The sequence below is a fragment of the Polaromonas sp. OV174 genome, assembly GCF_900112285.1.
Classification (GTDB): Bacteria; Pseudomonadota; Gammaproteobacteria; order Burkholderiales; family Burkholderiaceae_C; genus Polaromonas.
On record NZ_FOKZ01000013.1, the window covers coordinates 1 to 113,515 of the forward strand.

At 62.7% G+C, this 113,515-nt stretch carries 97 protein-coding genes and 1 pseudogene (1 of these 98 cut by a window edge); 51 read left to right on the forward strand and 47 right to left on the reverse strand.

Translation table 11 applies throughout. From position 1 onward, the window contains the following. A pseudogene (locus BM160_RS12670) lies at positions 1-214 on the forward strand (group II intron reverse transcriptase/maturase); the annotation flags it as partial. 160 nt (positions 215-374) lie between these two features. Here the strand turns inward: BM160_RS12670 and BM160_RS12675 are convergent. The 9 genes from BM160_RS12675 to BM160_RS12715 form a co-directional block, all read right to left on the reverse strand. After that, positions 375-1,778, reverse strand: coding sequence for a c-type cytochrome (locus BM160_RS12675; RefSeq protein ID WP_092005844.1), 1,404 nt, complete (start codon positions 1,776-1,778; stop codon positions 375-377). A 16-nt stretch (positions 1,779-1,794) separates the two neighbouring features. Further along, complete coding sequence (locus tag BM160_RS12680; protein ID WP_092005847.1) at positions 1,795-3,435, reverse strand: GMC family oxidoreductase; 1,641 nt, start codon at positions 3,433-3,435, stop codon at positions 1,795-1,797. A gap of 11 nt (positions 3,436-3,446) precedes the next feature. After that, on the reverse strand, positions 3,447-3,965 hold the full coding sequence (locus BM160_RS12685; protein WP_255368867.1) for a sorbitol dehydrogenase family protein: 519 nt from the start codon (positions 3,963-3,965) through the stop codon (positions 3,447-3,449). Positions 3,966-4,082: 117 nt separating this feature from the next. Further along, the gene (locus BM160_RS22965; protein WP_092005850.1) at positions 4,083-4,721 is read right to left on the reverse strand and encodes a CDGSH iron-sulfur domain-containing protein; all 639 of its coding nucleotides are present in this window, start codon (positions 4,719-4,721) and stop codon (positions 4,083-4,085) included. A 434-nt stretch (positions 4,722-5,155) separates the two neighbouring features. Further along, positions 5,156-6,478: a TRAP transporter large permease gene (locus tag BM160_RS12695; protein ID WP_092005853.1), complete on the reverse strand. Its 1,323-nt coding sequence runs from the start codon at positions 6,476-6,478 to the stop codon at positions 5,156-5,158. Then, positions 6,475-7,005 carry a TRAP transporter small permease gene (locus BM160_RS12700; protein ID WP_255368868.1) on the reverse strand — a complete coding sequence of 177 codons (531 nt, stop codon included), beginning with the start codon at positions 7,003-7,005 and terminating at the stop codon, positions 6,475-6,477. The genes BM160_RS12695 and BM160_RS12700 overlap by 4 nt, the downstream gene beginning before the upstream one ends. 30 nt (positions 7,006-7,035) lie before the next feature. Continuing rightward, complete coding sequence (gene dctP, locus BM160_RS12705) at positions 7,036-8,013, reverse strand: TRAP transporter substrate-binding protein DctP (RefSeq protein ID WP_092005856.1); 978 nt, start codon at positions 8,011-8,013, stop codon at positions 7,036-7,038. An 83-nt stretch (positions 8,014-8,096) separates the two neighbouring features. Next, a complete protein-coding gene (locus tag BM160_RS12710) occupies positions 8,097-9,596 on the reverse strand; it encodes an indolepyruvate oxidoreductase subunit beta family protein (protein WP_092005859.1) in 1,500 nt (499 codons plus the stop codon). Continuing rightward, positions 9,593-11,779 carry a thiamine pyrophosphate-dependent enzyme gene (locus tag BM160_RS12715; protein ID WP_092006194.1) on the reverse strand — a complete coding sequence of 729 codons (2,187 nt, stop codon included), beginning with the start codon at positions 11,777-11,779 and terminating at the stop codon, positions 9,593-9,595. Before BM160_RS12715 ends, BM160_RS12710 begins: the two co-directional genes overlap by 4 nt. Positions 11,780-12,027: 248 nt before the next feature. Between BM160_RS12715 and BM160_RS12720 the strand changes: the two genes are divergently transcribed. Then, a complete protein-coding gene (locus BM160_RS12720) occupies positions 12,028-12,957 on the forward strand; it encodes a LysR family transcriptional regulator (RefSeq protein WP_092005861.1) in 930 nt (309 codons plus the stop codon). A gap of 24 nt (positions 12,958-12,981) precedes the next feature. Here the strand turns inward: BM160_RS12720 and BM160_RS12725 are convergent, their stop codons facing one another. Then, positions 12,982-13,458: an FKBP-type peptidyl-prolyl cis-trans isomerase gene (locus tag BM160_RS12725; RefSeq protein WP_092005864.1), complete on the reverse strand. Its 477-nt coding sequence runs from the start codon at positions 13,456-13,458 to the stop codon at positions 12,982-12,984. Positions 13,459-13,635: 177 nt separating this feature from the next. On the opposite strand from BM160_RS12725, the gene ypfH reads away from it, so the two are divergent. Then, the gene (ypfH, locus tag BM160_RS12730) at positions 13,636-14,286 is read left to right on the forward strand and encodes an esterase (protein WP_092005867.1); all 651 of its coding nucleotides are present in this window, start codon (positions 13,636-13,638) and stop codon (positions 14,284-14,286) included. An 83-nt stretch (positions 14,287-14,369) separates the two neighbouring features. Here the strand turns inward: ypfH and BM160_RS12735 are convergent, their stop codons facing one another. Genes BM160_RS12735 through BM160_RS12745 form a run of 3 tightly spaced genes read right to left on the reverse strand, consistent with a single transcriptional unit; the run spans position 14,370 to position 16,673 of the window. After that, positions 14,370-15,041, reverse strand: coding sequence for a hypothetical protein (locus BM160_RS12735; RefSeq protein WP_092005870.1), 672 nt, complete (start codon positions 15,039-15,041; stop codon positions 14,370-14,372). Next, positions 15,035-15,922: a biotin--[acetyl-CoA-carboxylase] ligase gene (locus BM160_RS12740; protein ID WP_092005873.1), complete on the reverse strand. Its 888-nt coding sequence runs from the start codon at positions 15,920-15,922 to the stop codon at positions 15,035-15,037. The genes BM160_RS12735 and BM160_RS12740 overlap by 7 nt, the downstream gene beginning before the upstream one ends. Positions 15,923-15,944: 22 nt before the next feature. Continuing rightward, positions 15,945-16,673 carry an SET domain-containing protein gene (locus tag BM160_RS12745; RefSeq protein WP_092005876.1) on the reverse strand — a complete coding sequence of 243 codons (729 nt, stop codon included), beginning with the start codon at positions 16,671-16,673 and terminating at the stop codon, positions 15,945-15,947. Between the two features lie 107 nt (positions 16,674-16,780). On the opposite strand from BM160_RS12745, the gene BM160_RS12750 reads away from it, so the two are divergent. Further along, positions 16,781-17,293, forward strand: a complete 513-nt coding sequence (locus tag BM160_RS12750) for a TlpA family protein disulfide reductase (protein WP_255368870.1) — start codon at positions 16,781-16,783, stop codon at positions 17,291-17,293. Then, positions 17,290-20,241, forward strand: a complete 2,952-nt coding sequence (locus BM160_RS12755) for a DNA topoisomerase III (protein WP_092005879.1) — start codon at positions 17,290-17,292, stop codon at positions 20,239-20,241. The genes BM160_RS12750 and BM160_RS12755 overlap by 4 nt, the downstream gene beginning before the upstream one ends. A gap of 81 nt (positions 20,242-20,322) precedes the next feature. On the opposite strand, the gene BM160_RS12760 is transcribed toward BM160_RS12755, so the two are convergent. From BM160_RS12760 to BM160_RS12785, 6 genes are all read right to left on the reverse strand, one after another. After that, positions 20,323-20,982 (reverse strand): HAD family hydrolase, encoded by a 660-nt coding sequence (locus tag BM160_RS12760; RefSeq protein ID WP_092005882.1) that lies wholly within the window; start codon positions 20,980-20,982, stop codon positions 20,323-20,325. Then, positions 20,979-22,352 carry an aldehyde dehydrogenase family protein gene (locus BM160_RS12765; protein WP_092005885.1) on the reverse strand — a complete coding sequence of 458 codons (1,374 nt, stop codon included), beginning with the start codon at positions 22,350-22,352 and terminating at the stop codon, positions 20,979-20,981. The genes BM160_RS12760 and BM160_RS12765 overlap by 4 nt, the downstream gene beginning before the upstream one ends. After that, entirely contained in the window at positions 22,349-23,146 is a 798-nt protein-coding gene (locus tag BM160_RS12770) for a gamma-glutamyl-gamma-aminobutyrate hydrolase family protein (RefSeq protein WP_092005888.1), read from the reverse strand. The genes BM160_RS12765 and BM160_RS12770 overlap by 4 nt, the downstream gene beginning before the upstream one ends. 135 nt (positions 23,147-23,281) lie before the next feature. Beyond that, on the reverse strand, positions 23,282-24,415 hold the full coding sequence (locus tag BM160_RS12775) for an iron-containing alcohol dehydrogenase (RefSeq protein WP_092005891.1): 1,134 nt from the start codon (positions 24,413-24,415) through the stop codon (positions 23,282-23,284). Beyond that, positions 24,412-24,936 carry a GNAT family N-acetyltransferase gene (locus tag BM160_RS12780; protein ID WP_092005894.1) on the reverse strand — a complete coding sequence of 175 codons (525 nt, stop codon included), beginning with the start codon at positions 24,934-24,936 and terminating at the stop codon, positions 24,412-24,414. Before BM160_RS12780 ends, BM160_RS12775 begins: the two co-directional genes overlap by 4 nt. 1 nt (position 24,937) lies before the next feature. Next, on the reverse strand, positions 24,938-26,335 hold the full coding sequence (locus BM160_RS12785; RefSeq protein WP_092005897.1) for a glutamine synthetase family protein: 1,398 nt from the start codon (positions 26,333-26,335) through the stop codon (positions 24,938-24,940). Positions 26,336-26,631: 296 nt separating this feature from the next. Here BM160_RS12785 and BM160_RS12790 point away from each other — a divergent pair, with 296 nt between their 5' ends. Continuing rightward, entirely contained in the window at positions 26,632-27,618 is a 987-nt protein-coding gene (locus BM160_RS12790; protein ID WP_143093252.1) for a helix-turn-helix domain-containing protein, read from the forward strand. Positions 27,619-27,747: 129 nt separating this feature from the next. Here the strand turns inward: BM160_RS12790 and BM160_RS12795 are convergent, their stop codons facing one another. From BM160_RS12795 to BM160_RS12810, 4 genes are all read right to left on the reverse strand, one after another. Further along, a complete protein-coding gene (locus BM160_RS12795; RefSeq protein ID WP_092005902.1) occupies positions 27,748-28,866 on the reverse strand; it encodes a 2-aminoethylphosphonate--pyruvate transaminase in 1,119 nt (372 codons plus the stop codon). A 177-nt stretch (positions 28,867-29,043) separates the two neighbouring features. Beyond that, positions 29,044-30,750: a putative 2-aminoethylphosphonate ABC transporter permease subunit gene (locus BM160_RS12800; RefSeq protein ID WP_092005904.1), complete on the reverse strand. Its 1,707-nt coding sequence runs from the start codon at positions 30,748-30,750 to the stop codon at positions 29,044-29,046. Further along, the gene (locus BM160_RS12805) at positions 30,750-31,802 is read right to left on the reverse strand and encodes a putative 2-aminoethylphosphonate ABC transporter ATP-binding protein (protein ID WP_092005907.1); all 1,053 of its coding nucleotides are present in this window, start codon (positions 31,800-31,802) and stop codon (positions 30,750-30,752) included. Before BM160_RS12805 ends, BM160_RS12800 begins: the two co-directional genes overlap by 1 nt. 89 nt (positions 31,803-31,891) lie before the next feature. Beyond that, the gene (locus BM160_RS12810) at positions 31,892-32,941 is read right to left on the reverse strand and encodes a putative 2-aminoethylphosphonate ABC transporter substrate-binding protein (protein ID WP_092005910.1); all 1,050 of its coding nucleotides are present in this window, start codon (positions 32,939-32,941) and stop codon (positions 31,892-31,894) included. A gap of 187 nt (positions 32,942-33,128) precedes the next feature. Here BM160_RS12810 and BM160_RS12815 point away from each other — a divergent pair, with 187 nt between their 5' ends. From BM160_RS12815 to BM160_RS12835, 5 genes are read left to right on the forward strand one after another with little or no spacing between them, the layout of a single operon-like run. Continuing rightward, a complete protein-coding gene (locus BM160_RS12815) occupies positions 33,129-33,875 on the forward strand; it encodes a phosphonate utilization associated transcriptional regulator (protein ID WP_092006200.1) in 747 nt (248 codons plus the stop codon). After that, a complete protein-coding gene (phnA, locus tag BM160_RS12820) occupies positions 33,862-35,088 on the forward strand; it encodes a phosphonoacetate hydrolase (protein WP_092005913.1) in 1,227 nt (408 codons plus the stop codon). The genes BM160_RS12815 and phnA overlap by 14 nt, the downstream gene beginning before the upstream one ends. A gap of 45 nt (positions 35,089-35,133) precedes the next feature. Continuing rightward, positions 35,134-35,706 (forward strand): phosphonate degradation HD-domain oxygenase, encoded by a 573-nt coding sequence (locus BM160_RS12825; protein ID WP_092005916.1) that lies wholly within the window; start codon positions 35,134-35,136, stop codon positions 35,704-35,706. Continuing rightward, on the forward strand, positions 35,696-36,553 hold the full coding sequence (locus BM160_RS12830; protein ID WP_092005920.1) for an EamA family transporter: 858 nt from the start codon (positions 35,696-35,698) through the stop codon (positions 36,551-36,553). Before BM160_RS12825 ends, BM160_RS12830 begins: the two co-directional genes overlap by 11 nt. A gap of 27 nt (positions 36,554-36,580) precedes the next feature. Then, on the forward strand, positions 36,581-38,995 hold the full coding sequence (locus tag BM160_RS12835; RefSeq protein ID WP_177219009.1) for a GcvT family protein: 2,415 nt from the start codon (positions 36,581-36,583) through the stop codon (positions 38,993-38,995). A 64-nt stretch (positions 38,996-39,059) separates the two neighbouring features. Here BM160_RS12835 and BM160_RS12840 read toward each other — a convergent pair whose 3' ends face one another. The 3 genes from BM160_RS12840 to BM160_RS12850 all read right to left on the reverse strand — a co-directional run bounded on the left by BM160_RS12840 (position 39,060) and on the right by BM160_RS12850 (position 41,951). Continuing rightward, entirely contained in the window at positions 39,060-40,454 is a 1,395-nt protein-coding gene (locus BM160_RS12840) for a sensor histidine kinase (RefSeq protein WP_092005926.1), read from the reverse strand. A gap of 206 nt (positions 40,455-40,660) precedes the next feature. Then, complete coding sequence (locus tag BM160_RS12845) at positions 40,661-41,335, reverse strand: response regulator (protein WP_092005930.1); 675 nt, start codon at positions 41,333-41,335, stop codon at positions 40,661-40,663. A 118-nt stretch (positions 41,336-41,453) separates the two neighbouring features. Continuing rightward, positions 41,454-41,951 carry a MarR family winged helix-turn-helix transcriptional regulator gene (locus BM160_RS12850; RefSeq protein ID WP_177219010.1) on the reverse strand — a complete coding sequence of 166 codons (498 nt, stop codon included), beginning with the start codon at positions 41,949-41,951 and terminating at the stop codon, positions 41,454-41,456. 184 nt (positions 41,952-42,135) lie between these two features. On the opposite strand from BM160_RS12850, the gene recA reads away from it, so the two are divergent. Both recA and recX read left to right on the forward strand, forming a co-directional pair. After that, positions 42,136-43,263 (forward strand): recombinase RecA, encoded by a 1,128-nt coding sequence (recA, locus tag BM160_RS12855; protein WP_092006203.1) that lies wholly within the window; start codon positions 42,136-42,138, stop codon positions 43,261-43,263. 100 nt (positions 43,264-43,363) lie between these two features. After that, entirely contained in the window at positions 43,364-43,837 is a 474-nt protein-coding gene (recX, locus tag BM160_RS12860; RefSeq protein ID WP_092005936.1) for a recombination regulator RecX, read from the forward strand. Between the two features lie 196 nt (positions 43,838-44,033). Here the strand turns inward: recX and argC are convergent, their stop codons facing one another. After that, positions 44,034-44,945 (reverse strand): N-acetyl-gamma-glutamyl-phosphate reductase, encoded by a 912-nt coding sequence (gene argC, locus BM160_RS12865; protein ID WP_092005939.1) that lies wholly within the window; start codon positions 44,943-44,945, stop codon positions 44,034-44,036. Between the two features lie 244 nt (positions 44,946-45,189). Here argC and sucC point away from each other — a divergent pair, with 244 nt between their 5' ends. The 11 genes from sucC to BM160_RS12920 all read left to right on the forward strand — a co-directional run bounded on the left by sucC (position 45,190) and on the right by BM160_RS12920 (position 57,408). Next, on the forward strand, positions 45,190-46,350 hold the full coding sequence (gene sucC, locus BM160_RS12870; RefSeq protein ID WP_092005942.1) for an ADP-forming succinate--CoA ligase subunit beta: 1,161 nt from the start codon (positions 45,190-45,192) through the stop codon (positions 46,348-46,350). Positions 46,351-46,376: 26 nt separating this feature from the next. Further along, complete coding sequence (sucD, locus tag BM160_RS12875; RefSeq protein ID WP_092005945.1) at positions 46,377-47,270, forward strand: succinate--CoA ligase subunit alpha; 894 nt, start codon at positions 46,377-46,379, stop codon at positions 47,268-47,270. Positions 47,271-47,358: 88 nt separating this feature from the next. Further along, positions 47,359-48,060, forward strand: coding sequence for a TerC family protein (locus tag BM160_RS12880; RefSeq protein ID WP_092005948.1), 702 nt, complete (start codon positions 47,359-47,361; stop codon positions 48,058-48,060). 236 nt (positions 48,061-48,296) lie between these two features. Then, positions 48,297-49,082, forward strand: a complete 786-nt coding sequence (locus tag BM160_RS12885; protein ID WP_092005951.1) for a Stp1/IreP family PP2C-type Ser/Thr phosphatase — start codon at positions 48,297-48,299, stop codon at positions 49,080-49,082. Positions 49,083-49,122: 40 nt separating this feature from the next. After that, complete coding sequence (locus BM160_RS12890; protein ID WP_092005953.1) at positions 49,123-49,737, forward strand: FHA domain-containing protein; 615 nt, start codon at positions 49,123-49,125, stop codon at positions 49,735-49,737. Between the two features lie 62 nt (positions 49,738-49,799). After that, positions 49,800-50,591: an MBL fold metallo-hydrolase gene (locus BM160_RS12895; protein WP_092005956.1), complete on the forward strand. Its 792-nt coding sequence runs from the start codon at positions 49,800-49,802 to the stop codon at positions 50,589-50,591. A gap of 371 nt (positions 50,592-50,962) precedes the next feature. Beyond that, positions 50,963-51,493, forward strand: a complete 531-nt coding sequence (locus tag BM160_RS12900; RefSeq protein WP_304442240.1) for a pilin — start codon at positions 50,963-50,965, stop codon at positions 51,491-51,493. Positions 51,494-51,727: 234 nt separating this feature from the next. Further along, positions 51,728-53,437, forward strand: coding sequence for a phosphoethanolamine transferase (locus BM160_RS12905; protein WP_177219011.1), 1,710 nt, complete (start codon positions 51,728-51,730; stop codon positions 53,435-53,437). Beyond that, positions 53,418-54,161: a fused MFS/spermidine synthase gene (locus BM160_RS12910; protein WP_218156615.1), complete on the forward strand. Its 744-nt coding sequence runs from the start codon at positions 53,418-53,420 to the stop codon at positions 54,159-54,161. Before BM160_RS12905 ends, BM160_RS12910 begins: the two co-directional genes overlap by 20 nt. 23 nt (positions 54,162-54,184) lie before the next feature. Beyond that, positions 54,185-55,675: a spermine/spermidine synthase domain-containing protein gene (locus BM160_RS12915; protein WP_177219012.1), complete on the forward strand. Its 1,491-nt coding sequence runs from the start codon at positions 54,185-54,187 to the stop codon at positions 55,673-55,675. 227 nt (positions 55,676-55,902) lie between these two features. Beyond that, positions 55,903-57,408 carry a PglL family O-oligosaccharyltransferase gene (locus BM160_RS12920; RefSeq protein WP_369821785.1) on the forward strand — a complete coding sequence of 502 codons (1,506 nt, stop codon included), beginning with the start codon at positions 55,903-55,905 and terminating at the stop codon, positions 57,406-57,408. A gap of 28 nt (positions 57,409-57,436) precedes the next feature. Here the strand turns inward: BM160_RS12920 and moaC are convergent, their stop codons facing one another. Beyond that, the gene (moaC, locus tag BM160_RS12925) at positions 57,437-57,961 is read right to left on the reverse strand and encodes a cyclic pyranopterin monophosphate synthase MoaC (protein ID WP_092005970.1); all 525 of its coding nucleotides are present in this window, start codon (positions 57,959-57,961) and stop codon (positions 57,437-57,439) included. Between the two features lie 164 nt (positions 57,962-58,125). On the opposite strand from moaC, the gene BM160_RS12930 reads away from it, so the two are divergent. Continuing rightward, complete coding sequence (locus BM160_RS12930; RefSeq protein WP_177219019.1) at positions 58,126-59,673, forward strand: M48 family metalloprotease; 1,548 nt, start codon at positions 58,126-58,128, stop codon at positions 59,671-59,673. On the opposite strand, the gene BM160_RS12935 is transcribed toward BM160_RS12930, so the two are convergent. Together BM160_RS12935 and BM160_RS12940 are read right to left on the reverse strand one after the other, a co-directional pair. Then, a complete protein-coding gene (locus BM160_RS12935) occupies positions 59,629-59,982 on the reverse strand; it encodes a phage holin family protein (protein WP_092005973.1) in 354 nt (117 codons plus the stop codon). The genes BM160_RS12930 and BM160_RS12935 overlap by 45 nt on opposite strands. Before the next feature lie 97 nt (positions 59,983-60,079). Then, positions 60,080-60,808: a TerC family protein gene (locus BM160_RS12940; protein ID WP_092005976.1), complete on the reverse strand. Its 729-nt coding sequence runs from the start codon at positions 60,806-60,808 to the stop codon at positions 60,080-60,082. Between BM160_RS12940 and BM160_RS22285 the strand changes: the two genes are divergently transcribed. The 3 genes from BM160_RS22285 (at position 60,807) to BM160_RS12950 (ending at position 62,097) form a co-directional block, all read left to right on the forward strand. After that, a complete protein-coding gene (locus tag BM160_RS22285) occupies positions 60,807-61,043 on the forward strand; it encodes a hypothetical protein (protein WP_143093255.1) in 237 nt (78 codons plus the stop codon). The genes BM160_RS12940 and BM160_RS22285 overlap by 2 nt on opposite strands. Before the next feature lie 241 nt (positions 61,044-61,284). Then, positions 61,285-61,710 carry a DUF3717 domain-containing protein gene (locus tag BM160_RS12945; protein WP_092005979.1) on the forward strand — a complete coding sequence of 142 codons (426 nt, stop codon included), beginning with the start codon at positions 61,285-61,287 and terminating at the stop codon, positions 61,708-61,710. An 84-nt stretch (positions 61,711-61,794) separates the two neighbouring features. Further along, on the forward strand, positions 61,795-62,097 hold the full coding sequence (locus BM160_RS12950; RefSeq protein ID WP_092005982.1) for a hypothetical protein: 303 nt from the start codon (positions 61,795-61,797) through the stop codon (positions 62,095-62,097). A gap of 235 nt (positions 62,098-62,332) precedes the next feature. Here the strand turns inward: BM160_RS12950 and purB are convergent, their stop codons facing one another. Next, entirely contained in the window at positions 62,333-63,712 is a 1,380-nt protein-coding gene (gene purB / locus BM160_RS12955) for an adenylosuccinate lyase (protein WP_092005985.1), read from the reverse strand. A gap of 84 nt (positions 63,713-63,796) precedes the next feature. Between purB and BM160_RS12960 the strand changes: the two genes are divergently transcribed. Then, positions 63,797-64,411 (forward strand): glutathione S-transferase family protein, encoded by a 615-nt coding sequence (locus BM160_RS12960; RefSeq protein WP_092005988.1) that lies wholly within the window; start codon positions 63,797-63,799, stop codon positions 64,409-64,411. A 350-nt stretch (positions 64,412-64,761) separates the two neighbouring features. On the opposite strand, the gene BM160_RS12965 is transcribed toward BM160_RS12960, so the two are convergent. Further along, positions 64,762-65,382, reverse strand: coding sequence for a glutathione peroxidase (locus BM160_RS12965; protein ID WP_092005991.1), 621 nt, complete (start codon positions 65,380-65,382; stop codon positions 64,762-64,764). A 218-nt stretch (positions 65,383-65,600) separates the two neighbouring features. On the opposite strand from BM160_RS12965, the gene BM160_RS12970 reads away from it, so the two are divergent. Then, a complete protein-coding gene (locus BM160_RS12970; RefSeq protein WP_092005993.1) occupies positions 65,601-66,470 on the forward strand; it encodes a ferritin family protein in 870 nt (289 codons plus the stop codon). Further along, positions 66,467-66,952 (forward strand): D-glycero-beta-D-manno-heptose 1-phosphate adenylyltransferase, encoded by a 486-nt coding sequence (gene rfaE2, locus BM160_RS12975; RefSeq protein WP_092005996.1) that lies wholly within the window; start codon positions 66,467-66,469, stop codon positions 66,950-66,952. The genes BM160_RS12970 and rfaE2 overlap by 4 nt, the downstream gene beginning before the upstream one ends. A 31-nt stretch (positions 66,953-66,983) precedes the next feature. Here the strand turns inward: rfaE2 and BM160_RS12980 are convergent, their stop codons facing one another. The 8 genes from BM160_RS12980 to glnE form a co-directional block, all read right to left on the reverse strand. Continuing rightward, on the reverse strand, positions 66,984-68,222 hold the full coding sequence (locus BM160_RS12980; protein WP_092005999.1) for a beta-ketoacyl-[acyl-carrier-protein] synthase family protein: 1,239 nt from the start codon (positions 68,220-68,222) through the stop codon (positions 66,984-66,986). A gap of 29 nt (positions 68,223-68,251) precedes the next feature. Continuing rightward, positions 68,252-68,494, reverse strand: coding sequence for an acyl carrier protein (locus BM160_RS12985; RefSeq protein WP_092006002.1), 243 nt, complete (start codon positions 68,492-68,494; stop codon positions 68,252-68,254). Between the two features lie 82 nt (positions 68,495-68,576). Continuing rightward, positions 68,577-69,623 (reverse strand): SDR family oxidoreductase, encoded by a 1,047-nt coding sequence (locus BM160_RS12990; RefSeq protein WP_092006005.1) that lies wholly within the window; start codon positions 69,621-69,623, stop codon positions 68,577-68,579. A gap of 103 nt (positions 69,624-69,726) precedes the next feature. Then, positions 69,727-72,822 (reverse strand): efflux RND transporter permease subunit, encoded by a 3,096-nt coding sequence (locus tag BM160_RS12995; protein WP_092006008.1) that lies wholly within the window; start codon positions 72,820-72,822, stop codon positions 69,727-69,729. Positions 72,823-72,835: 13 nt separating this feature from the next. Beyond that, positions 72,836-74,002: an efflux RND transporter periplasmic adaptor subunit gene (locus BM160_RS13000; RefSeq protein ID WP_092006011.1), complete on the reverse strand. Its 1,167-nt coding sequence runs from the start codon at positions 74,000-74,002 to the stop codon at positions 72,836-72,838. A 15-nt stretch (positions 74,003-74,017) separates the two neighbouring features. Continuing rightward, positions 74,018-75,535, reverse strand: a complete 1,518-nt coding sequence (locus BM160_RS13005; RefSeq protein WP_092006015.1) for an efflux transporter outer membrane subunit — start codon at positions 75,533-75,535, stop codon at positions 74,018-74,020. Beyond that, positions 75,532-76,278, reverse strand: a complete 747-nt coding sequence (locus BM160_RS13010) for a CerR family C-terminal domain-containing protein (protein ID WP_092006018.1) — start codon at positions 76,276-76,278, stop codon at positions 75,532-75,534. The genes BM160_RS13005 and BM160_RS13010 overlap by 4 nt, the downstream gene beginning before the upstream one ends. A 44-nt stretch (positions 76,279-76,322) precedes the next feature. Next, positions 76,323-79,289, reverse strand: coding sequence for a bifunctional [glutamate--ammonia ligase]-adenylyl-L-tyrosine phosphorylase/[glutamate--ammonia-ligase] adenylyltransferase (glnE, locus tag BM160_RS13015; RefSeq protein WP_092006021.1), 2,967 nt, complete (start codon positions 79,287-79,289; stop codon positions 76,323-76,325). A 139-nt stretch (positions 79,290-79,428) separates the two neighbouring features. On the opposite strand from glnE, the gene BM160_RS13020 reads away from it, so the two are divergent. The 4 genes from BM160_RS13020 to BM160_RS13035 are packed head-to-tail and all read left to right on the forward strand — an operon-like array spanning position 79,429 to position 87,059. After that, on the forward strand, positions 79,429-83,517 hold the full coding sequence (locus BM160_RS13020) for a YhdP family protein (protein ID WP_255368875.1): 4,089 nt from the start codon (positions 79,429-79,431) through the stop codon (positions 83,515-83,517). 2 nt (positions 83,518-83,519) lie between these two features. Then, positions 83,520-84,326 carry a carbon-nitrogen hydrolase family protein gene (locus tag BM160_RS13025; RefSeq protein ID WP_092006026.1) on the forward strand — a complete coding sequence of 269 codons (807 nt, stop codon included), beginning with the start codon at positions 83,520-83,522 and terminating at the stop codon, positions 84,324-84,326. Positions 84,327-84,337: 11 nt separating this feature from the next. Continuing rightward, entirely contained in the window at positions 84,338-86,422 is a 2,085-nt protein-coding gene (locus tag BM160_RS13030) for a two-component system sensor histidine kinase NtrB (protein ID WP_092006211.1), read from the forward strand. A 10-nt stretch (positions 86,423-86,432) separates the two neighbouring features. Then, complete coding sequence (locus BM160_RS13035; RefSeq protein ID WP_092006029.1) at positions 86,433-87,059, forward strand: response regulator transcription factor; 627 nt, start codon at positions 86,433-86,435, stop codon at positions 87,057-87,059. Positions 87,060-87,079: 20 nt separating this feature from the next. Here BM160_RS13035 and BM160_RS22635 read toward each other — a convergent pair whose 3' ends face one another. Continuing rightward, positions 87,080-87,220 (reverse strand): hypothetical protein, encoded by a 141-nt coding sequence (locus BM160_RS22635; protein ID WP_177219013.1) that lies wholly within the window; start codon positions 87,218-87,220, stop codon positions 87,080-87,082. On the opposite strand from BM160_RS22635, the gene BM160_RS13040 reads away from it, so the two are divergent. Continuing rightward, the gene (locus BM160_RS13040) at positions 87,219-88,379 is read left to right on the forward strand and encodes a murein transglycosylase A (RefSeq protein ID WP_255368876.1); all 1,161 of its coding nucleotides are present in this window, start codon (positions 87,219-87,221) and stop codon (positions 88,377-88,379) included. The two genes, BM160_RS22635 and BM160_RS13040, sit on opposite strands and share 2 nt — an antisense overlap. Positions 88,380-88,515: 136 nt before the next feature. Here BM160_RS13040 and BM160_RS13045 read toward each other — a convergent pair whose 3' ends face one another. Beyond that, a complete protein-coding gene (locus BM160_RS13045) occupies positions 88,516-89,004 on the reverse strand; it encodes an Lrp/AsnC family transcriptional regulator (protein ID WP_092006035.1) in 489 nt (162 codons plus the stop codon). Between the two features lie 185 nt (positions 89,005-89,189). On the opposite strand from BM160_RS13045, the gene BM160_RS13050 reads away from it, so the two are divergent. The 5 genes from BM160_RS13050 (at position 89,190) to BM160_RS13070 (ending at position 98,788) form a co-directional block, all read left to right on the forward strand. Continuing rightward, a complete protein-coding gene (locus BM160_RS13050) occupies positions 89,190-92,810 on the forward strand; it encodes an indolepyruvate ferredoxin oxidoreductase family protein (protein ID WP_092006038.1) in 3,621 nt (1,206 codons plus the stop codon). Between the two features lie 222 nt (positions 92,811-93,032). Next, positions 93,033-93,374: a preprotein translocase subunit YajC gene (gene yajC / locus BM160_RS13055; protein WP_092006041.1), complete on the forward strand. Its 342-nt coding sequence runs from the start codon at positions 93,033-93,035 to the stop codon at positions 93,372-93,374. 74 nt (positions 93,375-93,448) lie between these two features. Beyond that, positions 93,449-95,323 (forward strand): protein translocase subunit SecD, encoded by a 1,875-nt coding sequence (gene secD, locus BM160_RS13060; RefSeq protein ID WP_092006044.1) that lies wholly within the window; start codon positions 93,449-93,451, stop codon positions 95,321-95,323. 38 nt (positions 95,324-95,361) lie between these two features. Then, entirely contained in the window at positions 95,362-96,315 is a 954-nt protein-coding gene (gene secF / locus BM160_RS13065; RefSeq protein ID WP_092006047.1) for a protein translocase subunit SecF, read from the forward strand. A gap of 28 nt (positions 96,316-96,343) precedes the next feature. Beyond that, the gene (locus tag BM160_RS13070) at positions 96,344-98,788 is read left to right on the forward strand and encodes a DUF1631 family protein (protein WP_092006050.1); all 2,445 of its coding nucleotides are present in this window, start codon (positions 96,344-96,346) and stop codon (positions 98,786-98,788) included. 23 nt (positions 98,789-98,811) lie between these two features. Here the strand turns inward: BM160_RS13070 and BM160_RS13075 are convergent, their stop codons facing one another. The 3 genes from BM160_RS13075 to BM160_RS13085 all read right to left on the reverse strand — a co-directional run bounded on the left by BM160_RS13075 (position 98,812) and on the right by BM160_RS13085 (position 101,811). Beyond that, complete coding sequence (locus BM160_RS13075) at positions 98,812-99,327, reverse strand: Smg family protein (protein ID WP_092006053.1); 516 nt, start codon at positions 99,325-99,327, stop codon at positions 98,812-98,814. A 64-nt stretch (positions 99,328-99,391) separates the two neighbouring features. Continuing rightward, a complete protein-coding gene (gene dprA, locus BM160_RS13080) occupies positions 99,392-100,519 on the reverse strand; it encodes a DNA-processing protein DprA (protein ID WP_092006057.1) in 1,128 nt (375 codons plus the stop codon). A gap of 74 nt (positions 100,520-100,593) precedes the next feature. After that, positions 100,594-101,811 (reverse strand): LysM peptidoglycan-binding domain-containing protein, encoded by a 1,218-nt coding sequence (locus tag BM160_RS13085; protein ID WP_092006060.1) that lies wholly within the window; start codon positions 101,809-101,811, stop codon positions 100,594-100,596. 196 nt (positions 101,812-102,007) lie between these two features. On the opposite strand from BM160_RS13085, the gene def reads away from it, so the two are divergent. The 5 genes from def to BM160_RS13110 all read left to right on the forward strand — a co-directional run bounded on the left by def (position 102,008) and on the right by BM160_RS13110 (position 106,057). Continuing rightward, on the forward strand, positions 102,008-102,529 hold the full coding sequence (gene def, locus BM160_RS13090) for a peptide deformylase (RefSeq protein WP_092006062.1): 522 nt from the start codon (positions 102,008-102,010) through the stop codon (positions 102,527-102,529). Positions 102,530-102,597: 68 nt separating this feature from the next. Continuing rightward, positions 102,598-103,581, forward strand: coding sequence for a methionyl-tRNA formyltransferase (fmt, locus tag BM160_RS13095; protein WP_092006065.1), 984 nt, complete (start codon positions 102,598-102,600; stop codon positions 103,579-103,581). An 11-nt stretch (positions 103,582-103,592) separates the two neighbouring features. Then, a complete protein-coding gene (locus tag BM160_RS13100) occupies positions 103,593-104,363 on the forward strand; it encodes an AzlC family ABC transporter permease (protein WP_092006068.1) in 771 nt (256 codons plus the stop codon). Further along, complete coding sequence (locus tag BM160_RS13105) at positions 104,360-104,689, forward strand: AzlD domain-containing protein (protein ID WP_092006071.1); 330 nt, start codon at positions 104,360-104,362, stop codon at positions 104,687-104,689. The genes BM160_RS13100 and BM160_RS13105 overlap by 4 nt, the downstream gene beginning before the upstream one ends. Positions 104,690-104,863: 174 nt before the next feature. Then, entirely contained in the window at positions 104,864-106,057 is a 1,194-nt protein-coding gene (locus BM160_RS13110) for a phosphoglycerate kinase (protein ID WP_092006074.1), read from the forward strand. 102 nt (positions 106,058-106,159) lie between these two features. Here BM160_RS13110 and BM160_RS13115 read toward each other — a convergent pair whose 3' ends face one another. After that, a complete protein-coding gene (locus BM160_RS13115) occupies positions 106,160-107,281 on the reverse strand; it encodes a fatty acid desaturase (protein ID WP_092006077.1) in 1,122 nt (373 codons plus the stop codon). Between the two features lie 229 nt (positions 107,282-107,510). Between BM160_RS13115 and pyk the strand changes: the two genes are divergently transcribed. Next, entirely contained in the window at positions 107,511-108,944 is a 1,434-nt protein-coding gene (gene pyk, locus BM160_RS13120; RefSeq protein ID WP_092006080.1) for a pyruvate kinase, read from the forward strand. Positions 108,945-108,951: 7 nt separating this feature from the next. Here pyk and BM160_RS13125 read toward each other — a convergent pair whose 3' ends face one another. Next, the gene (locus BM160_RS13125) at positions 108,952-109,689 is read right to left on the reverse strand and encodes a phosphatase PAP2 family protein (protein WP_092006083.1); all 738 of its coding nucleotides are present in this window, start codon (positions 109,687-109,689) and stop codon (positions 108,952-108,954) included. A gap of 118 nt (positions 109,690-109,807) precedes the next feature. Here BM160_RS13125 and BM160_RS13130 point away from each other — a divergent pair, with 118 nt between their 5' ends. The 4 genes from BM160_RS13130 to BM160_RS13145 form a co-directional block, all read left to right on the forward strand. Continuing rightward, positions 109,808-110,500 carry a response regulator gene (locus BM160_RS13130; RefSeq protein WP_092006086.1) on the forward strand — a complete coding sequence of 231 codons (693 nt, stop codon included), beginning with the start codon at positions 109,808-109,810 and terminating at the stop codon, positions 110,498-110,500. Beyond that, positions 110,497-111,840: a histidine kinase dimerization/phospho-acceptor domain-containing protein gene (locus BM160_RS13135; RefSeq protein ID WP_092006091.1), complete on the forward strand. Its 1,344-nt coding sequence runs from the start codon at positions 110,497-110,499 to the stop codon at positions 111,838-111,840. Before BM160_RS13130 ends, BM160_RS13135 begins: the two co-directional genes overlap by 4 nt. 143 nt (positions 111,841-111,983) lie before the next feature. Beyond that, positions 111,984-113,048, forward strand: coding sequence for a class II fructose-bisphosphate aldolase (fba, locus tag BM160_RS13140; protein WP_092006214.1), 1,065 nt, complete (start codon positions 111,984-111,986; stop codon positions 113,046-113,048). Between the two features lie 95 nt (positions 113,049-113,143). Then, on the forward strand, positions 113,144-113,515 hold the start of the coding sequence (locus BM160_RS13145; protein ID WP_092006217.1) for a phosphoribosylaminoimidazolesuccinocarboxamide synthase. It continues 540 nt past the right edge of the window; only the first 372 of its 912 coding nucleotides appear in the window; the start codon lies at positions 113,144-113,146; its stop codon lies beyond the right edge, outside the window.

The window sequence follows — 113,515 nt, forward strand, 5'->3', positions numbered from 1 at the left end:
ATGGTTGCGCCACCGCCTGAGGGCGATCCAGCTGTGGCATTGGAAGCGGCCGAGGACGATTTACCGGGGGCTTAAGGCGATGGGTGCCAGCGAAGACGTTGCCAAGCAGGTGGCGGGAAACTGCCACCGTTGGTGGCGCAACAGCAATGGGGTCATCAAGATCGTGCTGACGATTGCGTACTTCAATGGGCTGGGGGTGCCAAGACTGTCCTGACCTCAAGCGCTCGAACCGCCCGGTGCGGACCCGCATGCCGGGTGGTGTGGCAGGGGTGCCTCCAAGAATGGAGGCCCCCTATGCCGATGCACTTTGCACCGGGCCAACAGGCCGGGCGAGTCAGACATGCGCTATGAACAGGCGCTGGCGTTCTTGCTATTCAGGCGCGCTTTTTGCCGCGCCTGAGCAGCCACATGATCAAGGCGATGACGATCAGCACGCCAAAGGCAATGCCGCCTTGCGCCAGCAAGGCCAGGCGCGAGGGCTCGCCGCCGGCGCGCAGGCTGCGCACCTGCTCGGCGCTGACCTTGATGTCGGGGTTGCCGTACTGCTTGGTCAGGTAGGTGGCGAGGGTGGCCATTTGCACGTCGGACATGACCTTGCGAAAGCCCTGCATCTTCACTTCGGGGCCGCTGTGGGCGCCTTCGCCGTGGCGCTCTATGCCGTCGAGCAGCACCATCACCAGGTTGTTGGTGTTGCTGCGGCCCACGGCGGTGTTGTGAAACAGTGGCGGCAGGCCGCCGTCAAAGCTGCCCTGGCCGCTGGCCTGGTGGCAGGTGGCGCAATGGGCGTCGTAGAGCTGCGCGCCGCTCAACTGGTCGCGGTCTTTGGGCCAAGCCACGCCGCGCACGCTGCCCAGGTCGTTCCTGGGCGCGCCCCATTCGTGGGCCGGCTTGGTGTCGGCCGCGTCGTGAATGGCGGGCACGCTTTTCACGTAGACGGCGATGGCCAGCAGGTCTTGGGGCGTCAGGTGCTGCAGGCTGTTGTCCACAGCTTCGGCCATGGGGCCGGCGGCCTGGCCTTTGTTGGCGACATGGCCCAGGCGCATGTAGTCGGCAATTTCCTGCTCGGTCCAGGCGCCGATGCCGCTGTTGGCGTCAGACGTGATGTTGGGCGCAAACCAGGTGCCGACGGCGCCGCCGCCCAGCTCACGCTTGATGTCTTCGGCCATCATCACATTGCGCGGGCTGTGGCAGGTGCTGCAGTGGGTCAGGCCGCGCGTCAGGTAGGCGCCGCGGTTCCATTCGGCGGATTTGCTGGCGTCGGCGGCAAAGGGCTTGTTGTCGAGGAAGAGCAGGTTCCACGCGGCCATGGACAGGCGGATGTTGAAGGGAAAGGGCAGTGCCGTGGCTTTGGCCGGCGCGGCATCGACGGGCGCCACCTCTTGCATGAAGTAGGCGTACATGGCGTTGGCGTCGTCGTCGCTCACCAGCGCATACGAGGTGTAGGGCATGGCCGGGTAGAGGTGCTGGCCGTCGGCGCGCACGCCTTTGCGCAGCGCGTCGCGGAACTGGGCTTCGGTGTAGTTGCCTATGCCGTGGGTTTTGGATGGCGTGATGTTGGTGCCGATGATGTCGCCTATCGGCGTGGGCAGCGCCAGGCCGCCGGCCATGGGCTTGCCGCCGGGGGCGGTGTGGCAGGCCACGCAGTCGCCGGCGGTGGCCAGGTATTTGCCGCGCTGGACCAGCTCGGGTGGCGCGGCGGCCATGGCGCTGGCGCTGAGCAGGCCCAGCATGCCCAGCGACAGGGCGCTGAGGTGGCGGGAGAGGGACTGGAAGGTCATGATGATTTCCCTTTCCTTAGCCTGGCGTGGAGTTTGAGGGCTTTTGCACCCCGGCCTTGCCTTGCTCGGACAAGATGTATTGCACGGTACGCAAGGCCACGGCAATGCCGTTTTCGGTGGAGTTGCAGGTGGCCGAGGTGGGCAGCAGGCCGGTGCCCATGAGAAAGAGGTTCTCATGCTCGTAGGGGCGGCCCCACTGGTCGCAGACCGAGGTGGCGGGGTCTTTGCCCATGCTGAGCGTGCCGCAGATGTGCTGGTTGTTGGCAAACGAACCTTCCTTGCTCGGGCGCAGATTGGTGCCGCCCATGAGTTCGGCGATTTTCTGGAAATCCTGTTGCGAGCGTTCGTGGCCTTTGCGGGTGTACTCCTCAATCGAGTAGTGCGCGCGCGGCTTGGGGATGCCCATGCTGTCTTTTTCGTCGCTGAGGTCTATGCGGTGTTCCGGGTTGGGCAGCACTTCCAGCACGTTTTTCAGGCTCATCTCGCGGGCGGCGGAGTAGCGCAGTTTTTTCTCAAACTCGACGCCGTAGACACCGGCGCTGATCAGGTTGTTGCTGGTGCCGTCGACGCGCGAGATGTTGGTGAAGTCCAGCCGGTAGGGCGAGTGCTCGGAGCGGAAGGCGCCGTCGCGCATGGTGTTGATGGAGGTGGGGCTTTGCGGGCCGCGGCCTAGCCAGACATCTTCGTCGGCATCAAAGGTGATGGAGGTGCTGGGGTGGTCCATCAGGTTGCGGCCCACCTGGTCGTGGTTGTTGGCCAGGCCCTTGGGGAATTTGGCACTGGTCGAGAGCAGCAGCAGGCGCGGGCTTTCAATGCCGTTGGCGGCCACGATGAAGGTCTTGCCGGTGACGCGGTGGGATTTTTTGTCGGGGTCGTAGTAGAGGGCGGCGGTGACGCGGCCCTTGTCGTCGTGTTCGAGCTGGTAGACGTTGGCATCGCTCAGCAGCTTGACGCCGGCCGCTTCGGCAGCGTCGGCGGCCAGGCCACCGTGGTATTGCGCATCAATCGGGCAGATAGGCTGGCAGCTGTTGTTGCCGCAGCAGGCGGGCCGGCCGTCGTAGCCGCGGCTGTTGCGCGCCGTGGTGTTGCTGACGACCTCGTAGGTAGGCGCCAGGCGCTCGCGCAGGCGGCGCATGGCCCAGACCTCGGCCACGGGTTCCATGGGGAAGGGTTTGCTGCGCGGCGAGCCGGTGTTGGGCGCGCCCGAGACGCCCATGATTTCTTCGGTTTCCTGGTAGTAGGGTTCGAGGTCGTCGTAGCTGATGGGCCAGTCCACGCCCACGCCATAAAGGCTTTTGATCTTGAAGTCGTTGGGCACGTTGCGCCAGGCTTGCGCGGCCCAGTGCCAGGTGGTGCCGCCCACCATGCGGATGTACTCGGCCGGGTAGGGGTAGGGGCCGGCCTGCACCAGGTAGCCGCTGTCCTTGGGCTGGTAGATCGGGTGCGGTGCGTGGGGCACCGAGGGGTAGGAGGACATCCAGTCGCTGCGGCGCGGCGAGTTGCGAAAGCGGGCCACGATTTCGTCGCGGCTGATGCGCGGGCCGGCCTCCAGAATCAGCACGGAGGCGCCGGCCTTGGCCAGCTTGTGCGCGGCGATGGAGCCGATGATGCCGGAGCCAATGATGACGAAGTCTGGGGATGAAGTGTTGTCTGCCATGTGTGTTCTCCTCAGCCTGGTTTCTTGGCCCAGCTACCGTAGGCGCCGTAGGCGAAGGTAGGGGGTTTGAGCTGGTCCTGCACGATCTCGGCATTCAGCGCGGTTTCGTAGGCCAGGGCTCTGGCCTTGTCGCCGCTGCCCACAATGCCCATGAACCAGGCCCGGGCGATGTTCTGCGCCACGGGCGCCAGCGCGGACTTCTCGTCCGTCAGCAGCTGGTGCAAATTGGCCGGGTCTATCTTGCGGTCGTTGATCAGCTTGAGCAGCGCCTGCGCGGCGGCGGGGAAGCCCGGATCGTCGGCCACCAGGGCGTCATACAGGCGCTTGGCTTGCGCGCCGTCCAGCGTCTGACGGCCGGCGAGTATGGCGGACAGCCCCAGGAAGGCGCCCTGATCGGGGCTGCTGACCGGTTGCGCCAAGGCCCAGGGAATCAGCGAGGCGGCGTAAGCGCCCAACAGCCCGCCCAGAACCACGCGTCTTTTCAGGTCATGTGTGTGGGCTTTTTTCATGGTGTTGTGTCCGTCGTTCATGTCGCAAACTCCCGGTGTTCACCAAGTTGATTGGCTGGTCGATAGGTAGCAAGGTTTCGATTTTTTAAGATGGTTTCGGCAATCATGTGAAAGATCGGTGATCTGGCTGTCAGCTCGTCAGGGCTCGCTGCGAAAGCCGGCGGTTAGGTGGCTGCCATCGCAAAAGGGTTTGTTGTTGGAGTGGCCGCAGCGGCACAGCCAGCAGTCGGTGACGCGATCAATGGTGTGGCCGGTGCCGCTCACGATCTCCAGGTTGCCGCTGAGATGCAGGGGGCCATTTTTTGTCGGCTCTACCAGCAGCGGTCCATCGCGCTGCGCCAGCGGCTCCGAAGGTGAGGTGTCGGCCTCGCCGCTGGCCATAAAGCCCGCCGCCGTGTGACTGCCGTCGCAAAAAGGTTTGTTCTCGGAGGCGCCGCAGCGGCACAGCGTCAGCCGGTAGCCCTCGTCCTTGCCGTTGAGCGTGATGGCTGCGTGCAGGGCCAGCGGCCCGTTCTCACGCAGGCGAAGCGTGTTGACCCGCGGGGCGAACTCCATGGCCGATCCGTCGGCAGCCTCGCAGCTGATCGCGCCGGACGGGCAGTTGTGCGCCAGTTCCAGCACTTCGGCGGGCGTGGCCTGATCCGGATGAATCCATTCGCCGTCCACATTGGGCACGAAGACATCCGGGCGATCTAACACGCAGTGGCGGGAATGGATGCAGCGCTGGCCGTCGAAGTGAATGACGACCTGGGCACCGCGTAGGCTGTCCCGGCTCATGATGGTGGCTAGCCGTGGCGTGCGATGGGCAAGGCCATGATCGCAGGCTGGTCACCGTTCAAATCATTCATGGCGGGACTCCCCTTGTTGAATGCACTTGCTGGCTCGGGATGGGAAGCCATCGTATGCCAACTTTTTACGGCTGTCCAGCCAGCGGCAGGCCGCGCCGGCAGGGGCCTGCCCGTTGTGCCGGGTTGGCCATGAAATGAGAAGCTAGCCCAGGTGGGACGGGCGAAGACTGCTATGAAATAAGGAGGTTTTTTAAGCTGCGCCGGGGCGCGGAACGCGACCGCAGCATCAACGCCAGCGCCCGGCCGTCAGCAGTGCTGCGCTGCCGGCCAGTACGGCAGTGAAGGGCTTGCTAGCTTGATCGCTGCGCCTTCGATACCTGCCTCAAAAAAAGACAGCCTAGGCTGCCTTTTTTGGGGTCGACGTCAGCCCAGCAGCCGAGGCAGCCAAGTGGCGATGCCGGGCATCCAGAACACGGCCACCAGCAGGATCAAGCTCATCACCACATAAGGCACCACCGCCATGAAGATGTGGCCCATGGTGACCGAGGGCGGCGCCACGCCGCGCATCGTCATCAACAACAAACCGTGCGGCGGCAGCAACAGGCCGAGCTGCATACAAATCAAAAACATCACGCCGAACCAGATCGGGTCTATGCCCAGCGCCTGCACGATGGGCATGAAAATGGGCAGGGTGATCATCATCATGCTGACCTGATCCACAAAAATGCCGAGGAAAATCAGCATCAACATCATGCCCACCACAATCATATTGGTCGACAGGCCCTGGCCTGTGATGAACTGCACCAGGCCGTTGCTGGCGCCAGAGAAGGACAAAATTTGCGCAAAGGTGGTGGCGCCCAGGATGATGAACAAAATCATGCCAGAGATACCGGCCGTGCCCTTGAGCGCTTTCAGCACGGCCTCTTTGGTCAGCGCGCGGTAACAGATGGCCAGCAGCATGGTGGCAAACGCACCCAGCGCCGCACATTCGGTCGGTGTGGCCCAGCCGGCGGCCAAGGCACCCACCACCACACCAAAGATCGACAGCGTCGGCAAGACATAGGCAAAAAACGGCTGCCAGCGTGCCCAGCCGCGGTGTTGCACGACCTCGTCTTTGTCGGCCGGCGCCAGCGCGGGCGTGATGCTGACACGAATCACAATCCAGGCTACGAACGCGATGGACAAAATCACGCCGGGAATCACACCGCCTATCAGCAGCTTGGAAATCGAGATGCCAGACAGCGAGCCCAGCAACACCGTCAGCGCCGAAGGCGGGATCAACATGTCCACCGCACCAATGGCCATGATGGGGCCGGCGGCAATGGTCGGGTGGTAGCCGCGCGACAACATGATGGGCAACATCAGCGAGCCCAGCATGGCGGTGGTGGCAATCGTCGAGCCCGAGATGGCCGAGAACACGGTGCCGGCCACCACAGCGACCACCGCCAGGCGGCCCGGCACATGTTTGATCAGGCGCTCGACGCCTTCAATGACTTTGAGCGCCAGGCCGGTGTGAAACAGGATTTCGCCCATCAGGACAAACAGCGGAATCGGCGTCAGTGAAAACGCCGTGACCGAACTGACGCTGCTGCGTGCCAGCTGCATCAGCCCGGGTTCGCCGCCCATATACAGCCAGGCGCCGATGATGTTGATGGTGATGAAGGTCAGTGCCACCGGCATGCCGATAAACAGCAGCACGGTGGAGCCGCCCAGCATCAGCCAGGCGGCGATGCCCCACGCGCTCATGCCGACCCCACGGCGTCGTGGCGTGGACCGCGCTCGGCGCGTTGCAGGCGAATCATGCGAAAAATCATTTCAATCCCAAGCAAAACAAAAACCAGCGGCAAGGGCGCGAGCGCCCACCACTCGGGCGTGACCAGGGTCTTGATGTTGACGGCGCCCGACAGATAGCTGGACCAGGCGGCCTGCGTGCCAAACCAGGCAATCACGATGCAGCAGGCAAAACCGATCATGTCGCCCACCCATTCGAGGTACCAGGCGAGCTGGCGCGGAATGGCTTGCAGCATGATGTCGACTCGGATGTGCTGGCCCTGGCGCAGCAGCCAGGGCGCGACACACATGGTGATGAGGTAAAGCATCAGCTCGGAGACCTCGGTGCTCCAGGCCAGGCCCATGGGCAGGCCGGGGATGGCGAGGTTGCGCAGCGCCACGTCCACCACGATGAGCAGCATCATGGCCATCAGGATGGCGCAGCCGAGCAGGGCCAGGCGCTCCAAAAAACGGCCGTAAATAAGCGAGATCTGGTCTATCACCTGGCGTGTTCCTGAAAAAGCCCTAGGGGCTTATTTGGAGAAAAGAGCTTTGAAACGCGCAGCCACTTCAGGGCTTTGTTTGGCGGCACCGGCCCAGCCGATTTCATAAGCCTTGTCGTAAAAAGCCTTGGTGGTGGCGGCATCAAACTTGATGGTCTGGATGCCGGCTTTTTCCTGGCGCGCGGTTTCGTCCTTGCCGTACTGGGTCCAGAAAGTGTTTTGGGCTTCCAGTGCCAGCAATTGTTTTTGCAGGTAGTTGCGCTGCGCATCGTTGAGCTTTTTGTAGGCCGGCAAATTCATGGTCAGGGACACCTCGGCGTCGTAGAAGCCGGGATCGACGCGGAACTTGGTTTTTTCATGCCAGTTCAAATCGAAAACGCCGCCAATCGGCCAGCCATAACCATCGACCACGCCACGCTCCAGCGCGGTGTAGACCTCGCCCGGCGGGGTGGTGACCACGCTGGCATTCAGCGTCTGGAAGAAGTCGCGGTACACCGGCGAGATACGAATCTTCTGGCCGGTCAGATCCGGCTTGTCGATTTTCTTGTTGGTGTAGATGTGAAAGGGCTGGTTCTCCACCATGCGCGCCAGGTACTGCGTGTTGCCTTTTTCGTTCCAGACCTTGTTGATCGCATCAAACGCGCCGTTCTTGCGCTGCTCGGCCACCGGGATTTGTGTGAGCTTGAGGAAGTCGGCTTCGGGCATGACGTTGGTGTAAAACGCGCCTGTGTTCAGCGCTATGTCAACCACGCCGGTCTTCACCGCATTGCCGGCCTCAAAGGTCGGGATGGCCTTGGGGCCGCCCAGAAAATTGATTTGCAGCACGCCCTTGCCTTCGGCATTGACCTTTTGAATCCAGGGCAGCAGGCGCTGCACGTAAATGCCGTTTTCAGGAAAGGCGCTGACCAGTCGCAGCGTGACTTCCTGCGCCAGTGCGCCGGCGCTAAAGCTGGCGGCCAGCAGCAGGGCTGCGGCGGTTCGGGCGGGTTTGAAAGATGTAATTTTCATGGGTCTTGTCTCCTGTTTTTAGTTAACGCTTGATGGTCCTGCTTGCACACAATATCGTCCATAAGGGGAATCACGACGACAGCTCACACGGTGGCCGCCAGCATTTGTTCCAGCGCCTTGCCGCTGTCATCGGCCAGCGCGGCCTGGCTCAGTGCCTGCAACTGCTTCGCACCTTGCGGCATGGTTTGCAGTTGCGGCAGCTTGGCCATGACACGTTGGTAACTGCGCCAGCCGCGTGCATGGGTGTCGCCATAACCTTTGACCAGTCGCTGCGAACGCGCCACTTCCAGCGCTAGCGCGGGCTGCGCGGGCGCCAGCCGTGTGATGTTGGCCAGCCAGTCGGCGATGCGCTGGTGCTCGACCTGAAAACGCAGCGAGCGTGGGCGCAGCGGGCGCATGGCGGCAATCGCGTAAAGCAGCACATAACCACGGATGGAACTGGTTTGCACCACGCGGCCCTTGCGCGTGAACGGTTCGACACAGGCGCGGGCCCAGGGCGTGGCCAGCAACCAGCGGCCCAGGCCAGCGGGCAGGGTGTCGGCAATTTCCTCAAGGCGGGGATGCAAAAACTCGTTGATGCCCAGGTGTTGGGTCTGGCTCAGTTTGACTTCGCCGCCCACACGGTTAAAACGTGAACGCCGTGTTTTCAGGTCGGCCACACGCACGGTGTCTTCATACGACATCCACAAGGCGAGATGGCGTGCGGTGTCGTCCATCAGATCGGCGGCGAGTTGGGGGTCGGCCGGCAGGCTGGCCAGCAGCGGCTGCAGGCGGTCCAAATAGCTGGTCGCATAAGCCACATCCTGGTAGTCGGCGGCACGGGTGATGCCGGCAGCCAAGGTGGCGTGGTTGGCCGGCGGAAAGTCTTGTTGAATACGCTGTGCCAGCGCCGCCAGGCGAGAGCCCACCGGTGGCATGGGTGCGACTGGTGCGCTGACTTGCGCAGGTGCCGGTGCTTGTTGCGCGGTATCAAAGCCTGCGGCAAACGCTTTCAGGCTGGACTTTACGCCCACACCGCCGCGTGTGATGGTGTCTTCAAACTGGGCGCGGGTAAACGGCAGGCGACCAGTGGCGGCCAAGGCGCCGTACAAAGTGGGGCTGATCAGGCTGCCGGTGTTTTCGGCCAGTTGGGCAAAGTCGGCGCTGACAAAACGTTGGGCGGCCGCCTGCCCACCGGCCAGCAGTTTGTCCGAGTTGACGCGGCCGTCGCCCATGGCCGTGCGTTCGGTCATCGAATACACACGGTGGGTCGAGGCGATGAAGGTGGTGCGATTCGCGGTGACCAGACCGCGCTGCAAGGCGCGGCCGGCTTCCATCAGTTCCGACGCAATCACGATGTCGACTTCGCCCGGCACCGGGCTCAAGGCCATGGTCGGCAGGCGGCCCTCAGGCGCGCCCGCTTCGGGGAACATTTCCAGGTAATACACCGTGGCACCGGTGCGCTGCGCCACGCCGGGCACCGAAGTGGTCTGCGCGAAATAACCGTTTTGTTCGGCCAGGTCGACCAGCCAGTCGGCCAATACACCGCCGCCTTCGCCGCCCATGGCCAGAATGGCAATAGTGATGGAGTGTTGCTGGTTCATGCTGCAATCCCTTCCAGACGGCGCTCGATGCGGTTTTGCAGCCAGCCAATCACGCTTGTGCGCAGCCGCAACTTGAAGCGGTCCCAGGCCGTCGGGTTGTTGATGATTTCCGCGCGGTAAAACGAAGGACACAACACCGCAGCGTGTGCCACTTCACCACACAGGCCGCAGCCCACGCAGCTATCTATCACGGTGGCAATCGGGTCGCGCCGCAGCGGGTCGGGATTCGGTTTGATGGTCAGCGAGGGGCAGCCCGACAGGCGTATACACGAGTGGTCGCCGGTGCAGGTGTCGGGGTCTATGCCGAAACGTTCACGCACCACACGCTCACCGCCGGCAATCATCTTGCGGATTTGCGGCTTGACGCGGCGCTGGCGGTTCAACATACATTCGCTTTGCGCAATGATGACCTTGGGGCCTTTTTCTTTGGTGGTCAAGGCCTCGCGCAACACATTGCGCATCTGTTCCAGGCTGTAGGTGTTGGTCACCGTTTTGGCCCACTTCACACCCACGCCGCGCACGGCTTTTTCAATCGGGTTGTTGGTGCTGCGTATCGGGTTGATGGCTTTGGACGACAACACGTCCTGTCCGCCGGTCGCGGCCGAATAACCGTTGTCCACCACCAGCAAGACATTGTCGGTCTGGTTAAACACCGCATTGCCGACACCGCTGGTCAGGCCGTTGTGCCAGAAGCCGCCGTCGCCCATCATGGCAATTGTGCGTTTGGACGTTTCACTGGTGTTGAAGGCCGAGGCGCCGGCCCAGCCCAGGCCGTAACCCATGGTGGTCGCACCGATGTTGAAAGGCGGCAGGATGGAAAACAGATGGCAGCCGATGTCGCAGCTCACATGGTGCTGGCCCAGCTCGCGCTCTATCAGCTTCATCGCGGTGAAGATGGGGCGCTCCGGGCAACCGGTGCAAAACGAAGGTGGCCGGCCCTGCACTTCATCCGAGGCGGCCTGGATGGCAAAGGCCTTGGGGTTGCCGTCCAACAATGCCAGGCCACTGGACGCCGGCCGTGCTGCCAGCGGCAGCTCGCGGCCCTGCAAGAGCGCGGGCGCATAGATCTCGATAAAACGCGCGATGCCTTTGAGCACCACGCCGCCTGTGTATTCGCCGGCCATGGGCAAGACGTCTTTGCCGTGCACCTTGGTTTGTAGGTCTGCCTTGCGCAGCATGGAGTTGACGTTTTGCTCGATGAAGTCGGGCTGGCCTTCTTCCACCAGCAGGATGCCGCGTTTGCCGGCACAGAATCGCTTGAACTCGTCGTCTATCAGCGGGTAGGTGATGTTGAGCACATACAGCGGTATCTGCGTTTCGCCAAAGGCATCGGCCAGGCCCAGCAGCTCCAGCGAACGCAAGACACTGTTGTACAAACCGCCCTGCATGACGATGCCGAAGTCTTTCGCATCGGCGGCAAAAAACTCGTTGAGCTGGTGCTGCTGGATGAACTTCACGGCGGCGGGCCAGCGCTCGGTGATTTTTTCCTGTTCCTGCGTGTAGCTGGCCGGCGGCAACACGATGCGGCTGGCGTCGCGCTGCGGGTTTTCTATCGCGTCTTTCAGCGTGAAGCTGGGCCGCTTGTTGGCCTTGGTGGCAAAACGCCCGTGCACGTGGCAGGCGCGTATGCGCAGCTCCAGCATCACCGGCGTGCGGCTGGCTTCGGACAGCTCAAAACCCATCTCGACGGCACGCACAATACTTTCGAGGTTGGGCCGCGGGTCTATCAGCCAGACCTGGGATTTCATCGCAAACGCGTGGGAGCGCTCCTGCATGATGCTGGAGCCTTCGCCGTAGTCTTCACCAACGATCAACATGGCGCCGCCGGTCACGCCGCCGGAGGCCAGGTTGGCCAGCGCGTCCGAGGCCACGTTGGTGCCGACGGTGGACTTGAAGGTCACGGCGCCGCGCAGCGGGTAGTTGACGGAGGCGGCCAAGGTGGCGGTGGCGGTGGCCTCCGAGGCACTGTGCTCGAAACGCACACCCAGCTCCTGCAGGATGTCGTTGGCATCGGTCAACACATCCATCAGGTGCGAGATCGGTGCGCCCTGGTAACCGGCCACATAGGCCACGCCGGATTGCAGTAAGGCCTTGGTGACGGCCAGGATGCCTTCACCGCGAAACTCGTCGCCGTCGCCCAGGCGCAGCTTTTCGACTTCGTTGGCAAACGAGCGCTCAGCCATGTTGCGGCTCCTGCCGGCTGTCAAGATCGAAGTCGGCGGTTTCAAGCCTGTGGCGCTGCTGCTGGAGTGTCATTGTGAGCTTACCGTGAAGAATGGATGCCGGCCGCCTTGGCGCGCAGGCCTGAGCTTGCGTTACGTGGCAATTTACGCAGCTCTTTCACATCCGGCAAATGGATTGTTTGGATGCATCACATCCATCTCATGAATAATTCGGGACAACCCTGAGAACGACTGAAGGAGATGGATTCATGAACTTTCGCCAACTCGACCTCAACCTGCTGCGCGTGCTGGCGGCCATTCACCGTACCGGTTCGGTGACGCTGGCCGGCAAGGCCCTGGCCCTGTCGCAGCCTGCCACCAGCAACGCTCTGGCGCGCCTGCGCGACTTCTTTGGGGACGCTTTGTTTGTGCGCTCGCCTTCGGGCCTGACGCCCACCCGCTTGTGCGAGCAGCTGGCGCCGGCAGTGCTGGCACAGCTGCTGGCGCTGGAGACGCTGGTCACCGGGCATGAAGAGTTCGATCCGGCCAACAGCGCCATGCACTGGCGGCTGTCTATGTCGGATCTGGGTGAGATGCTGTTCCTGCCCGGGCTGGCGGGCGCGCTGCGCAGCCAGGCGCCCGGAGCGTGCTTGTCAAATATTTCGGTGGCGGCCACCGACGTGGCGACGGCGCTGGAGGCGCGCGAAATCGACATGGCCATCGGCATCCTGAATCCCCGCAAGCGGGGCCTGCGCAGCGAGGTGCTGTTTCGCGAGCGCTACGTGGCGGTGGCCGCGCCGCAGTGGCGGCCGGCCTCGGGCCGCAGCGGCAGCACGCTGAGTCGGCAGCAGCTGGCCGAGGCCGCGTTTGTGGTGGCCTCTCCCACAGCGACCTTTCATGGCAGCGTGGAGCAGATGCTCGCGGGCATGAAGCTGGAAGACCGCATTGTGGTGCGGGCCAGGCATTTCGGGGCCTTGCCGGATCTGGCGCTGATCTCGGACCTGCTGTCCATAGTTCCCGAGATGTATGCGCGCGACCTGCGCCTGCGTCATGATTTCAGGGTCTGGGGCATTCCAGGCGCGCCGGAGTATGAGGTGCGCCTGGTCTGGCACGGCAGCACCGACAACGATGGCGCGCACCAGTGGATGCGGGCGCTGGTGCGCCAGCTGTTCAGACGGCCGTTGCGCGCGACCCCGTAGAGATCGCAAACACCTTCTTCGGCTTCAGTGGTGATGGCCGTGCTCGCCATGCACGTGCTGGTGGGCAATTTCGTCTTCCGAGGCCAGGCGTACCTCGGTGACCTTCAGGCTAAAGCGCAGGTCTTTGCCGGCCAGCGGGTGGTTGCCGTCCAGCAGCACGGTGTCGCCCTTGATCTTGGTGACGTTGAAAACCTGCTGCCGGCCATCGCTGCCGCGGCCTTCGAGCTGGCCGCCGACCTTCACGCCGGGTGGAAACTGGCTGCGTGGAATGGTGCAGACCAGGCTTTCGTCGCGCAGGCCAAAGGCGTCGGCAGCGGCCAGCGCCAGCGTGGTCTGGTAGCCGGCTTCCTGGCCGTCCAGCGCTTCTTCGATCTTGGGCAGGGTGTTGCCATAGCCGCCATGCAGATAGACCATGGGGTCTTTGCTTTCTTCAACCACTTTGCCTTGAGCGTCTGAGACTTTGAAGCGCAGGGTGACGGCGGTGTTTTTTTCAATTTTCATGGTGTGTTGAGTTGGTGGCGCACAGGGGCGCGGTATCAGGCCCGGCGGGCGGGCCACGGTTTGGGCGATGGCGCGATTTTAGAACCTGTTGGCCATGGGGGTGGCCGGGCCGCTGCGGCGGCGTCGGGTTCAAGTGACTAAACTGGCTGGCTTTCAGACTACTTGCACGCGTGCCCCATGACTCCTTCCGACATTGAAACCATAGAGCTGCTGCCAACCAGCCCCGAGCCCCGGCAGCTGTTTGTGCTGTTGCACGACGCTGGCGGCAGCGCCGCCGACATGCTGGCGCTGGGCCAGTTGCTGGGCAGCGCCTTTCCGGCTGCCGTGGTGGTGCTGGCGCAAGGGCTGGTGGGGGCGCATGCCGATGCGGCCGGCGCCGCCGCTGCCGGCCTGGACGATGCCGCGGCGATGGCGGGCCGGGTCGAATGCCTGGCCGTTTTTCTGCGGGCGCAGCAAGCCCGTTTTGGCGTCGCCGAACAGGCCTCGGCGCTGGCCGGTTTTGGCGCCGGCGCCAGTCTGGCCTTGGCGCTGGTCGATGCGCATGACGGCCTGGTGGGCCGGGTGCTGGGATTTGGCGGCGGCTACCAGTTCTGGCCGGAAAAGGCGCCAGCGCTCACAACGCTGCATTTGCTGCACGGGCAAGACGACGCGGTGATCCCGGCGCAGCGCACCCAGGCCGACTACGACCACCTGATGTCGCTGGGCGGCGACGCCACCTGGGATGTGGCCACCGGGGTCGGCCATGCGTTGCATCCGGTGCTGATGGAGCAGGCGTTGACGCGTTTGCAGACCTGCGTGCCCTTGCGGCTCTGGAAAGAGGTCCAGTAAGGGCCGCTATTTAAATGAAAAGTGGCTCTAGGCCAGTAAGCACCAGCGCAGTGCGCTATTAAAACTATAGTTTTTGGTGAGATTTAGCGACAGGTGTGCAGCGCCTTGCCCGCCAGCTGCGGCTTGAGCAGATCGAGCTGGCTCTTGAGCGCGGCATCGACAGCGGCCAGCTTGAGCCGCTGGCCCTGCAGTGCGGGCCGCTCCAGCAGCACTCTGGCCGTGCGCACGCCGTGTGTGGCGGCCTTGGCCATGGCTTGCTCGGCCTCGGCCTGGGTGCTGAAATGGCCCAGTGACAGGCCGGGGTTGAGCGTCTGGTTGATCAGCGGCTCGAAGGCCACCTCGCGTTGGCGCAACTCGCTGCGTTTTTTGGCCAGCAGTTCGGGGCTGGCGTATTTGCCCATGTAGACAATCCAGCGTTCGGGCTCCAGCTCGTCTTGCAGCACCCAGCTGCCGGCAGGCAGGCTGCTGTCCAGCTGGGCGCGCAAGGCCTTGGCCTGGTCTTCGCTGAACAGGCCGGCCTGCAGGCATTCGCTGGGGCTGGCCGGTGCGCTGCCGGTGGGCCGGGCTGGTTGCTCGAGCTGCCTGGCTTCGTCGCTGTTCAGCAAGTGAATGGCCGCCGGCTTGATTTGTTGCGCCAGGCGCTGCGGTTCGGCCTGGCTGACGGGGGCCAGGCCGTAGTTGGCCAGCAGGCCTTGCGACCAGGCAAAGTAGCCGGCGTTGGCCAGCAGCAGGGCCAGCACCAGCACTCTCAGCACGAAGGCGTGTCCTTGGGGCTAGTGGCCGTGACCGGCCGTACGCTGACTTCGGCGCTGGTGATGACTTGCATGCCGGCGGCTGTGTGCACCAGCAGGGCGCCGTTTTCAGCGACGCCGTGGGCCGTGCCCTGGCTGCCGTCGGACAGCTTGACTTCGCGGCCGGCGAGCACGTCACGGGCGGCAAAACGCTTCTGGAAGGGCGCAAAACCGAACTGCTCGAAAGCCTGCAGCGCCTGCACCAGCGGCGGCAGCACGCGCAGCAGCGTGGCGGCCGCATCCATGCCGGGCTGCAAGTCCTGCAGACAGGCCGGCGCCATGGCGGCCGGGGCGGCTGGGGCCGTAGCCAGCTGCAGCGGCCGGATATTGATGCCTACGCCTATCACCACATAGCGCTGCCCTTCCCAGCTGGCGGTTTCCACCAAGATGCCGGCCAGCTTGCGATCGGGTTGGCTCAGCCACAGGTCATTGGGCCATTTCAGGCCTATGCTGGGCTGGCCGGTGGCGCGTGCGGCGGCCGGATCCAGGCTTTCGGCCAGGCTGAGGCCTACCACCAGCGACAGGCCGGACCAGTCGGCGGGCTGGAGCGGCAGGCCCAGCGAAAAGGTCAGGCTGTCGCCGCGCCGGCTTTGCCAGCTGCGGCCCAGCCGGCCGCGTCCGGCGCTTTGCTGTTCGGCCACCAGCAGCAACGGCTCGGGCCGGGGCGCGATGCCGGGGCTGCCGCCGCTATCGGAGGGGCTGCCACGGAAGCGCCGCATCAGCTCGCTGTTGCTCGAATCGATCTCGGGCAGTATCTCCACCGTGAAGCCCGGCAGAACGGGCGCCAGCGCCTCCCAGAGGGCCTCGGCGGGCCAGCGTATGGGGTCGGTCAGGGTATCGCTCATGGGGCTGGTGTTGAAGTGGGGCTCAGGCTTGCGGCTTCTTTTTCTTGCCGGCTTTTTTCAGCGCCTTCTTGTCCGCCTTGGGTTTGTCCACTTTGGCTGACTTGGGTGCTGAGGGCTTGACGGATTTTTCGGCCTTTTCGGCTTTTTTCTCGACCGGCTTGAGGCTTTTTTTGTCGCCTTTGCTGTCGGTCTTCTTGGTGGACTTTTTGGTTTCTTTTTTCGGCTTGCTGCTCTTGTCCTTGGGCGCCAGCAGAGTGCCGCGGCAGCTCTTGGCGCCGCACCAGCAGGGGTATTCGGCCTTCAGCTTCTTGGTGTAGGGCGTGTCAATGATCAGGCCGTAGTCATAAAACAGCTCTTCGCCGGCCGGGATGTTGCGCAGCGCCTTGATGAAGACGCGGCCCCCGGTCTCGTCGGCTTCGCAGTTGGGCTGGCAGCTGTGGTTGATCCAGCGCGAGGAGTTGCCGCCGTGCTTGGCGTCAATCACATGCTCTTCGTCGACGTGGAAGTAAAACGTGTGATTGGGGTCGCTGGGGTCGTGCGGGTGGCGGCGCAAGGCCTCTGGCCAGCTGATGACCTCGCCCACATATTCGATCAGCGTTTCACCCTCGGCCAGGTCCTGCAGGGCAAACACGCCCTTGCCATGCACGCCGGAGCGGCGCGTCTGAATGCGGCGACTGTCGCTGCCAGCGGCCGGGGAAGCGGCGGACTGGGCGGGCTTGGAAGAGGGCGCAGTGGCTTGACTTTTTGACACGAGGTGTTTTTTTGGTATGGTTAATTCATGCAGGTGCGCGTGTGCGTGCCTGCGCGCGTGTATGAGCGCGAGAAGCCGTATTGTAGTGATGCATCCTAGGAGTTGCCGTGTCTATCAACCGCCGTAATGTGATTCAGTCCGTGGCCGCGCTGGCCGCCCCCGGTCTGGGCCTGTCCGCCTGGGCCAAGGGCGCCGAAGCGCCTTTGCCCAAGCTGGGCAGCGCGCTGCCCCTGCCGGCGTTGACGCTGCTCGATGGCCGGCGCTGGACGCCTGCTGAAGCCGAGGGCAAGGTGCTTGTGGTGTACTGGTGGGCCAGCTGGTGCCCTTTTTGTGCCGTGCAGTCGCCCCATATAGAAGCTTTGTGGCGGGCGCAGCAGGCCCAGGGGCTGCAAGTGCTGGCCTTGTCGATTGACAGACAGGCCACAGCGGCCGTTAACTATATGAAGGCCAAGGGCTATAGCTTTCCTGCCGGCTTGCTGACGCCGGAGGCGGCCAAGGTGCTGCCCAAGCCGGTAGGCCTGCCGGTGGTGGTGGTGCGGGGGCGTGACGGAAAAGTGGTATTTGCGGAAAGCGGGGAAATGTTCCCCGAAGACGTACAAGATTTGAAGAAGTTCTTATGAAAACGCTGGTAATTGCAGAGAAGCCCTCGGTGGCACAAGACATTGTGCGTGCCATCACGCCCACTGCGGGCAAGTTTGAGAAGCACGACGAGTACTTTGAAAGCGAAGACTGGATAGTTACCTCGGCAGTCGGCCATCTGGTCGAGATTCAGGCGCCCGAGGAGTTCGACGTCAAGCGCGGCAAATGGAGTTTTGCCAACCTGCCGGTGATTCCGCCCTACTTCGACCTGAAGCCCATGGACAAGACCAAGACGCGGCTCAACGCCATCGTCAAGCTGGTCAAGCGCAAGGACGTGGGCACCCTGGTCAATGCCTGTGACGCGGGGCGCGAGGGGGAGTTGATTTTTCGCCTGATCGAGCAATACGCCAAAAGCAAACACCCGGTCAAGCGGCTCTGGCTGCAGTCCATGACGCCGGCGGCAATTCGCGAGGGCTTTGCCTCCTTGCGCAGCGACGAACAGATGTTGCCGCTGGCCGACGCGGCGCGCTGCCGCTCCGAGGCCGACTGGCTGGTCGGCATCAACGGCACACGGGCCATGACGGCCTTCAATTCGCGCGATGGCGGCTTCTTTTTGACGACGGTGGGCAGGGTGCAGACGCCGACCCTGTCGGTGGTGGTCGAGCGCGAGGAAAAAATCCGCAAGTTCGTCAGCCGCGATTATTGGGAAATCCACGCCAGTTTCCAGGCCGAGGCCGGCGACTACCCGGCCAAGTGGTTTGACCCGAAGTGGAAAAAGGCGGCGGCCAATGCCGACAACGCCGAACCCGACGCCGAACTGAAGGCCGACCGGCTCTGGACCGAGCGCGAAGCGCGGGCGATTGCCGATGCGGTGCGCGGCCAAAAGGCCAGTGTCACCGAGGAGTCCAAGCCGACCACGCAGGCAGCCGGCCTGCTGTTTGATTTGACCTCGCTGCAGCGCGAGGCCAACGGCAAGTTTGGCTTTTCGGCCAAGACCACGCTGTCGATTGCGCAAAGCCTGTACGAGCGCCACAAGGCGCTGACCTACCCGCGTACCGATTCGCGCGCCCTGCCCGAAGACTATGTGCCTGTGGTCAGGCAGACCTTTGAAATGCTGGCCGACAGCGGCATGAAACACTTGGCGCCCCATGCGGCGACGGCGCTCAAGGGCGGCTACATCAAGCCCAGCAAGCGCATCTTTGACAACGCCAAGGTGAGCGATCACTTCGCTATCATCCCCACGCTGCAGGCGCCTCACGGCCTGAGCGAGGCCGAACAAAAACTCTACGACCTGGTGGTGCGCCGCTTCATGGCGGTGTTTTTTCCTAGCGCCGAGTACCAGGTCACCACCCGCATCAGCGCCGTTGCCGGCCACAGCTTCAAGACCGAGGGCAAGGTGCTGGTCAAGGCAGGCTGGCTGGCCATTTACGGCAAGGAAGCGCAAGACGAAACGGATGACAAGGACGGCAAGGATGGCAAGACGCTGGTGCCGGTCAAGCCGGGCGAACTGGTGCTGGCCGAAACGGTGGATGCCAAGGGCCTGAAAACCCGGCCACCGGCCCGCTACTCTGAAGCCACCTTGCTGGGCGCCATGGAAGGCGCCGGCAAGACCATTGACGATGATGAGCTGCGTGAAGCCATGCAGGAAAAAGGCCTGGGCACGCCGGCCACGCGCGCCGCGACGATTGAAGGCTTGATCGCCGAGAAATACATGTTGCGCGAAGGCCGCGAGCTGATTCCTACCGCCAAGGCCTTCCAGCTTATGACCCTGCTGCGCGGTCTGGGCGTGGAAGAGCTCTCCAGAGCCGAGCTGACCGGCGAGTGGGAGCACAAGCTGGCGCAAATGGAACAGGGCAAGCTGAGCCGCGAGACCTTTATGGCCGAGATTGCCGCCATGACGGAGAACCTGGTCAACAAGGCCAAGGGCTATGACAGGGACACCATTCCGGGCGACTACGCGACGCTGCAAGCACCCTGCCCCAATTGCGGCGGCGTGATCAAGGAAAACTACCGGCGCTATGCCTGCGTCGGCAAAACCGGCAGCGGCGAAGGCTGCGGCTTCAGCTTTGGCAAAACGCCAGCCGGCCGCACCTTTGAAACCGCCGAGGTCGAGCAGTTCTTGCGCGACAAGAAAATCGGTCCGCTGGACGGCTTTCGCTCCAAGGCCGGCTGGCCTTTCACCGCCGAAATGGTCATCAAGTTCGACGAGGAAACCAAGAACTACAAGCTGGAGTTTGACTTTGGCGACGACAAGAACGCCGAAACCGGCGAGATCGTCGACTTTTCAGGCCAGCAGTCGCTGGGCCCCTGCCCCAAGTGCGCCAGCGCCGTGCTGGAGCTGGGCAAGAACTACGTCTGCGAAAAGTCCGTACCGACAGAGGCCCAGCCGACGCCCAGCTGCGACTTCAAGACCGGCCAAGTGATTCTGCAGCAGCCTATAGAGCGTGAGCAGATGGTCAAGCTCTTGAGCACCGGCAAGACCGATCTGCTCGACAAGTTTGTTTCCATGCGCACGCGTCGTGCCTTCAAGGCCATGCTGACCTGGGATGCCGAGGCCGGCAAGGTGAACTTCGAGTTTGCGCCGTCCAAGTTCCCACCGCGCAAAACCGCGGCCGGCGCAGCGGCCAAGACCGGCGCGGTGAAAACCCCGTTTGGCAAGACCGTGGCCGCTAAGGCCGCGCCGGCGGCGAAAAAAGCCGCTGCCAAAAAGACGCCGGCCGCCAAGACCGCCAAACCCAAGGTCGCCCGTGTGGCCAAGCCAGGCGCCGGGCTACAGCCCAGCGCGGCTCTGGCGGCGGTGATTGGCGCCGAGCCGGTGGCGCGCACCCAGGTGATCAAAAAGCTCTGGGACTACATCAAGGCGGAAGGCTTGCAGGACGCCGCCAACAAGCGCGCCATCAATGCCGACGCCAAGCTGCTGCCGGTGTTCGGCAAGCCGCAGGTGACGATGTTCGAGCTGGCCGGGATTGTGGGCAAGCACCTGAGCTGATGCTGTGGGCGGCAAATAGCTATTAATTTAGTAGCTATTTGCGCCCGCCCTGTATGGGCTAAAGCCCTATTTGATACTGACTTAGTGCAGCTTTAGCAGAGGCCAGCTGCGCTTGGCGGCAATGGCTGCCAGCTTGGCATCGGCGTTCACGGCCACCGGGTGCTTGACGGCTTCCAGCAGTGGCAAGTCGTTGATGGAATCGCTATAGGCCGTGCTCTTGTAATCTTTCAGGCGCAGACCGCGCGCCTTCATCCAGGCCTGCAGGCGCTCCACCTTGCCTTCGCGCATATTCAGCGTGCCGCTGGTGCGCCCGGTGAAGCGCTGCTCCTGGATTTCGGGCTCGGTCGCGATCAGGTGCTCTATGCCAAAGAAAATCGCTGTCAGTTCGGTCAGGAAGCGGTTGGTGGCCGTGGTCATGACGACCAGGTCGCCGGCATCCAGGTGCTGGTCGACCAGCACTATGGCCGCCGGCGTGATGCGCGGCACGATTTGCGTGGCCAAAAACTCCTGGCGCAGCGGCTCCCACTCCAGCGCCGTGCGTCCGGCCAGCGTGCCGACATAAAAGTCGGCAAACTCCTGCAGCCCGACCGTGCCGGCCTTGTAGCGGCTGTCTATGTCGGCATTGCGGGCCGAAAAAGTGGCCCGCTCCAGCAAGCCCTTGTCAATCAGGAAGTCGCACCACAGCACATCGCTGTCACCGTTGAGCAGAGTGTGATCGAGGTCGAACAGGGTCAGCTTCATGGCTTTCTCAGGTGCCAGGCTTTGGGCCGGGTAAAGGTCTGGATGCCGTAGGTGGATAAGGTCAGGCCGACGCCCGAGTCACCGTAGCCGCTCCAGGGCAGGCGCGGGCTGACGCGGTCGCAGCAGTTCCAGTAGACGCTGCCGGCCTTGACCTGCGCCAGCAGCGCCTTGGCGCGGGCTTCGTCGGGGGTGAACACGCCGGCGGTCAGGCCGTAGCGGGTGTCGTTCATGAGCTTCACGGCTTCCGTGTCGCTGGAAACCTTCTGTATGCCTATGAGAGGGCCGAAGCTTTCTTCGCGCATCAACTCCATGTCATGGTTGACGTGGCTGAACACCGTGGGCTCGTACCAGTTGCCCGGCCCCGGGCCGCGCTTGCCGCCCAGCAGCAAGGTGGCGCCCTTGGCCTGGGCGTCGACGACCTGGGCATCCAGTACATCGAGTTGCGGCGCCCGCGTGATGGCGCCTATGTAGGTGTCATTGGCCATGGGGTCGCCCAGCTTGAAGCCCTGGACGGTGGCGACGAAGGCGGCGACGAAGGCGTCGTAGATTTTTTCATGCACGTAAATGCGCTCAACCGAACAGCAGCTCTGGCCGGTGTTGTACATGGCACCGTCGGCCAGCGATTCGGCGGCAGTCTGCGGATTGGCGTCTTCGCAGACATAGGTCGGGTCCTTGCCGCCCAGCTCCAACTGCAGCTTGACCATGCGCGGGCCCATGGCCTGGGCAATTTTGGCGCCGGTGGCGTAGGAGCCGGTGAAGAACAGGCCGTCGACTTTTTGTTCCAGCAGCGCCGCGCCTACAGCGCCGCCGCCTATCAGCGGCACGAACACATCCTGGGGCACACCGGCGGCATGCAGCAGGCGCGCAATCGCCAGGCCGGTCATGGCGGCGTACTCCGAAGGCTTGTAGAGCACGGCATTGCCGCTGAGCAGGGCCGGGATGAAGACATTGCCGCCGACAAACCAGGGGTAGTTCCAGGCCGAGATATTGGCCACCACACCGAGCGGGGTGTGCTCTATCTGCTCGGTCATGCCGCCTTCGTTGAAGACGGTCTGCGTGGCCGTGCTGGCACTCACTTCGGCCAGGAAGAAGTCTATGCGTCCCAGCAGGCCGTTCAGTTCGTTGCGCGACATCTGGATCGGCTTGCCGGTCTCGCGCGTCATGATGGCGGCCAGGGGCTCCAGTTCGGCCACGATGGCGGCGCGAAAGCGCGTGATGCAAGCCTGGCGTTCGGCCAGCGGCAGGGCGGCCCAGCGCGGCTGCGCGGCGCGCGCCTGCAGGCTTTTGGCGGCGACCGATGCCGCGTCGTCGGCGGCAACTTCGGTGATCAGGGCGCCGGTGGCGGGGTTGTGGATGGCGAGCTGGGTCATGCTTTGCTTTGGTTTTTTGCGGCGGCCACGGCCGTCAGGAAGTCCTGGAGCAGGGCGCCATCGTCTATAGTGCCTGAGCCGGGCTTGTGAAATTCGGGGTGCCACTGTGTCGCGGCCATATAGCTTTTGTGCGGGTCTTTTCGGCGTATCGCTTCGACGATGCCGTCGTCCACGCTGAAGGCCTCGGCTTCGAATTCAGGCGAGAGGTCCTTGATGCCCTGGTGGTGAATGCTGTTGACGCGCACGCGCTCCACGCCTGGGTAGAGCTCGGACAGGCGCGTGCCGGGAACGATGTTCACACTGTGGAAATTCTGGTCGTAGGTGAGGGCATCCCGGTGCAAAAAGGTGTTGGGCACCTGCGTGTTGATGTCCTGGTAAAGCGTGCCGCCAAAGGCCACGTTCAGCAGCTGCAAGCCGCGGCAGACACCGAAAATCGGCTTGCCGACCGCCTCGAAAGCGCTGACCAGGGCCTTGTCGTAGTCGTCGCGCACGCGGTCACCCGACCACTTTTCCTCGATGGGTGCCTCGCCGTAGCTGCCGGGCCAGAGATCGGCGCCGCCGTGCAGCACCAGGCCGTCCAGCCACTCGGCGTAATGCGCATAGGTCACATCGCCGCGCTGCGTGCTGCCGGTGGGGCAGGGCACCATCACCACCATGGCGCCGGAGGACATGATCCAGTGCGCGATCGACTGCTCGACGTACTGCAGCGTCTTGCCGGTAAAAAAGGAACGCGTCGGATCGGCGTGCGAGAAGCAGGCCGACAGGCCAATCTTGAGGCGGCTGACAGTGGTCATGCGAGAACCTCTCTTGAAAGGGGGGGGGTCGCTCCGCCCCAGCACGGGCCGCGGAACCGGCTTTGCCGGGCCGCAGGCGCAGCGGCCCCCTTGGGGGGCAGCGCATTACACGAAGTGAAAAGCGTGGGGGCCATTTTATAAAGCCGCCTCAAATAGGCGTTGGAAGTCCTCCGCTTTGCAGGGACGGGGGTTGGTCTGGTGACAGATGTCGGCGGTGGCGATCTCGACCAGGCGCGGCAGCTGTTCGGGCTTGACGCCATGCGCCGATAGCGGGCCGCTGATGCCCACGCTTTCCTTGAGTTGCTTCAGCCAGGGCACCAGGGCCTTGCCGCCGCCGGCTACGCCGCAGACATGGGCCAGCTCGTCGAATTTGGCCGGTGCCGCTTCGTAGTTCCAGGCCAGCACCGTGTCTATCATCAGCGCGTTGGCCAGGCCGTGGTGCAGGTCGCACACCGCGCCCAGCGCATGGGCGCAGGAATGCACGGCGCCCAGGTCTTTCTGGAAGGCGATGGCGCCCATCATGGAGGCCATCATCATGTCGCTGCGCGCCTGCAGGTTGCCGGGTTCCTTCACGGCCGTCAGCAGGGCGCGTGCCGCGATGCGCGTGCCTTCCAGGGCAATGCCGTCGCACAGCGGGTGGTAGGCCGGCGAGAGGTAGCTCTCGATGTTGTGCGTCAGCGCATCCATGCCGGTGGCAGCGGTGACATGCGGCGGCAGGCCAAGCGTGAGTTCGGGGTCGGCAAACACCACCCTGGCCAGGATTTTGGGGCTGAACACCACGCGCTTCAAATGCGTGTCGTTTTCGCTTACCACGCTGGAGCGGCCAACTTCCGAACCGGTGCCCGAGGTGGTGGGCAGGGCCACGAAATAGGGCAGTTCGTTGGTGATGGGGCGCACATTCGGATGGTCCCAGACGTATTCCAGAATGTCGCCCTCATGCGTGGCGGCAACACCCACCACCTTGGCCACATCGAGCGCCGCACCGCCGCCAAAACCGATCACGCAGTCGGCCTTGTGGGCCTTGTAGGCCGTCGCGCCGTCCATGACCTGGCTGCAGGTCGGGTTGCCGAAGACGCCCGAAAACACCGCGACATCCAGGCCGGCCAGATGGGTCTTGAACTCGGCCAGCACCGGCAGCGCGGCCAGCGCCTTGTCGGTGACTATGAGCGGGCGTTTGCAGCCTGCCTCCAGCAGTTGTGCCGCCACCAGTTTGCGGGCGCCGGCACCAAATTTGATGGCGGTTGGAAAAGAAAAAGTAGTGATGCTCATGATGAAACCAGTTGAAGAAACATATGTTGTTTGTCGAAGCGCTGATGACCAATTTTGATCGCCCCCGGCTCTATGCCGTAAGGCACAAAGCCTGCGCGCAGATAGAGGGCTTCGGCCTCCCGGTTGCCACGTGTCACCGTGAGCACCAGCAGCTCCAGGTCGCTGGCTCTGGCCTCGGTCAGCAGGGCATCGAGCAGGGCGCGCGCCAAGCCGCGCCTTGCATGTTCTGGTGCCACATACATGCCTATGACCACAGCCTTGTGCCGGCTCTTGATACGCTGCTCGCGATCGAGTCCGACGCAGCCGACCAACTGTTCGGCAGCCGTCCTCTGATCATGGACAAACGCACCCCAGAATTGCGCTGACGAGGTGGCCGCCAGCCGCTTTTGCGAATACGCAAGCGGCTGCAGCGAGGCTTCCTCGTAGCTCGATGTGAACGCCTCGGGATGATCATGAAAACTGCGCAGGCGCAGGGCGCGGTATGGCACGGCATCGCTTGGCGTGAGGCGACGAATGGACATGTCAGATGATTTCAAAATAGCGCTTCATTTCCCAGTCGGTCACGGCGTCCAGCCATTGTCGCCATTCCCATTCGCGGGTCGCAGCGAAGTGATCGACAAAGGTGTCGCCCAGCCAGTCGCGCGCAATGTCTGATTGCTCAAAGATGCGCGTGGTCTCTATCAGGGTACGCGGCGCGCGCGCAATGTTTTCTGCGCCCTGGTTGGTGCCGGTGATGGGCGGGGCGGTGAGCTTGAGTCCTTTTTCCACGCCGTCCAGGCCTGCCGCAATCACGGCGGCCATGGCCAGGTAGGGATTGACGTCGGCGCCTGGGCAGCGGGTTTCCAGCCGGGTTGCCTTGGGGCTGCCGGCAATCACGCGGAAGCTGGCAGTGCGGTTGTCCATACCCCAGGTCGGCTTGACCGGGGCCCAGAAGCCATCGACCAGGCGTTTGTAGCTGTTGATGGTGGGCCAGATCATGGGGCCGAAATCCATCATGCAGGCGACCTGCCCGGCCAGGTAGCTTTCAAACAGCTTGCTCATCTTGCGCGGGTTTTTTGCGTCGTAAAACAGGTTGTTCTTGCCGTCGGAAAGACTCTGGTGGATGTGGCCGCTGCAGCCCGGCAGCTGCTGATTCGGCTTGGCCATGAAGCTGGGCATGATGCCGAAGCGCGCGCCAATCTCCTTGACGCCGGTCTTGAAGAGAATGGCGCGGTCGGCCTGCTCCAGCGCTTCGCTGAAAGCAATGGCGACCTCATAGACGCCGGGGCCGGTCTCGGTGTGCAGGCCTTCTATGGGGATGCCAAAGGCCAGCATCTCGTCCATGATGGCTTTGAAAAACTCGCGATTCTGGTTCATGCGCAGCAGCGAGTAGCCAAACATGCCGGGCGTCAACTGCTCGGCCCCCACGCCTTTCTTGGCGGCCCAGCTTTGCGGCGTTTCCAGAAAGTTAAACCACTCGAACTCCATGCCGGTCATGACCTGAAAGCCCATTTTCTCGGCGCGCTTGAGCACGCGCTTCAGGGTCTGGCGCGGGCAGGCAGCATGCGGCGTGCCGTCGGCGTTGACGAATTCACCAAGGAAAAACGGCACGCCTTCATCCCAGGGAACATGGCGTGCGGTATTCAGATCCAGCCTGGCCAGGGCGTCGGGGAAACCATGCTGCCAGCCCGTCACGGAACTGTTGTCGTAGCAGGTGTCCATCATGTCCCAGCCCAGCACCACGTCGCAAAAGCCGAAGCCGCCGGCCGGGTAGGGTTCGGCGGCGCCAAAAAACTTGTCCTTGTGCAGGAGTTTGCCGCGCAGCACGCCGTCAATGTCGCTGACCGCCACTTTGACCTTGCTGGCACCGGACTGCTGAAGCTGTTTGACGGCCGGGTGCAGCTGCGGGCTTGTTGCGGAGCGTGATTTTTTAGCAGCCATAGGTTTGATCCATGGTGGGGTTGCGGCGCGGGTGCCGTGTGTTGTTTTCCCTGCGATCAGGGGCTGCATGGCCTTGCCTGTCACTGCAGCTTTGAGACACCCTGGCGTCTTTGAATCCGTAATGCGCTGACATATGATTCTTTCATTGGAAAGCCGTACTCGTCAGGGATATTAGTGCTGCGCAAGCGGCTTTGAAAATCCCATTTCGGCAAGCTGTGGATAGGGTTCGTTTTGACACGGCAGCGGGTGGCAAAACATTTTTCCCCAAGGGCACGGATACTGCAAGAATGTTTAACATGTCTGAACATCCCAAACCGGCACACGCGGCAACTTCGCTGCCTGCGCTGTCCCGCGCCAGCTTCATGGATGCCGACGAGCAGGCCGCTGCGCTTTCGGGCTGGAACCAGCATTACCTGCAGCTGTCGCGCGGCGCTTTTTGCGGAGAAATGCGTCGCCTGGAACTGGGTGGTGTGCGGCTGTTCATTGAAAACCTGCAGAAGTCGGTGTACCAGACCGGCTTTATCGGCAGTGAGGGGCTGGCCGTGGGCATTCCGCTTCAACTGCATGGGGAAACCGTGTTTTGCGGCCAGGCCTGCGATGCCAACTCGCTGCATGTTTTTTCGGGCGCTTCGGGCTTTGAGTTTCGCTCCTCGCGCGATCATGTGATGCTCGGTCTGGAACTGGACGAAGCGAGCTGCCACGTTTTGCGGGGGCCGGACGAGGCCGGTGCGGCCGGCTTTGGCGTCCATGCCGGTATCCACGTCCCGGATGCGGCGGCGTTCACCGAACTGAAACAGTTTCTGAGCGGCTTGTTTGATGCGGTTGAGGCCATGCCGAGCTTGCTGTCGGCCGGCGCGGTACGCGCCGGACTGTTTGACACGCTGCTCGACAAACTGGACCCGGTGATGGCCGGGACGGCTTCTGTGCCGGGCCCCAAACCCATGGCCATGCCGCGGGGCAGCTCGCACTGGCGGACGGTGCAGCAGGCCCGCGAACTGGTACAGGCGCAGCTTGATCAGCCGCCCACCGTCACGCAACTGTGCAGCCGGCTGGGTGTGAGCCGGCGCACGCTGCAAAACTGCTTTCAGACCGTGCTGGGCCTGAGCCCCCTGGCCTACCTGCGTGCCGTGCGCCTGAATGCGGCACGACAGGAACTCAAGACGGCGACGTCCGTCACAGCGGCTGCCACGCAACTGGGCTTCTGGCACTTTGGGCATTTCGCGCATGACTACCGGCAGATGTTTGGTGAGTTGCCGTCAGACACTTTCCGTCGCCACCACTAATTCCATTTCTAAATCATCCGTGCACTTTGTCGGCTTCGCTTGCCGTACGTCTGTACTGTCTGCGCTTCGCCTTCGCGTTCACGAATGATTTAGAAACGGAATAAAGCTTAGAGCCCGGATTTTTTCCGCTCAGTGTGTAGGTGCGGCGGACGTGATGCCCATGTCTTGCAAGGTCAGCGCCACGGCAAGCACCGCCTGCGCCATCTCGTTCGGGCCAATCGCACCGATACAACCGACCCTGAAAGTTTCCACCTGGGTGAGCTTGCCGGGGTAGAGCACGAAGCCGCGCTCGCGTGCGGCGGCATAAAACTTCTTGAACTCATAGCGGCTGTCGGCCGGCGCGTGAAAGGTCACGATGATGGGCGCCTGGATCGTCGGATCGAGAAAGGGCTTGAAGCCCAGTTGGGCCATGCCTTCAATCAGCGTGCTGTAGTTGCTGCGGTAACGCGCCAGTCGGGCTGGCTGACCGCCTTCTTCCTCAAACTGCGCGATGGCTTCGGCCAGAGCCACCACGACATGGGTGGGCGGCGTGAAGCGCCACTGCGTGGTTTTTTCCATGTAGACGTACTGGTCGTGCAGGTCCATGGCCAGCGACTGGCTGCGGCCGGCGCAGCCGTCCAGCACGGCCTTGCGGATAAATACAAAGCCCATGCCGGGCACGCCTTCCAGGCATTTGCCGCTGGCAGCCACCAGGGCATCAAACTGGATCGCGCGAGCGTCTATGGCCAGCGCGCCGAATGAGCTCATGGCATCGACAATCAGGCCCTTGCCCTGCGCTTTGCAGACGTCGGCAATTTCTTGCAGCGGATTGAGCACGCCGGCGCCGGTTTCGCAGTGAATCAGCACCACATGGCTGATGCTTGGGTCCTGCTTGAGCTTGTCGGCCAGCGCTGCGGGCGACACCTGCGTCGCCTCGTCAAAGGCCAGCACGCTGCAACGCCGACCCATCAGCGAGGTGAGCCTGGCCGCGCGCTTGCAGTAGGCGCCGTTGTCCAGCACCAGCACATGGCCGTCGTGCGGCACCAAGGTGGCCACCGACGCTTCCACACTGAAGGTGCCGCTGCCCTGCAGTGGCACCACCACATGCGAATCGTGGCCGTGAATGATGTCCAGCAGGTTGTGGCGTATGCGAGCCGTGACGGCGTTGAAGTCGCTATCCCAGGAGCCCCAGTCTTTCAGCATGGTGAGCTTGGTGCGCAGCGTGGTGGTCAGTGGACCGGGCGTCAGGAGGATTTTGTCTCTGTCCATGTCGTTACATTTTTATGGAAATCGTGGGAGCGCGGAGATCACGCTGCGAAGGGCCACCCCGAGCAGCAAGGGACTTAATAGACCAGTCGGGGCCGCGGAACCGGCTCCGCCGGGCCGCAGGCGCAGCGGCCCCCTCGGGGGGCAGGGAGCTACACGCAGTGAGCGACCGTGGGGGCATCATTTCCTCCAGGCCTGCGTGCGTCGGTTCACCCACCAGGCCAGCGCCATGAACAGCAGGGTGGCCAGGGTGGAGGCCACCCCGATCAGCACGGCCATGGCCGCCGCGGCGCCGATTTCGCCGGCCTCATCGAGATTCAGAATGGCAATCGAGGCCACCTTGGTTTCCGGCGAATAGAGGAACACCACGGCCGAGATGGTGGTCATGGCATTGATGAAAAAGTAGCGCGCGATATCTATCAGGGCCGGTGTGCAGATGGGCAGCGTGACGCGCCAGAAAGTCTTGAAGAAGGGCACCTTGAGCGAGGCGCTGACAGCCTCAAATTCTCCATCCAGACTCTTCAATGCCGTGACCGCCGTCAGATGGCCGGTGGTGTAGAAGTGCACGATGGTGCACAGCGTCAGCAGGGTCAGCGTGTGGTACAGGCCATTGAGGGGGTTGTCCGGTGCATTGAAAAAGAAGATGTAGCCCAGGCCAAGCACCAGGCCGGGCACGGCCATGGGCAGCATGGCCAACATCCGCACGAAGCCGCGCAGGCCGTTCATGCCCTTGGTTTTCTCCTGCAGGTAGGCGCCAAAAAATACCAGCGCCGTGCCGAAGACCGCCGTGCCCGCGGCCATCTTCAGGCTGTTGACAAAGCCGACGCCGACCTCCGCATCCACCAGACCCATGGTGTAGTGGCGCAGGCTGGGTGTCAGGTTGTAGGGCCAGAAACTGGTGAAGGAGGCAAACACCGCCATGCCCAGCATGGCCAGCACCAGAAAGGCCACGGCGCAGCAATAAAGCGTCATGACCCAGTCATAAGTCCGCGATGGCGTTGGGTGGTAGGGCACGGCGCGCGCCGTCAGCATGGCGGTCTGGCGTTTGCTGACATAGTGATCGACCGCGAAGGTCAGCACGGCCGGGGCCAGCAGGAGTATGGCAACCACCGCGCCCTTGGCAAAGTCCTGCTGGCCTATCACCAGCTTGAAGACGTCGGTGGCCAGCATGTTGAAGTTGCCGCCTATCACCTTGGGGATGCCGAAGTCGGTCATGACCAGCGTGAAGGTGACCAGCGCCGCAGAAATCAAACCGTACTTGGCACCGGGCAGCGTGATGGTGAAAAACTTGCGCCTGGCGCTGGTGCCCATGGCGCTGGCCGCTTCGTAGAGACGGGCATCCGAGAGGCTGAGTGCGGTCACCAGAATCATCAAGGCATGCGGAAAAACCGCAAAGCACTCGGCAATCACGATGCCGGGGGCGCCGTAGATCTGCTGGATACCGATGTCCTGCATCCATGACTTGAGCACGCCCTGGTTGCCAAACCAGTAGATCAGTGAAATCGCGGACAGCAGTGAGGGTGCCAGTAGCGGAATCAGCGTGATGCCGCGAAACAGCGCCTTGTAGCGCATGCAGGAACGCGTCAGCGCATAGGCAAAGCCGAAGGCCAGCGGTACCGCGATCAGCGTGACGGCTAGCGACACCCAGATGCTGTTCCAAAGGCTTTCCAGCAGGGCTGGTGTCTTGGCATAGTCGATGAAGTTGGCAAACCAGATGAACTGGCCGGCCTTGTCTTCCATGGCTTGCTGAAGAATCGTCAGCAGCGGTGCGGCCAGAAAGGCGATCAGGAAAAGGGCGATCAGTGCCAGCGCGGCGTAGGCCAGGTGGTCGGTCCAGTGCGCGTGCTGCCGGATCAGCCGGGGCGTGGGGGCGGTCAGCGTCTGCATCAGAACACCTTGATACGCTCGGGCAGCAGCTTGAGCGGCAAAGTCGAACCGATCTGCAGCGATTGCTCGGACAGGAAGTTGAGCGACAGGTAGACCGTCAGCTTGTGCAGACCCAGCGCGGGTGAGCCCACATGCACGTGGCAAAAAGAACCCAGGAATTCAATTTTTTCTATGGTGGCATCGAAGACATGGGCGTCGCCTTGGGCAATGGGCCGGGCCAGTACGTCCTCGGGTCGCAGGTAGATCTTGACGTCACGGTCGGCGCCATCGCAGGGCAGGCGCAGTGGGCCAAACGTCAGTTGACCGCCGCTGACACAGGCGGGCAGCACATTGACCTTGCCGACGAAGTCGGCCACAAAGGGCGAGGCCGGCTCGCGGTAAATTTCCATGGGTGTGCCGATCTGCTCGATCACGCCCTGGTTCATCACCACAATGCGGTCGGCCACGCTGAGGGCCTCTTCCTGATCGTGCGTCACCATGATGGTGGTGACGCCTAGTTTTTGCTGCAAAGTCCTGATTTCCTGGCGTAGGCGCACCCTCTCCAGGGCATCCAGCGCCGACAGTGGTTCATCCAGCAGCAGCAAGCCCGGTGAGGTGGCCAGTGCGCGTGCCAGTGCAATGCGCTGCTGCTGGCCGCCCGAGAGCTGGCTGGGGTATTTGCCTTCGCTGCCGGGCAGGCCGACCAGCTTGACCAGTTCTTTGACGCGGCGCTCCGCCTCAGCCTTGGGCGTTTTTCGGTTGACCAGCCCGTAAGCCACGTTGTCGGCCACGCTCAGGTTGGGAAACAAGGCATAGCTCTGAAACACGATGCCGTAATCGCGCAAAGCCGGTGGCAGGCGTGAAATATCGCGGCCGGCCTGGGTCATCTCGCCGGAGGTCTGAATTTCCAGTCCGGCAATGATGCGCAGCAGCGTGGTCTTGCCGCAACCTGATGGCCCGAGAAAGCAGACGAATTCGCCTTTGCGGATATCCAGATTGATGTCTTTAAGTGCAGTGAAGCTGCCAAATTCCTTGTGGATGTGGCGCAGGGAGAGAAATAAATCCAGGCTCATTCGTGGTCGTTCATAAAAAGCAAAGGGAGGGCGAAGGGTCTGAAAAAAAGGCCGCTGAGTGCATCACTCAGCGGCCTTTTTTCTATGCCTTATTTTTTCTCGCTCTTGCTGTTGTAGCGCTTGTTCCACTCGTTCAGGATGCGCTCACGATTGGCCGCGGCATAGCTGAAGTCCATCTTGATCAGGCGTGACTCATAGTCGGCCGGCACATGCTCCAGTTTGGGCGCCACGCCGGGTTGTGCGGTCAGCGCGAAGTTCTTTCCGTACAGAATCATGGCGTCCTTGCTGGAAGCCCAGTCGGCCAGTGTTTTGGCGGCCGCGAGTTTCTTGGTGCCTTTGTGAATGGCGAAGGACTCAAGATCCCAGCCCAGGCCTTCCTTCGGAAAAACCAGATCTATAGGCGCACCCTTGGCCTTGTTGGCGTGACCGCGATACTCAAAGGAAATGCCCATCACGAATTCACCAGACGCCGCCATGTTGCAGGGCTTGGAGCCGGAGTGGGTGTACTGGGCGATGTTGTCATGCAGGCCGTCCATATACTTCCAGCCGCCGCCCTTGCCGTTGTCATCACCCCAGAGTTGCAGCCAGGCGATCACGTCGAAGTAGCCGGTGCCCGAGGAGGCCGGATTGGGCATCACGATCTGGCCCTTGTACGCGGGCTTGAGCAGGTCTTTCCAGGTTTCGGGCTTGGGAATGTTGCGCTTCTTGGCTTCCACCGTGTTGAAGCAGACGGTGGCGCCATAAACATCCATGCCCCACCAGGCCGGCACGGTCTTCTTGTCGCGATACTGGCTCATGATGGCGTCAAGATTGAGCGGTGCATAGGGCTCCAGCATGCCGTTCTGATCCAGCAGCGCCAGGCTGGAGGCAGCGACGCCCATCACGACATCGGCCTGGGGATTGGCCTTTTCGGCCAGCAATTTGGCGGTGATCACGCCGGTTGAATCGCGCACCCACTTAAGTTCGATCTCGGGATGAACTTTGTTGAAGCCTTCCTGGTAGGCCTTGAGCTGGTCGGTTTCCAGTGCGGTGTAAACCAGCAACTGTGATTTTTGCGCCGATGCCGTGGCACAGGCGGCCAGCAAGCCTGCCGTAGCGACGACTTTGGCGAAAGATTTGAGATGGGAAGCCAGTTGCATAAGAAGTCCTTGATGAAAACCTGCAATGTTGTGACCTGATCATGTCGATGGCATGACACTGCGATGACTCAAGCGCTATTCAGGCTCTGTCAACCCAGCTCAACTTTATTTAACGCCGCCCCTTTTGTCTTGTCAATTGTTTTTTGGAAATTGTTGACAATTGACTGTTTTGTGCTTCAATTCAATGATGAGTTCCGTCTTTCATCCCACCATCGCCTTGCTGCAAAGCAGCTCTCTCACCACGGTGGTTCAGCAGGAAATAGAGCGCGCCATTCTGGTCGGCGAGTACGAGCCAGGCAGCAAGCTGGTGGAGGCCACGCTGGCCGAAAAAATGGGTGTCTCGCGTGGGCCGGTGCGCGAGGCCTTTCGCATGCTCGAGGAAGCCGGGCTGGTGCGCAATGAGAAAAATCGCGGCGTCTTCGTGCGCGACATCCCGATAGACGAGGCGGTCGAGATTTTTGATCTGCGCGCCGCCATGGATGAGCTGGTAGGGCGCCAGCTGGCAAAAAATATCACGCCGGCGCAGCTCAAGGAAATCAAGGATCTGGTGAGCACCATGGAAAAGGCCGTCAAGACCGAGGACGCCTACAACTACCACCTGCTGAATCTCAAATTCCATGACCGGCTGGTCGAGATGGCCGGCAACCGCAAGCTGACAGATATTTACCGCAAGCTGATCAAGGAGCTGTCGCTGTTTCGTCGCCTCAACCTGGCCGATGGTTGGCTCATGCCGATTTCGGCCAGCGAACACCGGCAAATCGTCAAGGCCATTGCCTCTGGCGACGCGGACGTGGCCGGGCGCGTCATGTTTGCGCATGCGATGGAAAGTAAAGAGAGAACCATAGAAAACGACTTGCGGCGACAGGCGCGTCTGCAGCTTCCCACGCGTGCCGAAAGTACCGGAACTGAAAGGCCTAAACGTGAAAATCGCTGAACTGAATGTGAACGGCCGGAGCTACCAGCTGCCGACCCAGCCCACCGTGGTGGTGTGCGTCGATGGCTGCGAGCCTGACTACCTGGCGCAGGCGGTGGCCACGGGCCACATGCCCTGGCTCAAGCGCACGCTGGCCCTGGGTTCAGGCCTGACCGCCGATTGCGTGGTGCCCAGCTTCACCAATCCCAACAATCTGTCCATAGTGACCGGGGCACCGCCCAGCGTGCACGGCATTTGCGGCAATTACCTGTTTGATACCGCCAGCGGCACCGAGGTCATGATGAATGATCCCAAGTGGCTGCGCGCGCCCACCTTGCTGGCGGCGCTGGCCGATGCCGGCAAGTCGCTGGCCGTGGTGACGGCCAAGGACAAGCTGCGCAAGCTGCTGGGCCACAAGATGAAGGGCATCTGCTTTTCCGCCGAAAAGGCCGACCAGGTCTCTTTGGAGGAAAACGGCATCGATGACGTGCTGGGCCTGGTCGGCAAGCCGCTGCCCAGCGTCTACAGCGCCGATCTGTCGGAGTTTGTTTTTGCCGCCGGCGTCAAGCTCATGCAGCAATACCGACCTGACGTGATGTACCTGTCGACCACCGACTACGTGCAGCACAAGCATGCGCCGGGCACCGATGGCGCCAACGCTTTTTACCGCATGATGGACGACTACCTGGCACAGCTGGAAGCCCTGGGCTGCGTCATCGTGCTGACCGCCGACCATGGCATGAATGCCAAGGTCGCCATGGACGGCACACCCGATGTGATTTATCTGCAGGACTGGTTTGACGGCTGGCTGGGCGCCGCCAAGGCGCGCGTGATCCTGCCTATTACCGATCCCTATGTGGTTCACCATGGCGCGCTCGGCTCGTTTGCCACGGTGTATCTGCCGGAGGGATCAGATGTGGCCGCGGCCTGCCAGCGATTGGCCCAGCTCAAGGGCATGGAAGTGGTGCTGACGCGCGAGCAGGCGGCCCAGCGTTTTGAGCTGCCGGCAGACCGCATCGGCGACATCGTTGTCGTGTCGGAGCGCTTTACCGTGATTGGCACCTCGGCTTCTCGTCACGACCTGAGCGCGCTGGAAGTGCCGCTGCGTTCGCACGGCGGCATCAGCGAGCAGCGCGTGCCGCTGATCGTGAATCGCAAGTTGCAAGGGCTGGACCTGAGCCGGCGCTTTCGCAATTTCGACGCCTTCGAGCTGGCCCTGAACTACGCGCAATAACGCGCAAGCCTGCACGTTTCAGCAACCCTTAACCCGGCGCCGACCATGGCATTGACCTTTTCCGACATAGAGCGTCTGTTTGAAGAGCGCGGCGGCGAGCAATACAGTGGCGAGCCGGTGACGCAGCTGCAGCACGCCCTGCAAACCGCGGCGCTGGGCGAGGCCGAAGGTGCCGGCGATGAACTGGTGACGGCGGCCCTGCTGCATGACCTGGGCCATTTGCTGCATGACTTTGGCGAGACACCCTCGCTGCGCGGCGTCGATGATGTGCACCAGTACCGCGCCCTGCCGTTTTTACGGGGCCTGTTTGCCGACGCGGTGCTTGATGCCATCAAGCTGCATGTGGACGCCAAGCGTTATCTGTGCGCCACCCGGCCGGCCTATCACGCCAGCCTGTCGGAGGACTCCAAACGCAGTCTGCTGCTGCAGGGCGGCATTTTCAGCACCGAAGAGGCGGCCGCTTTCATTGCGCAAGCCGGTGCCGAGGGCGCGGTGAAGCTGCGTCTGTGGGACGACCTGGCGAAAGATGCCGACAAGGTGACACCACCGCTGTCTCACTATCTGGCGCGGGCCCAGCGCTGCGCGCTTTCCAACTCAGGATCTGCGCTTGCCGCCTGAAGTCCTGGCCATGAGCTGGCCGGTGCTGTGCGTCGTGCTGTTTGGCGCGCTGCTGCACGCCAGCTGGAATGCGCTGGTCAAATCCAGCAGCGACAAGGCGCTGGACATGGCGCTGATTCACCTGATCGGCTCGGCGCTGGCGCTGCCGCTGGTGGCGCTGGTGGGCTGGCCGCCCAAGGAGGCCTGGCCCTTCATTGGCGCTTCCGTGTTGATTCACATCGGTTATTACATCGCCACCACGCAGGCCTACAAGCACGGCGACCTGGGGCTGACCTATCCGCTGATGCGCGGCGTGGCGCCGCTGCTGGTGGCGCTGTCGGCAAGCTTCACGCTGGGCGAAACCTTGAGCCCGCTGGCCTGGGCCGGCATCCTGGGCATTTGTTGCGGCGTTCTGGTGCTGGGCCTGAGCCGGCAGGCCTTGCATGCGCCCAAGGCTGTCGGTTTTGCGCTGGCCAATGCCGTGATCATTGCCATCTACACCGTGGTCGATGCCTTGGGCGTGCGGGCCTCGGGCAATGCGCTGCAGTATGTCGCCACGCTGTTTCTGCTCGATGGCTGGCCCTTTGGTTTGTTGATGCTGGCACGCCGGGGCCGCACCATGCTGGACTATGGCCGCCATCGCTGGCCCATCGCCAGCGTAGGCGCGCTGGCCTCGCTGGGCTCTTATGGCATTGCCTTGTGGGCCATGACGCGCGCGCCCGTGGCCACGGTGGCGGCGCTGCGCGAGACCTCGGTGCTGTTTGCCGTGCTGCTGGGCACCTGGCTGCTGAAAGAGGTTTTTACATTGCGCCGTTTTCTGGGCACTTGCGTCATCGTTGGCGGTGTCATGGCGATACGGCTGGCCTAGTTCTATTTCCCCAATGAGGTGCACACCATGACGCTTCCCAGCCATGCAGAAATTGTGATCGTGGGCGGCGGCATCGCCGGCTGCTCCGTGGCCTACCACCTGGCCAAAATGGGCAAGACCAATGTGCTGCTGCTGGAGCAGGGCAAGCTCACCAGCGGCACCACCTGGCATGCCGCCGGGCTGGTGGGCCAGATGCGGCCCAATCGCAACATGACGCAGATGAGCCGCTACGGCATAGAGCTCTATGCCTCGCTGGAAGCCGAAACCGGTTTGGCGACCGGCTGGAAACAATGCGGCAGCGTCAATGTGGCGCGCACGCCCGAGCGCATGAAGGTGCTGCGAAAGCAGGTGGTCATGGCCAACAGCTTTGGCGTGGAATGCCACGAGATTTCGCCGCAACAGGCGGGCGAAAAATACCCGCTCATGCGCACCGACGATTTGCAGGGCGCGATCTGGCTGCCGGGCGATGGCAAGGCGAATCCGGCCGACCTGTGCATGTCGCTGGCCAAGGGCGCACGCAACCTTGGCGTGAAGATCGTCGAAGGCGTCGAAGTCACCGGTGTGACGATCGAGAACGGCAAGGCGGTGGGCATACAAACCGCGCAGGGCGAGGTGCGCTGCGAGGTCATCGTCAACTGCGCCGGCCAGTGGGCGCGTCAGTTCGGCAAGCTTGCCGGCGTCAACGTGCCGCTATATTCGGCCGAGCACTTTTACATCGTCACCGGCAAGATTGAGGGCGTGCACCCCATGCTGCCGGTGATGCGCGATCCCGACGGCTACATCTACTACAAGGAAGAGGTCGGCGGCCTGGTGATGGGCGGCTTTGAGCCCAAGGCCAAGCCCTGGAAAATGGATCCGATTCCTGCCAGCTTCCAGTTCGAATTGCTGGGCGAGGACTGGGATCAATTCGAGATCCTGATGAGCAACGCCATGCATCGCACGCCCTGCCTGGAGACGGCCGAAATCAAGATGCTGCTCAACGGCCCCGAGAGCTTCACGCCCGATGGCAACTTCATCCTGGGCGAGGCGCCGGAGCTGCGCAACTACTTTGTCTGCGCCGGCTTCAACTCGGCCGGCATTGCCAACAGCGGCGGCGCCGGTCGGCTGATGGCCGAGTGGATTGTGGGCGGCGAGCCCAGCACCGATTTGTGGGATGTAGATATACGCCGCTTCGGCCCCTTCACCGGCAACCGCCAGGCGCTGGCCGAACGCACCGGCGAAAGCCTGGGCCTGCACTACGCCATGCGCTGGCCGCGCCAGGAGCTGGAAACGGCGCGGCCGCTGCGCACCTCGCCGCTTTACGACATGCTGACGGCCAAGGGCGCGGAATTCGGTAGCAAGAACGGCTGGGAGCGTGCCAGCTATTTCAAACCGGCAGGCCAGATACGCCCCGACTACACCCTGGCCAAGCCCGGCTGGCTGCCGTGGATGATGGAAGAGCAGCGCGCCACGCGGCAAGCGGTGGCTCTGTACGACCAGACCTCGTTTTCCAAATACCTGCTGCAGGGCCGCGATGCCTTGGCCGTGTTGCAGCGCCTGTGCGCCAACGAGATGGATGTGCCCGTGGGCAAGATGGTCTACACCGCCATGCTCAACGAGCGCGGCGGTTTTGAAAGCGACCTGACGGTGATGCGCCAGGCCTTCGATCGCTTTTTGATCATCACTGGTTCGGCGCAGACGGTGCGCGACTTCGACTGGATCACAAGGCATATAGGCGCGGACGAGCATGCGCTGCTGACCGATGTATCGGCGCTGTATTCGGTGCTCTCAGTGATGGGCCCCAAGGCGCGGGAACTGCTGGCCCTGGTCAGTCCCGACGACCTGTCGCCCGAGGCCTTGAAGTTTTCCTGGACCAAGGAGATCGACGTCGGCTTTGCGCGCGTGCGCGCCGCCCGCATGAGCTATGTGGGCGGCCCGGGTTTCGAGCTCTATGTGCCGATTGAAATGGCACGCCATGTCTATCTGGCGTTGATGGATGCCGGCCAGCCGTTGGGGCTGGTTGATGCCGGCTACTACGCGCTGGACGCCTTGCGCATAGAGCAGGGCAGGCGCGCCTGGGGCGCCGAGTTGGGGCCGGATGAAACACCCTGGGAGGCGGGCCTGAGCTATGCCGTCAAGCTCGACAAGCCGGCCGACTTCATCGGCAAGGCGGCCCTGCTCAAGGCCAAGGGCCAGCCCTTGCGCAAAAAGCTGGTGACTCTGGTGTTCGAGTCGCCCGAGTCCTTTGCCTGGGGCGGCGAGTCCATCGTGCTGAACGAGCAACTGGTGGGTGAAATCTCATCGGTGGGCTGGAGTCCGCTGGCCGGTGCCTGCGTGGCCCTGGGCTATGTGCGCGACGAGGTGGCGCGTGCGCCGCATGCCGGCACGCCGGCGCAGATTGAGCTCTGGGGCGAGCGCGTGGCGGTGACGCTGCACGACCAATGGCCGCCGGTCAAGCGCTAATCACTATTGTTTTTATAGCTTCTTGCGCCCGTGCTGTAAGGGCTGCAGGCCTATTTGGCTTGAATTATTCGGGCGAATGCATGCCGGCAAAGCGCACCGTGACGCGGGTGCCCGGCGACTGCGGATGACCCGGCAGGTCGGCGTCTTCCAGTGTGATGGTGGCGTCATGTTGCGTGACGATCTCCAGCACGATCGCCAGCCCCAGGCCGGAGCCGTCGACGTTGGTGCCTAGCGCGCGGTAAAAGGGCTGGAACACCAGCTCGCGCTCAGAGGCCGGAATGCCTGGCCCGGAATCTTCCACCAGCAGCACCAGCACGCCGCTGAAGCGGTCGCTTAGCAGTCTGGCGGTGACATGGCCTTTTTCCGGCGTGTAGTTGATGGCGTTGTCCAGCAAGTTGCGCACCAGCTCCTTGAGCAGGGTCGGATTGCCTTCCAGCTGGGTGGCCTGCTCGCCGGCGGCCGGGCCGTCGTAGCCCAGGTCTATCTTTTTTTCCAGCGCCCGCGGCACCGAGTCGGCCATCACTTCCGAGACGATGTGCACCAGGTCGACGCGCTGCTTGGCCAGGCTGCGGCCGGTGGTTTCGGCGCGTGCCAGCGCCAGCAGCTGATTGACGGTGTGGGTGGCGCGTATGCTGGCGCGGCCTATGTGCTTGAGGGACTTTTTCAACTCGTCGGCATCGGTTTCCCGCTGTGCCAGGTCGGCCTGCATGCGCAGCCCGGCCAGCGGCGTTTTCAGCTGGTGCGCGGCATCGGCCAGAAAGCGCTTTTGCGTCGACAGCGAGACCTTGAGCCGGCTCAGCAAATCATTGATGGAGGCCACCAGCGGCGCCACCTCTTCGGGCACGGCGGTGTCATCGAGCGGGCTCATGTCGTCGGACTTGCGCGCGCGTATGCGCTTTTCCAGCTGCGCCAGCGGCTTGATGCCGCGCACCAGCGCCAGCCACACCAGCAGCACCGCCAGCGGCAAGGTGACGAACTGCGGCACCATGGTGCCCTTGACGATTTCGGTCGCCAGGGTCTTGCGCTTTTCCAGCGTTTCGGCCACCTGCACCAGCACCGTTGAGTCGGCCGGCGTCACGCCTTTTAGCTCCACCTTGAGCCAGGTGTAGGCGACCCGCACGTCTTCGCCCTGAATCACGTCCTCGCGCAGCCGCACCTCGCCGTCCATGGGCTTTTCCTCGTCGGGCGGGGCTGGCATGTCGTGCTCGCCGCTGAGGTATTCGCCGCGCGTGCCCATCACCTGGTAATAAATCAGGTCGGTGTCATCGGCACGCAGAATTTCGCGCGCCGGCGCCGTCAGGTTGAACTGGACCTGGTTGTTCTTGACCACCAGCAGTTTGGCCAGCGCCTGCACGTTGTATTCCAACGCCCGGTCAAAGGGCTTGCCGGCAATGTTCTGCGCCACCAGCCAGGTCAGCGCCAGGCTGATGGGCCATAGCAGCAGCAGCGGCGTGAGCATCCAGTCGAGGATCTCGCCAAACAGGCTGCGCCGCTCACGCTGGAAAAGTCGAAGTGCCACTGATTAAAAAGAGTGGGAGGCGCTGGTTCGCCGAGCGTTCTCTTCACGCCAGCAGGGGCCGCGGAACCGGCTTTGCCGGGCCGCAGGCGCAGCGGCCCCCTCGGGGGGCGGCGCAGTACGCGAAGCGACAAGCGTGGGGGTCATGCTTAGCCGGGGATTTTTTCGAGGCAATAGCCGAGGCCGCGCACGGTAGCAATGCGTATCGGCCCTTTTTCGATCTTCTTGCGCAGCCGGTGGATGTAGACCTCGATGGCGTTGTTGCTGACCTCTTCGCCCCATTCGCACAGGCGCTCGACCAGCTGATCCTTGCTGACCAGGCGGCCGGCGCGCTGCAGCAACACCTCCAGCAGGCCCAACTCGCGCGCCGACAGTTCCAGCATCTGACCGTCTATGGTGGCGACGCGGCCGGCCTGGTCGTAGATCAGCGGGCCATGCTTGATGGTGCTGCTGGCGCCGCCCATGCCGCGACGCGTCAGCGCCCGCACCCGGGCTTCCAGCTCCTGCAGCGAAAACGGCTTGGCCATGTAGTCGTCGGCGCCGTAGTCCAGGCCTTTGACGCGCTCTTCCACGCTGTCGGCGGCGGTAAGAATCAGCACCGGCAAGGTAGAGCCGCGCGCGCGCAGGCGTTTGAGCACTTCCAGCCCGTGCATGCGCGGCAGGCCCAGATCCAGAATCAGCAAATCAAATTCGGTGTTGGTCAGCAGCGCGGCATCGGCCTCGGTGCCGCTGGCCACATGGTCGGCGGCGGCGCCGGAGGCACGCAAGGTGCGTAGCAGGCCATCGGCCAGAACCTGGTCGTCTTCGGCAATCAGAATACGCATGCTTGTCTCCAGAGAGTCGTTGGTCGCCGGACTGGGCGGAACGATGTTTTGCTTATGAGGCAAATTCTAGGCTGTTGCGCCCCTTGATTTGCTGACGGCTTAGATTGCAAACACGTTCCTAGGCGTTGGCATAAGCCTCCAGCCCCAGCGCCACCACGGTTGCCACATCGGCGCCCACGGCCTGGCGAAATTCCTCTTCGGCCTGGGTCACGGCGCTGCGAAAGGCCTCCAGCCATAGCAGTCCGGACTCGGTGAACAGCACGCGCCGGGCGCGCTTGTCGTGCGGGTCGGGCTCACGGGTGACCAGACCCCAGGCCTCGCACTGATCCACCAGATCGCCCATGGCTTGCTTGCTCATGCCGGCGCTGGCCGCCAGCTCGGTCAGGCGCGAGCCGCCCACGGCCAGATGTCGTGTGATGTGGATGTGGGCGGCGCCGACCTGATCGCGCGCCGCCAGATTGGACAGGGCCAGCGGCACCAGCGCGTTGCGCGCCATCAGCCACAGCACGCGCTCGTCAAAGCGGCGCAAGGCATGGCCTAACAAACGGCCCAGATGGGTGATACGCCAGCTCTGGTCGCTGGTGTTGAGCATGGGGGGGGCATCTGAAGCAAGCATGTGGCGATGCTAGCTTATGGGGTGAATTTAGTCAGTAAAACTGACCAAATTGAGGGTTTACTTAATTCAACAACGCCCATAAAGTACTGGTCATACATCCAGCTTTCAGTCAAATCCATGCAGTGAATTGATCTTGAGAGCTTCTGCAAACCGTTTTACATCATTGATTTTCAAGGAGATTCTCATGGACCTGCCGAACAAAGCCGCTGTCGCCCCATCCGCCGCCCTGAACACCGAAAAAGCCAAGGCCTTGCAGGCCGCACTGGCCCAGATCGAAAAGCAGTTCGGCAAAGGCACCATCATGAAGCTGGGCGCCGGCGAGGTGATTGAAGACATCCAGGTGGTTTCCACCGGCTCGCTGGGCCTGGACATCGCCCTGGGCGTGGGCGGCCTGCCGCGCGGCCGCGTCGTTGAAATCTACGGCCCGGAATCATCCGGCAAGACCACGCTGACCCTGCAGGTGATTGCCGAGATGCAAAAGCTGGGCGGCACCTGCGCCTTTGTCGATGCCGAGCACGCGTTGGACATCCAGTACGCGCAAAAGCTGGGCGTGAATCTGCAGGAGCTGCTGATTTCCCAGCCGGATACAGGCGAGCAGGCGCTGGAAATCGTTGATTCGCTGACCCGCTCCGGCGCGGTCGATCTGATCGTGGTGGACTCGGTGGCGGCGCTGACGCCCAAGGCCGAGCTCGAAGGCGAGATGGGCGACTCTCTGCCCGGCCTGCAGGCACGTCTGATGAGCCAGGCGCTGCGCAAGCTCACCGCCACCATCAAGAAGGCCAATTGCATGGTCATTTTCATCAACCAGATCCGCATGAAGATTGGCGTGATGTTCGGCTCGCCCGAGACCACCACCGGCGGCAATGCGCTGAAGTTCTACGCCTCGGTGCGCCTCGATATCCGCCGCATCGGCTCCATCAAGAAGGGCGACGAGGTCATCGGCAACGAAACCCGCGTCAAGGTGGTGAAAAACAAGGTCGCCTCGCCCTTCAAGACGGCGGAGTTCGACATTCTGTACGGCGAGGGCATCAGCCGCCTGGGCGAGGTGCTGGACCTGGGCGTGGCCGGCCACATCGTGGAAAAAGCCGGCGCCTGGTATGCCTTTAACGGCGAAAAAATCGGCCAGGGCCGCGACAATTCGCGTGAATTCCTCAAGGAAAACCCCGAACTCGCCATCGAGATCGAAAACAAGGTGCGTGAATCGCTGGGCATTCCGCTGGTGCAAGCCGCCGCCTCAGTCGCTGCCGACGACGGCTCGGACAAGGCGGCCAAGCCCGCGAAGGCCGACAAGCTCGCCAAAACCGCGGCCTAAGCCGATTTTATATGCGAAACAAGGCCCTGGCCCAATTGGAACAAGCGCAGTCAGCTATTAAAACAATAGCTGCCTCGCACCTAGCCGGAGCCGGTTTCCCATGAATAGCGTCAAACCAGCGGGCCGGGCTGGCTTTGGCCTGTCGCTCAAGGGTCGGGCCTTGCGCTATCTGGCCGCCCGCGAGCATTCACGGGCCGAGCTGGAGCGCAAGCTCAGCGTCCATGAAGAAACGCCTGGTCAGCTGGCCCAGGTGCTGGATGAGTTGCAGGCCAAGGATTTCATCAACGAGGCGCGCGTGGTCGAGTCCGTCATCAACCGCCGCGCCTCACGCTATGGCGCGGCCCGCGTGCGCCACGAGTTGCAGGGAAAAGGCCTGGGCGCAGAGGCGGTGGCAAGCGCCATGGACAGCCTCAAGGCGACCGAACTGGAGCGCGCCCGCGAGGTCTGGCGCAAGAAATTTGACGGCCCGGCGTTTGACGCCGCCGGCCGCGCCAAGCAAATGCGCTTTCTGGTGGCGCGCGGTTTTGGCGGCGAGGTGATACGCCGCGTGGTGTCACAGGTGGATGAGGACTGAATCGTCGTGCCGGACCGAGATTTCAAGATAAATCGATCTCTAGCCCAATAGATACGGGCGCAATAGGCTACTAAATTAATAGCATTTGTGGGTGCTGGCCTTATTTGAGGCGGCCCCCGCATTCGCCAGCCGGGGCCGCAGGCGCAGCGGCCCCCTCGGGGGGGCAGCGAACCACACGCAGTGGGGAGCGTGGGGGCTATATCTCTAGCATTAGTTTGAGGTTTTGCACCGCCGCACCGGATGCGCCCTTGCCCAGGTTGTCCAGGCGCGCCACCAGCACGGCATGGTGGTAACTGTCGTTACCAAATACGCGCAGCTCCATCTTGTTGCTGTCCTTGAGCGCCAGCGCGTCCAGCTTGCCGGACTCGGGCGCGGCCTCCACCGTCACCCATTCGCTGCCGGCGTAATGGCGGGACAGCACCTCTTGCAGTTGCGCCGCGCTGGGCTGGCCGGGCAGCAGGTCCAGGTGCAGCGGCAGTTGCACCAGCATGCCCTGAATGAAGTTGCCTACCGCCGGCATGAACATCGGGCGGCGCGTGAGGCCGGTGTATTTCATGATCTCGGGCAGGTGTTTGTGTTCCAGGCCCAGGCCATAGAGTTCAAAGGCGGGCGCCGTGCCGGCGTCATAGGCTTCAATCATCTGGCGGCCGCCGCCTGAGTAGCCACTGATGGCGGGCAGGCTGAGCGGGAAATCGGCCGGCAGCAGGCCGGCGTCCACCAGCGGGCGGATCAGCGCAATCGCGCCGGTGGCGTAGCAGCCGGGGTTGGCCACGCGGTCGGCGGCGATGACGGCGGCACGCTGACCCTGAGTCAGTTCCGGAAAGCCAAACACCCAGCCCGGCGCCGTGCGGTGGGCGGTGGAGGCATCGATGATCTTGGGCTTGTTGCCCGGCAGGGAATCAATCATGGCCACAGACTCGCGCGCGGCATCGTCGTGCAGGCACAAAATCACCAGGTCCACCTGCGCCATCAGCGCGCGCTTGGCCGCCGCATCCTTGCGCAGCTCGGGCGCAATGCTGACCAGTTCAATCTGCGGCATGGCCTGCAGTCGTTCACGGATTTGCAGGCCCGTGGTGCCGGCTTCTCCATCGATAAAAATTTTTGGCATAAGAAACCTTTGGCTATAGCTCTGTGCCCGAAGACCTCCGTGAGGGGGGGGCGATTTCAGGGTTTTTGGGGGTGTAAGATCTGCACAAGAATTGTGCGCCGCACCATGATACAGTTCTATCCTGCTGTCTGCATTAACCGCTAACATGCTGGTTTTGAGCCGATGTGGCCTGTTTCTAACATCCCAACAGCACCTGCCCAAATCCCTGTTGCACCCCTCTTTTACTGAATCCTGAAGGTTTTTCATGAAAATTCACGAGTACCAAGGCAAGGAAATCTTGCGCAATTTTGGTGTGCCTGTGCCGCGCGGTATTCCTGCGTTCACGGTACAAGAAGCGGTGGAAGCCGCACAAAAACTCGGCGGCCCAGTGTGGGTGGTCAAGGCGCAAATCCACGCCGGCGGCCGTGGCAAGGGCGGCGGCGTGAAAGTTGCCAAGACCATTGAGGACGTCAAGCGCATCGCTGGCGAAATCCTGGGCATGCAGCTCAAGACGCACCAGACCGGCCCTGAAGGCCAGAAGGTTCGCCGCCTCTACATCGAAGACGGCGCTGACATCCAGAAGGAATACTACGTTTCCCTGGTGACCGACCGCGCCACGCAAAAAGTGGCCTTCATCGCATCCAGCGAAGGCGGCATGGACATCGAGGAAGTGGCGCATGCCACGCCAGAGAAGATCATCACCGAATACATCGACCCGCTGACCGGTCTGGGCGCTGAGCAAGCCACCAAGATCGCCAACGGCATCGGCCTGCCTGCCGAGTCGACCGCCCAAGCCGTGGACATCTTCCAGAAGCTCTACAAGTGCTATATGGACACCGACGCGTCGCTGGTGGAAATCAACCCGCTGAACCGCGACAGCAAGAACCAGCTGATGGCGCTGGACGCCAAGTTCAACTTCGACCCCAATGCGCTGTTTCGCCATCCTGAAATCGTGGCTTTCCGCGATCTGGACGAAGAAGATCCGGCCGAAGTCGAAGCCAGCAAGTTTGACCTGGCCTACATCTCGCTGGACGGCAACATCGGCTGCCTGGTGAACGGTGCTGGTCTGGCCATGGCCACCATGGACACCATCAAGCTGTTCGGCGGCGAGCCGGCCAACTTCCTGGACGTCGGCGGCGGCGCTACGGCCGAGAAAGTCACCGAAGCCTTCAAGATCATGTTGAAGAACCCCGATGTCAAAGGCATCCTGGTCAACATCTTCGGCGGCATCATGAAGTGCGACACCATCGCCGACGGCGTGATCGCCGCCTGCAAGGCCGTGAACCTCAACGTTCCACTGGTCGTGCGCATGAAGGGCACCAACGAGGACCTGGGCAAGAAGATGCTGGCCGACTCCGGTCTGCCCATCATTGCCGCAGACACCATGGCCGAAGCTGCGACCAAAATCGTCGCCGCCGTCAAGTAAGCCCGCGCAAGCGATTAGGAACAAGCATGTCGATCTACATCAACAAAAACACCAAAGTCATCACGCAAGGCATTACCGGCAAGACCGGTCAATTCCATACCCGCATGTGCCGCGACTACGCGAACGGCAAGGAAGCCTTTGTGGCTGGCGTGAACCCCAAGAAAGCCGGCGAAGATTTCGAAGGCATCCCGATTTACGCCAACGTGACCGAAGCCGCCCAGGCCACCGGTGCCACGGTGTCGGTGATTTATGTGCCGCCCGCAGGCGCGGCCGCCGCGATCTGGGAAGCGGTTGAAGCCAACCTCGACCTGGCCATCTGCATCACCGAAGGCATCCCGGTCAAGGACATGCTGGAAGTGCGCAACCGCATGAAGGCCAAGGAAGCCGCCGGCGGCAAGCGCACCCTGCTGCTGGGCCCCAACTGCCCTGGCTTGATCACGCCCGACGAGATCAAGATCGGCATCATGCCCGGCCACATTCACCGCAAGGGCCGCATCGGCGTGGTCAGCCGCTCCGGCACGCTGACCTATGAAGCCGTTGCACAGCTCACCGAAATCGGCCTGGGCCAGTCCAGCGCCGTCGGTATTGGTGGCGACCCTATCAATGGCCTGAAGCACATTGATGTGATGAAGGCTTTCAACGACGATCCTGATACTGACGCCGTCATCATGATTGGCGAAATTGGTGGTCCGGACGAAGCCGAAGCGGCCGAATGGTGCAAAGCCAACATGAAGAAGCCTATCGTCGGCTTTATCGCTGGCGTTACGGCGCCTGCCGGCAAACGCATGGGCCACGCCGGCGCGCTGATTTCCGGTGGTGCCGATACGGCTGACGCCAAGCTGGCCATCATGGAAGCCTGCGGCTTCACCGTCACGCGCAATCCGTCCGAAATGGCGAAATTGCTCAAGGCATTGCTCTAAGTTTTTTTGACTAACTGAGGTTAGCCACAACAGACAGACCGGTTGTCATCGCTGACAATCGGTCTTTTTCATTTTTCAAGAGGTTGACATGGAAGAGTTCATGACCGCAGGCTTTTGGCTTGCGGTTGGCCAGATCATCATGATTGACATCCTGCTGGGTGGCGACAACGCGGTGGTTATCGCGCTGGCCTGTCGCAACCTGCCGGACAAACAGCGTACCAAAGGCATTATTTATGGGACTGCCGGCGCCATTATTTTGCGCGTGATCCTGATTGCCTTTGCCCTGGCCTTGCTGTCCGTTCCCTATTTGAAGATAGTCGGTGCCGTGCTGCTGCTCTGGATCGGTGTGAAGCTGCTGTTGCCCGAAGGCGACGACGATCACAATATCAGCTCCAGTGACAAGCTCTGGGGCGCCGTCAAGACCGTGATCATTGCCGATCTGGTGATGAGCGTGGACAACGTGCTGGCGATCGCCGGCGCGGCCCAGGGCGCTCATCAGGACCATCAGCTGGCGCTGGTGATTTTCGGCCTGCTGGTGAGTATTCCCATCATTGTTGGCGGCAGCCAGCTGGTGCTCAAGCTGATGGAGCGTTTCCCTATCGTGATTACGCTGGGCGGCATGCTGCTGGGCTGGATTGCCGGTCAGATGGCTTATACCGACCCGGCCATCAAGGCGTATCTGCCTGAATCACCCGTGTGGGGCTATGTGGCGGCGGCAGCCGGCGCCCTGCTGGTGCTGGCGATGGGCAAGCTGATGCAAATGCGCAAGTCGCCCGGTCAGGCGACTTGATCTGCGGCGGCGCTTGGGAGGGCGCCGCATCCGCGAGCAAACGGGGTGTTCAATTTATAGCGAAAGCTGGCTAAAGCGTGCAATAGTTGCTTGTTTAGCCGTTTTTCGTCTGTTAATGTTCAACCCTCAAATACTGGCATGATCCCGTGGGCGCTCAAGCTGAAGAGTTTGAGAAAACCAGGTTTGCCGGGGTGAGCTACCCCTAAAGCAAATATAAAAAACAGAGCACCCACACCATGACCTACGAGATTTGCACGCAAACACACCTGGGTTTGTTGCGGGAAAACAATGAAGATGTTGTAGAGTTTGATGCCCTGTCAGGGCTGTGCATTCTTGCCGACGGCATGGGTGGCTATAACGCGGGTGAAGTGGCCAGCGGCATGGCGGCGGCTTTCATCAAGTCGGAAATGGGGCGCTGGCTGGCCCAGGCCGGTCGGCAGGCCAGTTCCCGGGAAGTGCGCCGGGCCATGGAAATCTGTGTGGACAATGCCAACCACTCGATTTTTAATGCCGCTCATTCCAATCGCCAATATGCGGGCATGGGCACCACCTTGGTGGTCGGTGTTTTTCAGGATGGCCGGCTGATGCTGGGCCATATCGGGGATTCGCGCTGCTACCGCCTGCGAGGCCGGGAATTTCAGCAAATCACCAAGGATCATTCCCTGCTGCAAGAGCAGCTTGATGCTGGCTTGATTACACCCCAGCAAGCGCAAGTTTCATTAAACAAAAACCTGGTCACGCGCGCCTTGGGGGTGGAAGACACGGTGCTGCTGGAAGTCAACGAGTACCGCGTCGATGCCGGCGATCTCTACCTGATGTGCTCGGACGGCCTCTCGGACATGATCAGCGACGCGAGCATCGCGGCGATCTTGTTGCATCCCACGCCGCTGGAGCATAAAGCCCTGATGCTGGTCGCGGCGGCCAACGAAAGCGGCGGACGCGATAACATTTCCGTATTGCTGGCGCAGGCGACAGAGGACTCGGCCAAACGGGGTTTGCTGTCCAGAATGCTGGGAAAATAGCGCCTTGATTGAAACATTAAAAAATACACAGGAGTCGGCCATGCCGAAAATGATCGTCTCTATTGACGAGGTCGTGATCAAGGAAGTCCAGTTGACGAAAGACCGGACATCCCTGGGCCGCCGACCTTATAACGATATCGTCATCGACAACCTCGCTGTCAGTGGCGAGCATGCAGTTTTGCGAATGTCCGGCGGCGAGGTGCACATTGAAGACCTCAATAGCACCAATGGCACTTACGTCAATGGCAAGGCTGTCAAAAAGCAGTTGTTGCGGGACGGCGACGTCGTTGAAATTGGCAAGTACAAGATTCAGTATGCCAACGAGGTCGAGCAGCCCGACGTCAGCAGGCTTGCCTCGGCTGGTGCTCCGTTGGCCGCTGCGGCTGCAGGCGCAGCCGGGGCCTCCATCAGAGTCATGTCGGGTAGCGCCACCGGTCGTGAGGTGGCGCTGGTCAAGGTCGTCACCACCATTGGCAAGCCCGGCGTGGCGGTGGCAGCCATCACCAAGAGGCCGCAGAGCTTTGTCATCGCCCATGTGGAGGGGACCAGCCAGCCCACGCTCAATGGCATGGCGGTGGGCACCGAGCCGGCATTGCTGAAAAACGGCGATCTAATTGAGTTGGCCGGAACGCAGATGCAGTTCGTGCAACTCTGAGCAAGGCACCAAACTTACTCTAACCGCCCGTCAAGGGCTTGCACGGCCTACCGGAAAACCGCATGAAAGTTCGTGTACTAGGCTGTTCGGGAACCATTGCCAGGGACTGTCGCAGCACGTCTTTTTTAGTCGATCACGATGTGCTGGTGGATGCCGGCACCGGTGTCGGTGATCTCACGCTCGATGAAATGGCCGGCATTGACCATGTCCTGCTGACCCATTCGCATCTGGACCATGTGGCCGCGCTGCCGCTGATGGTGGACGCGATTGCCAACCGGCGCCGCACCCCACTGCAGGTGCATGCCCTGCAGGCCACGATCGATGCGCTGAAGGCGCATATTTTTAACAACGTCATCTGGCCGGATTTTTCGGCCATCCCCACACCGGCCTCGCCGTTTATCCGGTTTCATGCACTGGATGTGGGGCAAACCCTGGTGCTGGCCGGCAAGCTGGTGGAGGTGCTGCCTGCCGTGCATACCGTGCCGGCGGTCGGTTACGCCGTCAGTGCCGGCCAGGCCTATTGGGTTTTTACCGGCGATACCGAGCACAATCCGGCCTTGTGGGAGCGCATCAACCAGATGGACGTGGCCATGCTGGTGATCGAAACCGCTTTTAGCAATCGGGAGCGAGAGCTGGCCAAACGCAGCCGACATTTGTCGCCGCACGCGCTGGCCGACGAACTTGGCAGCGTTGGGTCAGGCAAAAATTACCCCATCTACATTACTCACACCAAGCCCGCCGAGACCGAACTGATCATGGCGGAGATACGGTGCTTTGACCAGCAGCATGGCGTGGGATCTGCGCCCTCGCACGACATCCGGTGGCTGCGGGCCGGCCAGGAGTTTGAGCTATGACCATAGACGCACCCGGACAGCGTCGCGCCGCTTGATCTGCAAGGCGAGTTTTTCAGTTCGCAGCGGCTGCCGCCACGGGAGCACACCCGCGTCGCCGAACTGTTCTCCAGCGCCGTCAGCAGCGGCATGCGAACCCTGAAGATGGACCGCATGGAACAAGTGCTGATGGAACTGACAGATTTGAAAATGCCCAGGTTCGTCTGCATCAAGTGACAAAAATGTCCGGTATTTTTGGGTTGAGTGTCAAAAAAAGTAAATTTACCGCTGTAGTTGTGCGTCAAGTCACATCTTGATAGGCCAAATATCGCTGCAAAGACCTGGCACGCAAGCTGCTGTAGTTGCTGGCAAGTTTTTTTAACAAGGAGTTTTTCATGAAGCGTTCCATGCAAATGGCCCAAAAGGGTTTCACCCTGATCGAGTTGATGATCGTCGTGGCGATCATTGGTATTTTGGCGGCGGTGGCCTTGCCAGCATACAAAGACTACACGGTGAAAGCCCGCATGTCTGAAGTGGTGCTGGCCGCATCGCAGTGTCGAACCACAATCAGCGAGGCAGTCCAAACGATGAATAAAGATGCCATAGGTAAGCCAAATGAATGGGGCTGTGAAGCTAATACTTCCAAATCCTCTACTGCCAATCCGACAAAAATGGTGCTTTCGGTTGCCACAGATGGTAATGGCATCGTTACCGTGACGCCTGATCCGGCTGCCTTGGGTGTGACATTTGACCCAACGAAGGATTATTTCACATTGGCTCCTTTCTATAACAAAGCAGGCACAGTGACAGCTATTGATCTTTCCGCAGCGGACAAAGATCAAGGCGTGCAAATTTCTGAATGGAAATGCAAGCCTTCAGCTACTGCTGTTGCTATTCAGAAATATCTGCCTGGCTCGTGCAAGTGATACAAGCATAAGTATCTGAATACTTAGGATAAAAAAGGGAGCTCAGCTCCCTTTTTTATTACATTTTCCAGCAACGATTAATAGATGAATATTTTGTCTGGAAGCAAGCCGATTTGATTAGCAAATGGATTGCCATGGAATGGTGTGCCCTCCTCTTGTCTAGACTGCGTGTGATGGGTTTTTCAATGAGCATTCGCTCTTGTCCGCTGGATCATGCCAAGTCGTAACAGGCGTATGATTTTTTGGTTTCCGTGGTTGTTGCTGCTGCTGTTATGGCTGCCCAACTTGCTGCTTGTTGACGGCGGGACCGAGGTGCAGCGCATACATTTTTTTGAAACCGTCACGTTGGGGCTGATGTTCTGGCTGACGTGGTTTGCCTTGGTGGGCCACTTATGGTTGGCGCTGCTATTGGCGTTGCCTGCGGCATTGCTGTGGCCGCTGGAAATGTGGGCGCGCATTGAATACGACACGGCGATTTCGTCTCATTTGGTCGGCTTGGCTGCGGAAACCAACTGGGCTGAGAGTGCTAATTTTTTCAGCACCTACAGCCCCAGCCTGGCATTGCCATTCATGCTCTGGCTGCCCTTGTATGTTGTGGGAATCTGGCGTGCATGGCGGTGGAAACTCCGCTGGACGCACCGCTCACGCGGGTGGTGCTTGGTCATTTTGCTACCAGTGCTGCTGATGATTTACACCTCACTCAGCCTGCATGGAGCGAGTGCAAGCGACCTCAAGGGGAAACCCTTGGATGATGAAAGGCTTTCCAGCTGGGGGCTGCAATGGGTCGATGTTTTTCCGGTGAACCTGCTTGTATCGTTCGAGCATTACCAGCGGCAGCAAGGCAGGCTGCAAGCGGTACGGGAGGCCATAGGGCAGCAATCTGTCGGGGCCACCCAAGCGGCCACGAAACATGAGCCCGAGGTGGTCGTACTGATTATTGGTGAGTCGGCAACTGCCACGCGCTGGGGGCTTCTAGGCTATCCACGCGAAACGACACCGCGCCTAGCAAAGCTGGCTGGGCTTGCCGCCTTTTCCGATGTCGTGGCCTTGTCTACCGCCACGCGCACGGCCGTGCCGGGGGTGTTGTCACGCAAACCTGTGCTGTCATCTGACGGGCGTCTGGATTTGAAAGCTGAACCTTCGCTGATCAAAGCCTTTTCCGAAATCGGCTACCAAACGCACTGGCTGTCAAACCAGTCGCCGCTCGGTCAGCATGACACGTCTATCAGTGTGTATGCCCGCGAAGCGGGAGATGTGCGCTTTTTGAATCCTTCTTCCTACGCAAACCGAAGCAGCTACGATGAAATACTGCTGCCTCCCTTGCGCTCCATCATGTCCCAGCCTGGACGGCATTTGGTGGTTATGCATTTGTTGGGCAGTCATTTTGACTATTCGCTTCGATACCCGGACGCATATGATCGGTTCAAACCTTCGCTCAAGTCACCAGGCACGGTGCTGCCAGAGAGCATGGAGTATCGGGAACGGGTGGACAACAGCTACGACAACACTTTGTTGTACACCGACCATGTATTGGCTGAGATTCTCGCTGCTGTTCAAAAGCGCGGCGGCGCCTCAGTCGCGGCTTATTTTTCCGACCATGGCACTGATCCCGCTGGAGGAGCTTGTCCATCGAAAGGTGCCAGCCGACGAGGAGAGGCCACTTTTCGGGTGCCCGCCTTTGTCTGGCTCAGTGAAGAAATGCGAGCGCAGCACGTGATGCAGTGGACGCAACTGCAAGCACATGCGCAAGAGCCTTACATGACCCGTGCGATGTTTTCAACGCTGCTGGAGCTGACGGGAATTGACCTCACGGGTGGTACGCCGTCTGAAAGTTTTTTGCGTCGCCCCGATCTGAAGTCGATCCCGCGTTATGTTGCTAACGCTAGTGCCAAGTTGGTTGATTTTGATGCGGCGGTGAAACGAAATGCATGTTTTATCTCGTAGAACTAATTTTGATCGACGTGTGATTCGAATTTTTATAGACATTTTTATGACGATCTCTGTGTCATCGGTGCCGGGCGTTCAAGCCCGGGATAAAGGTCATGTGAGAGACGTGCTGCTGTTATTGAGCTTTTTCATCTCTGGCTGCAGCGCTCTCATTTACCAAGTGAGCTGGCAACGAGCACTCTACGCAGTGATTGGGGTGGACATGGATTCCATCACCATCATCGTGTCGGTTTTCATGCTGGGCATAGGCATAGGGGGAATGCTGGGCGGCTGGTTGTCCGATCGCTATCCACAGCGGCGGCTGCGGCTGTATGGCTGGATAGAGTTGTCAGTTGCCCTCTATGGTGGCCTCAGTCTGTGGTTGCTGCAGAGGCTAGAAGTTCTGCTGGCGAGCGGTCCTTGGAGTGCCAGTGGTGTGGCCAGCGCCGTGGCCTGTTTTGTCTTTCTGGCGATCCCCACCGTTCTGATGGGGATCACGCTGCCGCTGCTGACCATGGCTTTCAACGAGCGCAGCGGCAATATTGGCGTGTCGGTTGGCACGCTGTATTTCATCAACACGCTGGGCGCAGCCGCAGGGGCCGCGTTGGTGCCGTTCGTGTTGTTGCCCGTATTGACCTTGCCGCAAGTGGTCTGGACGGCGGTTGCAGGCAACGTGGCCGTGGTGGCTTGCGCGCTGCTGGCTGCGACCATGCTGGCCCCTGCCGTAAGAGCGCGCGCATGAACTACCCCGCCTTGCTGTCCTTTGTGTGCGGCTTTGCCAGCCTGAGTCTGGAAATTCTATGGGTGCGGCTGTACAGCTTTGCGAAGCTGTCCACGCCCGCGGCTTTTGGCTTTGTGCTGTTGGCCTATTTACTGGGCATTGCGCTGGGTGCGCACGGTGGCGCACGCGCTTGTCGCCGCGCGCCGGGCGACGCACGGCTGTGGTATTACAGCATCGTGGCGCTACTGTTGTCGGCGCTGACGTCGCTAGCGCTGCCAGCGTTGTTTGGCTGGATGACTGCCAATGGTCTGCAGAACCCGATATTGGACATTCTGACCATCGCGGTGGCATCAAGTGCGCTAGCGTTTGTGTTTCCCATTGCGCACCACCTTGGCACACGGCAATTGCTTGAAAGGCAGGGCCATCGTTTTGCACTGGTTTACACCTCGAACGTGACGGGTGCAGCCCTTGGCCCGCTGGTAACTGGCTACATATTGCTGGAGCACCTAAGTCTGCAGCAAAGTTTTTTGGTGATTTCGATCGCCCAACTGGCCGCAGCGATATTTTTTGCCTTGGCAATTCGGGGCACACCACGGCGCATGGCCATGGCGGGCGCTGGAGTCGCACTGGCCGGCGTCGTCGCGCTGAGCGGTGCCGGGCTTGATCCACATGTGCTGGTGCAAAACTTGAACCAGACGGGTGAGCGAGCTACAAAGGTGATTGAAAACCGGCACGGCATCATCACGCTCTTTGAAGGTAAGAACGGTGACGATGCGGTGTATGGCGGCAATGTGTACGACGGACGCACCAATCTGAGCCCGGAGCGCAACACCAATGGCCTGCAACGTCCGCTGTTGATGGCGGCGTTGCAGCCGCAGCCAAGGCGAGTATTGATGGTGGGGCTGTCGATCGGCACCTGGCTTGCGTTGGTCAATGAATTTCCGGGCGTCGAGCAGGTGGATGTGGTGGAAATCAACCCCGGCTATCTATCTGCGGCACAAGCCTACCCGCTGCAGGCGCGTGCGCTCAAAGACCCGCGCGTGAATGTCGTGGTGGATGACGCACGGCGCTGGTTGCGCCACCAGCCTGAACGGCGCTACGACCTCATCATCATGAACACCACATGGCACTGGCGTTCCAGCATTAGCCTGCTGTTGTCAACCGAATTCTTGCAGTTGATGAAGTCGCATATGACATTGGGGGCGGTTCTCTCGTTCAATGCCACCGGCTCGGGCGATGCCTTCTTGACGGCTAGCAAGGTGTTTGCGCACGCCTATCGCTATGGGAACTTTGTGTATGCAGCCGATTTTGATTTTCGGGGCCGCAAAGATACCGTTGCGTCGCGTGATTTGTACCGTGGTTTGCGCCTGTTCGATAAGCCGCTTTTTGCGTCTCCGTCGACGACCATCGACAGATTTTTGTTGCAACCATTTATCACTCTCGACACGGCACAACGCGCCTATGAACGGCCGTTTGAAGTCATCACGGATCACAACATGATCACGGAATTCAAATATGGTCGAACGCTTTACTGACGACATTGGCACAAACGCCACACGATTGTCGTTAAAAACTTGACTGCCCCGTTCCCGTTTGGAGTCATGGGTGTGCCAGGCGGCTTTTAACAAGGCCGTTGCGTACATGTCGATGTTTTTCCGTAGCTCTGCCCAATGCGAAAATTGCGTTGCCATGCCAACTTCTTTCGCCATCACCCGTCAGGCCGCCTGTGTCTTTAGCCAGCAGCGCTAACCCGGCTTCGCTCTTGCCACAGCATCACTCCGGCAAGCTGTGGATGGGGCTGCTTGCGGCCCTGCTGGCCGTGCCCTGGCTCAACCCCTACACCTCGGGCCCTACGTCCAACGCCTGGCCGTGGCTGTTTTCGGCGCTGTGCGCGCTGGGCGTGTGGCAGTGGCGGCGCGGGCTCAATGCCAAACTCATCGCCAGCGCCTGGGTGTTGGCCGCCACCTTGAGCGCGGCGATCGCCTTGCTGCAGTACTTTGGACTGGCGCAGGCCTTGAGCCCCTGGGTCAGCCAGAGCCTTGTTGGCGAGGCTTTTGCCAATTTGCGCCAGCGCAATCAATTCGCCACGCTGACCAGCATGGGCTTGATCGCGCTGATTGCGCTGGCCGGATGGTCGGCCCGAGCTGTGCCGGCCTATCGTCCGCCACGGTGGTTTAGTGTCGTGGCCTTGCTGCTGGCGCTGGGCAATGCGGCCAGTGGCTCGCGCACGGGTTTGCTGCAGTGGCTGCTGATTCCCTTGCTGACTGCCTGGTGGGCGCTGCCGGGCCGGCGGTATTTGCTGGTGTTGGCGCTGCAGGCTGCTGTAGCCTATGCGATTGCCGTGCTGAGCTTGCCCTGGCTGCTGGAACTGGTGACCGGCACGCATATCGGTGGCTTGTTCGGCCGGCTGACAGAAGCGCCGACCTGCCAGAGCCGCAAGATACTGTGGTCCAACGTGCTGACGCTGATTGGCCAAAAGCCGTGGCTGGGCTGGGGCTGGGGCGAACTGGACTACGCGCACTTCATTACGCTTTACGACGGGCCGCGCTTCTGCGCCATTTTGGACAACGCCCACAACCTGCCGCTGCAACTGGCGGTGGAGCTGGGCCTTCCCGCTGCCGTGGCGCTATGCGGCGGTGCCGGTTGGCTGGTCTGGCGGGCCCAGCCCTGGCGTGAAACCGATGCGGCGCGGCAAATGGCCTGGGGTGTGCTGGCCGTCATCGGCCTGCACAGCCTGCTGGAATATCCGCTGTGGTACGGGCCGTTTCAGCTGGCGGTGGGCTTGTGCCTGTGGCTGCTGTGGCCTTCAGGTCAAGAATTTAAGGAAAATAAGCCGCTAGGCCAATACCTGCAGGCACTAACAGCTACTATTTTGATAGTAACGTTGACATGCTTGGCCGTCAGCTACTACCGGGTCAGCCAGATCTATCTGCCAGTGGAAGGGCGCAGCACCGCTTACCGCGACGACACGCTGGCCAAAATACGCGGCAGCTGGTTGTTTCCAGATCAGGCCCGCTTTGCGGAGTTGAGCGTCACCACGCTCAAGCCCGAAAATGCCGCGGCTATGCATGCCATGGCACTAGAGTTGCTGCACTTTTCGCCGGAGCCGCTTGTGGTTCAAAAGCTGATCGAAAGCGCCGTGATGCTGGGCCGCGATGACGAGGCCGTGCAGTATCTGGCACGCTTTCGTGCCGCCTATCCAGAGGAGCATGCGCGCTGGGCACAGGGGAACGCCAAACTCCCGGCTGCGTTGCAGCGCGTGCAGTGAAGTGAGTCCGGCCGGCTCGGGGCGTGGTTCAGGGGTTTACAAAGCTGCCCGATTTGCCGCCGTGCTTTTCCAGCAGCTTGACCTCGGTAATGGTCATGCCGCGGTCCACCGCCTTGCACATGTCGTAAATCGTCAGCAGGGCGATGTTGACGGCAGTCAGGGCCTCCATCTCGACGCCGGTGGGGCCGACGGTCTCCACCGTGGCGGTGCAGCTGACATGCCCGGTTTCACCATCAATAAGACTTGCAACGCCCGCACTGTCTTCGGGAGAGGCTACGAATTCAATAGCAACCCGGGTCAAGGCCAGCGGATGGCAGAGCGGGATCAGGTCGCTGGTTTTTTTGGCCGCCATGATGGCGGCAATGCGTGCCACGCCCAATACGTCGCCTTTTTTGGCATTGCCGGCCAGAATCAGGGCCAACGTGACCGGCATCATCACAATCCGGCCTTGGGCGACGGCGATGCGATGTGTGGCGGCCTTGGCCGCCACGTCGACCATGTGGGCTTGGCCCTGGCCGTCAAAATGGGTGAGGGGTGAAGAAGACGTCGTCATGCTGATACAGAACCTTTACAACTATGCGTCATCATAAGAGCTTGTTTGCGCACCCCTCCATGCCACCAAGGTGATTGCTTTTGTTTCCATCGATTCGTTCTGAAAACCATCCCCTCAAACCGCAGTTTGTGCTGCGTCGGCTGACGCTGGCTCTGGTGCTTTCCATGGCATCGGCCCAGCTCTCGCTGGCGCAAGTGCCGGGCGCCGGGGCTGGCTCCAGCTCGGCTACCCTGCCGTCGCTGGGCGACAACTCCGAGTTGTCGGCGGCGGCCGAGCGCCGCATTGGCGACCGCATTGCCGTCAGCATTTACCGCGACCCGGACTATATGGATGACCCGGTGCTGGGCGACTACCTGCAAAGCATCTGGCAGCCGCTGATGGCTGCCGCGCGTGCGCGCGGCGAGTTGAATGCCGAGCTGGAGGAGCGCTTTGCCTGGGAGGTTTTCCTGGTCCGCGATCGCAGCATCAATGCCTTTGCCCTGCCCGGCGGCTATTTTGGCGTGCATCTGGGCCTGATTGGCGCGGTGAGCAGTGCCGACGAGATGGCGGCCGTGCTGGCGCACGAGTTGAGCCATGTCACGCAGCGGCATATCTCGCGGCTGATGACGCAGCAAAGCCGGCAGGCGCCGTGGATGATTGCCGCCATGATTCTGGGGGCGCTGGCGGCCAGCAAAAGCCCTAACGCCGCCGGTGCGGCCATCGTCGGTGGGCAGGCGCTGGCGGCGCAGGGCCAGCTCAATTTCTCGCGCGACATGGAGCGCGAGGCCGATCGTGTCGGTTTTGGCGTCATGGGCGATGCCGGCTATGCCAGCAGCGGCGTGGCCAATATGTTTGAAAAACTGCAGCAGGCGGCGCGGCTCAATGACAACGGCTCCTTTCCCTACCTGCGCTCGCACCCGCTGACCACCGAGCGGATTGCCGAAGCGCAGGCCAGGGCGCAACTGGCGCCGGCCACCAAGCTGTCTGGCGACAGCCAGGCCGAGCGCGGCAAGGCGCAGCTGCTGCATGCCATGATGGCCGCGCGGGCCCGCGTCCTGGCCGCGCCCGGGGTGGATGGCTTGCGCGCCATGGTGAGTGAAGCGCGCCAGCGGGCCGCTACACCGTCGCCGCTCCAGGCGCCGGCTTCGGCGGCCAATATCCGCGATGCCGGGGCCTTGTATGCCGGCGCCCTGGCGTCGGCGCAACTGCGCGACTTTGCTGCCGCACGCAGTTTTCTGGCGCCGCTCAAGCCGCTCACGGCCGAGGGGCAGCGCGCCAGCCAGACCTTGGAATTGCTGGCCGTAGAGATCGATTTGCAGGCCGGGGTGGTGCCGCCCTCAGCGGCATCGTTGGATCTGGCCAAGGCCAGCACGCGGGCCGAGGTGCTGACTCAGGCCAGGTCGCTGATGGCGGCGCAGCGGGCGCCCGAGGTGTCAAGCCGGCTGCAGAGCTGGGTCGCCAGCCATCCCAGGGATGCGCTGGCCTGGCAGCTGCTGGCCGTGGCCTATGGCAAGCAAAACCAGAGTGTGCGGGCGATTCGCGCCGATGCGGAAAGTCGAGCCGCGCAGCTAGACTACCCGGCGGCGCTGGACCGCTTCAAGGCGGCGCAGGCGCTGATGCGCAGCAATCCGGGCAGCGCCGATTATGTGGAGGGTTCCATCATCGACACGCGAGCCCGTCAGATGGATCTACTGATCAAGGAACAGGCGCTGCAGGACAAAGTCGATCGCTAGCTGCAGCACGGAGTAAATCAGCGAGCCTATCAGCGCCGCGGAAAAACCGCGCACGCTCAGGCCGCTGACCAGGCTGGCCGCCGCCCAGAACATCAAGGCATTGATGATGAACAGGAAAAGGCCTAGCGTGACCACTGTCACGGGCAGGGTCAGCAAGACCAGAATCGGGCGCACCACCATGTTCAGTGCGCCCAGCACGGCCGCCGCAATCAGCGCCGCCGTGAAGCTGCTCACCACCACGCCCGAATAAAGATAAGCCACCGCCAGCAAGGCGGCGGCGCTTAACAGCCAGTTGATGATGAGTTTCATGGCCGAAGAATACCACCGCAGACCGACCGGCAAAGGGGGCTGCGGCTGGCCTCATGCAGAGTCAGGCAGGGGTCTCAGCAGGCCCCCGCCCCAGGCATCAGCTCTGCTGCGCCGTGGCGCTGGCTGCGGCCTTGCTGCGGCGGTTGGCCCACCAGCCCGCTGCCAGCACGCCGGCAATCGCCAGAGCGTAAGTGGCCCAGGCGGCGGCGCTGTGCAGGGTCTGAGCCGAAGGCAGGCTGTCAGGGCCGCCATAAATCGGGTCGAGCCAACGCTCACCCACAATCATGTTGGCGGCGGTAAAGGCCAGCACGGCGGCTCCGAGCTTGATGATGACGGGGAAGCGCTCCACCAGCTTGAGCACCATGGTGCTGCCAAACACCACGATCGGCACGCTCACCAGCAGGCCGATGATGACCAGGTCAAACGCGCCGTGCGCGGCACCGGCCACGCCCAGCACGTTGTCAATGCCCATCAGTGCGTCGGCAATCACGATGGTTTTCATGGCGCCCCAGAAGGTACTGGCGGCCGGTCCCGCGTGCTCCTTGTCGCCCTGATCGGCCAGCAGCTGATAGGCCACCCACAGCAGGCCCAGGCCGCCGACCAGCATCAGGCCGGGTATTTTCAGCAGCCACACCACGCCCACCGTCATGACCGAGCGGACCACAATGGCGCCGGCGGCGCCCCAGACGATGGCTTTTTTCTGCAGATGCGGCGGCAGGTTGCGCGCGGCCAGCGCAATCACGATGGCGTTGTCGCCGGCGAGCACCAGGTCAATCAAAATGATCGCCAGCAGGGCGGACCACCAGGGGGTTGAAAACAATTCCATGGAACACACTTCCCAATATCAAGTTTCAAGGTGGAAATTCGAAAAACCGAATTCCCGGATAGGTGAAACCTGTCGGGCCGATGCCAGGCGGGACTGGGGCTTGGATATGGATATTCATGCCGCGAACGCCTCGATCAAACCCGAACAGGTTTCAATCGAAGGTCTGGCTCGACATGCAGTGTGGCTGCATGCCCAACAAGCCGGAAGCGTGAGCCTCGTATTGACGACTTGTTGAAGCGATCTTGCGGCGGCCACTTGAAAAAGCGCTGCAGCAAATTCAGGGAGTTACTCCCCTTCGGTGCGATATTGGACAACAAAACCGTTCCCCTGGCAAATGCAGGGCTTTTCCGCCAGGCCGAGTGGGCCCTAAGCCGGGGCCGGGCGCGCCCTTGGCCACTAGCGTCGATAATAGGCAGCCCGGCTACGCCGGTTCGCGCAAGGCGCTGGCCGCCCCTCACTGTCGACTACTTTTCCCCATGCCCGGCATCCACATCACCGACATCGAAGCCGCCATCAATTACTGGCGCGGCAAAAAACCTTCAGCCGACGGCCTGACGCTGGCGCCCGAGTTGCGCGCGCTGGCCGAGGTTTACGCACTCATGGTGGTTCAGCATGAAGAGCTGGCCGACGTCAAAACCTTTCCGGCCAAGGCGCTGGCGGCCTGGATCGCCTGGTACGACACCACGGCCGACACGCCCTGCATCGCCATCTGCTCGACCAGCCAGGGCGATGAGCTCTGCAAGGGCTGCGGCCGCACCTTTGCCGAGGTGCAGCACTGGCTGGAGATGACGCCCTTCGAGAAACGCAGCACCTGGCGGCGCATCACGCTGGAGGCGACGGCCTGGCGCTTTGGCCGCTATGCCGACAGGGCGCTGGAGGGTCAGGCGCCTGATCAAGCCTGAGGTATAAGCGAAACAGGCCTCTAGCCCAATAGGCATGAGCGCAAGAAGCTATCAATTTAATAGTTAACCAGGCGCAGCCCACACATGCTCAGACTGACTCGCGCTCCCAATATTGCGATTGCCGCGCTGTGGGCCGATGCCTTGCAGCAAGCCGGTTTTTCGGCCAGCGTGCAACGCTATTTCCTGAGCGGCATCGCCGGCGAATTGCCGCCCGACCAGTGCCTGCCCGAGGTCTGGTTGACGCTGGACGAGGAGGCGCCCGCCGCCCGGGTCTTGCTGCACGCCCTGCAAAACATGCCGCAGCGGCGCTGGCTGTGCGGCTGCGGGGAAACGGTTGAAGGTGGTTTCGAGCAGTGCTGGCACTGCGGCGCGGCCATGCCGGCTTGACTAGCCCCCACGTTCGCTCACTTCGTGTGCTCTCTACCCCCCCCGAGGGGGCTGCCCGCCTTGCGGCCCGGCAAAGCCGGCTCCGCGGCTCATACTGGCTTGAATAGTTCAGTAGGCTAACCCAAGGGAGTTATTCACCAATGGGGGCCGCGGGGCTGGCTTTGCCAGACCGCAGGCCCCGCCCCCTCGAGGGGGAACAGGCTACACGAAGTGAGCCTGGACGGGGGTGGGCTTGTCAGACCCGCTTGGCCAACTCGGCCGCCATGCCGACATAGCTGGCCGGCGTGAGCGCCAGCAGGCGCACTTTTTCGGCCTCGGGGATTTCCAGCGAGCGGATCAGGCCGTGCAGGTCTTGGGCCTTGACGGTCTTGCCGCGCGTCACTTCCTTGAGCTTTTCGTAGGCGCCCTGCACGCCGTAGCGGCGCATCACGGTCTGAATCGGTTCGGCCAGCACTTCCCAGGCATTGTCCAGATCCTCGGCCAGGGCTTCGCGGTTGAGTTCGAGCTTGTTCAGGCCGGTGTTTAGCGAGTTGTAGGCCAGCACGGCGTAACCCAGGGCCACGCCCATATTGCGCAGCACGGTCGAGTCGGTCAGGTCGCGCTGCCATCGGCTAATGGGCAGCTTTTCGCTCATGTGCTTGAGCAGCGCATTGGCCAGGCCTAGGTTGCCCTCGGCGTTTTCAAAGTCAATCGGGTTGACCTTGTGCGGCATGGTCGAGGAGCCGATTTCGCCTTCTTTGAGGCGCTGCTTGAAGTAACCCACGCTGACATAGCCCCAGATATCGCGCGCCAGGTCTATCAGTATGGTGTTGGTGCGAGTCACGGCATCAAAGAGTTCGGCCATGTAGTCGTGCGGCTCGATCTGGATGCTGTAAGGCTGGAACGTCAGGCCCAGGCCCAGCGGCTCCGGCGTTTCAATCACGTGACGGCTGAAGGCTTCCCAGTCGAAGTCGGGCCAGGCCGACAGGTGAGCGTTGTAGTTGCCGACGGCGCCATTCATTTTGGCCATCAGCTTGACGCCGGCGATTTTCTCGCGCGCCAGGCTCAGGCGCACCACCACGTTGGCGATTTCCTTGCCGACGGTGGTCGGGCTGGCGGTCTGGCCGTGGGTGCGGCTGAGCATGGGCTCGTTGGCATGCTCGTGCGCCATCTGGCGCAGCTTGTCTATGACCTTGTCGAGCGCCGGCAGCAGGACCTGCTCGCGGCCGCTTTTGAGCTGCAGCGCATGGCTGGTGTTATTGATGTCTTCGCTGGTACAGGCAAAGTGCACGAATTCGCCGGCCGCCTGCAGTTCAGGCCGGGCTTCGAATTTGGACTTGATCCAATACTCCACGGCTTTCACGTCGTGGTTGGTGGTTTTTTCAATTTCTTTGATGGCGATCGCATCGGCTTGCGAGAAATTTTTCACCAGGCCCAGCAGATAGGTGCGGGCGCCCGGGCTGAGGGGCTTGAACTCAGCGAACTTGGCATCCGAGAGGGCAATAAACCAGGCGATCTCGACCTGGACGCGTCGGTGCATATAGCCCTGTTCGGACATGATGGGACGCAAAGACTGGAGTTTGCCGGCGTAGCGGCCGTCTAGCGGCGACAGGGCATTGATGGTGGAGAGGCTCATGGCTCAATTGTAGGCCGATGGCCGGCCAAGCCAAGTCGATAGAATAGCCTGCTTCCTGATCACGACCTTGACCCTCGCATCACCATGAAACTCATCGGATCCGCTACCAGCCCCTATGTACGCAAAGTGCGCGTTGTGATGGCTGAGAAAAAGCTGGACTACCAGTTGCTGCTGGAAGACGTCTGGGCGGCCAACACCACCATTTCCGTCGCCAACCCGCTGGGCCAGGTGCCCTGCCTGGTGATGGAAGGCGGCGAAGCCGTATTCGATTCCCGCGTGATCGTCGAATACCTGGACACCCTGTCACCGGTCGGCAAGCTGATCCCGGCGCAAGGTCGGGAGCGCGCCGAAGTCAAGACCTGGGAAGCGCTGGCCGACGGCCTGTGCGATGCGGCTCTGCTGGCGCGGCTGGAGGCCACCTGGGCCGGCCGCAGCGAGGCGCAGCGCTGTGATGCCTGGATAGAACGGCAAACCGGGAAGATCAAGGCCGTACTCAAAGCCATGAGCAGCGGTCTGGGCGAGAAGGCATTTTGCAGCGGCGTTCACTTCAGCCTGTCGGATGTGGCGGTGGGTTGCGCGCTGGATTACCTGAGCTTTCGCTTCCCCGAGATCACTTGGCGCGACAGCTATCCCAACCTGGCCAAGCTGCAGGAAAAGCTGGCGCTGCGGCCCAGCTTCGTGGAAACCAGTTCCAACTGATTTTTTTGAAGAAAATCGGCCTTAAGCCCAATAGGCACGGGCGCTACAGGCTATTAAAACAATAGTGACCAGGCAACCTGGCCGGCCAGCGTTGTTGGCCGCAGTGGCGTTTACCTGCAAGATAAAAATGCTGCGAAGCGTCCCGGCGCGAAGGAGGGAGGGAGGAGGAGCACCCCGGGGATTGCATTCGGGCCTCAAGGACCCGAAAGGCCTCGCAGCATTGAAACTGTTTTTGCTTGTGCAGATTGTGGGTATGTGAACAAACCGCGCCTGTCTGGGTAAGAACGCCAAAGAGCCTGCTTGGTTCCCCGGCGCCGTCTGGCGCACCCGGTAAATTTTTGTTAATTAGCCTAGGGGCGGGCCAGCTGCTTTTCAATCTCGTTGATGAATTTGTGACTGGTCGGGTCGGTCAGGGAGTTGAAGCTGACGACGCTGGCGCCATCGCGGGCGATCACATATTTGTAAAAGTTCCAGCGCGGCATGGTGCCGGTTTTGTCGGCCAGCTGCTTGAACAGCGGGCTGGCTTCGGGGCCGGTGACGCGGGTCTTGGTGAACATCGGAAATTTCACGCCAAAGGTGTTTTCACAAAAATCGGCAATTTCCTTGTTGCTGCCGGTTTCCTGCGAAAAATCGTTGGAAGGAAAACCCAGCACCACCAGGCCGCGCTCCTTGTACTTGGCATAGAGCGCCTCCAGGCCCTGGTACTGCGGCGTGAAGCCGCAAAAGCTGGCGGTATTGACCACCACCACGACCTTGCCGCTGTACTGGCACAGCGACTGCGGTTTTTCGTCTTGCAGGCGCAGCAGGTTTTGCTGCAACAGGGCGGAGCAGCCCACCGGTGTGGCCGGCGTGTCGGGCGTGGCCGACCAGGCGCCGCTGCTACCTAATGCCAGGCTGGCCAGGCTGGCCAGGCAGGCCAGGCAGGCCAATAACGCGGACAGACGCCAGGGTTTGAAAGTGAAAAGGGTCATGACTGACTCGCGTGAAAGTGATGGACAGCGTTCATTTTGACCGCCTTGTCTCAATAGTGTGGCCCTGCGCCAAGCCTGAGTCCGGGAGATGGTTTTGAGCAAAGTCCTTGCGAGCGGCCCTTGTCACATTCACCGCCTAAAATCGCAGGCGTACTCAGGATGGATCAGCAGCACATCCGAGGCCGATGTCCCGGCGATCCGCTTGAGAAGGAACCCATATGCTTTACCCCGAACTGTTTAAACAACTTGAATCCGTCCGCTGGGACATGGACAAGGATATTCCCTGGGCCAGTTTTGATGCCTCCAAGCTGAGCGACGAGCAGGCCCAGACCATCAAGATGAATGCCATCACCGAGTGGGCCGCCTTGCCGGCAACGGAGATGTTTTTGCGTGACAACAAGGATGACAGCGATTTTTCCGCTTTCATGTCGATCTGGTTTTTTGAAGAGCAAAAGCACTCTCTGGTGCTGATGGAATACCTCAGGCGCTTTCGGCCCGAGCTGGTGCCCACGGAAGAAGAGCTGCATGAGGTGCGCTTCGAGTTCGAACCGGCACCGGCGCTGGAAACCCTGATGCTGCATTTTTGCGGCGAGATTCGCCTGAACCACTGGTACCGCCGCGCCAGCGAATGGCATACCGAGCCTGTCATCAAGCAGATTTACACCCAGCTCAGCCAGGACGAGGCGCGCCACGGCGGCGCTTATCTGCGCTACATGAAGCGCGCCATCAACAAGTTTGGCAATGAGGCCAAGACCGCTTTTGCCAAGGTCGGGGTCTTGATGGCCAGCGCGCGGCGCACGGCGCAGGCCCTGCATCCGACCAATCTGCACGTCAACAAAAACCTGTTTCCGCGCGACACCATACAGAGCCGCCTGCCCAATCCCGAGTGGCTGGAGCACTGGCTGGACACGCAGATCAGGTTTGACGCCGTTTGGGAAACCAAGGTGGTCGAGCGCATCCTGCACAACCTGGGCCTGCTGCTGAACCAGCGCTTCAACAGCGTGCAGGAGCTCAACCGCTATCGCAAGGAAATCGGCAAGGAAGTGGCGAGCACCGCCCTGCCCGAGCCGCAGGTGAAACCCGCGTGAGCCGGCCGGCCTTCCTCGACAAAATCGTCTCGCGTGAAGAGGCCGGGGCACGGGTCGCGGCGCTGCCGGCGCCGGTGGTATTTACCAACGGTGTGTTTGACGTGCTGCACCGTGGCCATGCCACCTACCTGGCGCAGGCGCGCGAGCTGGGCGCCAGCCTGGTGCTGGCGCTCAACACCGATGCATCGGCCCGCCGGCTGGGCAAAGGGCCTGACAGGCCGCTCAACAATCAAGACGACCGCGCCGTCATGATGGCGGCGATGGAGTCCGTCAGCCTGGTCACCTGGTTTGACGAAGACACGCCGCTGCAACTGATTGCCGAACTCAGGCCAGACATTCTGGTCAAGGGCGGCGACTACGACATGGAAAAACTGGCCGAGACCGCCGTGGTGAAAGCCTATGGCGGCCAGGCCCTGGCGATTCCCTTTGTCGATGGCTATTCCACCACCGCGCTGGTGAAGAAAATCCGCTCAAGCCCCTGAACCCCAGCCTGGGGTCTGCACCGCGGGATGCTCAGGCTGCCTGGGCGATCAGCACGGCGTTGGAGCCGCCGAAGGCAAAGGAATTGGACATCACCGCGCGCAAGCCGGCGCCGTCGCGCGCCACCCTGGGGATGTAGTCGAGGTCGCAGCGCGCATCCGGGTGTTCCAGGAAGGCGGTGGGCGGCAACTGCCCGGAGCGCAGGGCCATGACGCTGGCAATGAACTCCATGGCACCGGCCGCGCCCATGGCATGGCCATGCACGCCCTTGCTAGAGCTGACCGGCAAGTGCTGCGCGTGATCCGCAAAAGCCAGCTTGATGGCATTGGTTTCCACCACATCGCCGACCTCGGTGGCCGTGCCGTGGGCATTGAGGTAGCCGATGTCGGTGGTATTGAGCCTGGCATCGGCCAGCGCCAGCGCCATGGCCCGCGCCTGTTGCTGGGGCTCGGGCTGGGTCAGGTGATGGGCGTCCGTGGTCGCGGCATAGCCGACCAACTCGGCCAGGATGTTGGCGCCACGTTTTTTGGCGCTGTCCCACTCTTCCAGCACCAGCATGGCCGCGCCTTCGGCCAGCACCAGGCCGCTGCGGTCGACCGAAAACGGCCGGCACGAGGCCTGATCGCCATCGGCATGCGGTTTGGCCAGGGTATGCATGGCCTGCCAGGCCTTGATGGTGCCCCGGTTCAGCAGCGCTTCCGCGCCGCCCGCCAGCATGGCATCGGCATAGCCGTGCCGGATCTGGCGAAAGGCCTCGCCGATGGCGGTGGCCGAAGAGGCGCAGGCATTGGAGATGGTGCTGCTGGGGCCCTTGAGGCCGAACTCCATGGACACATGGGCGGCAATGGCGTTGTTCATGGACAGCACCACCGTCATGGGGCGCAGGCGCGCGACCTTTTGCTCCAGCAAGGCGGTGTAGGCCAGGTCGGTGGAGCCGGCGCCGCCGCTGCCCGTGCCTATGGACACGCCAAAGCGTTCGCCGGCCAGCGTGCCGTCAGCGGGGCTGGCGAGTCCGGCCTGGGCCATGGCCTCACGGGCGGCGACCAGCGCAAACTGGCTGACCCGGTCCATGGTCAAGAGCCGGGCGCGCGCAAAGTGCTGATCGGGATCGAAAGCGATGGCACCCGCCAGCACGCTTTCGCTGCCGGTGGGAAAGGGGATGTCTATGGCCCGAATGCCGGACCGCGCCGCCAGCAGTGCTTCAAAGAAGGCCGGGCTGGTGCAGCCAACGGCGGAAACCACGCCAAGACCGGTGATGGCAACGCGACGCATGGCTCTGTCTTGATGAAGGCGCTAGGGGTTTAGGGGGCGGGCTTGCCGGCGGCTGGCAGCAGCGGCTCTATCAGTTGCACCATCTCGCCGAGAGTACGGGGCGGATTGGCCTGGTCGGGAATCTGTATGCCGAACTTGTCTTCGATCTGGAACAGGAACTCGATGACCGCCAGGGAATCGAGCCCCAGGCTTTCCAAGGTCGCCTCGGGCAGCAGTTTGTCTTCGCTGATGCCAAAGGTCTCGGCAAAAAGATTGATCAAATCAGAGTTCATTACCTAAACCGTAAATGTGTATGCAAAACGCTATTGTCCGCCATCGCCCCAGGCGCATGACTGGGGGCATTACTTATTCAACTCAGGGTGTGTACATCTGCCGGACCGCATCCGACAGGCTGAAACCGCCCAGCAGCTCGCCCAAATAGCTGGCCGGTGAAGGCGCGACGGCTGCCGTGCCGATTTCGGCGCGCAGACGGGCGTTGCTGAAAACCGCATCGGCGGTCAGAAAGGGCAGATAGGGCTGCAGCGCCTGGTACATCCAGCGCTGGCGGGCAAACTGGGGCGTGGGCTCATAGTCGCGCCCGCGCATCACCATCTTGCCTATGCCGGGCATGCTGTCTTTCAGTTGCTCGGCCAGGGCCTGGAAACTCATGGAGTCCTCGCCGGTCGAGACGTGGTAGCAGTCGTGCTTGAGCTCGGTCTTGAGCAGCATTTCGGCAAACGCGCCGGCAATGAAATCCACAGGCGCAAAGTCAAGCTTGGCCAGGGGATCCAGCGGTACATCGCCAAGTTCGGCCATCACCGGAATCGCCCACAGCATGTTGCGCGACAGCTTGGCGTCGTCAATGCCTCTGGCCAGCACGATGCCGGGGCGCAGGCTGACAAACGGGCTGCCGGCCGCCCGCAACATGGTTTCGGCGTCGCGCTTGGAGCGGATGTAGTCGTTGGCATAGCCGGCAAAGGGCATGTCTTCGGTGATCACGCCACGCGGCTCGGTGGTGACCGCCGCCGTGCCGACGAAAAAGCCGCGCTGCGAGGGTGTGAGCTTCTTCAGGATGCCCGCGAAATTCTCGGCTGCCTTGATGTTGATGGGGTAAACGCCGGCGCCGGGCTTGAAGGAGGTGCTGGCGGCGGAGTGCAGTATCACGTCGGCAGACCGCAGCACTTGGTCGCTCAGGCCGAAATCAGGCTCGACCACGTCGCCGGCCTCGGCAGAGACCATCTCGGCAAATTCAGGCTTCCACAAAGCGCTCTTTTGCAGGCGCTCGAGGAGGCGGAAACGGGCTTGGTCGGCATCGGCGGCACGCACCACGGCGGTGCTATAGACGCCGCGGGCGGCCAGAATGAGCATCAACTCGCCGCCAATCAGGCCGGTTGCGCCCGACAGCAGTACGCGTTTTGGCATGTGAAGAAATGTAAAGATAAGCCCTCGAGTATATGCCAGTCGGCCCCCTGAAAGCGCAGCAAGCCGCTCGCCAAACGGGTCTGCGGGGTCGCTGCCGGCCTGGCTACTTGTCGGCTAGCTCGACAGGCGCACGCCCACGCCAGCGCCTGGCCGTGCGCCTTAGCCACTGCTCCAGATCGTCTATGTAGGTAAAGACCACCGGCACCACCAGCAGGCTGAGCACGGTGGAGGTGATCAGTCCGCCAATCACGGCAATCGACATCGGCGAGCGAAAGCTCGGGTCGGCCGCCCCCAGGCCCAGGGCAATCGGCAGCATGCCGGCGCCCATGGCCAGGGTGGTCATGATGATGGGCCTGGCGCGCTTGTGGCAGGCGTCCAGCAGCGCGTCCCAGCGCGACATCTTGTGCTCGCGCCGCGCCACGATGGCGTATTCCACCAGCAGGATGGAGTTCTTGGTGGCAATGCCCATCAGCATGATGAGGCCGATCAGCGAGGGCATGGAGAAGCTTTTTTGCGCCATCAGCAAACCGACAAAGGCGCCGCCCAGGGACAGGGGCAGGGCGGCAAGAATCGTCACCGGCTGCAGGAAATCCTTGAACAGCAGCACCAGCACGATGTAGATGCACAGCACGCCGGTCAGCATGGCCAGGCCAAAACTGGCAAACAGCTCGCCCATGATTTCGGCGTCGCCGACCTCCACCACTTTCACGCCGGACGGCAGGTTTTTGATGGCCGGCAGCTGCTTGACGGCCTCGGTGACATCGCCCAGCGCCCGCCCCGACAGTTCGACCTCGAACTTGACATTGCGCGCGCGGTCATAGCGGTCGATGACGGCCGGCCCGCCGCTCATCTCCAGCGTCGCCACCTGGCCCAGCATCACCGGGCCCTGGCCCGGCTTGACGCTGGGCACGGCCAGGCGTTCCAGCACGCGCAGATCCTGGCGCGCCGCATCGGCCAGCCTGACGACGATGGGAATCTGCCGATCCGGCAGGTTGAGCTTGGGCAGTGCTTCCTCGTAGTCGCCGACGGTGGCGATGCGCAGCGTTTCGCCCATGGCTGCGCTGCTCACGCCCAGGTCGGCGGCGCGCGCGAAATCCGGACGGATGGCAATTTCCGGCCTGACCAGACCGGCGCTGGAGGAGATATTGCCCAGGCCGGGAATGGTGCGCAGGTCTATTTCCACCGCCTGCGCGGCGGCTTGCAGCGCCTGCGGGTCTTCGGCCGTCAGCACCAGCACGTAGGCTTCGCCCGAGCCGCCCAGCCCGACCTTGCTGCGCACGCCGGGCAAGGTTTCCAGCGCCACTCGCATCTGCTGCTCAATGCCTTGCTTGCGCGGGCGTTCGCTGCGCTCGTCCAGCAGCACGGTCAGCGTGGCCTTGCGGGTTTCCGCCGCGCCGCGCGGGGCAAACGGGTCGCCGCCGGCCGAGCCGCCGCCTATGGTGGTGTAAATGCTTTTCACATGCGCGACCTGGCTGACCAGGCGGCGCGCCTGCTCGGCCGAGACCGTGGTTTGCGCCAGCGTGGCGCCAGGCGGCAGCTCCAGGTAAACCTGGGTCTGCGAGCTGTCGTCGGCCGGCATGAAGCCGCTGGGCAGCAGCGGAATCAAGGCCACCGAGCCGAGGAAGAAGAGGGTAGCGGCGATCATGGTCGTCACCCGGTGCTGCATGCACCAGCTGGCCGCGCGCAGGTAGAGCTTCATCCAGCGCGGCTCCACATGCTGGCCGACGATGGGCTTGAGCAAATAGGCCGCCATCATGGGCGTCAGCACCCGGGCCACCACCAGCGAGGCAAACACCGCCAGCGAGGCGGTCCAGCCGAACTGCTTGAAGAACTTGCCGGCGATGCCGCTCATGAAGGCGGTTGGCAAAAACACCGCGATCAGCGTGAAGGTGGTGGCCACCACCGCCAGGCCAATTTCATCGGCCGCTTCCATCGCCGCTTCGTAAGGCGTCTTGCCCATGCGCAGATGGCGCACGATGTTCTCTATCTCGACGATGGCGTCATCGACCAAAATGCCTATCACCAGCGACAGCGCCAGCAAGGTGATGACGTTGATGGAAAAGCCCAGGTAGTGCATGCCTATGAAGGCCGGAATCACCGACAGCGGCAGCGCCACCGCCGAGACAAAGGTGGCGCGCCAGTCGCGCAGAAACAGCCAGACCACCAGCACCGCCAAAATGCCGCCTTCGTAGAGCAGGTGCATGGAGCCGTCGTATTCGCCCTGCACCGGGGCGACGAAGTTGAAGGCCTCGGTCAGGACGATATCCGGGTGCTGCACCTTGAGCTCGCTCAGCGCCTGCTGCACGGCGGCGCCCACGGCGATCTCGCTTTCGCCGCGGCTGCGCGCCACTTCAAAACCGACCACCGGCTGGCCATCGAGCAAGGCGGCGGCGCGTGGCTCGGCCGTGGTGTCGCTGACCTTGGCCACGTCGCTGAGCCGGATGCGCCTGCCGTCGCTAAGGGCCAGCTCCAGCCGGCCCAATTCTTCGGCCGACTTGACGGTGGCCAGGGTGCGCATGGGTTGCTCGCTGCCGCCTAGGTCGGCGCGACCGCCGGCGCTCTCCAGCTGCACCTGGCGCAGCTGCTGCGAAATGTCGGCGGCAGTGGCGCCCAGCGCCTGCAGGCGTTCCGGATCCAGGGCTACGCGCACTTCGCGCGAGACGCCGCCCACCCGGTGCACGGCGCCCACGCCGCGCACCGCCAGCAGCTTGCGCGAGACCTCGTTGTCGACGAACCAGGACAGCGCTTCGTCGTCCATGCGCGGCGAACGTATGGTGAAGGCCAGCACCGGCTGGCTGGCCAGGTCCAGCTTGCTGACCACCGGATCGCGCAAATCGCCGGGCAGCTCGGCCCGCACCCGGGCCACGGCGGCGCGCACGTCGTCGACGGCTTCTTGCACCGGCTTTTCCAGCCGGAATTCTGCGGTGACGGTGACGCCGCCGTCCTGCACGGTGGTGTGCAGGTGCTTCAGGCCCTGCACCGTGGCGATGGCGTTCTCCAGCTTGCGCGCCACCTCGGTCTCCAGCTGGGCCGGCGCCGCCCCCGGCAGCGCCGCCGCCACCGTCACGGTGGGCAGGTCGATGTCGGGAAAGTTCTGCACCTTCATGGCCTTGAAGGACAGCAGGCCGGCAAAGCTCAGCAGCACGAACAGCATCACTGCCGGGATGGGGTTCTTGATCGACCAGGTGGAGACATTCATGGTGAATTACTCCTTATTTGATAGCTTCTGCGGCAGTACTGTCGGGCGCTAGAGGCTTGTTTGATGCCAAATCATCGCTGACGCGCACCAGATCACCGTCATTCAGGAAACCGGCGCCGTTGATGATGATCCGGGCGTTGGCGTCCAGGCCGGCGCTGATTTCGACCCGGTCGCCGGCGAGCCGGCCGGTCTGTACCTTGAGCTGGCTGATGCGCTGGTCGGCGTTGAGCCGGAACACATAGTTGAAGCCGTCGCGTATCACCAGCGCGGTTTGCGGCACCGTCAGCGCGGGGGTGGCTCCCAGCTCAAACTCGCCTTTGGCAAACATGCCGGCCTTGGCCGGCGAGGTCATGGTGGCGGCCGCTGGCAAATCGACATAAACCAGACCGGTGCGGGTTTGCGGGTCCACGCTGGGCGCCACCATGCGGACCTTGCCCTTGAGTTGGGCGCCGCTGGCGGCGGTCACGCTGACCGGGGTGCCGGGCTGGAGCCGGCCCATTTCGGCCGAGGTGACTTCGGCGCGCCATTCCAGGCGCCCGCCGCGAATCAGGCGAAACAGCTCGGTGCCGGCCGGCAGCACCGCGCCCACGGTGGCGCTGCGCGCGGAAATCACGCCGCTGTCGGGTGCCAGCACCCGGGTTTGATGGCCGCGCAGCAGCTGCGCGTCCAGCACCGCCTTGGCGGCCTCGGCGCGAGCCTGGGCGGTCTGCTCGGCGGTGTTGTACTGGTTGATTTGCTGGGCGCTCAGGGCGCCAGAGCTATCCAGGGTGCGGGCGCGCGCGGCATTGTCGGCCGCTTCCAGGGCATTGGCCCGGGCTTCGAGCAGGCTGGCCCTGGCCTGGGCCACCTCGGCCTGCACGCTGTCGCCGGCAAACACCGCCAGCACCTGGCCGGCCTTGACCTGATCGCCGACGTTGACCAGCACCTGCAGCAGGCGCAGGCCATTGGCCTCGGAGCCAATGATGGCCTCCTGCCAGGCGCTGATGTTGCCATTGGCGCTGAGCTTGATGGGCAGGTCCAGGGGCTGGGGCAGCGCCGTGCTCACCGTCAGCGCCGGCCTGGCTGCCGGCACGCTGGCCTGGGCCGTCGATTTTGAGGAATAAATAGCCACAGCGCCCGCTGACAGGGCGACGATAGCTATCAAAATAATAGCTACTGATTTACGTTTCAAGAAGGTCATGGGAAAGCTCCGTGTTCAGAGAGGCGCCGGCGCGCTAGCGCGGGCACTGTCGGCGGCCAGGGGCGGCGGTGGCGGGCTGGCGGTGCTCCAGCCGCCGCCCAGCGCCCGGTACAGAGCCACCCAGGCGCTGCGGCGTTCGCGCTGCAGGCTGACAACGGCGCTTTGCGCCGCCAGCCAGCTGCGCCGGGTCTCCTCCAGTTCCACCAGGCTGGCCATGCCGCTCTGGTAGCGCGCCTGCGTCGCCTTGAAAGCGCTGGCGTAGCCGCTGGCGGCAATCTCGGCGTCATCCTTGCGGTCGGCGCTGCTTTGCAGGTGGATCAGCGCTTCTTCAACCTCTTTGACGGCTTGCCGCACGCTGCCGCGGTATTGGGCCGCGGCATTGTCGTAGCGCGCCCGGGCCGCCTCCACGTTGGCCGCGCTGGCGCCGCCGTCAAGCAGCGGCAGCGTCAGTTGCAAGGGCCCGACGGACCAGGTGTCATAGCGTAAGGATGCGCCGCGCGATACCGTTTGGGAGCGGGCAATGGCGCCGGTCAGGGTCAGGCGCGGGTAGCGGTGGGCCAGCGCGCTGCCGACCTCGGCATGCGCGGCATCGACCTCGCGGGCCGCATTGAAAATATCCGGCCGTTGCGCCAGCACCTGGGCCGGCACGCTGATCAGCGGCGCCATGGCCTCAGGCGCGGAGTCGTCGAGCGCCTGGGCCAGTTGCTGGCGCAAGTCGCTTTCGGCCAGGCCGGTCAGGGCCACCAGCGCCTTGACATCCAGGTCGCACAGCGCGCTTTGCTGGATGGCATTGCCATGGCCTTCGGCGGCACTGGCGCGCGCCAGGGCGGCGTTGGCCGGCGCCTGGAAGCCGGCCTTGACGCCCAGCGCCGTCAGGCGCGCGGTCTCGGCTCGCGAAGCGGCATCGGCGCGCGTCACGGCCAGCAGTTTCTCGCAGGCGCGCAGGCTGTAGTACTGGCTGGCCACTTCGGCAGCCACCGACACGCGCGCGGCATGCCACATCGCCTGGCTGCCCACCAGGCGCTGCTGGTCGGCATCGCGGCTGGCGCTGTGCTGGCCGAACAGGTCGATTTCCCAGCTTGCCTGCAGACCCAGCTGGGCGGTGGTGGCTAGCGGCGGTACCGCCCGGTTCACCGGCGCCGGCAGGCCGCGGGTCAGTGCGCCCGTGGCGTCCAGGCTGGGCCGCAAGGCCGCTCCCGAGGCGACTCTGGCCGCACGTGCCTGCTCGATGTTGGAGCGCGCCGAAACAATGGAGGGGCTGACGGCTTCGGCCGCCATGATCAGCTTGACCAGCAGCGCATCGTTTTGTTGCTGCCACCACTGCGACAGCTGGTTCAGGCTGCCCTGGTGCGGCAGCGTGGTGTCGCTGCCGGGCGGCAAGGGCGCCTGCCATTGCGCGGGAATCGCCAGCGTCAGGGGCGGTGCGGGCGGCTGCATGGCGCAGCCGGCCAGCCACAAGGCAGACAAAGGGGCAGACAAAGGCCAGCAGCGCAGCAGGCCGGACAGCCAGCGTCGGGAGGGGATTTTTTTCATGGCTTGCGCTCCTGGGGCGGTGAGTTCGCGGCGGGGCGGGCGGCGGGCTTGTTCCGGCGCAGGGCTTCGCTGGCGACCATGGCCTGCGCATAGTCGACCAGGCGGGCGGCCCAGCAATCTATGGCCTGCGGCGTGCCGAACAGCTCGGGCCGTATCAGCTCCACCACATCGCGGCTGATGAAGAGCTGGACCGCCAGCCCGGTGATGGAGAAGGCCAGCCGGTGCACATCGTCATCGGCCTGCTCCAGCGCCAGATGACGGCACAGCACGGCCACCAGCGCCGCGTGCGCGGGCTTGATGCCCTGGTCGACTTCCTCGGCCCAGAGGCCGGTGGGCTCCAGCATCTCGCGAAAGTGCAGCCGCGTGCACAGCTGCACCAGCTCGCCCTGGCGCATGGGTTCGAGAAAGCCGGCAAAAAAGCCTTGCAGCGACTGGCGCAGCGTGAAGCCGGGCTGGTCGTACAGCGCGATGTCGTCGCGCGCGCTGCCTATGGGCTCGCTGAACACCGCCCGGTACAGCCCGGCCTTGTCACCAAAGTAGTAGCTGATGGCGGCGACATTGGCGCCCGCAGCCTGCGCAATCTCGCGGATGGAGGTCTTGGCGAAGCCTTGTTCGGCGAACAGCCTGAGCGCCGTGTGCAGCAGCTGTGTGCGGGCGTGGGCGCCGTCGGAGCGCTGCCGGCGGCGCTCGCCCTCGGGCGTTGCGGGGGACAAGGGGCGAGTGGGCGGGCGGGCGGCAGGCATGTGCCGGATTAAAGCACATGAGTCAAACGAGTGATTTAATTAAATCACTCGTTTGACTTGAAGGTGGCGCCCCATAGCTGCTGGATTGCTTCGCGCTCGGCCTGCAAGGCTGGCGGCGTGACCTGGGTCGGCTCCTCGTTGAGGCGGGCGCGGTGCTGCACGCGCCGCAGCTCGCGGTAGGCGCTGGCGGCCTGCTGGCCCACGCCGGGCGGCAGCAGGCCGGCGCTTTCGGCACGCTGCAGCAGGGCGATATTGCCGACGTTGGCGACCAGTTCCGGATGCTGGGCGGCTTGCGAGAGCACCAGGAATTGCACCGCAAATTCGGCGTCCACCATGCCGCCGGGGCTGTGTTTGACATCGAATTTTTCGTCCCCGAATGCCGACGGGCCGCCCCTAGGCGGGAGAGCCCCCTCGGGGGGCAGCGCAGCGTGGGGTCGTTTTACCGTGCGCGCGCCGCTCACCTTCTCGCGCATGGCGACGATTTCCTGGCGCAGCGCCAGCGGGTCGCGCGGCGCCGTGATGACGGCCTGCCTGACCTGGTCAAAGCGCTGGCGCAGCGACTCGTCTCCCAGCACGAAGCGCGCGCGCGTCATGGCCTGGTGCTCCCAGGTCCAGGCGGTGTTGCTGCCGCGCTGCTGCTGGTAAGCGGCATAGGCTGCAAAGGACGTGACCAACAGACCGGAGTTGCCGTTGGGGCGCAGGGCGGTATCTATCTCGAACAGGTCGCCTTCGCCGGTCTTGACGGTCAGCCAGTTGATGAGCTTGCGCACAAAGGCGGCATAGACCTCGGGCGCGCGCTCGTCCTCGTCTTCATAGACAAACACGATATCCAGATCGCTGCCGTAGCCCAGTTCCTTGCCGCCCAGCTTGCCGTAGGCAATGATGGCGAACTGTGGCCCTTCGCTGTCGCTGCGGTGGCGGTTTTTCAGGTGGCTCCAGCACCATTCGGCGGTGATGGCCAGAATCGCTTCGGCCAGGGCGCTCAGATCGTCGGCCACCTGTTCCACCGTCAGCACGCCTTCCACGTCGCGGGCCAGGGTGCGAAACACTTCGACGTGGTGAGCGCGCCGCAGCAGGTTCAGGCAGCTTTCCTCGTCAGCCTCCCCGGTGCGCCTGAGCGCGACCAGGCGCTGCTGCAGGTCCCGGGTGAAGACCGCGCTGTCAAAGCGCTCGTGCAGCAATTCGTCGCTGGTCAGCTCGTCGATCACGCCCGGGTGCTGCAGCAGGTAGCGAGCCGGCCATTTGGCGGCGCCCAGCAACCGCAGCAGGCGCTCATGCACCGCCGGGCGCTCCAGCAGCAGCGCCAGATAGCTTTCCCGGCGCAATAGCGGCTCGACCCAGTCTATGAGCCTGAGCGCGGCCTCTTCGGAGACCGTGCCTTCCATCAGCCACTGTGCGGTGCGCTGCACCAGCCGGCTCAAGCGGGCGCGTGAGTCCTCGCGCAAGGCGAGCACGCGCGGATGCTGGCGCCACAGCGCCAGCCGGGTGCGAAACTGCTCAGGCCATTCGGCGGGCAACTGCTCGAGCAGGTCGTCCAGCTGCTGCGCAGTGCCGGCTGACTTGCCGCAACCCTTGCACTCGGGCTTGCCGCCCAGCAGGATGTCAAACTCGCCGGCGACCAGCTCGCGGTGGGCATCCAGGTCGCCGAGAAAGAGGCAGCAATTGCTATAGCCCATGGTCTGGGCAATCCAGTGCAGGTCGTCGTCGCGGGTCGGCAGCACATGGGTTTGCTGGTCGTCCAGGTACTGGATGCGGTGCTCCACCTTGCGTAAAAAATCATAGGCCCGCGCCAGCGCATCGGCGGTGTCTTGCGGCATCAGCCCGGCGCGAGCCAGGCGCTGCAGGGCGTCCAGTGTGGGGCGCGTGCGCAGCTCGGGAAACTGGCCGCCGCGCACCACCTGCAGCACTTGCACGGTGAACTCAATTTCACGTATGCCGCCGCGCGACATCTTCACGTCGTTGGCGCGCTCGGGGTGGCCGGCGCAGCGCTTGGCCGCGTGTTCGCGGATTTGCCGGTGCAGGATGCGCAGCGCATCAAAGACGTTGTAGTCCAGGTAGCGCCTGAACACAAAAGGCAGCACCGGGCCGCGCAAGGCTTGCGCTGCGCCGCTCTGTATGCATTGCAGCGGCGCCACGACCCGGCTTTTCAGCCAGGCAAAGCGCTCCCATTCGCGCCCCTGGGCCTGAAAATACTCTTCCAGTGCGCTGAGCGAAATGGCGGCCGGCCCCGAGTTGCCATTGGGCCGCAAGGCCAGATCGACCCGGAACACAAAGCCGTGTTCGGTGCTATCGCCGATCAGGCTGAAGACGGCTTTGACCTGGCGCGAGAAGTACTCGTGGTTGGAGATCTGGCCCCGGCCGTCGGCACGGCCAGCGGTTTCGCCGTCCTGGTCGTAGACGTAGATCAGGTCGATGTCGCTGGAGACATTGAGCTCGCGCGCACCCAGCTTGCCCATGCCCACCACCCACATGCGGGCGCGTTCGCCGCTGGCGGCCAGTGGTGCGCCGTGCAAAGTGTCGAGTTGGGCGCTGGAGTGCTGCATGGCGACATCCAGCGCCAGCTCAGCCAGCTCGGTCATGGCCCGGGTAACGACATGCAGTTCAACGCCGGTGCCAAGCTGGGGTGCTGGGGCGGCCAGTACGGGGCCGTCCCCGCATCCCCCAGCAGGGGCCGCGGAACCGGCTTCGCCGGGCCGCAGGCGCAGCGCCCCCTCGGGGGGCAGCGAAGCACACGCAGTGGCGAGCGTGGGGGCTCCAACTTCACAATCAAGTACCACCAGCCGCTCCAGCACCAGCTGACGCAGCACCCGCAGGGCGGCACCGGTTTCCAGGCCGCGCGTCAGCAGCGCGTCCAGCGTGTCCTGCATCATGGGTCGCAGCGGCGCCCCCTCGGGCTGCAAGGGCAATAGTTCGGCATAACGCCGGCGTATGCGCTGGACAAAGCGGGAATAAGCCGAGGCAGGGTCAAGGGGGGCGGGGGAGTTGGCGCAGACGGTTGAGGCGAGGGTCATCACACTACTTCACAAACTTCTGTGGTTCTGCATCGGGCGAACAGTGGCGCCGACGGTCATAATTCTCAGGTCAATGGAGCCAACGACCCCCACCCCGCTAGCCTTGCCGTCACTACGCCTGCGTGGGATCGCTGTGCTCATGCGTGTCCTGTTGTGGCTGGTCGTGTCGGCCTGGCTGCTCTTTGGTTTGAGCTGGGTCGTGCTGCATGGCTGGATTGTGCCGCGAATCGGGGAATTTCGTCCGCGCCTGGAGGCAGAGGCCAGCAAAGCCATGGGGGTGCCGGTTCGCATTGGGCAGATCAGCGCCCAATCGCGCGGCCTGATTCCTTCTTTTGAGTTGCGCGACGTGAGTCTGCTCGATGCGCAGGGGCGCGCGGCCGTGCATCTGCCGCGCCTGCTGGGCGCCCTGTCGCCCACCTCGCTGTGGGGCCTGGGTTTTGAGCAGCTGTATATCGACCAGCCCGAGCTGGACATACGGCGCGCCGCCGATGGAAAAATCTACGTCGGCGGTCTGGCGGTTTCGCCGGAACAGGAGGCCGGCCATAGCGCGCTGGCGGACTGGTTTTTTTCACAGACCGAATTTGTGCTGCGCGGCGGCACCGTGCGCTGGACCGACGAGCTGCGCCAGGCGCCCTCACTGGCCCTGACGCAGGTGGACGGCGTGGTGCGCAACGGCAGGCGCCGCCACCTGATGCGCCTGGATGCCACACCGCCGGCCGAATGGGGCGAGCGCTTCAGTCTCAGGGGGATGTTCCGGCAGTCATTGCTGTCGGGCAAGGCGGGCGACTTTTCCGCCTGGAGTGGCCAGCTGTATGGCGAGTTCGGCCGTGTCGACGCGTCCCGCATCAAGCAATACCTCAGCCTGGACTCGCTGGGCGTGGAGCTGAACCGGGGCCATGGGGCGCTGCGCGCCTGGGTCGATGTCAGCCAGGGCAAGTTCAGCGGTGGGGTGGCCGATGTGGCGCTGCAGGACGTGGACGCCAAGCTGGGCGCCAAGCTGCAGCCGCTGGGCTTCGAATCCATCGCCGGCCGCATAGGCGGTGAGCAGCATGCCAAGGGCTTTGACTTCAGCACCGAGGGTCTGCGCTTTCGCAGCCGCGATGGCCTGCAGTGGCCGGGCGGCAATTTGGCGCTGGTGCACAGCAATGCGCAGGCGGGCAGCCCCCAGCACAGCACCCTCAAGGCCGACAAGCTGGATCTGGCGGCGCTGGCCCAGATTGCCAACCGCCTGCCACTGGATCAGGCCACCCATGCGCTGATCGGCAATTTTGCCCCTGAGGGAGTGGTGCAAACCGTGGATGCCCGCTGGCAGGGGCCGCTGGAAGCGCCCAGCAGTTTTGCGGCCAAGGGCCGGGTGCTGGGCCTGAGTGTGGCGGCGCAGGCCGACGGCGCAACGCCGGCCACACCCGGTCGGCCGGGCATCAGCGGTGCGGATATTGATTTCGATCTGACGCAGGAGGGCGGTCAGGCCAAGGTAAAAATTCGCCAGGGCGCGCTTGAGCTACCCGGTATCTTTGAAGAGCCGCGGGTGCCGCTGGACCAGTTGTCGACGGATGCGCAATGGAAATTCACAGGCTCGAAAATTGAAATGCAGTTGCGCAATCTGCAGTTTGCCAATGCCGATGCGCAGGGCGAAGCGCAGGTCCGCTGGCGCACCGACGACGCGGCGGCTGCGGTCGGCGCTGCGGTCGATCATCGCTTTCCCGGCGTGCTGGATCTGCAGGGCAGCTTGAGCCGGGGCGATGGCAGCCGGGTGCACCGCTACTTGCCGCTGGTGCTGGCGCCGGAGGTGCGCCACTATGTCCGCGACGCGGTGCTCAAGGGCCAGGTCAGCGACGTGAAATTCAAGGTCAAGGGGGCCGTCAACCACCTGCCTTTTAGCAATCCGGCGCAGGGCGACTTTCGGGTCTCCGTCAAGGTGAAAAACGGCCAGTTCGCCTATGTGCCGAAAAGCCTGCAACCGGCGGGTTCCGCACCCTGGCCGGCCCTGACCGGGCTCGATGGTGAGCTGGTGTTCAATCGGGCGGCGCTGGAGGTCAATGGCGCCACCGGCAAGGTGGTCGGTTTGCCCGGTCTGCAACTGGTCAAGGGCAGTGCCCGCATTCCCGATCTGACCCATGAGGCCACCGTCGAGGTCGCGCTGGATATCAAAGGGGCGGTGGCCGACGCCGTGGGCTTTGTCAACACCTCGCCGGTGGGCGAGATGACGGATCAGGTGCTGGCCAAGGCCGTGGCCAGCGGCACGGGCGACTACCGTTTTCGCCTGAACCTGCCGATTCATGCGATTGAAAAATCCCGGGTCGAGGGCACGATTTCCCTGCCCGGCAACGATGTGCGCTTCAGCCCTGACACCCCGCAATTGCGCAAACTCAAGGGGCTGGTCACGCTGAACGAGCGGGGCTTTTCGGTCACCGGCGCCCAGGCGCAGCTGCTGGGCGGCGACCTCCGTTTTGACGGCGGCACGCGCGCGCTGGCCCGTGCGGCGGGTGCGCCGGAGCCAGACAACGGCGTGGCTTTCAAGGCGCAGGGCACGCTCACGGCGGAAGGCCTGCGCCAGGCCGCTGAGTTGGGCGCGGTTTCCCGCCTGGCCCAGCATGCCAGTGGCAGCACGGCTTACACGGCTTCGCTGGGTTTTAGGCGCGGGGTTCCCGAGCTCCTGGTCAGCAGCAGCCTGCAGGGCCTGGCGCTGAATTTGCCGGCACCGCTGGGCAAAACCGCGGAGTCCGCCTTGCCGCTGCGCCTGGAGAATGCCTTGCTGCGGGATGCCATGGGTGCGGGACAAAAACTGCAGGATCAGCTGTCGCTGAGCATAGGCCGTGTGGCGTCCGTCAACTATGTGCGCGATCTCAGTGGCGAGCAGCCGCGTGTGATCCGGGGCGCTATTGCCGTGGGCCTGGAGGCCGATGAAACCGTGCCCTTGCAGGAGACGGTCGTGGCGGCCAACATCAATCTGGCCCGGGTGGATCTGGATGCCTGGGAGAAAATTCTGGCCCCGGCAGCTGGCGCCAGTGCCGTGCCCGGGCCGCCTGCGGCGGCGCTCATGACTTATCTGCCCTCGGTGATTGCCCTGCGCGCCAAGGAGTTGCTGGTGCAAGGCCACAGGCTGAACAATGTGGTGGTGGGTGGTTCGCGCGAGGGCATGAACTGGCGCGCCAATATCGATGCCGCCGAACTCAGTGGCTATGTCGAATATCGCCAGTCTGGCGGTACCGGTGCCGCTCGCGTCTACGCGCGGCTCTCGCGCTTGAATCTGGCGCCCGGCACGGCCAGCGACGTGGAGGCCATTTTGAATGAGCAACCCGCCAGCATTCCAGCCCTGGACATCGTGGTGGAGGCGCTGGAGTTGCGCGGCAAGAAGCTGGGGCGGGTTGAAATCGAGGCGGTTAACCGGGCGGTCTCGGTGGCGGCCGAGGGCGGCGCTCGCGAGTGGCGCTTGAACAAGCTCAATGTGATCCTGCCCGAAGCCGTGTTGACGGCGACCGGCAACTGGGTAGCGGTGAATGCGCAGGCAGTGGCCGCGACGGGCGGCTCACGTGCCGCACGGGCCAGCGCCGAGCGTCGCCGCACCGTGATGAATTTCAGGCTGGACATCGCCGATTCGGGTGAATTGCTCAAGCGTTTTGGCATGGGCGAGTTGATCCGTCGCGGCAAGGGCAAGCTCGAAGGCCAGGTGGGCTGGATCGGTTCGCCGCTGAGCCTGGACTACCCGACCCTGAGCGGTCAGTTCAACGTCAACGTCGAGTCCGGTCAGTTCGTCAAGGCCGATCCGGGGATTGCCAAACTGCTGGGGGTGCTGAGCCTGCAGTCGCTGCCCCGGCGGCTGACGCTGGATTTTCGCGATGTCTTTTCCGAGGGCTTTGCTTTTGATTTCGTGCGCGGCGATGTCACCATCAACCAGGGGGTGGCGCGCACCAACAACTTGCAGATGAGCGGTGTCAATGCCGCGGTGCTGATGGACGGCAGCGCCGACATTGCCCGTGAAACGCAAAACATCAAGGTGGTGGTGATACCCGAGATCAATGCCGGTACGGCCTCGCTGATTGCCACGGTGATCAATCCCGCCATAGGCCTGGGCAGTTTTCTGGCGCAGATGTTTTTGCGCCGGCCCCTGATGGAAGCGGCGACGCAGGAATTCCATATTGACGGAACCTGGGCCGACCCCAAAATCACCAAGATAGATCGCAAGGCCCAGGCCAAGACCGGCAGCACTGCCACGGAGACGCGTTAAGCATGAAAATAGCCGCTATACAAATGGTTTCAGGCACCAGCCTGCCCGCCAATCTGGCGGCCGCCAGACTGCTGCTGGCGCAGGCCGCGGCACAGGGCGCCGAGCTGGTGCTGCTGCCCGAGTACTTTTGCATCATGGGCCTGAAGGACACGGACAAGCTCAAGCTCCAGGAAACCCCGGGCCAGGGGCCGGTGCAGGATTTTTTGAGCCAGTCGGCGCGCCAGCTGGGCTTGTGGCTTGTCGGCGGCACGCTGCCCATGGCTACCGAAGGCGCTGAGCGTGCGCGCAACGCGTCGCTGGCTTATGCGCCCTCTGGCCAATGCGTGGCGCGCTACGACAAAATTCATTTGTTCCGCTTTGCGCAGGGCCAGGAAGACTATGACGAAACCCGTGTGCTGGAGGCGGGCACGCAGCCGGTCCGGTTCGAGCTGGCCTCGCGCGACGGCCATGTCTACACCATAGGCATGAGCATCTGCTACGACCTGCGGTTTCCCGAGCTCTACCGCGCCTTGCAGGCCGATCTGCTGCTGGTGCCCAGTGCCTTTACCTACACCACCGGCCAGGCGCATTGGGAGCTGTTGCTGCGTGCCCGTGCGATTGAGAACCAGGCTTATGTGCTGGCCGCCGCGCAAGGCGGCAGGCATGAAAACGGACGCCGTACCTGGGGCCACAGCATGCTGGTCGATCCCTGGGGCCAGCTGCTGGCGCAGCAGGCCGAGGATGCCGGCGTGGTGATGGGTGAAGTCGTGGCGGCCAGGCTGCAGGAGGTGCGCGATCGTCTACCGGCCTTGCGCCATCGCGTGCTGTGAGGGAACTGAAGGTGAAGTTTCCTCGGGTGAGCAACATCATCAACTGGGCCGGCCGGCGCGGCTCGCTTTGGGTGCTGCTGATGGTGCTGGTGCTGACCTTGCTGGGCATTCTGGTCTGGCTGGCCGGGCGCTATGAGTCCAGCCTGGTGCAAGGCCGGCTCGAGCGCAACGCCGCAGAGACCGTGACCGACATACGCTCCGGGCTGGCCCGCAATCTCCATACTTTTCAGGCGTTGCAGTTCAGCGAGCGCCGACCCGAGAGCTGGCAACAGCCGGCTGCCGAGGTGTTGCGTGGGCACCGCGAGATCATGCGGCTCGAATGGCGTTCCGAGACGCTGGAGCTGCTGAGTTTTGTCGATACCCCCTTTCGCACTTCGGTGTTTGAACGGCTGGGGCGGGATAACCTGCTGTCCGACGTGAACCTGACCTGCACCACCGCCCGCCGCCTGAACGGGGCGGCCTATTCCATCAGCTACTTCCTGCCACAGCCCGACGGTCTGGGCATGGAGGTTTTTGACATGTGCATGCCGATTGTGCTGGCGGGCCAGCTGACCGGCTACACGGTGGCCACCTATTCCCTGCAGGACATCCTGGGCGAGTTGGTGGGCCCACAACTGGCGCGCGGCGTCGCCCTGTCCTTCACCGAAGCGGACGGCACACGCCTGGCGCTGCACGGCGCGCCCTCGCGCGGCAACCGGGTCTATGTGGCGCAGCAATTGCTGGATCTGCCCGGTGCCACGCTGGTGCTCAGGATGGAAAGCCGTCTTGGCACCCCGGCCCTGTTCCCCAACTTCCTGACGGCGCTGGTCATGGCCATGGCGCTGGCCTTGCTGGCGGTGCTGTTCCTGCTGGCTCGCGACATGCGGCGGCGCCTGAAAGTGGAGCACGATCTGGGCGAAGCCCTGGCCTTTCGCAAGGCCATGGAAAATTCGGTGCTGACGGGTTTGCGTGCGCGCGATCTGAAGGGGCGCATCACCTATGTCAATCCGGCATTTTGCAAGATGGTGGGCGTGGAGGCCGGCGAGCTGCTCAACCAGAGCTTTCCGTCTCCTTATTGGCCGCCGGAGCTGGCGGGCATCTACCAGGAGCGCCAGGAAATCCGGCTGGCGGGCAACAGCCTGCCGCGCGAGGGCCATGAGTCGGTGTTCATGCGGCGCGATGGCACGCGGTTTCCGGTGCTCATCATGGAGGCGCCGCTGATCAACGCCGTGGGCAAGCATACCGGCTGGGTCAGCGCCATTCTCGATGTCAGTGAGCAACGCCGCATCGAAGAGCTGTCGCGGGCCAGCCAGGATCGCCTGCAGGCCACGGCCAGGCTGGCCATGGTCGGTGAAATGGCGTCCCTGCTCAGCCATGAGCTGAACCAGCCGCTGGCCGCGATTTCCAGCTATGCCACCGGCTCGCTCAATCTGCTGCGGGGTGAAATGGCGGCCCCTGGCCGGCCGGCCGAAGATCTGGCACCGCCCCTGTTTGACGATTTGCAACTGGCCATGGGCCGCATCGCCGAGCAGGCCGAGCGCGCCGGCAAGGTCATCAAAAGCGTGCATGATTTCGTGCGCCGACGTGAACGGGTGCGCGAGGCGGTGGCGCCGCGCTCCTTGCTCGATGCCGTCATGCCGCTGGTGATTCTGCAGTCCCGCAAGCTGGGGGTGCGGGTAGTGATAGAGCTGGCTCCCGACTGCCCGGCGGTGCTGTGTGACCGCACCATGGTCGAGCAGGTGCTGCTCAATCTCTCGCGCAATGGCATGCAGGCGATGCAGGGCGTGGACGACCTGCCGAGCGCCGGTCTGCGCGGCAAGGTGCTGACGCTGCGCATACGTCCGGCGGCCGGCCATGCGTCAAGCCGCTGGATCGAATTTGCGGTGATTGACTGTGGTGAAGGCATTTCGGAAAAAGTGGCCGAGCAGCTGTTCACGCCCTTTTTCACCACCAAGGAAGAGGGCATGGGCCTGGGCCTGAGCTTGTGCCGCACCGTGATCGAGCAGCATGGTGGTTTTCTCGCTTATGCCGCCGCCCCGCCCCGGGGTACGATTTTCAGTTTTACCTTGCCAGCGGCTGGCGCGCCTGATGCCACTGCCGCGCCACAGAACTTTTAGGACATTTGTTATGGAACCGATTCAGCATGCCACGGTGTATATCGTCGACGACGATGCCAGCGTGCGCGATGCGCTGGCCTGGCTGCTGCGCACGCGGCGTCTGCTCAGCGAGAGCTTTGACAGTGCCGAGGCCTTTGATGCCCGGGTATCCCAGGGCTTTGAAGTTCAGTCGCCGTCCTGCGTGCTGCTGGACGTGCGCATGGCGGGCCTGAGCGGCCTGGCCATGTTTGAAAAACTGATTGCTTACGGCTTGCTGCCCACCCTGCCGGTGATTTTCCTGACCGGCCATGCCGACGTGCCCACCGCCGTGGACAGCGTCAAGCGGGGGGCGTTTGATTTTTTTGAAAAACCTTTTTCCGACAATGCCCTGGTGGACCGGATAGAGCAGGCGCTCAAGCATTCCGCCGCGGCCCTGGCCCTGCGCAGCCAGACCATCAGCTTGCGCGCCCAGCTCGATGGCCTGACCGAGCGCGAGAGCGATGTGATGCGGCTGGTGGTGGGCGGCCTGCCTAACAAGCTGGTGGCCGATCAGCTCGACATCAGCGTGCGCACGGTAGAGGTTCACCGGGCCAGGGTTTTTGACAAAATGGGGGTCAAGTCGGCGGTGGAATTGGCGAATTTGCTACGAAATTTGTAGCGATTAAGTGCTGGTAAGGACTATTTACGGTCCGGTCCGGATTCCGCATCCGGTGCTTCTTCCTTGATCTCGCCATTTTTTCGGCCCGAAAACATCGTCCACCACACAATGAACACCATCAGCAGCAAGGCCCCGAGGGCTTCGAGTAAAAGTAGGGTCATGACATTTCCTTGGAATACAAATGGGGTCTCGGTGCGATTGCTGCCAATTATCGCCATGGTTGCACTGCTGGCGTCCTGCGCCAGCACGCCGCTGCCGCCGTCCCAGCCGGTGCCTGAGCCTGTGGCCGCCAGCCGCCCCGCAGACAGCGGGGCGCTGCCGGCGCCCAAGGTGCAGGGAAAAAGCCGCTGGGTGGCGGTGTACTGGAACGAGTTGCCGGGCTTTGCCGACGATGCGCTGTTTGAGGCCTGGAACGCCTGGATCAAGAGCTGCGAGCGCCCGGGCCCGGTGTTTGCGCCGCTGTGCAGCGAGGTCAGGCGCCTGAGTATTGCCACCGTCGACGAGCAGCGCGCCTGGATGGTGGCCAGGCTGCAGCCCTACCGCGTCGAGAGCCTGCAGGGTGAGGCGCAAGGCTTGCTGACCAGCTATTACGAACCGGTGCTCAAGGCGAGCCGGCAGACTGGCGCGGGTTATGCCGTGCCTCTTTATCGCGCACCGGCCACGCTGGGCAGCCGCAAGCCCTGGTTCTCGCGCCAGGAAATCGACACCTTGCCCGAGGCCAGGGCGGCCCTGCAGGGGCGGGAAATCGCCTGGCTGGCCGACCCCATCGATGCGCTGATGCTGCACATCCAGGGCTCGGGCCGGCTCAGCATCAGCGAGCCCGACGGCGCGCAGCGCACGGTGCGCGTCGCCTTTGCCGGCTCCAACGATCAGCCTTACCGCAGCGTGAACCAGTGGCTGCTGTCGCAGGGCGTGAGCAAAATCAATCCCTGGCCGGATGCCACCAAGGCCTGGGTGCAACAAAACCCGGAGCGCGTGCAGCAGCTGCTGTGGAGCAATCCGCGCTACATCTTTTTCCGCGAGGAGGCGCTCAGCGAATTTGACGCCGCCTTTGGCCCCAAGGGCGCGCAGGGCGTGGCGCTGACGCCGGGCCGCTCCATCGCGGTCGATCCGGCCAGCATTCCCTACGGCACGCCGGTCTGGCTGGCCTCGCAAGGCGGCGCCGCCAGTCTGCAAAAACTGGTGCTGGCGCAAGACACCGGCAGCGCCATTGTTGGCGCCGTGCGGGCGGACTACTTTGCCGGCACCGGGGCCGAGGCCGGTGTGCTGGCGGCGCGCGTCAACCAGCCACTGCGGCTCTGGGTCTTGTGGCCCAAATAGGCCCTGGCCCAGTCAGACTGATGGCATGACACGGGCAAGTGTCACGCCATCAGGGTTGTTACTTACTATCAAATAAATAGCTGGTTGTGCCCGTTGCTATTGGGCTAGGGCCTCATTTCCCTTAAATACTCAGGCTTCACCCGGCTTCACCCGGCTTCAGGTGGTTCAGCGGCAGCGCGCTGCTGACCTTCACTTCGCCCAGCGAAAAGCTGGTGTGCAAATCCTTCACGTTGGGCAGGTTGATCAGCACGTCGCGCGCGAACTGGCTGAAGCTGTTGAGGTCGCGGCTGACCGCCTGCAGCTCAAAGGTCCCGGTGCCGCTGATGTAGTGGCAGCTCACGACTTCGGGGAGCTCCCGTATCGCTTCTTCGAGGGCCTTCAGCAGTTTGCCGCTGTTCTGGGCGGCGTCCAGTCGCACAAAGGCCAGCACGCCCAGGCCGATCTTGTGACGGTTGATTTCGGCGTGGTAGCCGGTGATGAAACCGGCTTCTTCCAGCGCCCGCACGCGCCGCCAACAAGGCGCGGCCGACAGGCCCACGCGTGAGGCCAGCTCGGTGTTGGTCAAGCGCGCCTCTTGCTGCAAGTGATTCAGGATGGCAATGTCAAACTTGTCTAATGTTTCCATAAATCCTATTTTGCAGCAAGAATCTTTCTCTGTCGGTCTTGAATGGGGCAAAAAAAGCAAAGACATATCAGAGGCTCAGGCATACACTTTGCCTGCAGTTGGTGGCCCGACCCTAGGCGGGTTTTGCTGTCCCTGCGCCACTCGCCCACAAGACGGGTATTACAACAATCTGGAGACCGACAACCATGAACGCACCCTTGCCCGAGCACATCCGAAAAGCGCTGGAAACCGTCACGCTGGATGACAAATATGCCCTTGACCACGGCCGTGCTTTCATGAGCGGTGTGCAGGCGCTGGTGCGTCTGCCCATGCTGCAGCGCACGCGCGACGCCATCGCCGGCCTGAACACCGCCGGCTTCATCAGTGGTTACCGCGGCTCGCCGCTGGGCGGCTATGACCAGGCGCTGACGGCGGCCAAGAAACATCTGGCGGCGCAAAACATCGTCTTTCAGCCAGGCGTCAACGAGGAGCTGGGCGCCACCGCCGTCTGGGGCAGCCAGCAGCTCGATTTGTACCCGCAAAGCAATAAGTTCGATGGCGTGTTCGGTATCTGGTATGGCAAGGGCCCGGGTGTGGATCGCTGCTCCGACGTCTTCAAGCATGCCAACATGGCAGGCACCGCCAAGCATGGCGGCGTGATCGCCATTGCCGGCGACGACCACATCAGCAAGAGCAGCACCGCTCCGCACCAGAGCGACCATATTTTCAAGGCTTGCGGCCTGCCGGTGTTCTTCCCGTCCAGCGTGCAGGAAATTCTCGACATGGGCTTGCACGCCTTCGCCATGAGCCGCTTTTCGGGCGTCTGGTCGGGCATGAAAACGATTCAGGAAGTGGTGGAGTCGTCCAGCTCCGTCTCGGTCGATCCGGATCGCGTGAAGATCATCATTCCTGAAGATTTTCAGATGCCGCCGGGCGGCCTGCATATCCGCTGGCCCGATGCGCCGCTGGAGCAGGAAGCGCGCCTGATGGACTACAAGTGGTATGCCGCGCTGGCCTATATCCGGGCCAACAAGCTTAATTACAACGTGATTGAAGGCCCGAAAGATCGCTTCGGCATCATTGCCAGCGGCAAGGCCTTCAACGACACGCGCCAGGCGCTGACCGATCTGGGGCTGGACGAGGACACTTGCCATCAGTTGGGCATACGCCTGCACAAGGTCAATGTGGTGTGGCCGCTGGAAGCCAGCATCACGCGCGACTTTGCCCTGGGCCTGCAGGAAATCCTGGTGGTCGAGGAAAAACGCCAGGTCATCGAATACCAGCTCAAGGAAGAGCTTTACAACTGGCGCGCCGATGTGCGTCCCAATGTGCTGGGCAAGTTTGACGAGCCCGAGGGCGATGCCTCGGGCGGCGAATGGGGCCGCTCCAACCCCAGCGATAACTGGCTGCTGCGCGCCAAGGCCGACCTGACGCCGGCCATCATCGCCAAGGCCATCGCCAAGCGCCTGACCAAGTTGGGCGTGCCCGCCGACATCATCGCGCGCATGGACACGCGGCTGGCGATCATTGAGGCGCGCGAGCGCGCCATGGCGGCCATCGAGCTTGACACCGGGGAGCGCGCTCCCTGGTTTTGCAGCGGCTGCCCGCACAACACCAGCACCCGCGTGCCCGAAGGCTCGCGCGCCGTGGCCGGCATAGGTTGCCACTACATGGCAACCTGGATGGACCGCAGCACCTCTACCTTCACCCAGATGGGCGGCGAGGGCGTGCCCTGGGTCGGCCAGGCCGCTTTTACCAATGACCAGCACATCTTCGCCAATCTGGGCGACGGCACTTACTTTCATAGCGGCCTGCTGGCGATTCGCCAGAGCATTGCCGCCGGCGTCAACATCACCTACAAGATTCTCTACAACGACGCGGTCGCCATGACCGGCGGCCAGCAGGTCGGCGAGCGGCCTGAGGGCCACTCGGTGCCGCAGATCGCCAACAGCCTGCACGCCGAGGGCGTGGTCAAAATGGTGGTGGTGACGGATGAACCAGAGAAATACCGGGCCGGCGCCGCGCCAGCGCCGGCCCGGGCGGGCGCCACCGTTCACCCCGAGCTGGTGATGGGCTTGCCGCCAGGCGTCAGCGTCTATCACCGCGACGAGCTCGATCGCCTACAGCGCGAGTTCCGGGAACTCAAGGGCACCAGCATCATCATTTACGACCAGACTTGCGCCACCGAAAAGCGCCGTCGCCGCAAGCGCGGCACCATGGTCGACCCGGCCAAGCGCGTGGTCATCAATGAGCTGGTGTGCGAGGGCTGCGGCGACTGTTCGGTGCAGTCCAACTGCCTGTCGGTGGAGCCGCTGGAAACCGAGTTTGGCCGCAAACGCCAGATCAACCAGAACAGCTGCAACAAGGACTACTCCTGCGTCAAGGGCTTTTGCCCGAGCTTTGTCACGGTCGAGGGTGGCCAGCTCAAGAAGCCCAAAAAGGAGAAAAAGGGCGGCCTGGGCGCTTTGCCCCCGATTCCCGAGCCGGTGCTGCCGGTCGCTGAAAGTGCCTGGGGCATCGTGGTCGGCGGCGTGGGCGGAACCGGCGTCATCACCATAGGCCAGTTGCTGGGCATGGCCGCCCATCTTGAGGGCAAGGGCGTGGTGACGCAGGATGCCGGCGGTCTGGCGCAAAAAGGCGGTGCCACCTGGAGCCATATCCAGATTGCCAACCGGCCCGAGGCGATTTACACCACCAAGGTGGATACCGCCAAGGCGGATCTGGTCATTGGCTGCGACCCTATCGTGACGGCCAGCCCTTACACGCTGGCCACCATGCAGCCGGGCCGCACCTTTGTGGCGATGAATTCGCATGGGGCGCCAACGGCAGCGTTCGTCACCAACCCCGGCTGGCAGTTTCCGGGTGGCAACTGCGAAAGCGCCGTGCGCTCGGCGGTGGGCGCCGGGGGCATGGCGAGTTTTGACGCCGAGCAGGTGGCGGTGCAGCTGATTGGCGATTCGATTTACACCAACCCGCTGATGCTGGGCTTTGCCTGGCAAAAAGGCCGGGTGCCGCTGTCGCATGCGGCGCTCATACGCGCCATCGAGCTCAACGGCGTGCAGGTTGAGAACAACAAGGCGGCGTTTGAATGGGGTCGTCGCTGCGCTCACGACCTGATCGCGGTGCAGGCGCTGTTCAAGGCAGCGCAGGTGATCGAGTTCGTCAAGCGGCCGGCGCTGACGGACATGCTGGCCAAGCGGGTGGATTTCCTGACGGCCTACCAGAACGCGGCCTATGCGCAGACTTATCAGGCGTTTGTGGAGAAGGTGCGCGCGGCGGAAGCGCCACTGGGCAAGAGCGCGCTGACCGAGGCCGTCACCCGCTATCTCTTCAAGCTCATGGCCTACAAGGACGAGTACGAAGTGGCGCGGCTGCACACGGATAGCGGCTTTTTGAACAAGGTCAACACCATGTTTGAGGGCGACTTCAAGCTCAATTACCACTTGGCGCCGCCGCTGATCGCCGCCAAAAACGACAAGGGTGAATTGCAGAAGAAGCAGTTTGGCCCCTGGATGCTGACGGCTTTCAGGCTGCTGACCCGCCTCAAGGGCTTGCGCGGCACGCCGCTGGACGTGTTTGGCCGCACCGAGGAGCGCCAGATGGAGCGCGCGCTGATCGCCGAATACAAAGCCAGCCTGGAGGAGGTGCTGGCCGGTCTGAGCGCCGAGAACCATGCCACCGCCGTTGAAATCGCCCGGATTCCCGAGCTGATCAAAGGCTATGGCCATGTCAAGGCGCGCCATCTGGAGACGGCCCGGCCGCAGTGGGCGGCGCTGATGCAGTCCTTTCGCCAGCCTGCAGCGCTTTCCCGGCAGCAAGCCGCATAAGCCCTGAAAGCTGCAGGGGCTTGCTGGGGCACCGTGGCGCAAGCCGCTATGGTGTCCGCGGACGCACGGCAAGTTGGCCGGTGCTCGCCCGGCTTGAAAATAGCCGGGTGAGCGCCAGCTTCCGCTATGCTGCCCGACGCATACAATCATCAAGTCTGCGCCCTGGCTACCTAAGAGCCGGAGCGCTTATCAGTATTCCTTTAAATCATTGTGGAGTTAGCCGTGTTCATTTCTTCTGCCTTTGCCCAAACTGCTCCCGCCGCTGCCGCAGGTGGCGACATGATGTCTTCCCTGACCGGCATGCTGCCATTGGTGCTGATGTTTGTGGTGCTGTATTTCGTGATGATCCGGCCGCAAATGAAGAAGCAAAAAGAGCACCGCGCCATGATCGAAGCGCTGGCCAAAGGCGATGAGGTGGCTACTGCGGGTGGTCTGCTGGGCAAGGTGACCAAGCTGGGTGACGCATATCTGACGCTTGAACTCGCGCCCGGCGTTGAAGTGCAATTGCAGCGTAGCGCTATCGTCCAGGTCTTGCCCAAGGGCGCCATCAATAGCGCCAAATAAGGCCGCAAGGTGTTGTGGGGTCGCTTGAGCCGGCCCAAGTCATTGTCCATACGTCCACCAGGAACAGCCCTCTCATGAATCGTTATCCGGTCTGGAAGTACGCCCTTATGGTGGTCGTGCTATTAGTCGCCATCCTGTATACCTTGCCTAATTTTTTTGGCGAGGCGCCGGCGGTACAAATCTCCAGTGCTAAAGCCATCGTCAAGGTGGATAGCACCACTAGCGCCAAGGTGGAGCAGGCACTCAAGGATGCCGGAATTACGGCCGATGCCATTGCCCTGGAGGGCAGTTCGGTCAAGGTGCGTTTTGGCGATACCGATACCCAGCTCAAGGCCAAGGACGCGATTCAGAAGGCGCTGACGCCCGACGCGACCGATCCGGCTTATGTGGTTGCCCTGAACCTGTTGTCGCGTTCACCCGCCTGGCTCACTTCGCTGCATGCTTTCCCGATGTATCTGGGACTGGACTTGCGCGGTGGCGTGCACTTCATGCTGCAAGTGGACATGCAGGCGGCGCTCACCAAACGGGCGGAATCCCTGGCGGGTGACATTCGCACGTCCTTGCGCGAGAAAAATATCCGACACGGTGGCATCACGCGCAACGGACAGGCGATAGAGATCAAATTGCGCGACTCGGCGACCCTGGCATCGACCAAGGCGCTGATTCAGGACCAGTTCGTTGATCTCCAGATGGTTGAGGCTGCTGTGGGCACCGAGTACAGCCTGACCGCCACCATCAAGCCTGAGGCCGCGCGCCGAATCCAGGACCAGGCGCTCAAGCAGAACATGGTGACCCTGCATAACCGGATCAACGAGCTGGGCGTGGCCGAGCCGGTGATTCAACAGCAGGGCATAGACCGTATCGTGGTGCAGTTGCCCGGCGTGCAGGATACCGCCAAGGCCAAGGATATTCTTGGCCGCACCGCTACGCTGGAGATGCGTCTGGTGGACGACAGCGCTGAAGCCAAAGCTGCGGAAAACAATACCGGTCCGGTACCCTTTGGAGCGGAGCGCTTTTTCGAGCGCAATGGCCAGGCCGTGATTGTCAAGAAGCAGGTGATTCTGACCGGCGAAAATCTCACCGATGCACAGCCAGGCTTTGACTCGCAGAACCAGCAACCCAAGGTCGACCTGACGGTGGACGCCAAGGGTGGCCGCATCATGCGCGACACCAGCCGTGAAAACATCAAGAAGCGCATGGCGATCTTGCTGTTTGAAAAAGGCAAGGGCGAAGTGCTGACGGCTCCGGTGATCCAGAGCGAACTGGGCAACCGGTTTCAGATTTCAGGCTCCATGAGCGTGAATGAGGCCAGCGACCTGGCCCTGCTGCTGCGTGCTGGTTCGCTGGCCGCACCTATGGAAATCATAGAAGAGCGCACCATTGGCCCGACGCTGGGAGCCGACAATATTTCCAAGGGCTTTCACAGTGTGTCCTGGGGCTTTGTCGTGATTGTCGCGTTCATGGCGGTCTATTACATGCTGTTTGGCCTGTTCTCTGGCCTGGCGCTGGCCGTCAACCTGCTGCTGTTGGTGGCCGTGCTGTCCATGCTGCAGGCGACCTTGACGCTGCCTGGTATGGCGGCCATGGCGCTGGCACTGGGTATGGCGATTGACTCCAATGTGCTGATCAACGAGCGGGTGCGCGAGGAGTTGCGCAGTGGCGCTTCGCCGCAGGCGGCGATTCATGCCGGCTACGAGCGGGCCTGGGCAACGATTCTGGACTCCAATATTTCGACGCTGATTGTCGGCCTGGCCCTGCTGGCCTTTGGCTCCGGCCCGGTGCGCGGTTTTGCCGTGGTGCATTGCATAGGCATTATGACCAGCATGTTCTCGGCGGTATTTTTCTCGCGTGGCCTGGTTAATCTCTGGTACGGCCGTCAGAAAAAGCTCAAGACGATTTCCATCGGCACCGTGTGGCGTCCCGACGCGTCCGGCGCCGTTGCCAAATAAAGTCAGCTCTTTTTCCTGAATTGCCCCAAGGACCCCAGATGGAATTCTTCAAAATCCGGCGTGACATTCCGTTTATGCGGCACGCCCTGGCCTTCAACGTCATCAGCTTTGCGACCTTTGCGCTGGCGGTGTTTTTCCTGTTCTCCCGAGGCTTGCATCTGTCGGTGGAATTCACTGGCGGTACGCTGATGGAGGTCAGCTACACCCAGGCTGCCGACGTCGGCAAAATCCGGGATACCGTGGCCGACCTTGGCTTCAAGGATGTGCAGGTGCAGAATTTCGGCACTTCGCGCGATGTGATGATCCGTTTGCCGGCCCAGAAAGGCGTGAGCACGGCCCAGCAGAGCGAGGCCGTCATGACGGCACTCAAGGCGGCCAGCCCCGATGTGAATTTGCGCCGTACCGAGTTTGTCGGGCCTCAGGTCGGCGATGAGCTGACGCATGACGGACTGAAGGCTCTGGCCGTGGTGGTCCTGGGCATCATGATTTACTTGGCATTCCGGTTCGAGTGGAAATATGCCGTTGCGGCCATCATTGCCAACTTGCATGACGTGGTCATTATTCTTGGCTTCTTTGCTTACTTTCAGTGGGAGTTTTCGCTTCCTGTGCTGGCGGCGATATTGGCGGTACTGGGCTATTCCGTCAACGAGTCGGTGGTTATTTTTGACCGGATCCGCGAGAACTTTCGTCGTTACCGCAAGATGAATACTGTGGAGATCATTAATAATGCGATCACCTCCACCATCAGCCGTACCATCATTACCCACGGCTCCACCGAGGTCATGGTGCTGTCCATGCTGTTGTTTGGCGGCCCTACCTTGCATTATTTTGCGCTGGCCCTCACCATCGGAATTCTGTTTGGGATTTACTCATCCGTATTCGTGGCTGCATCGATTGCGATGTGGCTGGGCATCAAGCGCGAAGACCTGATCAAAGGGCCTGCAAAGAAAGAAGAAGACCCGAATGATCCCAACGCAGGTGCTACGGTGTAAGCTGTAAGTTATAGCATTCAGGGCGTTTGTGGCTCCAAGTAATCAAAAGAACAGTCTTATTGTCGAGCAGGCACGTGCGTTATTTACGGAGCGTATAGCGCGCCTGTTGCCCGAGTTGGCGAAAGCCATTGCCGATAACTTGTCGGCCCTGGCTGCCCAGCCTGGCGGTGGACGCGAGCAGCAGGAACGGCGCGATGCCTTGCTGGCTTATCAAAAGAATGGTGCGGCCTGGGTTCAGTCCACCATTCGCGCCTGGAGCAATGCCCAGGCATCCAGATCGGCTGTCGTGCCTGCAAGATTGGCTGATACGGACAAACTGGAGCTGATGGGTGATGAGGTGGTGGAGAACAGGATTCTTGCCTCGCGCCTGGCGCTGCGCTTGCTGGATTTTGCAAGTTGGGAGCTCAATGATCTTCGGTTGCGTGTGCAGAGTCTGGAAGGTCTTTCCGAACTCCACAAGCAGGACATTTTCCGCCCCGAAGTACTGGCTCAACATCTGATCGAGCAGTGGGCGCATGTGTCTTTGCCTCAGTCTGCCTGGCTGATGGTGCAGGACCTGGTCCAGAAAAGCATGGCGGAAAGCATGCTGGATATCTACCACGCGACCAATGAGTTCCTGGTGCGGCAAGGCGTGATGGTGGAAATCGATCTGCGGCCCCTGGTCAAGCGAACCCCTTCAGCCGTCACCACCAATTCGCCTGCGAGCGGCCACGGGGGTCCCGAGTCGCTGCGTGGACAAGTCGGATCGAAAGCTGCTCCGCTCAGTGACTTCGGTCGATCCCAGGTTTCCGGCATGGGAGCCGCTTCCGGTACAGGCTCACCGTACAACGGCGGCGATATTCGCAGCGGTGTTTCGAGCGCTGCCATGGCGGTCAACAGAGGCAAGGAAACGGCGGCTCAGACCTCGGGAAACTGGGGCTCGGATCACCCGGTCTATGATGAAACACGCATGGAAACAGCGACCTCGCCCTTGGCGCGGGTGCGCATGCGTGCCCAGGGTGTGATGGGCCACCTCAAGCGGCTGCTTTCAAGCCAGGTGTCGGATTTTGAAGAGACGCGTGCCAATCCGGTGTCTCCCCAGCTTGAGCAGGCCATGGTCAGTGTGCTGCGGGCCGAGGACAGTGGTGCGGAGTCGCCAACCGTGCTCGCCGATGCGCAGGGCCAGGCCTACGGTCAGACCCATGTGGATCAGGCCATGGGCGCTTTGCGCAAGCGCACCAGCGCGCTGAAGCAGGCGGCTTCCAGTACCTCGGAAAAAGCGACCATTGAAATTGTCGCCCTGATGTTCCAGAGCATTCTGGCGGAAGACCGCATTCCGGCGGTCATCCGCGTCTGGTTTGCGCGACTCCAAATGCCGGTGTTGCGTGTCGCGATTTCCGAGCCTGAGTTTTTTGGCTCCCTGCAGCACCCGGCGCGCCGCCTGATTGACCGCATGGGCTCTTGCGTGCTCGGTTTCGATGTCACCGTGGCAGGCGGCATCCTGGAGTCGGAAATCAAGCGGGTGGTTCAGGTGATTGAGCAATACCCTGAAACTGGGCGCCGCGTGTTTCAGCTGGTCTACGACGAATTTGACAAATTTTTGTCGAAATTTTTGTCGGAACAAGGCAGTGCTGCGCGTGTGGTGAGTGTGGCTCAGCAGATAGAGCAAAAAGAGACCATGGTGATCCAGTACACCATTGAGATGCGCAACATGCTCAATGACATGCCGGTACGCGATGATATCCGTGAGTTCCTGTTCAAAATCTGGGCCGAAGTGCTGGCCATTGCCGCGATGAAAAATGGCCCCCAGCATGCGGAAACCCTCATGTTCAAACGGGCTGCTGCCGACCTGGTGTGGGCCGCCAGTGCCAAACCCAACCGCAGCGATCGTGCCCGTGTCATTGCCGATCTGCCCAAGTTGCTGCAATTGTTGCGCCTGGGCATGTCCATGCTTGGCTTGGGCGTACCGGTTCAGGATGGCCATTTGAAAGTCATCAGCGACACGCTGGCAGACGCTTTCATGTCCAAAACTGATGCCATTTCCTTGGAACGGGTAGAGGCCATGGCCCAGCGGCTGACCAATCTGGAGGACTATCTGTCCGATGAGGATGTCGGCGACCTGCCGCTGGATACGGACAGCCTGGTGACCATGATAGGCATTGATGCGGCGGATATTGAGGTGATTGCCGACGGCGGCAGTCAGCCCACGGCAGCCATGCGGGCCTGGGCCAAAGAGTTGCAGTTGGGCACCTGGTTCAGTCTGGACCACAATGGCCAAATCAGCCATGTGCAGTTCGCCTGGTGCAGCGATCGCCAGCAGTTGCACCTGTTTGCCGCCGCCGACGGCCGCAACTTCCTGATTCAGGCGCGCCGGCTGGCGGCTTACCTGCAAGCCGGCTTGCTGGTGCCGACCGAAGAAGAGGCGCTCACGGTGCGCGCTACGCGCGATGCGCTGGCCAAGCTGGATGCCAATCCGGAGCGTTTGCTCGGCTAACGGTCAATTTCGGGGGGCAAAGCTCAGTGGGCGAGACGGAACTCCGTGTCGTCGCAGAGCTCGTCCAGCACCAGCGCATCCGGCTCTTCGCCAAAGCTCCAGTACACCATGAGGACAATGATTTTCAGGTCGTCCAGCGTCACCGGGTCGCCTGGCGCTGCCATGGCGCGGTCTATGACAATTTCCCGCATGTGCGGCGGCAACACGCCAGAGGATTCCAGGAAACTGACAAACCCCAGGCTTTGCGCGCCCAAATGCACTTGTTCTGCCACTGAGTAAATGCGCAGGCTGTTGGCCGATTGCGCTTGAATGCCTGGCCCTACGCTGGCGGGCTGACTACCGTCCGCCAAGGCTTTGGCCGGCAGGCCTGTCTGCGTGCCTTGTGCGGCGATGTTCAGACCGTCCAGCCACACCAGCGCCGCCTGGATTTCTTCGGCCTCGAATCCTGCGGCAGTGAGTTTGCGCCCCAGCCGCTGAAATTCGGGGCAGGCATCACCTTGCCAGTAATTCTCGTAAACGTAGACCAAGACTTCAAACATGTAATCAATATAACGCAGATGAGGGCGGCGGTGTCAGCCAGCCCGGGAAGGCCGCGTTGGGCTGTCAGCTCGCCGCCAGGCGCTGAAACAGGCCACCCGGCAGGCGCGCGACCTGGCCGCTGAGCTCGAGCTCCAGCAGCCGCGCTTGCAGCCGGGCGGTTTCCAGCCCGCATCGGGCCTGCAAGGCGTCCAGGCTGACGGCATCAAAGCCCAGCGCCGCCAGCAGCGGGTCATGGTCGTCGGACGGCTGCGCCAGCGGATCGGTGTGGTCCGCGCTCTGGACGGAGCCCAGGGGCAGGCGTAGCTCTTCGAGCACGTCTTGCGCCAGCTCCACCAGCTTGGCGCCCTGTTTGATCAGCGCATGGCAGCCGCGCGACTGCGGCGAGTGGATGGAGCCGGGAATGGCAAAGACCTCTTTGCCCTGTTCGGCCGCCAGACGGGCCGTGATGAGCGAACCCGATTGCAGCGCGGCTTCGACCACCAGCGTGCCCCGCGACAGCCCCGAGATGATGCGGTTGCGCTTTGGGAAATTGGCCATCAGCGGCGGTGTTCCGAGCGGAAACTCGCTGATGAGCATGCCCTGCTTGGCAATCCGGTGCGCCAGGGCCAGGTGTTTTTTGGGATAAACCCGGTCCAGCCCGGTGCCGACCACGGCAATCGTGTCGCCGCCGCCCAACAGGGCGCCATCATGGGCCGCGCCATCTATGCCCAGCGCCAGGCCAGACACCACGCACAGGCCGGCGCTGCCAAAGGCCTTGGCAAATTGCCTGGCGTTCGCTTCACCCTGCGGCGTGGGGTTGCGGCTGCCCACGATGGCTAAATTGATTGCTACTGTTTTGGTAGCTGTATGCGCTTGAATGGCAAGGGTTCCAAGCATATAAAGCATCAAGGGTGGGTCTTCGATGTCGAGCAGGGTGGCCGGATAAGCGGCGTCGCCCAGGCTGACGACGCGCCTGTCTTCGCCGGCCTGCAGCCAGTTCTGCGTGGTTTGCAGCAGGGCCGCCAGGGCCGGCGGTTCGGTTTGCAGGGCGCTGGCCAGTGCCTCGGAGCCGAGTTGCCGCAGGGTTGTTGCGCTTTGCTCAAAAATGGCTTGTGCCGAGCCGAAACTCGCCAGCAGCTTGCGTGCCGTGGCATTGCCCACGCCGGGAGACAGGGTCAGCCTTAGCCAGGCTTGAAGTTCTTGAGAGTCCACGGGGCTATGGCTTTTAGCAGGACGCGGGCCTGATATGAGCAAACATCAAAGGCCAGGCCCGCCGCTGCTCAAGCTCAATTCGGATTGACGAAGCGGTCACCGACCTTGACCCCATCGGTCACTTGCAGGACTAGCGCATAAGACAGGTTCTCAAAGGTGCGAAACACCATCATCAGTCCGTTGCGTTCGTTGGGCAGCTTGAGCTGGGGGCGGGCGCTATCCGTCTTGTCCTGCAGGCGCTGGCCGTCCTTGACGATGGCCATCACATGGCCACGTTCCAGTCCATCTTGGGTGCCGCGGTTGATCACGACGACCTGGTTTTCTGCCGCAAAGGCCACGGCGCTGCCGTAGACCGAAACGATCTGGCCATTGATGGGGCTGGCCGGCGCGTGCGGTACGTAGCTGCGCAATTCACGCGGTGGCTCGGGCAGCAGGCGGTCGCCGACCCACATTTCTTCCTTGGTGGCCACGATGTCTATGGTGGCCGGCACGATGTCGGTGGCCGCTTGGCCTTCGACCTGCACCATGGATTCTCCGCGCACCAGCTCGGCCTTGCCCACATACTGGGCCTCATAACCCAGGATTTTCTGCGTGCTCGGGTCTTTCAGTGGCGTGGCATTGCGAAACACCCGGAAATCCAGCGGCTCGCCTTTGGCGTCGCTCAGTGGCTTGCCGGTGGCCTTGCCGCCCACGTACTCGCCGCGCGCGTAAGCCCGGTCGCCACGGCTGAGCAGCACCCTGCCCTCCTGTGCGGCCACAATCCGTGGCGCCCGCGAAAACGTGGCTTCATCGACGATCAAGGCTTCGGCCAGAAAGGGTTCAATGATCTGGGACGATAGTGTGGGAATGGAAGCATCGGTCAGTGATTGCGAGCGGGTACGGGGCGAGAGCCGTATGGTGTCGGTGGGCGGGCCGTCCTGGCTGGCCTGGCGCGTGCGCAAGATGGCCCGGCCATTGGACTTGTCCAGATAGAGCTGTTGGCCGGGGTAAATCCGGTGCGGGTTGCTGATGTCTTGCAGGTTCATGCCCCACAGCTCTGGCCAGCGCCAAGGGCTTTTGAGGAACAGGCCGGAAATGGCCCATAGTGTGTCGCCCCGTTTCACGCTATAGCTGTCGGGTGCATTGGGGGCCAGCTCGGCCAGCGGAATACCGAGTTCGGCCACCTGGGCGGCTGTGGCCTTTTGCCCGGCAGTGACGGGGAAGTTCTGTGCATGCAGGCCAACGCTCCCGCCCAGGAGAGCGACGGCGGCGGCGATTGAAATAGGCGTGAAACGACCAAAGATAGAAGGCATATATGAGTGCTTTTGGGGCTGAGGCGCTTACATTTTGACTAAAAAATCGTATTTCGTAGTATTTGTATCTTGAGAAATCACGAACGATTCTGTACTTAAGCCCTTGATTAAGCAACGTTTACGCGATTCTGAGATTATTGAAACGATTAAAAACCGAGAAAAGTGGCGAAAATAGCGACTTCTCTCCATGTCACCCATGAATCCACTCACCATTCTTCGTTATCCTGATCCGCGCCTGCACACGGTTGCCAAGCCTGTGGCCGCTATTGATGCGCGTATTCGCCAACTGGCCAGCGCCATGTTCGAGACCATGTATGAGGCCGCTGGCATAGGCCTGGCGGCCACCCAGGTGGACATGCATGAACGCCTGATCGTGATTGACGTGAGCGAAGACCACGACCAGCCGCTGGTGTTGATCAACCCCGAGATCGTTTGGGCCAGCGCCGAAACCCGCTTGGGCGAAGAGGGCTGTTTATCGGTGCCTGGGATTTACGACGGCGTGGAGCGCTCGATTGCCGTCAAGGTGCAGGCGCTGGATCTGGACGGCAAACTGCAGGTCCATGAGGCCGAAGGCATGCTGGCGGTCTGCATCCAGCATGAAATGGACCATTTGATGGGCAAGGTGTTCGTGGAATACCTGTCCCCCTTGAAGCGCAACCGCATCAAGACCAAGTTGATCAAGCAGAAAAAAGACGAAGAGCGCGACGCCGTACGCTGACGCCGGCCTGAGGGGTTTTTCATCGCGCCGGCCTGGCGCGGGGCGGCGACTCTCTAGAATCAGGCCCCATGCGCGTTATTTTTGCCGGTACCCCTGAATTTGCCCGTGTGGCGCTTGCAAAACTGCACGCCGCCGGCTTTGATATCCCCCTGGTGCTGACGCAGCCGGACCGCCCCGCCGGTCGTGGCATGAAGTTGCAGGCCTCTGCGGTCAAGCAGTGGGCCGAAAGCCAGAACATCCCGGTCGCGCAGCCGCGCAGCTTGCGTCTCGATGGCAAATACCCCGAAGACGCCGCAGCCGCCCGCGCGGCGATTCAAGCGGCGCGGGCCGATGTCATGGTGGTGGCGGCTTACGGTCTGATCCTGCCGCAGTGGGTGCTTGATGCACCCAGGCTGGGTTGCCTGAATATCCATGCGTCCCTGCTGCCGCGCTGGCGCGGCGCCGCGCCGATTCACCGCGCCATCGAGGCCGGTGACCTGGAGACCGGCGTCACCATCATGCAGATGGACGCGGGGCTGGACACCGGCGACATGTTGTTGCGCGAAAAACTGGCGATCGCCCCCGAGGACACCACGGGCACGCTGCACGACAAGTTGGCGGCGCTGGGCGGACAGATGATTGTGGCGGCCCTCGAGTTGGCGGCCCGCGGCGAATTGCTGGCGACAAAGCAGACCGAGCAGGGTGTGAGCTATGCCCACAAGATAGACAAGGCCGAGGCGCTGATCGACTGGCGCCAGCCGGCGGCCGTCATAGCGCGCCGCATGCGCGCCTTCAATCCCACGCCCGGCACCGCCAGCACGCTGGACGGTGTCGCGGTAAAGCTTTTCAGCTCTTATATTGATAGCTGTCTGCGCGCGTCTGATAAGGCTCCTGGCACGATTTTGCTTGCGGATGCTGAGGGTGTCGCGGTGCAGTGTGGCGAGGGCGTGCTGCGCCTCACCGAGCTGCAGCGCACCGGCGGCAAGCGGCTGCCGGTGGCCGACTTTCTACGCGGGATCGCGCTGACGCCTGGCATGGTGCTGGGCCGTCCGGTCGCCGGAAGCGCGCCTTGAAACCTGTCTTGATGCCGCAAGCGACCCAGCCCCGGCTGGCGCAATGGCGCGCCAGCCTGAGCGACCCGGACCTGCGCGCCGGCGCCCGCGACATGATGGGCATGTCCATAGGCGTGGCGGCCTGGGGGCTGGTGACCGGCGTGGCCATGATCAAGGGCGGCATGGGCGTCTGGATGTCGCTGCTCATGTCGCTGCTGGTCTATGCCGGCAGTGCCCAACTGGCGGTCATGCCTATGCTGACCGCTGGCGCGCCGCTGTGGGTGATCTGGTTTACCGCCGCCTGCGTGAATGTGCGCTTCATTATTTTCAGTGCGGTCTGGCGCGCCCACTTTGGCCACTTTTCGCGTTTCAAGCGCTGCCTGCTGGGCTATCTGAGCGGCGACGTCACCTACATCATGTTTTCCCAGCGTTACCCGGACGGCAAACCGGGACGCGGGCAGATTCCCTACTTTCTGGGCGCCTCCCTGCTCAACTGGAGCGCCTGGCACATTTCCTCGATCGCCGGTATTTTTCTGGCCAATGTGTTGCCGGTGCAATGGGGTCTGGGTTTTGCCGGTGTGCTGGCCTTGATGGGCGTGCTGTGTTCCATGCTGGTGGACCGCGCCACCTGGCTGGCCCTGGGCGTGGCGGCCAGCGCCGCGCTGGCGGCTTATGCCCTGCCGCTGCGCCTGAACATCCTGGTGGCGATTGCCGCGGCCATGGTGATTGGCCTGATCATCGAGGCGACCGACAAGGCCTTGCGCAACACGCCAGTGACTATTGACGAGGTACCGCACGAATGAGCGATTGGGAAACCGTGCTGGCCATCCTGGGAATGGCGGTGGTCACGCTGCTGACGCGCTGCTTTTTCCTGATCCCGGACAAGGAGGTGCGCTTGCCCGAGTGGCTGCGCCGCAGCCTGCGTTATGCGCCGCTGGCCGCCCTGGGTGCTGTGCTGGCGCCCGAAATCCTGATGCGTGACGGCCAGCTGCTGAACACTCTGATGGATGCGCGCCTGCCGGCGGCGGCCCTGGCCATGGGTTTTTACTTCTGGAAACGCAGCATTCTGGGCACCATAGTCACCGGCATGCTGGTTTACCTGCCGCTGCACATAGGCCTGGGCTGGTAGGACTGGCCCCCACGCTCCGCCGCTGCGCCTGCGGCCCGGCGGAGCCGGTTCCGCGGCCCCAGCTTGCTTTGAGATCGTAAACACGTTCTTAGGGACTCGGGTTGTGTGCGGCCACCTACAATTTGAGGCTTTGGGCGCTGGGCCCCAAAGCTTTTTCCCTTTTGTGAGCCATCCATGAACTTCATCCGTTTTTCCGATTTGTGCGCCAGCGGCAAGGCTGCCGGCCAGCGCGTTTTCATTCGTGCCGACCTGAATGTGCCGCAGGACGAGCATGGCAACATCACCGAAGACACCCGCATCCGCGCCTCTATTCCCTGCCTGCAAATGGCGCTGGATGCCGGCGCCGCCGTGATGGTGACCTCGCACCTGGGTCGCCCGGTGGAAGGTGAGTTCAAGCCGGCGGATTCGCTGGCGCCTGTGGCCAAGCGCCTGGGCGAGCTGATGGGGCGTGAGATTCCTGTCATCGCCAACTGGGTCGATGGCGTGGAGGTCCAGCCCGGCCAGCTGGTGATGCTGGAAAACTGCCGCCTGAACAAGGGCGAGAAAAAGAACGATGAAGCGCTGGCCCGCAAGCTGGCCGCGCTGTGCGACATTTTTGTCCACGATGCCTTTGGTACGGCGCACCGCGCCGAAGCCTCGACCTACGGCATCGCGCAATACGCTCCTATCGCCAGCGCCGGCCCGCTGCTGGCGGCCGAAATGGACGCGATTTCCAAGGCCTTGGCCAATCCGCGCCGCCCGCTGGTCGCCATCGTGGCGGGCAGCAAGGTCTCGACCAAGCTGACGATTTTGAAGGCGCTGTCGGCCAATGTGGACGGCCTGATCGTCGGCGGCGGCATCGCCAACACCTTCATGCTCGCCGCGGGCCTGAAGATAGGCAAGAGCCTGGCCGAGCCCGACCTGCTGGCCGAAGCCAGCGCCGTGATCGAGGCCATGAAGGCGCACGGCGCCGAGGTGCCGATTCCCACCGACGTGGTCACCGCCAAGACCTTTGCTGCCGATGCGCTGGCCACCGTCAAGCGGGCCACTGAAGTGGAAGACGATGACCTGATCCTGGACATAGGCCCAGAAACGACGGCCAAGCTGGCGGCCCAGCTCAAGGCGGCCGGCACCATTGTCTGGAACGGCCCGGTGGGCGTGTTCGAGTTCGAGGCCTTTTCCAAGGGCACCGAAGGCATTGCCCGCGCCATTGCCGAGTCGAGCGCCTTCTCCATCGCCGGCGGCGGCGACACGCTGGCGGCCATTGCCAAGTACGGCATCGAAAAGGATGTTGGCTACATCTCTACCGGCGGCGGCGCTTTCCTGGAGGTGCTGGAAGGCAAAATCCTGCCGGCCTTCGAGATCCTGCAGAAGCGGGCTGCAGGCTAAAACGCTCTTGTTTTAATAGCTGCTTGCGCTAGTCCTGATTGGGCTAGAGGCCTGTTTTCCATGTAAGAACAGGCGTAACGCCCGCCTCAGCGCAGCGCCGGCTCAGGCGAGTTGGACGCGGGGCTCGCTGGTGGGCCGTCCGGCAAAGTCGGTCCAGCAGTGGCGCCTGAAGTCATACAGCTTGCAGGCGCGCGCGGTGTCGAAATACCAGCGCCAAGAAAAAGGCTGAACCACGATGCGGCCGGGCAGCAGCTCCTCTAGCTTGGCCTGCGCGGCCTTGAGCTTGTACAGCGGGATGCTCATGTCCACGTGGTGGGCGGTGTGCTTCATGATGTGATGGATCATGGCGCCGATTTGCAGGGGAAAGGTCAGGTGCACCGTGGTCGATACAAACGGCTGGGCGCGTTGCCAGGCGGCGCGGTCGTCGTGCCAGGACACCTTGACGTGGGTGTGGTGACCGTAAATCACAAAGCCCATCATGTTGAACCAGAACAACATGGGCACGACAAAGCCCAGCACCAGCAGCAGCGCTACCGATTGTTCGGTGAGCAGGGCGGCGGCCACCAGCGCGGCGATCCAGGCAGCGGCAAAGCCCGTCACCAGCAGGCAGTCCCAGGTGAAGACGGCGCGCCGGGTGTTGCCCATGCTGGAATGGCGCGGAAACATCATCTTCTTCCACCAGATCTCGACCATGTAATAGACGCCCGGACCCCAGCCGCTGCGGTAGATGCGCTGCATCAGGCGGCCCAACGGCGACAAGGCCTGAAACTCATCCTGCGTCAGCGGCGCCCAGACGAAGTCCACCCCCTTCAGGTTGGTGAAGCCGTGGTGCACCGCGTTGTGGCCCACGTCCCACAGGCTGTAGGCGGTGAGCGAAGGCAGAAAGGCGATGCGGCCCAGCCATTTGTTGAGCTTGCGGTGCGGCGTCAGGCTTTGGTGGCAGCCATCGTGGCCAATCACAAACAGCCGGCCTACGACAAAACCCGCTGCCAGCCCGCACAGCAGCATCAGCCAGACCGAGTCAAACCAAACCACGCCGGCGAGCAGCGCCGCCAGCAGGGCGTAATCCATCGCCAGCAGCGCCAAGGCGCGCCAGGTGTTGCGCTGCGCCAGCGGCAGCAGCCAGGAGCGGATGATCTTGCGGTGCGGCAGCGCTGCGCCGGCCGGCAAGGGAGAAGGCGCCGCGGTGTCGGTCGAGTCAGTCGGTTCAGTCGAAAAGGGCATGGGCCAATGGGTAAAAAAGTGGGGAAGGGAATGGGTCCGCAAGCGGTTCCGCCTATCCTAGGGGCGGCACGGAGCGTGGACTCTGATCAAGATCAAGTCATGTGCCATATGGCGTCTCTATGGCTGGTGCGCGGCGGGGTCGCTGGGGACCATGTGCGCAGGCATGGCGGTAACCGGGCCGTAACTTTTTCGTGTGAGAATCAGAAACTAAATTACAGGAGCTTTGTTTATGCCACGTCGCGCTACCAAAATCGTTGCTACCCTCGGCCCCGCTTCCAGCGACCCGGCGTTGCTGGAGAAGATGATCCGGGCCGGTGTCAATGTGGTGCGGCTCAATTTCAGCCACGGTTCGGCGCAAGACCATATCGACAGGGCCCAGCTGGTGCGCGAAGCGTCCCAGCGCGCCGGTCGCGAAGTGGCCATCATGGCCGATTTGCAGGGCCCGAAAATCCGCGTCGGCAAGTTCGCCGAAGGCAAGGTGATGCTGGAGCCGGGCGAAAAGTTCGTCCTAGACGCTTCCCGCACCGAGCCGGGCGATATCAAGGGCGTGGGGCTGGATTACAAGGAACTGCCGCGCGATGTCAAGGCCGGCGATTTGCTGCTGCTCAACGATGGACTGATCGTGCTGACGGTCGATGCGGTGCGTGGCGAGGAAGTGCACACCACGGTGAAACTGGGCGGTGAGCTGTCCAACAACAAGGGCATCAACAAGCAGGGCGGCGGCCTGACCGCGCCGGCGCTGACGGCCAAGGACATGGAAGACATCAAGACCGCCATGAGCTTTCAGGCCGACTACGTGGCTGTCAGCTTTCCGAAAAACGCCACCGACATGGAAATGGCGCGCCAGCTCTGCAACGTGGCCGCTGCACCCTACAAACACAAGCCCGGCCTGATCGCCAAGATCGAGCGCCTCGAGGCCATTCCCAATCTGGACGACATTCTTCGGGTCAGCGACGGCATCATGGTGGCGCGCGGCGACCTGGCGGTGGAAGTCGGCAATGCGGCGGTGCCGGCGCTGCAAAAGCGCATGATCAAAATGGCCAGGGCCGCCGACAAGCTGGTCATCACCGCCACCCAGATGATGGAAAGCATGATCGTCAACCCGGTACCGACGCGCGCCGAGGTCAGCGACGTGGCCAATGCCGTGCTGGACGGCACCGACGCCGTCATGCTCAGCGCCGAAACCGCCGCCGGCAAGTACCCGCTGGAAACGGTCGAGGAAATGGCCAAGATTTGCGTGGAAGCGGAGAAGGCCGAGTACAAGGAGCTGGAAGGCGATTTTTCCGGCAAGACCTTTGCCCGTATCGACCAGTCGATTGCCATGGGTGCGCTGTTCACCGCCCATCACCTGGGTGCCAAGGCCATCGTGGCGCTCACCGACAGCGGCTCCACGCCCTTGTGGATGAGCCGTCATGACATCCGCGTGCCCATCTATGCGCTGACGCCGCGCCTGGCCACCCAGCGCAAGATGGCGCTATACCGCAATGTGCGGCCGTTGCTGATGGACACCAGCGCCGACCGCGACACCGCGCTGGACCAGGCCGAGGGCCATTTGCTGCGTCGCGACATCGTGCAAAGCGGCGATGTTTATGCCATTACCTGTGGTGAGCCCATGGGCGCGCCTGGCGGCACCAACATGCTGAAGATCTGCCGGGTGGCCTAAAGGCCGCTTACTTTGATGGCGCCAGTTCGGAGAATGCCGGCGCCAGTAGCACCGAGGGCTGGCGTGAGATCAGCCAGCTGACGCCCAGGTCCACCACGGCTGCCACGGTCCAGCACAACCAGGCGGTCCAGAGCGTGTGGCTCATGTAATGGGCGCCGCGCACTTGTTGTGCCAGTCCTAGGGTGAAGCCGGCCAGCATCACGCCGGCGAAGCAGCGCCAGGCGGTCCTGGGCTGTATATGCCGGAAGGCGAAAAAGCCGCCCAAAAAGGCAAAACCGGCCGAGGCGTGGCCGGCGGGGAAGCAGCCTCCATGGCCGCCATCGCGCACGCCCCAGGCCCAATGCGATACATAGCTCGCCGTGCCGCCAAATTGCTGCAAGTCCCAGGGGCAACTGGTGTGGCTGTGCAGTTTGGTGGTCGAGACCACCAGCAGGGCCAGCAGCGTGGTCAGCGCCAGCTGTACCCGCCTGGCCCTTGCCAGCTGCTTCAGCGGCCCAAACGGCAGGACTATGGCCGCCAGCAAGGCCAGTTCCACTGCCCAGGGCCACAGGCGTACGTCGTCATGCAATACCGTGCGCCACAGCCAGTGATTCTCCAGGGGAAAGCCCTGGGCCGTGCCAAACCATTGGGCCAGTATCAGGTCCAGTCCGGAATAGTCCCAGGCCAGCAACAGCAGCAAGCCGTACAAGGTCCAGCACAAGAGCTGAATCCGGGTCTGACGAACGGGGGAGGCGAGAAAGGTCATAAAGCACTTATGTAACTGGGCGTAATGTAGTCGGAATGTCTTAGCTCTCCCTTAAGGCCGGCAAGTAGGCCGGCAAATCTCTTCAATGCTTTCTGGCGCGTAACGAGACAATAGGGACATGCGAATCCTCGTGGTGGAAGACGATGCCGGCATTGCCGTGGGCTTGCGGGCCAATTTGCAGCAGCGCGGCTATGCCGCCGATGTCTGTGCGACGCTGGCCGCGGCCTGGGGCGCGCTGCGCAGCGAGGCTTTTGACCTGGTGCTGCTGGACCTGGGTTTGGCCGATGGTGACGGCGGCGACCTGCTGCGGCGCATCAGGCAGCCCCAGCGGGCCACGGGCGAGCTGCCGGATCCCCTGATGCCGGTGCTCATCATGACGGCGCGCGACCAGGTGGCCGACCGCATTTCGGGGCTCAATCTGGGGGCCGACGACTACCTGGTCAAGCCCTTTGACCTGGATGAGCTGGAGGCCCGCATGAGGGCGCTGCTGCGGCGCTCTGCCGGCCGCGCCCATCCCTTGCTGGTGCACGGTGAGCTGGTGATAGACCCCGGCGCCCGCAGCGTGCTGCGCGCCGGCCAGGGAGTGGAGCTGACGCCGCGCGAATTTGCCTTGCTGCTGCTGTTGCTGGCCTCACGCGGCCGGGTGTTGTCGCGCCAGCAGCTGGAGGCGCGTCTTTACAGCTGGGAGGACGCCGTCGGCAGCAATGCGGTCGAGGTCCATGTGCACCATTTGCGGCGCAAGCTCGGCGAGGGCCTGATCCAGACCTTGCGCGGCGTGGGCTACTTCATTCCCCAGGAGGAGCGCTCGTGACGCGCTGGCCCGGCCGGCAGGCTTCTCTCACCCGTCGCCTGTTGCTCTGGGTGCTGGCGGCGCTGCTGCTGGTCTGGAGCTGCTTTGTGCTGGTCGGCTATCGCACCGGCATTCATGAAGCGGGTGAGCTGACCGACGGCCACCTGGCCGGGACGGCGGCCTTGCTGGTCAACCTGAGCCAGCCAGCGTTTGTCGACATGGCCAGCGAAACCGCCCGCCCGCTGATTCCCGCCTTGAAAAGCCACGACTACCAGCCCTCCCTGAGTGTGGTGGTTTGGGATGCTGGCGGGCAATTGCTGGCCCGCTCGGGCGAAGCGCCGCTGCCCCGTTTTGCCGCGCAAAGCGGCTTTGCCGACCTGCAGCTTGGTACGCCGGCGGCCGCCTGGCGCAGCTTTTCGCAATGGGATGCGTCCCACCGCCGCCAGGTCATGGTGCTGGTCAAGGCCGCCGAACGGGACGAACTGGCGGCCGATGTGGCCGATCAACTGATAGAGCCCGGCCTCTGGCTGCTGCCGGCCGTGGCGCTGGCGCTGGGGCTGGCGATCTGGCGCGGCCTGCTGCCCTTGCAGGCCTTGTCGCGCGATGTGACGGCGCTGGAGGCGGGCCAGGCCGGACGTTTGCAGGCTCGCCATCCTTACCGTGAGTTCAACGCGGTGGTGGGCGCCATCAACCGCCTGCTGAGCCAGCAGCAGGCGACGCTGGCGCGGGAGCGCCAGCTGGCCAGTGAAATGGCCCACGAATTGCGCACCCCCTTGGCGTCGATAGCCTTGCAGGCCGCGGCGCTCAAGGGCGGCTTGCCGGCGCAGGCGCACGCTGAGGCGCTGCGGCAAATCGGCGCGGACGCCTTGCGTGCCGGCCATGTGGTCAGCCAGCTGCTGGCCCTGGCACGCGCCAGCCGGACCGATTTGCAGCAGCAGATGCAGCGGCTGGATCTGGCGGCGCTGGTGCGGCGGGTGGTGGCCGACTACGCGCAGGCCGCCTGGGCAAGCGGGCATGTCTTGAGTGTTCAGGGCGAGGAGGGCCTGCAACTGCAGGCGCACCCGCTGTTGCTGGAGCTGGCGCTGCGCAACCTGATAGACAACGCCTTGCAGCACACGGCCCGTGGCACCTCGGTCTGCGTGCAGTGGGGCAGTGCCGCCGGCCAAGCCTGGCTGCAGGTGTGTGACGATGGCGCGCGCCAGTCGGCGGCCAGCCACAGCGCCTTGGCGCCGGACCGGCTGGGCCTGGGGCACCAGATCATTGATCGCGTCATGGGGCTGCATGGCGGCAGTTTTGCCAAGGCGCTTGCGCCGGTGCCATGGAACTGCTGCTATCGCCTGGCATTTGCCGCTGGCGCCTGAAGCCGCGGCTTGCGGTCAAACGTTACAATCAAGGCTCTGGTTACTGCGCGGTTACGGCCTCCAGGGCAATGCCCACGCTGCCTGGTCCGCCGCCACTGACCCACTGTTTTCGACAGCGTTTTAACTTTCTGGGGATTTTCAACATGGCACTCGTTTCGATGCGCGAGCTGCTGGACCATGCGGCCGTCAATGGCTACGGCATTCCAGCTTTCAACGTCAACAACCTGGAGCAGGTCCAGGCCGTGATGGCCGCCGCCGACGAGGTGGGTGCGCCCGTCATCCTGCAGGCCAGCGCCGGCGCCCGCAAGTATGCCGGCGAAGCCTTCATCAAGCACCTGATCCTGGCGGCCGTCGAGGCCTACCCGCACATCCCGCTGGTGATGCACCAGGACCACGGCCAGAGTCCGGCAGTCTGCCAGGGCGCGATCGACCTGGGCTTTAGCTCGGTGATGATGGACGGCAGCCTGGAAGCCGACGGCAAGACCATCGCCAGCTTCGACTACAACGTCGAGGTCACCCGCAAGGTGGTCGAGATGGCCCACGCCACCGGCGTGTCGGTGGAAGGCGAATTGGGCTGCCTGGGCAGCCTGGAAACCATGCAGGGCGACAAGGAAGACGGCCACGGCACCGATGCCGTCATGACCCACGACCAGTTGCTGACCGATCCCGAGGAAGCCGCCGAGTTTGTCAAGCGCACCCAGCTCGACGCCCTGGCGATTGCCATCGGCACCAGCCATGGCGCCTACAAGTTCACCCGCAAGCCCACCGGCGACATCCTGGCGATCGAGCGTGTCAAGGAAATCCACCGCCGCATCCCCAACACCCACCTGGTCATGCACGGCTCCTCTAGCGTGCCGCAGGACTTGCTGGCCATCATCAACCAGTACGGTGGCAAGATGAAGGAGACCTACGGCGTGCCGGTCGAGGAAATCCAGAAAGCCATCCAGTTCGGCGTGCGCAAGATCAATATCGACACCGACATCCGCCTGGCCATGACAGGCGCGGTGCGCAAGTTCCTGGCCGAGAATCCCGACAAGTTCGATGCCCGTGAATGGCTCAAGCCCGCGCGCGAGGCCGCCAAGGCGATCTGCAAGCAGCGCTATGTCGAGTTTGGCTGCGAAGGCCAGGCCGGCAAGATCAAGGGCGAGAGCCTCTCGGTCGTGGCTGCCAAATACGCCAAGGGCGAGCTGGCCCAAGTGGTTCACTAAGCTTTTTGTGCCCCCGGTGTCGCCGGATTGGCGATAATTCAAAACCTGCGGACTTGAACCCAAGTCGCGCGGGTTTTTTCACTTTGATACCGACCATGACCTCAGCACTTCATACCTCTGCCCTGACTTCCCTGCCTTTGCTTGCGCGCGGCAAGGTGCGCGACAACTACGCCGTGGGCACTGATCGCCTGCTGATGGTGGCCAGCGACCGCCTGAGCGCCTTCGATGTGATCCTGGGCGAGCCGATTCCCGGCAAAGGCGCGCTGCTGACGCAAATGGCGCTGTTCTGGTTCGGCAAGCTGGGCCATATTTGCCCCAATCACCTGACCGGCGAGGCGCCCGAAAGCGTGGTGACGGCCGCGGAAATCCCCCAGGTGAAAGACCGCTCCATGCTGGTCAAGCGGCTCAAGCCGATTCCGGTCGAGGCCGTGGTGCGCGGCTATCTGGCCGGCAGCGGCTGGCAGGAA

Excerpts from the sequence above, each read along its gene's own strand:
- BM160_RS12965 (WP_092005991.1), bottom strand. The coding sequence starts at position 65,382 with ATGACCCTTTTCACTTTCAAACCCTGGCGTCTGTCCGCGTTATTGGCC.
- BM160_RS12905 (WP_177219011.1), top strand. The coding sequence starts at position 51,728 with ATGATTTTTTGGTTTCCGTGGTTGTTGCTGCTGCTGTTATGGCTGCCC.
- BM160_RS13025 (WP_092006026.1), top strand. The coding sequence starts at position 83,520 with ATGAAAATAGCCGCTATACAAATGGTTTCAGGCACCAGCCTGCCCGCC.
- BM160_RS12895 (WP_092005956.1), top strand. The coding sequence starts at position 49,800 with ATGAAAGTTCGTGTACTAGGCTGTTCGGGAACCATTGCCAGGGACTGT.
- BM160_RS12940 (WP_092005976.1), bottom strand. The coding sequence starts at position 60,808 with ATGGAATTGTTTTCAACCCCCTGGTGGTCCGCCCTGCTGGCGATCATT.
- glnE (WP_092006021.1), bottom strand. The coding sequence starts at position 79,289 with ATGACCCTCGCCTCAACCGTCTGCGCCAACTCCCCCGCCCCCCTTGAC.
- BM160_RS12755 (WP_092005879.1), top strand. The coding sequence starts at position 17,290 with ATGAAAACGCTGGTAATTGCAGAGAAGCCCTCGGTGGCACAAGACATT.
- def (WP_092006062.1), top strand. The coding sequence starts at position 102,008 with ATGAATCCACTCACCATTCTTCGTTATCCTGATCCGCGCCTGCACACG.
- BM160_RS12840 (WP_092005926.1), bottom strand. The coding sequence starts at position 40,454 with ATGCTCACGCCGCTGCTGCTGCTATGGCCCATCAGCCTGGCGCTGACC.
- sucD (WP_092005945.1), top strand. The coding sequence starts at position 46,377 with ATGTCGATCTACATCAACAAAAACACCAAAGTCATCACGCAAGGCATT.
- BM160_RS13085 (WP_092006060.1), bottom strand. The coding sequence starts at position 101,811 with ATGCCTTCTATCTTTGGTCGTTTCACGCCTATTTCAATCGCCGCCGCC.
- BM160_RS12945 (WP_092005979.1), top strand. The coding sequence starts at position 61,285 with ATGCCCGGCATCCACATCACCGACATCGAAGCCGCCATCAATTACTGG.
- BM160_RS13075 (WP_092006053.1), bottom strand. The coding sequence starts at position 99,327 with ATGTTTGAAGTCTTGGTCTACGTTTACGAGAATTACTGGCAAGGTGAT.
- BM160_RS12825 (WP_092005916.1), top strand. The coding sequence starts at position 35,134 with ATGGCATTGACCTTTTCCGACATAGAGCGTCTGTTTGAAGAGCGCGGC.
- BM160_RS12990 (WP_092006005.1), bottom strand. The coding sequence starts at position 69,623 with ATGCCAAAACGCGTACTGCTGTCGGGCGCAACCGGCCTGATTGGCGGC.
- BM160_RS12935 (WP_092005973.1), bottom strand. The coding sequence starts at position 59,982 with ATGAAACTCATCATCAACTGGCTGTTAAGCGCCGCCGCCTTGCTGGCG.
- BM160_RS12740 (WP_092005873.1), bottom strand. The coding sequence starts at position 15,922 with ATGAGCGATACCCTGACCGACCCCATACGCTGGCCCGCCGAGGCCCTC.
- recX (WP_092005936.1), top strand. The coding sequence starts at position 43,364 with ATGAATAGCGTCAAACCAGCGGGCCGGGCTGGCTTTGGCCTGTCGCTC.
- BM160_RS12685 (WP_255368867.1), bottom strand. The coding sequence starts at position 3,965 with ATGAACGACGGACACAACACCATGAAAAAAGCCCACACACATGACCTG.
- BM160_RS13005 (WP_092006015.1), bottom strand. The coding sequence starts at position 75,535 with ATGAAAAAAATCCCCTCCCGACGCTGGCTGTCCGGCCTGCTGCGCTGC.
- BM160_RS12720 (WP_092005861.1), top strand. The coding sequence starts at position 12,028 with ATGAACTTTCGCCAACTCGACCTCAACCTGCTGCGCGTGCTGGCGGCC.
- ypfH (WP_092005867.1), top strand. The coding sequence starts at position 13,636 with ATGACTCCTTCCGACATTGAAACCATAGAGCTGCTGCCAACCAGCCCC.
- BM160_RS12760 (WP_092005882.1), bottom strand. The coding sequence starts at position 20,982 with ATGAAGCTGACCCTGTTCGACCTCGATCACACTCTGCTCAACGGTGAC.
- BM160_RS12810 (WP_092005910.1), bottom strand. The coding sequence starts at position 32,941 with ATGCAACTGGCTTCCCATCTCAAATCTTTCGCCAAAGTCGTCGCTACG.
- BM160_RS12900 (WP_304442240.1), top strand. The coding sequence starts at position 50,963 with ATGAAGCGTTCCATGCAAATGGCCCAAAAGGGTTTCACCCTGATCGAG.
- BM160_RS22635 (WP_177219013.1), bottom strand. The coding sequence starts at position 87,220 with ATGACCCTACTTTTACTCGAAGCCCTCGGGGCCTTGCTGCTGATGGTG.
- BM160_RS12845 (WP_092005930.1), bottom strand. The coding sequence starts at position 41,335 with ATGCGTATTCTGATTGCCGAAGACGACCAGGTTCTGGCCGATGGCCTG.
- BM160_RS12950 (WP_092005982.1), top strand. The coding sequence starts at position 61,795 with ATGCTCAGACTGACTCGCGCTCCCAATATTGCGATTGCCGCGCTGTGG.
- recA (WP_092006203.1), top strand. The coding sequence starts at position 42,136 with ATGGACCTGCCGAACAAAGCCGCTGTCGCCCCATCCGCCGCCCTGAAC.
- BM160_RS12725 (WP_092005864.1), bottom strand. The coding sequence starts at position 13,458 with ATGAAAATTGAAAAAAACACCGCCGTCACCCTGCGCTTCAAAGTCTCA.
- BM160_RS12780 (WP_092005894.1), bottom strand. The coding sequence starts at position 24,936 with ATGTCCATTCGTCGCCTCACGCCAAGCGATGCCGTGCCATACCGCGCC.
- BM160_RS12985 (WP_092006002.1), bottom strand. The coding sequence starts at position 68,494 with ATGAACTCTGATTTGATCAATCTTTTTGCCGAGACCTTTGGCATCAGC.
- BM160_RS12930 (WP_177219019.1), top strand. The coding sequence starts at position 58,126 with ATGGCATCGGCCCAGCTCTCGCTGGCGCAAGTGCCGGGCGCCGGGGCT.
- BM160_RS12790 (WP_143093252.1), top strand. The coding sequence starts at position 26,632 with ATGTCTGAACATCCCAAACCGGCACACGCGGCAACTTCGCTGCCTGCG.
- BM160_RS12850 (WP_177219010.1), bottom strand. The coding sequence starts at position 41,951 with ATGCTTGCTTCAGATGCCCCCCCCATGCTCAACACCAGCGACCAGAGC.
- secD (WP_092006044.1), top strand. The coding sequence starts at position 93,449 with ATGAATCGTTATCCGGTCTGGAAGTACGCCCTTATGGTGGTCGTGCTA.
- BM160_RS12815 (WP_092006200.1), top strand. The coding sequence starts at position 33,129 with ATGAGTTCCGTCTTTCATCCCACCATCGCCTTGCTGCAAAGCAGCTCT.
- BM160_RS12675 (WP_092005844.1), bottom strand. The coding sequence starts at position 1,778 with ATGACCTTCCAGTCCCTCTCCCGCCACCTCAGCGCCCTGTCGCTGGGC.
- BM160_RS12885 (WP_092005951.1), top strand. The coding sequence starts at position 48,297 with ATGACCTACGAGATTTGCACGCAAACACACCTGGGTTTGTTGCGGGAA.
- BM160_RS13100 (WP_092006068.1), top strand. The coding sequence starts at position 103,593 with ATGCCGCAAGCGACCCAGCCCCGGCTGGCGCAATGGCGCGCCAGCCTG.
- BM160_RS13010 (WP_092006018.1), bottom strand. The coding sequence starts at position 76,278 with ATGCCTGCCGCCCGCCCGCCCACTCGCCCCTTGTCCCCCGCAACGCCC.
- dctP (WP_092005856.1), bottom strand. The coding sequence starts at position 8,013 with ATGAAAATTACATCTTTCAAACCCGCCCGAACCGCCGCAGCCCTGCTG.
- secF (WP_092006047.1), top strand. The coding sequence starts at position 95,362 with ATGGAATTCTTCAAAATCCGGCGTGACATTCCGTTTATGCGGCACGCC.
- BM160_RS13000 (WP_092006011.1), bottom strand. The coding sequence starts at position 74,002 with ATGACCTTCTTGAAACGTAAATCAGTAGCTATTATTTTGATAGCTATC.
- BM160_RS12890 (WP_092005953.1), top strand. The coding sequence starts at position 49,123 with ATGCCGAAAATGATCGTCTCTATTGACGAGGTCGTGATCAAGGAAGTC.
- BM160_RS12710 (WP_092005859.1), bottom strand. The coding sequence starts at position 9,596 with ATGAACCAGCAACACTCCATCACTATTGCCATTCTGGCCATGGGCGGC.
- BM160_RS12680 (WP_092005847.1), bottom strand. The coding sequence starts at position 3,435 with ATGGCAGACAACACTTCATCCCCAGACTTCGTCATCATTGGCTCCGGC.
- BM160_RS13050 (WP_092006038.1), top strand. The coding sequence starts at position 89,190 with ATGAACGCACCCTTGCCCGAGCACATCCGAAAAGCGCTGGAAACCGTC.
- BM160_RS12795 (WP_092005902.1), bottom strand. The coding sequence starts at position 28,866 with ATGGACAGAGACAAAATCCTCCTGACGCCCGGTCCACTGACCACCACG.
- argC (WP_092005939.1), bottom strand. The coding sequence starts at position 44,945 with ATGCCAAAAATTTTTATCGATGGAGAAGCCGGCACCACGGGCCTGCAA.
- BM160_RS12980 (WP_092005999.1), bottom strand. The coding sequence starts at position 68,222 with ATGCGTCGCGTTGCCATCACCGGTCTTGGCGTGGTTTCCGCCGTTGGC.
- BM160_RS22965 (WP_092005850.1), bottom strand. The coding sequence starts at position 4,721 with ATGAGCCGGGACAGCCTACGCGGTGCCCAGGTCGTCATTCACTTCGAC.
- BM160_RS13130 (WP_092006086.1), top strand. The coding sequence starts at position 109,808 with ATGCGAATCCTCGTGGTGGAAGACGATGCCGGCATTGCCGTGGGCTTG.
- BM160_RS12970 (WP_092005993.1), top strand. The coding sequence starts at position 65,601 with ATGCTTTACCCCGAACTGTTTAAACAACTTGAATCCGTCCGCTGGGAC.
- BM160_RS12805 (WP_092005907.1), bottom strand. The coding sequence starts at position 31,802 with ATGAGCCTGGATTTATTTCTCTCCCTGCGCCACATCCACAAGGAATTT.
- purB (WP_092005985.1), bottom strand. The coding sequence starts at position 63,712 with ATGAGCCTCTCCACCATCAATGCCCTGTCGCCGCTAGACGGCCGCTAC.
- BM160_RS12785 (WP_092005897.1), bottom strand. The coding sequence starts at position 26,335 with ATGGCTGCTAAAAAATCACGCTCCGCAACAAGCCCGCAGCTGCACCCG.
- BM160_RS12960 (WP_092005988.1), top strand. The coding sequence starts at position 63,797 with ATGAAACTCATCGGATCCGCTACCAGCCCCTATGTACGCAAAGTGCGC.
- BM160_RS12800 (WP_092005904.1), bottom strand. The coding sequence starts at position 30,750 with ATGCAGACGCTGACCGCCCCCACGCCCCGGCTGATCCGGCAGCACGCG.
- BM160_RS12715 (WP_092006194.1), bottom strand. The coding sequence starts at position 11,779 with ATGGCTGAGCGCTCGTTTGCCAACGAAGTCGAAAAGCTGCGCCTGGGC.
- BM160_RS12910 (WP_218156615.1), top strand. The coding sequence starts at position 53,418 with ATGCATGTTTTATCTCGTAGAACTAATTTTGATCGACGTGTGATTCGA.
- BM160_RS12880 (WP_092005948.1), top strand. The coding sequence starts at position 47,359 with ATGGAAGAGTTCATGACCGCAGGCTTTTGGCTTGCGGTTGGCCAGATC.
- BM160_RS13035 (WP_092006029.1), top strand. The coding sequence starts at position 86,433 with ATGGAACCGATTCAGCATGCCACGGTGTATATCGTCGACGACGATGCC.
- BM160_RS22285 (WP_143093255.1), top strand. The coding sequence starts at position 60,807 with ATGGAACACACTTCCCAATATCAAGTTTCAAGGTGGAAATTCGAAAAA.
- moaC (WP_092005970.1), bottom strand. The coding sequence starts at position 57,961 with ATGACGACGTCTTCTTCACCCCTCACCCATTTTGACGGCCAGGGCCAA.
- BM160_RS13110 (WP_092006074.1), top strand. The coding sequence starts at position 104,864 with ATGAACTTCATCCGTTTTTCCGATTTGTGCGCCAGCGGCAAGGCTGCC.
- BM160_RS13125 (WP_092006083.1), bottom strand. The coding sequence starts at position 109,689 with ATGACCTTTCTCGCCTCCCCCGTTCGTCAGACCCGGATTCAGCTCTTG.
- BM160_RS12770 (WP_092005888.1), bottom strand. The coding sequence starts at position 23,146 with ATGACCACTGTCAGCCGCCTCAAGATTGGCCTGTCGGCCTGCTTCTCG.
- BM160_RS12765 (WP_092005885.1), bottom strand. The coding sequence starts at position 22,352 with ATGACCCAGCTCGCCATCCACAACCCCGCCACCGGCGCCCTGATCACC.
- fmt (WP_092006065.1), top strand. The coding sequence starts at position 102,598 with ATGCGCGTTATTTTTGCCGGTACCCCTGAATTTGCCCGTGTGGCGCTT.
- pyk (WP_092006080.1), top strand. The coding sequence starts at position 107,511 with ATGCCACGTCGCGCTACCAAAATCGTTGCTACCCTCGGCCCCGCTTCC.
- BM160_RS12835 (WP_177219009.1), top strand. The coding sequence starts at position 36,581 with ATGACGCTTCCCAGCCATGCAGAAATTGTGATCGTGGGCGGCGGCATC.
- BM160_RS12695 (WP_092005853.1), bottom strand. The coding sequence starts at position 6,478 with ATGAGCGCGTGGGGCATCGCCGCCTGGCTGATGCTGGGCGGCTCCACC.
- BM160_RS12995 (WP_092006008.1), bottom strand. The coding sequence starts at position 72,822 with ATGAATGTCTCCACCTGGTCGATCAAGAACCCCATCCCGGCAGTGATG.
- BM160_RS13020 (WP_255368875.1), top strand. The coding sequence starts at position 79,429 with ATGCGTGTCCTGTTGTGGCTGGTCGTGTCGGCCTGGCTGCTCTTTGGT.
- BM160_RS13045 (WP_092006035.1), bottom strand. The coding sequence starts at position 89,004 with ATGGAAACATTAGACAAGTTTGACATTGCCATCCTGAATCACTTGCAG.
- BM160_RS13115 (WP_092006077.1), bottom strand. The coding sequence starts at position 107,281 with ATGCCCTTTTCGACTGAACCGACTGACTCGACCGACACCGCGGCGCCT.
- BM160_RS13040 (WP_255368876.1), top strand. The coding sequence starts at position 87,219 with ATGACATTTCCTTGGAATACAAATGGGGTCTCGGTGCGATTGCTGCCA.
- BM160_RS13105 (WP_092006071.1), top strand. The coding sequence starts at position 104,360 with ATGAGCGATTGGGAAACCGTGCTGGCCATCCTGGGAATGGCGGTGGTC.
- sucC (WP_092005942.1), top strand. The coding sequence starts at position 45,190 with ATGAAAATTCACGAGTACCAAGGCAAGGAAATCTTGCGCAATTTTGGT.
- fba (WP_092006214.1), top strand. The coding sequence starts at position 111,984 with ATGGCACTCGTTTCGATGCGCGAGCTGCTGGACCATGCGGCCGTCAAT.
- BM160_RS12775 (WP_092005891.1), bottom strand. The coding sequence starts at position 24,415 with ATGAGCATCACTACTTTTTCTTTTCCAACCGCCATCAAATTTGGTGCC.